Annotated in this window: 100 protein-coding genes and 3 riboswitches (1 of these 103 running past the window's edge); of the genes, 34 read left to right on the plus strand and 66 right to left on the minus strand. The window is 69.5% G+C overall.

Annotated elements, in window-relative coordinates:
• Nucleotides 1–67 precede the first annotated feature (67 nt).
• Genes G9Q41_RS08685 through G9Q41_RS08695 form a run of 3 tightly spaced genes read left to right on the plus strand, consistent with a single transcriptional unit; the run spans nt 68 to nt 4,658 of the window.
• Complete coding sequence (locus tag G9Q41_RS08685) at nt 68–1,141, plus strand: MoxR family ATPase (protein ID WP_092522294.1); 1,074 nt, start codon at nt 68–70, stop codon at nt 1,139–1,141.
• 11 nt (nt 1,142–1,152) lie between these two features.
• Nucleotides 1,153–2,442 carry a DUF58 domain-containing protein gene (locus G9Q41_RS08690; protein ID WP_165632338.1) on the plus strand — a complete coding sequence of 430 codons (1,290 nt, stop codon included), beginning with the start codon at nt 1,153–1,155 and terminating at the stop codon, nt 2,440–2,442.
• Nucleotides 2,439–4,658, plus strand: a complete 2,220-nt coding sequence (locus G9Q41_RS08695; protein ID WP_165632339.1) for a DUF3488 and transglutaminase-like domain-containing protein — start codon at nt 2,439–2,441, stop codon at nt 4,656–4,658. The genes G9Q41_RS08690 and G9Q41_RS08695 overlap by 4 nt, the downstream gene beginning before the upstream one ends.
• A gap of 288 nt (nt 4,659–4,946) precedes the next feature.
• Here the strand turns inward: G9Q41_RS08695 and G9Q41_RS08700 are convergent, their stop codons facing one another.
• Together G9Q41_RS08700 and G9Q41_RS08705 are read right to left on the minus strand one after the other, a co-directional pair.
• The gene (locus tag G9Q41_RS08700; protein ID WP_017974141.1) at nt 4,947–5,345 is read right to left on the minus strand and encodes a DUF3040 domain-containing protein; all 399 of its coding nucleotides are present in this window, start codon (nt 5,343–5,345) and stop codon (nt 4,947–4,949) included.
• Nucleotides 5,346–5,527: 182 nt separating this feature from the next.
• Nucleotides 5,528–6,274 carry a class I SAM-dependent methyltransferase gene (locus tag G9Q41_RS08705; RefSeq protein WP_092522298.1) on the minus strand — a complete coding sequence of 249 codons (747 nt, stop codon included), beginning with the start codon at nt 6,272–6,274 and terminating at the stop codon, nt 5,528–5,530.
• 150 nt (nt 6,275–6,424) lie between these two features.
• Here G9Q41_RS08705 and G9Q41_RS08710 point away from each other — a divergent pair, with 150 nt between their 5' ends.
• A complete protein-coding gene (locus tag G9Q41_RS08710) occupies nt 6,425–7,315 on the plus strand; it encodes a ParA family protein (RefSeq protein WP_165632340.1) in 891 nt (296 codons plus the stop codon).
• 84 nt (nt 7,316–7,399) lie between these two features.
• Here the strand turns inward: G9Q41_RS08710 and G9Q41_RS08715 are convergent, their stop codons facing one another.
• The 6 genes from G9Q41_RS08715 to pgsA all read right to left on the minus strand — a co-directional run bounded on the left by G9Q41_RS08715 (nt 7,400) and on the right by pgsA (nt 12,671).
• On the minus strand, nt 7,400–8,677 hold the full coding sequence (locus tag G9Q41_RS08715; RefSeq protein ID WP_165632341.1) for a solute carrier family 23 protein: 1,278 nt from the start codon (nt 8,675–8,677) through the stop codon (nt 7,400–7,402).
• A gap of 229 nt (nt 8,678–8,906) precedes the next feature.
• Nucleotides 8,907–9,755: a hypothetical protein gene (locus G9Q41_RS08720; protein WP_165632342.1), complete on the minus strand. Its 849-nt coding sequence runs from the start codon at nt 9,753–9,755 to the stop codon at nt 8,907–8,909.
• A 6-nt stretch (nt 9,756–9,761) separates the two neighbouring features.
• On the minus strand, nt 9,762–10,586 hold the full coding sequence (locus G9Q41_RS08725; protein ID WP_092522306.1) for a PspA/IM30 family protein: 825 nt from the start codon (nt 10,584–10,586) through the stop codon (nt 9,762–9,764).
• Nucleotides 10,587–10,829: 243 nt separating this feature from the next.
• Complete coding sequence (locus tag G9Q41_RS22280; protein ID WP_092522308.1) at nt 10,830–11,330, minus strand: helix-turn-helix transcriptional regulator; 501 nt, start codon at nt 11,328–11,330, stop codon at nt 10,830–10,832.
• A 205-nt stretch (nt 11,331–11,535) separates the two neighbouring features.
• Complete coding sequence (locus G9Q41_RS08735) at nt 11,536–12,033, minus strand: CinA family protein (RefSeq protein WP_092522310.1); 498 nt, start codon at nt 12,031–12,033, stop codon at nt 11,536–11,538.
• A complete protein-coding gene (gene pgsA, locus G9Q41_RS08740; protein WP_092522312.1) occupies nt 12,030–12,671 on the minus strand; it encodes a CDP-diacylglycerol--glycerol-3-phosphate 3-phosphatidyltransferase in 642 nt (213 codons plus the stop codon). The genes G9Q41_RS08735 and pgsA overlap by 4 nt, the downstream gene beginning before the upstream one ends.
• A gap of 276 nt (nt 12,672–12,947) precedes the next feature.
• On the opposite strand from pgsA, the gene G9Q41_RS08745 reads away from it, so the two are divergent.
• Complete coding sequence (locus G9Q41_RS08745) at nt 12,948–13,481, plus strand: amino-acid N-acetyltransferase (RefSeq protein ID WP_092522314.1); 534 nt, start codon at nt 12,948–12,950, stop codon at nt 13,479–13,481.
• Nucleotides 13,482–13,629: 148 nt separating this feature from the next.
• Nucleotides 13,630–14,127 (plus strand): phospholipase, encoded by a 498-nt coding sequence (locus G9Q41_RS08750; RefSeq protein WP_347567493.1) that lies wholly within the window; start codon nt 13,630–13,632, stop codon nt 14,125–14,127.
• A 205-nt stretch (nt 14,128–14,332) separates the two neighbouring features.
• Here G9Q41_RS08750 and G9Q41_RS08755 read toward each other — a convergent pair whose 3' ends face one another.
• The 6 genes from G9Q41_RS08755 to thyX form a co-directional block, all read right to left on the minus strand.
• Nucleotides 14,333–16,990 (minus strand): DNA translocase FtsK, encoded by a 2,658-nt coding sequence (locus G9Q41_RS08755; protein ID WP_207630749.1) that lies wholly within the window; start codon nt 16,988–16,990, stop codon nt 14,333–14,335.
• A 431-nt stretch (nt 16,991–17,421) separates the two neighbouring features.
• A complete protein-coding gene (locus G9Q41_RS08760; RefSeq protein WP_092522898.1) occupies nt 17,422–17,610 on the minus strand; it encodes a hypothetical protein in 189 nt (62 codons plus the stop codon).
• 449 nt (nt 17,611–18,059) lie between these two features.
• Nucleotides 18,060–19,751: a ribonuclease J gene (locus G9Q41_RS08765; protein WP_165632343.1), complete on the minus strand. Its 1,692-nt coding sequence runs from the start codon at nt 19,749–19,751 to the stop codon at nt 18,060–18,062.
• Nucleotides 19,752–19,783: 32 nt separating this feature from the next.
• A complete protein-coding gene (gene dapA / locus G9Q41_RS08770; protein ID WP_165632344.1) occupies nt 19,784–20,728 on the minus strand; it encodes a 4-hydroxy-tetrahydrodipicolinate synthase in 945 nt (314 codons plus the stop codon).
• Between the two features lie 223 nt (nt 20,729–20,951).
• Nucleotides 20,952–21,578 (minus strand): TIGR03085 family metal-binding protein, encoded by a 627-nt coding sequence (locus G9Q41_RS08775; RefSeq protein WP_092522320.1) that lies wholly within the window; start codon nt 21,576–21,578, stop codon nt 20,952–20,954.
• A gap of 190 nt (nt 21,579–21,768) precedes the next feature.
• The gene (thyX, locus tag G9Q41_RS08780; protein ID WP_092522900.1) at nt 21,769–22,521 is read right to left on the minus strand and encodes an FAD-dependent thymidylate synthase; all 753 of its coding nucleotides are present in this window, start codon (nt 22,519–22,521) and stop codon (nt 21,769–21,771) included.
• Between the two features lie 231 nt (nt 22,522–22,752).
• Between thyX and G9Q41_RS08785 the strand changes: the two genes are divergently transcribed.
• Both G9Q41_RS08785 and G9Q41_RS08790 read left to right on the plus strand, forming a co-directional pair.
• Nucleotides 22,753–23,304 (plus strand): toxin-antitoxin system HicB family antitoxin, encoded by a 552-nt coding sequence (locus G9Q41_RS08785; RefSeq protein ID WP_165632345.1) that lies wholly within the window; start codon nt 22,753–22,755, stop codon nt 23,302–23,304.
• A gap of 72 nt (nt 23,305–23,376) precedes the next feature.
• Nucleotides 23,377–24,333 (plus strand): DUF4097 family beta strand repeat-containing protein, encoded by a 957-nt coding sequence (locus G9Q41_RS08790; RefSeq protein ID WP_165632346.1) that lies wholly within the window; start codon nt 23,377–23,379, stop codon nt 24,331–24,333.
• Between the two features lie 93 nt (nt 24,334–24,426).
• Here the strand turns inward: G9Q41_RS08790 and G9Q41_RS08795 are convergent, their stop codons facing one another.
• The gene (locus G9Q41_RS08795) at nt 24,427–25,644 is read right to left on the minus strand and encodes a crosslink repair DNA glycosylase YcaQ family protein (protein ID WP_092522902.1); all 1,218 of its coding nucleotides are present in this window, start codon (nt 25,642–25,644) and stop codon (nt 24,427–24,429) included.
• A 115-nt stretch (nt 25,645–25,759) separates the two neighbouring features.
• On the opposite strand from G9Q41_RS08795, the gene G9Q41_RS08800 reads away from it, so the two are divergent.
• Nucleotides 25,760–26,317 (plus strand): GNAT family N-acetyltransferase, encoded by a 558-nt coding sequence (locus G9Q41_RS08800; protein ID WP_092522325.1) that lies wholly within the window; start codon nt 25,760–25,762, stop codon nt 26,315–26,317.
• A gap of 119 nt (nt 26,318–26,436) precedes the next feature.
• On the opposite strand, the gene G9Q41_RS08805 is transcribed toward G9Q41_RS08800, so the two are convergent.
• From G9Q41_RS08805 to truB, 8 genes are all read right to left on the minus strand, one after another.
• Nucleotides 26,437–26,925: a hypothetical protein gene (locus G9Q41_RS08805; RefSeq protein WP_092522327.1), complete on the minus strand. Its 489-nt coding sequence runs from the start codon at nt 26,923–26,925 to the stop codon at nt 26,437–26,439.
• Nucleotides 26,925–27,674, minus strand: a complete 750-nt coding sequence (gene dapB / locus G9Q41_RS08810; protein WP_245695695.1) for a 4-hydroxy-tetrahydrodipicolinate reductase — start codon at nt 27,672–27,674, stop codon at nt 26,925–26,927. The genes G9Q41_RS08805 and dapB overlap by 1 nt, the downstream gene beginning before the upstream one ends.
• Before the next feature lie 171 nt (nt 27,675–27,845).
• Nucleotides 27,846–30,107, minus strand: a complete 2,262-nt coding sequence (locus tag G9Q41_RS08815) for a polyribonucleotide nucleotidyltransferase (protein ID WP_092522331.1) — start codon at nt 30,105–30,107, stop codon at nt 27,846–27,848.
• A gap of 277 nt (nt 30,108–30,384) precedes the next feature.
• A complete protein-coding gene (gene rpsO, locus G9Q41_RS08820) occupies nt 30,385–30,654 on the minus strand; it encodes a 30S ribosomal protein S15 (RefSeq protein WP_092522333.1) in 270 nt (89 codons plus the stop codon).
• 211 nt (nt 30,655–30,865) lie between these two features.
• A complete protein-coding gene (locus tag G9Q41_RS08825) occupies nt 30,866–31,351 on the minus strand; it encodes a 2'-5' RNA ligase family protein (protein ID WP_207630751.1) in 486 nt (161 codons plus the stop codon).
• Between the two features lie 167 nt (nt 31,352–31,518).
• Complete coding sequence (locus G9Q41_RS08830; protein WP_092522337.1) at nt 31,519–32,013, minus strand: helix-turn-helix transcriptional regulator; 495 nt, start codon at nt 32,011–32,013, stop codon at nt 31,519–31,521.
• Nucleotides 32,014–32,180: 167 nt separating this feature from the next.
• Nucleotides 32,181–33,158 carry a bifunctional riboflavin kinase/FAD synthetase gene (locus tag G9Q41_RS08835; RefSeq protein ID WP_092522339.1) on the minus strand — a complete coding sequence of 326 codons (978 nt, stop codon included), beginning with the start codon at nt 33,156–33,158 and terminating at the stop codon, nt 32,181–32,183.
• 167 nt (nt 33,159–33,325) lie between these two features.
• Nucleotides 33,326–34,204 (minus strand): tRNA pseudouridine(55) synthase TruB, encoded by an 879-nt coding sequence (gene truB, locus G9Q41_RS08840; protein WP_092522341.1) that lies wholly within the window; start codon nt 34,202–34,204, stop codon nt 33,326–33,328.
• Nucleotides 34,205–34,365: 161 nt separating this feature from the next.
• Here truB and def point away from each other — a divergent pair, with 161 nt between their 5' ends.
• Nucleotides 34,366–34,863: a peptide deformylase gene (gene def, locus G9Q41_RS08845; RefSeq protein WP_092522904.1), complete on the plus strand. Its 498-nt coding sequence runs from the start codon at nt 34,366–34,368 to the stop codon at nt 34,861–34,863.
• A gap of 111 nt (nt 34,864–34,974) precedes the next feature.
• On the opposite strand, the gene G9Q41_RS08850 is transcribed toward def, so the two are convergent.
• On the minus strand, nt 34,975–36,312 hold the full coding sequence (locus G9Q41_RS08850; RefSeq protein ID WP_165632347.1) for an MATE family efflux transporter: 1,338 nt from the start codon (nt 36,310–36,312) through the stop codon (nt 34,975–34,977).
• A gap of 68 nt (nt 36,313–36,380) precedes the next feature.
• Here G9Q41_RS08850 and G9Q41_RS08855 point away from each other — a divergent pair, with 68 nt between their 5' ends.
• Complete coding sequence (locus G9Q41_RS08855) at nt 36,381–36,905, plus strand: CGNR zinc finger domain-containing protein (protein WP_092522345.1); 525 nt, start codon at nt 36,381–36,383, stop codon at nt 36,903–36,905.
• 135 nt (nt 36,906–37,040) lie between these two features.
• On the opposite strand, the gene rbfA is transcribed toward G9Q41_RS08855, so the two are convergent.
• The 6 genes from rbfA to rimP form a co-directional block, all read right to left on the minus strand.
• Complete coding sequence (rbfA, locus tag G9Q41_RS08860) at nt 37,041–37,547, minus strand: 30S ribosome-binding factor RbfA (protein WP_092522347.1); 507 nt, start codon at nt 37,545–37,547, stop codon at nt 37,041–37,043.
• Between the two features lie 136 nt (nt 37,548–37,683).
• Complete coding sequence (locus tag G9Q41_RS08865) at nt 37,684–37,977, minus strand: DUF503 domain-containing protein (protein ID WP_092522349.1); 294 nt, start codon at nt 37,975–37,977, stop codon at nt 37,684–37,686.
• A gap of 72 nt (nt 37,978–38,049) precedes the next feature.
• Complete coding sequence (gene infB, locus G9Q41_RS22640; protein WP_092522351.1) at nt 38,050–41,316, minus strand: translation initiation factor IF-2; 3,267 nt, start codon at nt 41,314–41,316, stop codon at nt 38,050–38,052.
• A gap of 80 nt (nt 41,317–41,396) precedes the next feature.
• Nucleotides 41,397–41,762 (minus strand): DUF448 domain-containing protein, encoded by a 366-nt coding sequence (locus tag G9Q41_RS08875; protein ID WP_342751271.1) that lies wholly within the window; start codon nt 41,760–41,762, stop codon nt 41,397–41,399.
• Nucleotides 41,763–41,808: 46 nt separating this feature from the next.
• Nucleotides 41,809–42,888: a transcription termination factor NusA gene (nusA, locus tag G9Q41_RS08880; protein WP_092522355.1), complete on the minus strand. Its 1,080-nt coding sequence runs from the start codon at nt 42,886–42,888 to the stop codon at nt 41,809–41,811.
• Nucleotides 42,885–43,436, minus strand: coding sequence for a ribosome maturation factor RimP (gene rimP / locus G9Q41_RS08885; RefSeq protein WP_092522357.1), 552 nt, complete (start codon nt 43,434–43,436; stop codon nt 42,885–42,887). Before rimP ends, nusA begins: the two co-directional genes overlap by 4 nt.
• Nucleotides 43,437–43,691: 255 nt before the next feature.
• Between rimP and G9Q41_RS08890 the strand changes: the two genes are divergently transcribed.
• Nucleotides 43,692–44,192, plus strand: a complete 501-nt coding sequence (locus G9Q41_RS08890; protein ID WP_207630754.1) for a hypothetical protein — start codon at nt 43,692–43,694, stop codon at nt 44,190–44,192.
• Entirely contained in the window at nt 44,189–44,641 is a 453-nt protein-coding gene (locus G9Q41_RS08895; protein WP_092522359.1) for a ferritin-like domain-containing protein, read from the plus strand. The genes G9Q41_RS08890 and G9Q41_RS08895 overlap by 4 nt, the downstream gene beginning before the upstream one ends.
• A gap of 18 nt (nt 44,642–44,659) precedes the next feature.
• On the opposite strand, the gene G9Q41_RS08900 is transcribed toward G9Q41_RS08895, so the two are convergent.
• The gene (locus tag G9Q41_RS08900) at nt 44,660–45,493 is read right to left on the minus strand and encodes a hypothetical protein (RefSeq protein ID WP_347567494.1); all 834 of its coding nucleotides are present in this window, start codon (nt 45,491–45,493) and stop codon (nt 44,660–44,662) included.
• 161 nt (nt 45,494–45,654) lie between these two features.
• Nucleotides 45,655–46,707 carry an aminotransferase class V-fold PLP-dependent enzyme gene (locus G9Q41_RS08905; protein ID WP_165632349.1) on the minus strand — a complete coding sequence of 351 codons (1,053 nt, stop codon included), beginning with the start codon at nt 46,705–46,707 and terminating at the stop codon, nt 45,655–45,657.
• A 124-nt stretch (nt 46,708–46,831) separates the two neighbouring features.
• Between G9Q41_RS08905 and G9Q41_RS08910 the strand changes: the two genes are divergently transcribed.
• Both G9Q41_RS08910 and G9Q41_RS08915 read left to right on the plus strand, forming a co-directional pair.
• Nucleotides 46,832–47,242, plus strand: coding sequence for a YjbQ family protein (locus G9Q41_RS08910; RefSeq protein WP_092522365.1), 411 nt, complete (start codon nt 46,832–46,834; stop codon nt 47,240–47,242).
• A gap of 53 nt (nt 47,243–47,295) precedes the next feature.
• Nucleotides 47,296–48,264, plus strand: coding sequence for a hypothetical protein (locus G9Q41_RS08915; RefSeq protein WP_242687247.1), 969 nt, complete (start codon nt 47,296–47,298; stop codon nt 48,262–48,264).
• A gap of 148 nt (nt 48,265–48,412) precedes the next feature.
• On the opposite strand, the gene G9Q41_RS08920 is transcribed toward G9Q41_RS08915, so the two are convergent.
• Nucleotides 48,413–50,161: a proline--tRNA ligase gene (locus G9Q41_RS08920; protein ID WP_165632350.1), complete on the minus strand. Its 1,749-nt coding sequence runs from the start codon at nt 50,159–50,161 to the stop codon at nt 48,413–48,415.
• Nucleotides 50,162–50,429: 268 nt separating this feature from the next.
• On the opposite strand from G9Q41_RS08920, the gene G9Q41_RS08925 reads away from it, so the two are divergent.
• The 4 genes from G9Q41_RS08925 to cobM all read left to right on the plus strand — a co-directional run bounded on the left by G9Q41_RS08925 (nt 50,430) and on the right by cobM (nt 53,805).
• Complete coding sequence (locus tag G9Q41_RS08925) at nt 50,430–50,696, plus strand: zinc finger protein (protein WP_165632351.1); 267 nt, start codon at nt 50,430–50,432, stop codon at nt 50,694–50,696.
• Between the two features lie 115 nt (nt 50,697–50,811).
• Nucleotides 50,812–51,552, plus strand: a complete 741-nt coding sequence (gene yaaA, locus G9Q41_RS08930; protein ID WP_092522371.1) for a peroxide stress protein YaaA — start codon at nt 50,812–50,814, stop codon at nt 51,550–51,552.
• A gap of 283 nt (nt 51,553–51,835) precedes the next feature.
• Nucleotides 51,836–53,065 (plus strand): precorrin-6y C5,15-methyltransferase (decarboxylating) subunit CbiE, encoded by a 1,230-nt coding sequence (gene cbiE, locus G9Q41_RS08935; protein WP_165632352.1) that lies wholly within the window; start codon nt 51,836–51,838, stop codon nt 53,063–53,065.
• The gene (gene cobM, locus G9Q41_RS08940; RefSeq protein ID WP_092522910.1) at nt 53,062–53,805 is read left to right on the plus strand and encodes a precorrin-4 C(11)-methyltransferase; all 744 of its coding nucleotides are present in this window, start codon (nt 53,062–53,064) and stop codon (nt 53,803–53,805) included. Before cbiE (G9Q41_RS08935) ends, cobM begins: the two co-directional genes overlap by 4 nt.
• Nucleotides 53,806–53,868: 63 nt before the next feature.
• Here the strand turns inward: cobM and G9Q41_RS08945 are convergent, their stop codons facing one another.
• Nucleotides 53,869–54,972 (minus strand): cobalt-precorrin-5B (C(1))-methyltransferase, encoded by a 1,104-nt coding sequence (locus tag G9Q41_RS08945; RefSeq protein ID WP_347567495.1) that lies wholly within the window; start codon nt 54,970–54,972, stop codon nt 53,869–53,871.
• Between the two features lie 50 nt (nt 54,973–55,022).
• Here G9Q41_RS08945 and G9Q41_RS08950 point away from each other — a divergent pair, with 50 nt between their 5' ends.
• Entirely contained in the window at nt 55,023–55,778 is a 756-nt protein-coding gene (locus G9Q41_RS08950) for a cobalt-precorrin-6A reductase (protein ID WP_165632353.1), read from the plus strand.
• Here G9Q41_RS08950 and G9Q41_RS22645 read toward each other — a convergent pair.
• Genes G9Q41_RS22645 through cobG form a run of 3 tightly spaced genes read right to left on the minus strand, consistent with a single transcriptional unit; the run spans nt 55,766 to nt 59,300 of the window.
• Nucleotides 55,766–57,301 (minus strand): precorrin-2 C(20)-methyltransferase, encoded by a 1,536-nt coding sequence (locus tag G9Q41_RS22645; protein ID WP_092522377.1) that lies wholly within the window; start codon nt 57,299–57,301, stop codon nt 55,766–55,768. The two genes, G9Q41_RS08950 and G9Q41_RS22645, sit on opposite strands and share 13 nt — an antisense overlap.
• Nucleotides 57,298–57,924 carry a precorrin-8X methylmutase gene (locus G9Q41_RS08960; protein WP_092522379.1) on the minus strand — a complete coding sequence of 209 codons (627 nt, stop codon included), beginning with the start codon at nt 57,922–57,924 and terminating at the stop codon, nt 57,298–57,300. The genes G9Q41_RS22645 and G9Q41_RS08960 overlap by 4 nt, the downstream gene beginning before the upstream one ends.
• Complete coding sequence (gene cobG / locus G9Q41_RS08965) at nt 57,921–59,300, minus strand: precorrin-3B synthase (RefSeq protein WP_207630757.1); 1,380 nt, start codon at nt 59,298–59,300, stop codon at nt 57,921–57,923. The genes G9Q41_RS08960 and cobG overlap by 4 nt, the downstream gene beginning before the upstream one ends.
• A gap of 88 nt (nt 59,301–59,388) precedes the next feature.
• Nucleotides 59,389–59,572, plus strand: a riboswitch (cobalamin riboswitch).
• A 107-nt stretch (nt 59,573–59,679) separates the two neighbouring features.
• Between cobG and cobN the strand changes: the two genes are divergently transcribed.
• Nucleotides 59,680–63,294 carry a cobaltochelatase subunit CobN gene (cobN, locus tag G9Q41_RS08970; protein ID WP_165632355.1) on the plus strand — a complete coding sequence of 1,205 codons (3,615 nt, stop codon included), beginning with the start codon at nt 59,680–59,682 and terminating at the stop codon, nt 63,292–63,294.
• Between the two features lie 440 nt (nt 63,295–63,734).
• On the opposite strand, the gene cobA is transcribed toward cobN, so the two are convergent.
• From cobA to G9Q41_RS09030, 12 genes are all read right to left on the minus strand, one after another.
• The gene (gene cobA, locus G9Q41_RS08975) at nt 63,735–64,958 is read right to left on the minus strand and encodes a uroporphyrinogen-III C-methyltransferase (protein ID WP_092522385.1); all 1,224 of its coding nucleotides are present in this window, start codon (nt 64,956–64,958) and stop codon (nt 63,735–63,737) included.
• Between the two features lie 81 nt (nt 64,959–65,039).
• The gene (locus G9Q41_RS08980; RefSeq protein WP_165632356.1) at nt 65,040–66,110 is read right to left on the minus strand and encodes a nickel transporter; all 1,071 of its coding nucleotides are present in this window, start codon (nt 66,108–66,110) and stop codon (nt 65,040–65,042) included.
• 74 nt (nt 66,111–66,184) lie between these two features.
• Nucleotides 66,185–66,307, minus strand: a riboswitch (cobalamin riboswitch).
• 152 nt (nt 66,308–66,459) lie between these two features.
• Nucleotides 66,460–66,879, minus strand: a complete 420-nt coding sequence (locus tag G9Q41_RS08985) for a GNAT family N-acetyltransferase (RefSeq protein WP_242687248.1) — start codon at nt 66,877–66,879, stop codon at nt 66,460–66,462.
• A gap of 332 nt (nt 66,880–67,211) precedes the next feature.
• Nucleotides 67,212–67,751, minus strand: coding sequence for a GNAT family N-acetyltransferase (locus G9Q41_RS08990; RefSeq protein ID WP_165632358.1), 540 nt, complete (start codon nt 67,749–67,751; stop codon nt 67,212–67,214).
• 157 nt (nt 67,752–67,908) lie between these two features.
• Nucleotides 67,909–69,009 (minus strand): alanine--glyoxylate aminotransferase family protein, encoded by a 1,101-nt coding sequence (locus tag G9Q41_RS08995; RefSeq protein WP_165632359.1) that lies wholly within the window; start codon nt 69,007–69,009, stop codon nt 67,909–67,911.
• 214 nt (nt 69,010–69,223) lie between these two features.
• The gene (locus tag G9Q41_RS22305) at nt 69,224–70,003 is read right to left on the minus strand and encodes a cobalamin biosynthesis protein (protein ID WP_207630758.1); all 780 of its coding nucleotides are present in this window, start codon (nt 70,001–70,003) and stop codon (nt 69,224–69,226) included.
• Nucleotides 70,000–71,208: a precorrin-6y C5,15-methyltransferase (decarboxylating) subunit CbiE gene (gene cbiE, locus G9Q41_RS09005; RefSeq protein ID WP_092522914.1), complete on the minus strand. Its 1,209-nt coding sequence runs from the start codon at nt 71,206–71,208 to the stop codon at nt 70,000–70,002. The genes G9Q41_RS22305 and cbiE (G9Q41_RS09005) overlap by 4 nt, the downstream gene beginning before the upstream one ends.
• 227 nt (nt 71,209–71,435) lie before the next feature.
• Nucleotides 71,436–73,175: a cobalt-precorrin-4/precorrin-4 C(11)-methyltransferase gene (locus G9Q41_RS09010; RefSeq protein ID WP_165632360.1), complete on the minus strand. Its 1,740-nt coding sequence runs from the start codon at nt 73,173–73,175 to the stop codon at nt 71,436–71,438.
• A gap of 242 nt (nt 73,176–73,417) precedes the next feature.
• Nucleotides 73,418–74,824, minus strand: a complete 1,407-nt coding sequence (locus tag G9Q41_RS09015) for a cobyrinate a,c-diamide synthase (RefSeq protein WP_092522395.1) — start codon at nt 74,822–74,824, stop codon at nt 73,418–73,420.
• On the minus strand, nt 74,818–75,432 hold the full coding sequence (gene cobO, locus G9Q41_RS09020) for a cob(I)yrinic acid a,c-diamide adenosyltransferase (RefSeq protein WP_165632361.1): 615 nt from the start codon (nt 75,430–75,432) through the stop codon (nt 74,818–74,820). Before cobO ends, G9Q41_RS09015 begins: the two co-directional genes overlap by 7 nt.
• 270 nt (nt 75,433–75,702) lie before the next feature.
• Entirely contained in the window at nt 75,703–77,919 is a 2,217-nt protein-coding gene (locus tag G9Q41_RS09025) for a VWA domain-containing protein (RefSeq protein WP_165632362.1), read from the minus strand.
• 36 nt (nt 77,920–77,955) lie between these two features.
• Nucleotides 77,956–78,124, minus strand: a riboswitch (cobalamin riboswitch).
• Nucleotides 78,125–78,168: 44 nt separating this feature from the next.
• Nucleotides 78,169–78,648, minus strand: a complete 480-nt coding sequence (locus tag G9Q41_RS09030) for a GNAT family N-acetyltransferase (RefSeq protein WP_092522401.1) — start codon at nt 78,646–78,648, stop codon at nt 78,169–78,171.
• 168 nt (nt 78,649–78,816) lie between these two features.
• On the opposite strand from G9Q41_RS09030, the gene G9Q41_RS09035 reads away from it, so the two are divergent.
• The gene (locus G9Q41_RS09035; protein ID WP_347567496.1) at nt 78,817–79,818 is read left to right on the plus strand and encodes an adenosine deaminase; all 1,002 of its coding nucleotides are present in this window, start codon (nt 78,817–78,819) and stop codon (nt 79,816–79,818) included.
• A gap of 93 nt (nt 79,819–79,911) precedes the next feature.
• On the opposite strand, the gene G9Q41_RS09040 is transcribed toward G9Q41_RS09035, so the two are convergent.
• The gene (locus tag G9Q41_RS09040; RefSeq protein WP_092522403.1) at nt 79,912–80,718 is read right to left on the minus strand and encodes a serine protease; all 807 of its coding nucleotides are present in this window, start codon (nt 80,716–80,718) and stop codon (nt 79,912–79,914) included.
• A 344-nt stretch (nt 80,719–81,062) separates the two neighbouring features.
• Here G9Q41_RS09040 and G9Q41_RS09045 point away from each other — a divergent pair, with 344 nt between their 5' ends.
• Complete coding sequence (locus G9Q41_RS09045; protein ID WP_165632363.1) at nt 81,063–81,698, plus strand: LysE family translocator; 636 nt, start codon at nt 81,063–81,065, stop codon at nt 81,696–81,698.
• 129 nt (nt 81,699–81,827) lie between these two features.
• Here the strand turns inward: G9Q41_RS09045 and G9Q41_RS09050 are convergent, their stop codons facing one another.
• The gene (locus G9Q41_RS09050; RefSeq protein ID WP_165632364.1) at nt 81,828–82,658 is read right to left on the minus strand and encodes a serine protease; all 831 of its coding nucleotides are present in this window, start codon (nt 82,656–82,658) and stop codon (nt 81,828–81,830) included.
• A gap of 350 nt (nt 82,659–83,008) precedes the next feature.
• On the opposite strand from G9Q41_RS09050, the gene G9Q41_RS09055 reads away from it, so the two are divergent.
• Together G9Q41_RS09055 and G9Q41_RS09060 are read left to right on the plus strand one after the other, a co-directional pair.
• On the plus strand, nt 83,009–83,848 hold the full coding sequence (locus G9Q41_RS09055; RefSeq protein WP_165632365.1) for a DegV family protein: 840 nt from the start codon (nt 83,009–83,011) through the stop codon (nt 83,846–83,848).
• 203 nt (nt 83,849–84,051) lie between these two features.
• Nucleotides 84,052–84,597 carry a YbhB/YbcL family Raf kinase inhibitor-like protein gene (locus G9Q41_RS09060; protein WP_092522411.1) on the plus strand — a complete coding sequence of 182 codons (546 nt, stop codon included), beginning with the start codon at nt 84,052–84,054 and terminating at the stop codon, nt 84,595–84,597.
• Nucleotides 84,598–84,681: 84 nt separating this feature from the next.
• On the opposite strand, the gene G9Q41_RS09065 is transcribed toward G9Q41_RS09060, so the two are convergent.
• Nucleotides 84,682–85,938 (minus strand): hypothetical protein, encoded by a 1,257-nt coding sequence (locus G9Q41_RS09065; RefSeq protein WP_347567497.1) that lies wholly within the window; start codon nt 85,936–85,938, stop codon nt 84,682–84,684.
• The gene (locus G9Q41_RS09070; RefSeq protein ID WP_165632366.1) at nt 85,935–87,461 is read right to left on the minus strand and encodes a cell shape-determining protein; all 1,527 of its coding nucleotides are present in this window, start codon (nt 87,459–87,461) and stop codon (nt 85,935–85,937) included. Before G9Q41_RS09070 ends, G9Q41_RS09065 begins: the two co-directional genes overlap by 4 nt.
• A 388-nt stretch (nt 87,462–87,849) precedes the next feature.
• On the opposite strand from G9Q41_RS09070, the gene G9Q41_RS09075 reads away from it, so the two are divergent.
• From G9Q41_RS09075 to G9Q41_RS09085, 3 genes are all read left to right on the plus strand, one after another.
• On the plus strand, nt 87,850–88,632 hold the full coding sequence (locus G9Q41_RS09075; RefSeq protein WP_165632367.1) for a CDP-alcohol phosphatidyltransferase family protein: 783 nt from the start codon (nt 87,850–87,852) through the stop codon (nt 88,630–88,632).
• The gene (locus tag G9Q41_RS09080) at nt 88,629–89,051 is read left to right on the plus strand and encodes an adenylyltransferase/cytidyltransferase family protein (RefSeq protein WP_347567498.1); all 423 of its coding nucleotides are present in this window, start codon (nt 88,629–88,631) and stop codon (nt 89,049–89,051) included. Before G9Q41_RS09075 ends, G9Q41_RS09080 begins: the two co-directional genes overlap by 4 nt.
• Before the next feature lie 122 nt (nt 89,052–89,173).
• Entirely contained in the window at nt 89,174–90,925 is a 1,752-nt protein-coding gene (locus G9Q41_RS09085) for a right-handed parallel beta-helix repeat-containing protein (RefSeq protein WP_165632369.1), read from the plus strand.
• Nucleotides 90,926–90,999: 74 nt separating this feature from the next.
• On the opposite strand, the gene G9Q41_RS09090 is transcribed toward G9Q41_RS09085, so the two are convergent.
• Both G9Q41_RS09090 and G9Q41_RS09095 read right to left on the minus strand, forming a co-directional pair.
• Nucleotides 91,000–92,661 (minus strand): hypothetical protein, encoded by a 1,662-nt coding sequence (locus G9Q41_RS09090; protein ID WP_165632370.1) that lies wholly within the window; start codon nt 92,659–92,661, stop codon nt 91,000–91,002.
• 1 nt (nt 92,662) lies between these two features.
• Nucleotides 92,663–93,865, minus strand: coding sequence for a DUF1972 domain-containing protein (locus tag G9Q41_RS09095; protein WP_165632371.1), 1,203 nt, complete (start codon nt 93,863–93,865; stop codon nt 92,663–92,665).
• 134 nt (nt 93,866–93,999) lie between these two features.
• On the opposite strand from G9Q41_RS09095, the gene G9Q41_RS22650 reads away from it, so the two are divergent.
• Both G9Q41_RS22650 and G9Q41_RS09105 read left to right on the plus strand, forming a co-directional pair.
• Nucleotides 94,000–95,286, plus strand: coding sequence for an O-antigen ligase family protein (locus G9Q41_RS22650; RefSeq protein WP_165632372.1), 1,287 nt, complete (start codon nt 94,000–94,002; stop codon nt 95,284–95,286).
• A 140-nt stretch (nt 95,287–95,426) separates the two neighbouring features.
• Nucleotides 95,427–96,563, plus strand: coding sequence for a glycosyltransferase family 4 protein (locus G9Q41_RS09105; protein ID WP_347567499.1), 1,137 nt, complete (start codon nt 95,427–95,429; stop codon nt 96,561–96,563).
• Nucleotides 96,564–96,785: 222 nt separating this feature from the next.
• Here G9Q41_RS09105 and G9Q41_RS09110 read toward each other — a convergent pair whose 3' ends face one another.
• Nucleotides 96,786–98,141: a sugar transferase gene (locus G9Q41_RS09110; protein ID WP_347568689.1), complete on the minus strand. Its 1,356-nt coding sequence runs from the start codon at nt 98,139–98,141 to the stop codon at nt 96,786–96,788.
• A gap of 568 nt (nt 98,142–98,709) precedes the next feature.
• Here G9Q41_RS09110 and G9Q41_RS09115 point away from each other — a divergent pair.
• On the plus strand, nt 98,710–100,107 hold the full coding sequence (locus G9Q41_RS09115) for a mycothione reductase (protein WP_165632373.1): 1,398 nt from the start codon (nt 98,710–98,712) through the stop codon (nt 100,105–100,107).
• A gap of 105 nt (nt 100,108–100,212) precedes the next feature.
• Here the strand turns inward: G9Q41_RS09115 and G9Q41_RS09120 are convergent, their stop codons facing one another.
• Entirely contained in the window at nt 100,213–101,511 is a 1,299-nt protein-coding gene (locus G9Q41_RS09120) for an MFS transporter (protein ID WP_165632374.1), read from the minus strand.
• Nucleotides 101,512–101,560: 49 nt separating this feature from the next.
• Between G9Q41_RS09120 and G9Q41_RS09125 the strand changes: the two genes are divergently transcribed.
• Complete coding sequence (locus G9Q41_RS09125; protein ID WP_165632375.1) at nt 101,561–102,268, plus strand: FadR/GntR family transcriptional regulator; 708 nt, start codon at nt 101,561–101,563, stop codon at nt 102,266–102,268.
• Between the two features lie 123 nt (nt 102,269–102,391).
• On the opposite strand, the gene G9Q41_RS09130 is transcribed toward G9Q41_RS09125, so the two are convergent.
• From G9Q41_RS09130 to dxr, 8 genes are all read right to left on the minus strand, one after another.
• The gene (locus tag G9Q41_RS09130) at nt 102,392–103,906 is read right to left on the minus strand and encodes a cobyric acid synthase (protein WP_165632462.1); all 1,515 of its coding nucleotides are present in this window, start codon (nt 103,904–103,906) and stop codon (nt 102,392–102,394) included.
• 236 nt (nt 103,907–104,142) lie between these two features.
• The gene (map, locus tag G9Q41_RS09135; protein WP_092522942.1) at nt 104,143–105,000 is read right to left on the minus strand and encodes a type I methionyl aminopeptidase; all 858 of its coding nucleotides are present in this window, start codon (nt 104,998–105,000) and stop codon (nt 104,143–104,145) included.
• A gap of 121 nt (nt 105,001–105,121) precedes the next feature.
• The gene (locus tag G9Q41_RS09140; RefSeq protein ID WP_165632376.1) at nt 105,122–105,544 is read right to left on the minus strand and encodes a type II toxin-antitoxin system VapC family toxin; all 423 of its coding nucleotides are present in this window, start codon (nt 105,542–105,544) and stop codon (nt 105,122–105,124) included.
• 74 nt (nt 105,545–105,618) lie between these two features.
• Nucleotides 105,619–107,427 (minus strand): penicillin-binding transpeptidase domain-containing protein, encoded by a 1,809-nt coding sequence (locus tag G9Q41_RS09145; protein WP_165632377.1) that lies wholly within the window; start codon nt 107,425–107,427, stop codon nt 105,619–105,621.
• A gap of 374 nt (nt 107,428–107,801) precedes the next feature.
• Nucleotides 107,802–108,635 carry a GNAT family N-acetyltransferase gene (locus G9Q41_RS09150; RefSeq protein WP_092522946.1) on the minus strand — a complete coding sequence of 278 codons (834 nt, stop codon included), beginning with the start codon at nt 108,633–108,635 and terminating at the stop codon, nt 107,802–107,804.
• A gap of 161 nt (nt 108,636–108,796) precedes the next feature.
• Nucleotides 108,797–109,948 carry a flavodoxin-dependent (E)-4-hydroxy-3-methylbut-2-enyl-diphosphate synthase gene (ispG, locus tag G9Q41_RS09155; RefSeq protein ID WP_092522948.1) on the minus strand — a complete coding sequence of 384 codons (1,152 nt, stop codon included), beginning with the start codon at nt 109,946–109,948 and terminating at the stop codon, nt 108,797–108,799.
• Nucleotides 109,949–110,202: 254 nt separating this feature from the next.
• Complete coding sequence (locus G9Q41_RS09160) at nt 110,203–111,486, minus strand: site-2 protease family protein (protein WP_092522950.1); 1,284 nt, start codon at nt 111,484–111,486, stop codon at nt 110,203–110,205.
• Nucleotides 111,486–112,748, minus strand: a complete 1,263-nt coding sequence (dxr, locus tag G9Q41_RS09165; RefSeq protein ID WP_092522952.1) for a 1-deoxy-D-xylulose-5-phosphate reductoisomerase — start codon at nt 112,746–112,748, stop codon at nt 111,486–111,488. The genes G9Q41_RS09160 and dxr overlap by 1 nt, the downstream gene beginning before the upstream one ends.
• Nucleotides 112,749–112,996: 248 nt before the next feature.
• Between dxr and G9Q41_RS09170 the strand changes: the two genes are divergently transcribed.
• On the plus strand, nt 112,997–113,296 hold the full coding sequence (locus tag G9Q41_RS09170; protein ID WP_092522954.1) for a DUF2631 domain-containing protein: 300 nt from the start codon (nt 112,997–112,999) through the stop codon (nt 113,294–113,296).
• Nucleotides 113,297–113,543: 247 nt separating this feature from the next.
• Here the strand turns inward: G9Q41_RS09170 and rlmN are convergent, their stop codons facing one another.
• Nucleotides 113,544–114,659, minus strand: a complete 1,116-nt coding sequence (rlmN, locus tag G9Q41_RS09175) for a 23S rRNA (adenine(2503)-C(2))-methyltransferase RlmN (RefSeq protein WP_092522956.1) — start codon at nt 114,657–114,659, stop codon at nt 113,544–113,546.
• A 186-nt stretch (nt 114,660–114,845) separates the two neighbouring features.
• Here rlmN and G9Q41_RS09180 point away from each other — a divergent pair, with 186 nt between their 5' ends.
• A protein-coding gene (locus G9Q41_RS09180) for a metal-dependent transcriptional regulator (protein WP_165632378.1) crosses the window boundary here: on the plus strand, nt 114,846–115,343 show its 5' portion. It continues 189 nt past the right edge of the window; only the first 498 of its 687 coding nucleotides appear in the window; it begins with the start codon at nt 114,846–114,848; its stop codon lies beyond the right edge, outside the window.

Raw genomic sequence — 115,343 nt, forward strand, 5'->3', positions numbered from 1 at the left:
GTCCCGGTACGGTTCGCCCGGCCCGCGAGGCGGGCGCGGTGGCCAGCGAACGGCATCTGGAGGTTCTGTGACGCCCGAGACCAGCTCATCCGGCAGCGCCACGTCCACCGCGTCCGGAAGCGGAACGACGCACGGTTCCCGAGCGGACCACCTCGCCACTCCCGGAGAGTCCCCAGCGGGGCTCCCGATCGAGCGCGTCCACGACACGCTGCGCAAAATAGCGGAGAACGTGGAGAACGTGCTCGTGGGCAAGCGGGAAGTGGTGCGCCTGACGCTGGTGACCCTGCTGGCCGAGGGGCACCTGCTCGTGGAGGACGTCCCCGGGGTGGGCAAGACCTCCCTGGCCAAGGCGCTCGCCCGCTCCGTGGACTGCACCACGAACCGGATCCAGTTCACCCCCGACATGCTTCCGGGCGACGTCACCGGAGTGTCCGTGTACAACCGCCGCTCGGAAACGTTCGAGTTCAGGGGCGGGCCGGTCTTCGCGAACATAGTGGTGGGCGACGAGATCAACCGGGCGTCCCCGAAAACCCAGTCGGCCCTGCTCGAGTGCATGGAGGAGAACCAGGTCACCGTCGACGGGCACAGCTACTCCCTCGAATCCCCGTTCATGGTGATCGCCACCCAGAACCCGATCGAGCTCGAGGGCACCTACGCGTTGCCCGAGGCCCAGCGGGACCGCTTCACCTGCCGCGTGTCCATCGGTTACCCCGACAAGCAGGCCGAGCTGGCCATGGTCGACGAACACGCGAGCACCGACCCGCTCGACGGGCTCTCCCCGGTCACGGATGCGACCGAAGTGACCGAGCTGTTGGCGACCGTGCGCAGGATCCACGTGACCACCGAGCTCCGGCGCTACGCGATCGAGCTGGTCACGGCCACCCGCGAGCTGGCCGAGCTGCGTCTGGGCGCCTCTCCGCGGGCCACCCTGCAGCTGCTCCGCGCGGCACGTGCCCAGGCCGCGCTGAACGGACGGGACTTCGTCACGCCGGACGACGTCCAGGCCGTCGCCGTGCCGGTGCTCGCGCACCGCCTCGTACTGACCGGAGAGGCGCGCGCGTCCAGGCAGAACGGCTCGGACCTGGTGCGGCAGCTGCTGGGGCGCGTTCCGGTACCGCGCGACACGGACTCCGCGCTGTGAGCCCCGGATTCATGAGACTCGGGACCACGGGGCTCGGAGTGCTGTCCGGACTGACCGTGCGGGGACGCTGCCTGCTGGCCGCCGCGTGCGCCGCCGTGGTCTGCGCCCTGGTCCTCGACGAGCGAGACCTGCTGCGGGTCGCGTTCTTCGCGGCCGCGCTCCCCCTGCTGACGCTGTCGATCAGTGCGCTTGCCAGGACCGGTCTGCGGGCGGACAGGGAGCTTGTACCGCGCAGGACCGCCGTCCACACGAGCGCGACCGTGCGGTTGCGGCTCAGTTCCACGGGCAGGGTCCCGCCGAGCGGTCTGATCCTGGTGGACGAAGTCCCTCCCCTGCTCGGTGGTACGGCACGTTACGGACTGGGCGGATCCGTGGGCCGGAGCGGAAAAGTCGTGGAGTACACCGTCCGTCCCGAGCTGAGGGGCGTACACCAGCTGGGACCGCTGCGCTGCAGAACACGTGATCCTTTCGGACTGTCGGTGTTCGAGAAGGAGATCGTGGGCTCGGACCACCTGGTCGCGGTCCCCGAGGTCTTCCCGCTGAGCGGGCTGCCCGCGGCGGGAGGCGGACACGGCGGGGAGGACTCCGGGCGGATGCGCGCCGGCCCCGGCAGTGACGACGGCACCATCCGGGAGTACCGGCACGGTGACGACATACGCCGCGTGCACTGGAAGTCGACGGCGCACCGCGACGAACTGATGGTCCGCGTCGAGGAGGGGCCCCGCCACGGCGGAGTCACCGTGCTGCTCGACCACAGGGCTTCCGCGCACCGGGGGACGGGGGCGAACTCGAGCCTGGAGTGGGCCGTGTCCGCCGCGGCCAGCATCTGCCTGCACCTGCGCCGACGCGGACAACGCGTACGTCTTGTCAGCACCTCCGGCCGACGCGTGGCAGCGAGTGGCTCGCCCGGTTCGGATGCGGACGAGGAGCAGGACGACGAATCGGTTCTGGAGGCCCTCGCGGCCCTGCAACCCTCGGCGCGCCGCGAGATCCCTCCCGGCGGGGCCTCCGAGAGCGACCGGGACCTCATCGCGGTGCTCGGACGCACCACCCCGGCCGGGGCGGGGAAGCTGGCCTCGGCCCGTTCCACCGGTTCGCGCAGCGCGGCGATACTGCTCGACGTGGACGCCTGGGCCGAGGGGTCCCAGCAGCACGACCCCGCGTCCGGGACGGCCCACCGACTCCGTTCCGCGGGATGGACCGTGACCACGGTCGCCGGCCCCTCCTCACCCGTTGCTCTCGTCTGGGAAAGTCTTTGCGAACAGGGCACCTCGCTCGATCCGCCCCGGGCCGGACCATGAACCGAAGCGCCGAACGCACACCGGACACCGCCGCCACCGCCGTGGCGGTGGGCGTCGTACTGCTGACCTCGACGACGTTCTCAGCGGTGCTCGCGGACTGGCGCTGGTTCCCCGTCGCCGCGTTGACGTCGATCGCCGTGGCCGGAACTGGAGCGGCGGCGCGGATGGCGCGTGCGCGCTCGTGGGCCCCTCCGGCCCAGCTGCTCGTGCTCGTGGTGATGCTGACCGCCCTGTTCGGGCGGAACGCCATCCTCGGAGTGCTGCCCGGTCCCGCGACGGTCGCCAGGCTGGGGAGCCTGCTCGGAACAGCGATCGGCGTGGTGCGCACCGGTGTGCCCCCGGTTCCCGCCGACTCGGCCATGCAGTGCCTGGTGGTCCTCGGCCTGGGGGTGGTCACCTTCCTCGTGGACCGGATCGTCGTGGCGCACCGCGCCCCCGCCGTGGCCGGCCTCGTGCTGTTGTGCATGCTGGCCGTCCCGGCCTCACTGGCCGACCTGCTGCTGCCGTGGTGGTCGTTCCTCGGCAGTGCGGTGGGCTTCGCGGCGCTGTTGCTGCTCGGCCGCCACCCAGGACTCGTGCCCAGGACCACCTACACCTCCGCGGTGGCTCCAGCCCTGCTGCCGGTGACCGTGGTCGCCACAGCCGCCGTGATCGCCCTGCTCGCCGGAACCGTGTTCACCGGGGTCGGAACCCGGGGAAGGATCCCGGGCACGGACCAGGAATCCCGCGGCCCCGGTACCGGCGAGATCGGGCTGCGCCCGTTCACCTCGCTGCGCGGACAGCTCTCGCGGGACGAGGTGGTGGAGCTGTTCCGCGTCGAGGGACTCCCCCGGGACGCGTACCTCCGCGCGATGACCCTGCGGCGGTTCGACCCGGACCAGGGGTGGAAACTCGACGGCCTGTCCCGCGGTGTCGCTATGGACGGGCGACTTCCGACGCCCGCGGGGATGCAGCCCTCGGAAACCGATACGACCAGCGTGCGGATCGATCCGGTGGGGTACCGGGACGCGTGGTTGCCGATGTTCGGTGTTCCCGTCGAGGTCTCCGAGATCGGGACCGGGTGGCGGTACGATCCCGCCTCGGGGACTGCGTTCACCCGGGAGAACCCCGACACGGACAGCTACACCGAACTGGCGGCCTTCCCCGATCCGAGCGAGCGGGCACTCCGCCGCGCTTCCGGGGAGGACACCGTTTCCCCCGCCTATTCGAGCACAGCGGGAATACCCCCCCGGGTGCGCGAACTTGCCCGGCGAATAACCTCCGAGCAGCACAATCGGTTCGACAGGGCCGTCGCCCTCCAGCGGTACTTCACCGACCCGTCGAACGGCTTCACCTACGATCTGCGGACCGCCCCCGCATCCTCTGACGACGCGCTGACCGATTTCCTGTTCCGCGGCAAGCGCGGCTACTGCGAACAGTTCGCCTCCGCGATGGCGGTACTGCTGCGTTCCGTCGGAATCCCCTCCAGAGTCGCGGTCGGCTTCACCCCGGGTGAGCGCTCGGGCAACCAGCGGGTCATCACCACCGAGGACGCGCACGCATGGGTCGAGGCCTTCTTCCCCGGGCACGGGTGGATCACCTTCGATCCCACCCCGCTCAGCGGCGATCGGGCGCCCAGCCCCTCCTACCTGAGCTCCGAGGACCGCGGGCAGCAGGGCGGGCAGGACTCCGAAACCTCGGGCACCACGCCGGAACCGACCCCCTCGGACGGCGCACCGACCACACGACCGGACGAATCGGGCTCTCCTTCGCCCGTCGCACGGAACGAGCGGACACCGATCGGGCTGTGGCTGCTGCCCTCCACGGCGGTGCTGCTGCTGGTCGGCGGCACCGCGGCACCGGCCCTGATCAGGAGCGCCCGCAGGCGGAGCAGGCTATCCCGCGTGGCCGCTGACGCCCCGGGATCCACCCGCCTCGCCTGGCGCGAACTGCTCGACGAGTTCACCGATCGCGGGACTCCCCCGATCCCCAGCGAGAGCCCGCGCGGAACATCGGAACGCCTGATCGGGCAGTACGGCCTCGACGAGGAGAGCGCGCGAGCGGTACGACGGTTGACGGCGGAAATCGAGCGCGCACTGTACGCACCGCAGGGCGGCGCCGGGGTATCCACGGCGGAGCTGACCACGGCGGTGGATGGCTTGCGGCGCTCCAGGCCACTCACCCGCGGAGAGTGGATGTTTCCCCGGTCGGTGGTGTCCGGACGTGGGCAACGGTGAACCGAGCACGCCCCGTTCTCGGGCACGTCACCGGAGTTGACCGCACGAACCGCGCGCTGCGCACCGGCTCCCGCCTTCGGACGGCGACCTCTTCCGGACGGCGACCTCTTCCGGACGGCGACCTCTTCCGGACGGGGAATGAACTCACTCAGGTGAGGAGACGACCGGGAAAGAGACTTGGCCGTCACAGCATCGGAGCACGGAAGTGCCCGGATCGTCCACTCGACCCGGGCACCCGAACCGCTCCGGACGGTCTTTTCGACCCCACGCCGGACCGGCTCACGATCGCTACTGCTCGAAGCGCTTGCGGAAGCGATCTTCCAGACGCTGCGTAAGGGAGTTCCCCGTCTTGCGCTTCGCACCGGACGGACCACCACCGCCGGACTGCGACTCGGGTTCTTCCGCACTACCGCGCATCGCGAACAGGACGATCACTGCTCCGCCGAACATCACGAGGAAGCCGACCACGCTCACAACGGGTATCCCGGCCGCCGTGACCGGAAGCACCACGCCGAGCACCAGTAGGATCAACCCCAACACGAACACGGCGATGCCCTGCAGGCGGCGCCGCTTGGAGGGTCGATGCAACCGCCCTCCACGCACGTTGGAGGCGAAATTGGGGTCCTCGGCGTAGAGCGCGCGCTCGATCTGGTCGAGCATTCGCTGCTCGTGCTCGGAGAGTGGCATGGCTCCTCCTCCGGCACACTAGGTCCGTGTCACCGAAACCCGAGGACTCCGTTCCACGGAGTTCCGGTGAACGCTTCTGGGGGCGTCACATTCGAGGATACGGTCCCAACGACGAGACGACTACCCGGTCCCATCTCCGTATCCATGATAACTGTCCGACATCATCCCGCGAGGGGATTTTCTCACTGCACCGTGTGATTGTGCGGGACTCGGGCCAGACCGTGCAGCCTGGTGGCTATGTCCCGCAGGGGTGGATGCCCCGCGGCCGCCACCTCCAGCCCCTCCAGGGCGTCCCAGGCCCCCGGAGTCGACTCCAGGACCGATCCCGGAACCAGGTCGCTGACGACCCCCTGTCCCTGAACGGTTTCCACGACCAACCCGGACCGGTCGAGCACCCGCCGCAACAGCTCGGTGTCGAACCGACGACGCACCGTCTCCCCGGTCGGACCGTCCATGCGTCCGTCCGGATCGTTGAACAGCCGAAGGGCCTCGGCGACCCTTCCGGTGAGCGCACGACCGAGAACAGCCGCGTACCTGTTGGCCACCACGACGGAGACGGCTCCACCGGGTACGGCAGCCGTACCGAGCGCCCGGAGCGAAACGTCCACGTCGTCGACGTACTCCAGCAGGCCGTGACCGAGAACGAGATCGGCCCCGCCGGAAGGCGCCGCCGACTGCAGGGCGTCGGTGTCGCCCTGCACTGCGAGCACGCGATCCCCCACACCCGCGTCCGCGGCCCGCCGTCGCAGGGTCGCCAGCGCGTTGGGACTGGGATCGACGACGGTGACCGAACATCCGGAGGAGGCCAGCGGCACCGCCCACACTCCGCTGCCACCTCCGACATCGAGAACCTCCGGAGCGTCGCCGCGACGACGGCGAGCTTCGGCCAACTCGTTTTCCAGCACCCGGTGCACGGCGTCGGACTTCATGGGGGCAGCGTAATCTTCGCCCCCGAGCACGACGACATCCGGCGGGCGGTGTCAACCGCATCCGCCGCATTTCCGCTCCGGAGCTCGCCGGAGCGGGGGGCTCGTCGAGCAGCACGCCACGGACGCTTGCGGAGTCCGTAGGCTACGGGCGTGCATACGGTGGCGGTACTGAGCCTCAAGGGTGGCGTGGGAAAGACGACAGTGGTGCTCGGGCTGGCTTCGGCGGCCATGCGCAAGGGGGCACGCACTCTCGTGGTCGATCTCGACCCCCAGTGCAACGCGACGGCCTCGTTGGAGCCCCGCCCCACCACCAGGGGACTGAGCGACGTGCTGGCCGACCCCACGGCCGAGACGATCGTCCAGGCGGTCGCCCCCAGCTCGTGGGGCGAGGACGTGGACGTGCTCGTCGGCTCGGAGGACGCCGAGGTCCACAACGGCCAGGAGTCCGGTGAGAGCAGGCTCAACCGGCTCACCGAGGCCCTTTCGGAGCTGACCGCCCACTCACCTGCGGGGGAGGCCCCTTATCAACTCGTGCTGTTGGATTGCCCACCGTCGCTCGGTCAGCTGACCCGCTCGGCGTTGATCGCCGCCGACAGAGCGCTGCTGGTCACCGAACCCACGATCTTCGCCGTCTCGGGGGTGCAACGCGCCTTCGAAGCCGTGCAGGCCGAGCGAACGACGAACAATCCGCGCCTGCAACCCCTCGGGGTCGTGGTGAACCGGGTCCGGGCGCGCTCGCACGAGCACCAGTTCCGCATCGAGGAGCTGCGGGACATCTTCGGTCCGCTGGTCATGCCGGTGGCCCTGCCGGACCGACTGGCGGTGCAACAGGCCCAGGGGGCCTGTGTGCCCTTACACCAGTGGGGGACTCCCGGAGCGCGGGAGGTCGCTCTTGCGCTCAATCTGCTGCTCGCCAGGGCACTACGGGCCGGACGCTCCCGCCGACCGCGGAGCGCGGAGGATGCGCACGACCAGGACGACGAGGACGAGGCGCACGACCAGGGCGACGAGGACGAGGCGCACGACCAGGGCGAAGCGTGACGCCTCCGCGCACCGCCGCCTCCCCCGAGCGCGCCCGACGTTCCGTTCGGGCGCCGCCCGGGCGGTGCGGGCTGTCGTTCCACGTCACTGCCGGGAAGAGCCGCGGGACGCATCGACCAGGGCGCGCAGCATGGGGTGCACCAGCACGATCACCAGCGAACCCCAGACCAGTCCGCTCAACCGAACGTCTCCGACGGTCAGGGTCAGGTCCCCCGCCCCTGCGATCAGCGTGGTCCCCACCACCCCCAGGTTGACCGGATCGGTGAAATCGACCCCGGCGTTCAGCCAGATGCGCACCCCTATCAGCACGACCATGCCGAGCAGGATCATCGACGCGGCCCCGACCACCCCGGTGGGAACGGTCCCCAGCAACGCGGTGACCTTCGGGGAGAAGGCGATGCACATCGCCGTCAACGCCGCGACCATGCAGGCTGCCGTGGAATACACCCTGCTCGCGGCCAGCACCCCCATGCTCTCGGCGTAGCCGATCAATCCCGACCCGCCGACCGATCCCGAGAACGTGGTGGCCAGTCCGCCACCGATCAGGGCGTCGCCGACGCTGCCGTCCAGGTTCCTCCCAGTGGTGGAGGCCACGGCCTTGACCATCCCGACCTGGTGCGCCGCCACCACGATCACCAGCGGAATCACGAAGGGTGTCACGGACAGGTGCAGTTGCGGCGTGATCAGCTCGGGAAGGCCGAGCCAGGCCGCGTTCCGCAGTTCGGCGAGGCGCGCCGCGGACAACGTTCCGGCCCCCGCGGCGTAGAGCCACCCGGCCAGCATGCCGAGCAACACGCAGCCACGGGAGAGCAGCCCGCGCCCCAGCACCGTGAGCAGCAAGGTGATCACCGCGGTCACCGCGGCGGGCACCGGAGTCCGCTCGAAGGAGGTTGCCGAGTACGTCGCCAGCCCGAGGCCGACCAGAACGATGATTCCTCCGGTCACCACGGGTGGGACCGCGGTCTCCAGCAACCGCACCCCCAGAGCCTTGACCGCCACCCCCAGCGCGGTCACGAGCAGTCCGACGACCACGATGCCGCCGATGAGGGCCCCCGGCCCCGCTCCGGACCTCTCCGCCGCCGCTCCCAGCGGCACGACGAAAGCCAGCGAAGCTCCCAGGTAGGCGGGCACGCGGTTCCTGGTCAACAGCAGGAACAGGAGTGTTCCGGCACCGGAGGTCAGCAGGGTGGTCGAGACGGGCAAGCCGGTCATCCGGGGAACCAGCACCGTCGCCCCGAACATGGCGAGCAGGTGCTGAAATCCCAACCCGACGGTCAGTGGCCAGCTGAGCCGCTCGTCCGTGGCCACGTCCTCGCCGTCGGGCGGTTGCCGACCGTTACCGCGCACGGCCCACAAAGCCACATTGTCCTCCCCCGTACATCGCTTCGGGCGAAAGCGGACGGCTCCGCACAACAGCCGTGAAGATTACTATTTCACAACACTTGTCGGAACCATCGGGAAGTTCCGCACAGCGCTCTCGGGCAACGTGCCGAGCGACCGCTTCGGAACTGCCGTCCACGCTGCCTTCCACGGAAGGGGACGCGCGAAAGCACGGCGGGGTTGTTCGTGAATCCGGTTCACCGAAAGAGGTTCACTCCGAGCTGCCCCGCTCCCGATCGGGACGGGAGCGTTCCCCGGACAGCTCGCGCAGTCCCTCGGCCAGTCCGGCCAGCCGGTCCGTGGCGTCCTGCATCCGGTGATCGCGTTGATCACTGCTACCGCCCGCGGCTATCGCGCGCCCCGCTGCGGCCACGAGGGATCCGTAGCGCTCGACCCCCTCGTCCAGCTCAGCGCGCATCCGCCGGATCTCCTCTTCCAGCTCCCGGCGTTGCTCTCCCGGCGCGTGCTCGAGGGTGCCTTCCACGGCCTCCAGGCGATCGGCGACCGAACGCAGCGCCACTGCGACCTCCGCAGCGGTGGAACGCGCCCCCGAGACCGGATCATCGCCCTGACCGATCCCGGTGTCCAACCGATTCAACGAGTCGTGCAAACTGCGTTCGGCCTCGGCCAACTGCCGCATCGGCTCGTGGGCTGCCGAGCTCCGCGGAGGCAGCCGGGGTGGTTCGGGAGGAGCCGCCGGAAGCGGTGTCCGCTTCAACCGCCTGTAGTGACGAAGTGCGCCAACAGTGCCCACACCGGCGGCGAGGGCGATTCCCCCCAGACCGAGCGAAGCCAGATCGAACAGCGTCTCCCCGGCCGGTTCGGCGGGAAGGCCGAGGGTCTCCGGCGCGTAGGAGAGATAGGCCCCTCCTCCGAACACCCCCGTGGTGGCTCCACTGCCCACGGCAAGCCGCTTGGCCCGTTTCCGTCGTCTGAGCAGCCGCGCACGGGGATCGCGCCAGGATGCGACTCTCTGCTTGATGTTGGTGAGCACAGGACCACGCAACTGCTCGAGCGCGTAGTCGCCCCAGTCACCGATTCCGGAGTCCCGCCTGCCCACGACGAGTCACGCCTGGTCGGACTGGGAGTTCTGCTGCGGCGGGTTCTGCTGTCGCGGAGCGGGCGTGGAGTCGGTCTGCGAAGCACCGCCCGAGACCTGCTGCTGGTCGTCGGTTCCCATGGACGCCCGAATCTGGGCCAGTCGATTGACCCCGGCCGCGTCCGTGGCAGCCTGCTGAACTTCCGCCATCCTTCCCTGCACGCTGTTCTGCGCGAGATCGGCCTGGCCGAGCGCCGTGGTGTAGCGCTGCTCGATCTTGTCCCGCACCTCGTCGAGCGAAGGGGTGTTGCTCGGCGCGGCCATGTCGTTCATCTGCCGCAGCGAGCCGGCCACCTGCTCCTGCATCTTCGCCTGTTCCAGCTGGCTGAGCAGCTTGGTCCGCTCGGCGATCTTCTGCTGCAGGGCCTGCGAGTTGCGTTCGACGGCCTGCTTGGCCTGTTCAGCCGCCTGCAAGGACTGATCGTGCAGATTCTTGAGGTCCTCGACGCCCTGCTCCGCGGTGACGAGTTGACTCGCCAACTGCTGGGCGGTCTCCTCGTACTGCTGAGCCTTCGTCTCATCGCCCTCAGCGCGCGCCTGCTCGGCCATGTTCACAGCTTGGCGAGCCGACGCCTGCAGCTTCTCGACTTCGTTCAACTGCCTGTTGAGCTTCATCTCCAGCTGCCGCTGGTTGCCGATGACCGAGGCGGCCTGCTGCGACAGGTCCTGGTGCTGCCGCTGAGCTTCCTCGATGGCCTGCTGGATCTGCACCTTGGGGTCGGCGTTCTCATCGACCTTGGACGAGAACGACGCCATGAGGTACTTCCAGAACTTCACGAACGGGTTGGCCATCTCCTCCGCCTGCTTTCTGTTCTACCGGTTGCGCCCACGCTGGGAATCCACGCCGAGGGACGTGGTGCCGACAGTACCGGCGCGGCTTCCCCCCGGTGCAGCGACGCTCCCCGTCACACACCGGACACGGCTACCGACCTCAGCGTCTCCCCCCATCGTGTCAGCTCGGTCGAACAGCTTCCACCGAACCCCACGGATCCGCGAATTCTCTCCACGGAACCGCGGGGAAGTTCCGGTTCGGTCTCAAGCGGCCACAACCACCCCGCTGGAAGTCCGGTTCGGCGGATTTATCCGCTGACTGAGCATGGGCTGCAACCTGCGGTCCTGCTGGTCGGTTTCCTCCTCGAAGGATTCCGAATCCGATTCGGAATACACCTGGGCCCCTTCCGGCTCGCCGTCGACCATGCCGGCCTCGGCGAGTTCGGAATCGATCAGACTGGGCACCAACCTGCCACCTTCGAGCTCGGCGGGTGCCGTCTGCTCCACCACCGAAGGCGCCACCACCGTCTCCGGGGAGTCCAGGTCACCGGCCACGGTCACGAGCAGCTCGGGCAGTGGAAGGTCCAGCGCGTCGCAGATGGAGCCGAGCAGCTCGCTCGACGCCTCCTTGCGACCACGTTCCACCTCGGACAAGTAGCCAAGACTCACCCGGGCCGCGCGCGAAACCTCCCGCAGGGTACGGGACTGGGCAGCCCGCGCGCGGCGCAGTCGCTCTCCGACTGCCTCCCGCAACAACACGGTCATCGCGCGCCTCCATTCCGTCGCCTACATCCTGCGCGACGCGTCAACGCCCCACACTACTCAACGCGACGCCAAAGTACGCCCCGTTCACCACGAGTCCGCCGAGGGCGAACGCGTTTCAACCAAAAGTTGGAGCCTGTGACACCAATATCCCACGGAGCGGGAAAAAGCGCGTCGTCGCCGTGCACCACGTCGAGCACCTCCGCGTTCAACGCAGCAAAGCCTCGAAGTGTTCCAGGGCCGCGACAGCGGCGGCGTGCCGTATCTCCTGCCGCCCGCCCGTCAACCGGAGCGCGCGCACGACGCTCCCGTCCGGCCCCGCGAAACCGAGATACACCGTGCCCGGGGGCTTCCCGTCCTGGGAAGCCGGTCCGGCCACCCCGGTCAGCCCGATCCCCCAATCGGCTCCGCAGCGCCAACGGGCCCCCTGCGCGAGTTGTTCGGCGACCTGCCGGTCCACTGCGCCGCGGGCGGCGAGCAGTTCCGGATCGACCCCGGCCAAACCGCTCTTCAAGTCGGTGGCGTACACCACCAGTCCGCCCCGCACGGCCGAGCTGGCCCCACCGACCTCGGTCAGCATCGCGCTGACCAGACCCGCGGTCAGCGATTCGGCCGTGGCGACCGTGCTTCCCGAGCTCCGCAGCAGCTCCACCACGTCTGCGACCAGGCGACGCCGCTCGGCGTCCGGTTCCGCTCGCTCGGTCACCCGCGCCCCTTCCTGGCCCGCCGACTCAACGCCCTGAGCCGCACCGCGCGCACCACGTAGTCCGCTCCCGTGCCCACCGTGGCCGCGACGGCCGCACCCATGACCACCCACTTCAGCGGATCGGCCGAATCACCGAGCGGCAGCAGGTACAGCCCGATGGCCACCGCCTGCAGCAAGGTCTTGAGCTTTCCCCCCGGGGAAGCGGGGATGACACCGTGCCGAATGACCCAGAACCGCAGCACCGTGACGAACATCTCCCGGAAGATGATCAAAGCGCTCACCCACCAGGGAAGCTCCCCCAGTGCGCTCAACCCGAGCAACGCGGCCCCGGTCAGCGCCTTGTCCGCCAACGGATCGGCGATCTTGCCGAAATCAGTGATGAGACCGCGTCTGCGGGCCAGTTCCCCGTCGATCCGATCGGTCACCGAGGCGAGCACGAACACCGCGGTGGCGATCCACCTCCAGAACGGTTCGTGCCCACCGGCCCAGAACAGCACGACCAGGAAAACGGGCACGAGGATCAACCGCGATGTGGTCAGCGCGTTGGCGATGTTGACGAGCGGCGTGCCCCGCTCGTCCCCGTCGGCACCGCCCGAGCCGGAAGCGGCCCGGTTCGATGCCGCACTGTCCGCTGTCATGACAACTCCTCGAACCGATCCTGTTCACTGCGGCGTCGTGGGTCGCGCCGTGTCCAGGATCAATGACGACGGTCGCACCGTCCACCTCGGGGGCCGGAAGGCTCACCCACGCGCGATTCGCGCACCGCGTTCGGCCGGGCTCCCGGGTGGCCGGGGACGCTGACGGGCGGGACAGACCGCCGCACGAGCGGCGCAACCGCTTCTCCCACCTGCGCGCCCCGCGCGGGGAACCTCCCCGCCGAGCGAACCGAGCCGCGCGAACTCTAGAATCGAAGCATGCATTCCTATGCGTCCACCGGGATAACAATACGCCGTGCGCGAATAGCCGACGTGCGGACCATCAAGCAGCTGGTGGACACCTACGCCGGACAGGTCCTGCTGGAAAAAGACCTCGTCACACTCTACGAGAGCGTCCAGGAATTCTGGGTCGCCGAACAGAACCACGACGACCGCTCGACGAGCATCGTGGGCTGCGGCGCGCTGCACGTGCTCTGGGAGGACCTCGGTGAGCTGCGCACCATCGCCGTGGACCCCTCCGCACGCGGACACGGCGTCGGCCACCGGATGGTGCGGAAACTGATCGACCTGGCCAACGAACTGGGTCTTCCGAAGCTGTTCGTGCTGACCTTCGAGACCGAGTTCTTCGCCAAGCACGGATTCGAGCCGATCAGCGGAACACCGGTCTCCCCCGAGGTGTACGCGGAGATGCGCAGATCGGCCGACACCGGTGTCGCCGAATTCCTCGACCTCCCCTACGTCAAACCGAACACGCTCGGCAACACGCGCATGCTGTTGAAGCTGGCCCCCTGAATCCCAACCTCGTCCCCCTTTCGAAGGAAAATTCCGTGAAGTCGGGAATAAAACCGGCTGAACAACACCCGAAAGCACCAAGCGAACGCTTGCCAGGCACGGTAGGACTGATCCGGAACTGATCGTCCACCCACGAGGAGAAGTCCCCGTGTCCTCCTGGAAGAACCGGCGCCCGAGCGCCACGCTGATCCTGCTCACCACTCTTTGCGCCGCCCTCCTGAGTGGAGCCACCGCACAAGCCGCCACCGATTCCTGGAATCCGCGTCAGACCACCGACCGCTACCTGTTCGAAGTATCCCTGGAAGAATTCGTCCAGATAAGAGCGTCCAGACCTCACCCGAACGAGTTGGACTGGTCCTCGGACGCGTGCTCCTATTCACCCGACGAACCACTCGGGTACGAATTCACGGAAAGCTGCCTGCGCCACGACTTCGGTTACCGCAACTACGAAAACCAGGGAAGATTCACCGAGGACAACCGGCTGCGCATCGACAACAATTTCCGCGCGGATATGTACTCGGCCTGCGCGGGCGACACCGCCTGCGAACGGGCTGCCGATGTGTACTACTACGCCGTCAGGCAGTTCGGAGCGAGCAGTGACAACACGGCCGAAGCCGTGGACAGGGCGCTGTCCGTGAGCGAGTAGGCGCTCGCGCCGGACTCGTCCTTCCCTCCCGCGGAGGGGGCCGTCCGGTGGCCCGGGAGCTCACCGAACGGACTCCTCCGCGGATGCTCGCCACGGGCACCCGGCACGACCTCCCGATCCCGTGCAGCACCGCTCCACGGGATCGGGGACCTCCCGCCTCCGGACACCGGGAGAACACGAGCACACGCCCGAGCACGAAGCTCCGCTACGGACTCGCTTCCTGCGCTTCCTCCTGCGGAGGGGGACCTCCCCGGATGGAGTTCAGAGCGCCTTCCAACTCCTCCGGTTTGACGAGCACTTCCCGCGCCTTCGATCCCTCCGAGGCGGCAACGACGCTCCTGGACTCGAGAAGGTCCATCAGCCTGCCCGCCTTCGCGAAGCCGACCCGGAGTTTGCGCTGCAACATCGAGGTCGATCCGAACTGGCTGGTTATCACGAGTTCAGCGGCCTGCAGCAGCACGTCCAGATCATCGCCGATGTCCGAGTCGACCTCCTTCTGCTGGCTCGCCTTGGCGGAGGTCACACCGTCGGCGTAGTCCGGTTCGGCCTGCTCCTTGGTGTAGCCGACCACCCGGTGGATCTCGTCGTCACTGACGAAGGATCCCTGAACACGGGTCGGCCGCGCACCACCCATCGGCAGGTAGAGCGCATCCCCCATGCCGATCAGCTTCTCCGCACCAGCCTGATCGAGGATCACCCGCGAGTCGGTGAGCGAGGAAGTGGCGAAGGCCAACCTGGAGGGAACGTTCGTCTTGATCAACCCGGTGACCACGTCCACGGAGGGACGCTGGGTGGCCAGCACCAGATGGATTCCCGCCGCACGCGCTTTCTGCGTTATCCGCACCACCGCGTCCTCCACGTCGCGCGGGGCCGTCATCATCAGGTCGGCCAGCTCGTCGACGATGGCGAGGATGTAGGGGTAGGTCCGGTACTCCCGTTCGCTCCCCGGCGGGGCGGTGAGCTCACCGGAGCGCACCTTGGCGTTGAAATCGTCTATGTGGCGCACCCTGCTGGCCTGCATGTCCTGGTACCGCTGTTCCATCTCCTCGACCAGCCAGCCGAGCGCAGCGGCCGCCTTCTTGGGCTCGGTGATGATGGGAGTGATCAGATGGGGGATCCCCTCGTAGGGTGTCAACTCGACCATCTTCGGGTCGATGAGGATCATCCTGACTTCCTCGGGAGTCGCCCTGGCCAGCAGGGAGACGAGCATGGAGTTGACGAAACTGGACTTGCCCGATCCCGTCGAACCCGCGCACAGCAGATGCGGCATCTTCGAGAGGTTGGCCGTGACCATCTGTCCCTCGATGTCCTTGCCCAACCCCATGACCAGGGGATGGGTGTCCTCCGCCGCCTTGCCCGAGCGCAGGACGTCCCCGAGCCGGACCATCTCGCGGTCACTGTTGGGCACCTCGATGCCCACGGCGGACTTGCCGGGTATCGGAGCCAACAGCCGAACGTTGTCGTTGGCGACGGCGTAGGCGATGTTCTTGGTCAGCGCGGTGATCTTCTCGACCTTCACGCCGGGGCCCAGCTCGACCTCGTAGCGCGTAACGGTCGGCCCCCGCACGAAGCCGGTCACCTCGGCGTCGATCTTGAACTGTCGCAGCACACCGTTGATCGCCTCGATCATGGCGTCGTTCGCCTCGCTGTGCCGCTTCGGCGGATCGCCCTCCTCCAAGGCGTTCGGCGGCGGAAGCCGGTAGTTCCCCTCGACGGCACGGGTGATCGTGAGCTGCTGCGGCTCCTCGGGGGCGGACCGCTCGGCTGCTCCCGAGCTCGTGGCGGGCTTCGCGGCAGCGGATCTCGCGGTATCCCGCTCCGCGGTTCCGCTCGAGGAGGTGGCCGCGGCCGCGGTGCGCTTCCCCCCGCCGGAGGAGTTCGGTTCCGCCGCTTCCTGCGCTTGCTGGAGTTCCTCCTGCGCGTCCTGTTCGGACTTGTCGCTCATGGAGGCTTGACGGCGCCTGGCGGGGCGACGCAGTTTCGCACTGTCGGGATCGGACGGGGCCACCTCCCGATCGGTCTCGTCCGCCCGATCTCCCCCCTCCGGATGGGCCAGTTTGCGCAGACGTTCGGGCACGTCCCGAACTGCGGTTCCGGTCAGCAGCAGCACGGCGAACAACGAGACCAGCACCAGGACGGCGCCCGCCACTACACCGGTCATCCCCCCGGCCAGCGGACCTCCCGCGACGTAGCCGAGAAACCCCGCGGCCTCCGACCACTCCGCCGCTTCACGCGGAGCCCCGGTCCCGATGTGCAGCACGCCGAGTGCCGCGAACAGCAACAAGGCCGTCCCGACCACCATCCGCGGTCGCGCCTCCGGGTTGTGCTCGGTACGCATGAGCAGCACGGCCACTCCGAGCAACACCAACGGCAGCACCAACGAGGCCGAACCGATCACAGAGCGCAGCAACCGGTCCAGCCACTGCCCCACGGGGCCGCCCGCGTGCCACCAGACTCCGGCCGCGGTCACCACCGCCAGGGCGATGAGGATCAGCGCCAGCCCGTCGCGCCGGTGCGCGGGATCCAGCTCCCTGGTCCTGCCGATGGTGCGCAGCACGCTCCCCGTCGCCCGGGCGATTCCACGACCGAGTTCGGACCCTCCCGAAGAACCGCTTCGGGAGGAGCGACTTCCCGCCGTGCCCGCCTTGCCGGTCCCCTTCGAGGAGGCCCTGCCCGAGCGGGAGGTGTTCTTTCCGGAACTCGCCCTCGCACCGGAATTCGTGGTCTTCTTCCCACCGGACCCGGAACCGGAGGATCGGGCACCGGCGGATCCGGACTTCTTCGTTCCGGAACCGGACGAACGACTCCGCGCGCCGCTGCCGCGCGCTCCCGTGGACCCCTTGTTCGTCGTGCCGCTGGCCATACTCCACACGGTATCGGTGTTCCGCCGCTCGTGTAACACCAGTCGAACGGGGAGTCGACCACGCCCGTCGGCGCGCACCGGTGGCCGCACTCGCCTTTCGCACTGCCCGACACCGCGGTTTCCTCGACCCGAAAAAACGTTCGGCGTCGCACGGCCGTGCGACGCCGAACGTTCCCCCCTCCCCTGATGTGGCTTCCGGTCGTAACGGCTCCCGTGTTCTACTACCGCGGCCGTGCCCACCCCGGCAGCACGGCCGCGGCCCCGGTCGTGCCGGTCAGCGTCCCTCCCCGCACGCGGAACGAGTCCCACAACACGTTCGCGCACCATCCGCTGCCGACAGCCGTCCGCGAATACGGGCCACATCATGCTTCACGGCGGGCTCACCGGTGCGTTTGCGTTCGAAAAGCACCGGTGAACCCGATCCGGTCACCTCAGTGGTCCACGATGGGCGCGTTGACGCACTTGGCGTTCTGCGGTGATCCGATCGGCGCGACCAGGCCGAGCACCGCGGCGTTGTTGTTGCAGAGCTGGACCGGCAGCACGCTCACGTTGTTGTCGTTGAGCAGGTTGATGCCGTCGTTGTCGTGACTGTCGGCCATGGCAGGCGATCCCATGGCCATCAAACCGGCCGCAGCGGCCGACGCCGCGAAGAAGCTAATCGTTTTACGCACGTTCGGACCCCAATCTGCTGTGACTGTGGTGCGAGCCGGTACAACGAGCGGAAATACGAAAACTTCCAGGAAAGCTGTCCGCCGACCGGCTGTTTCCACAGTGGCACTCTCAGCTGGAACCAGCGCGCTCACTCACACTATCGAGCTAGCAACACCACCCGAGAGTGTCTCTACAAACAATACGTAATCAAAACACGCCGCCAGGAAAGTACACCAACTCACCCGATCGGGGATGGTTAAGCGAAGCAGAACGGCCGGGTTCATTTCCCGCGTCGAATGCACCGAATCAGTTGCGAAACCGAAAAAAGCGCCCGTGCTCGGAAGGCGTGGACGATTCCACGTCTTCCGGGCACGGGCGCCGCACGGGAGAACTGCCGGACGAGCACCGCCCCGGCGACTCAGGAGTCGACGGGCAGCACGTTCGGCACGATCATCGGCTTGCGGCGATAGGTGTCGGCGACCCACTTGCCCACGGTGCGACGCACGGCCTGCGCGATGCGGTGCGTGTCCGTGATGCCCTCCGACTCGGTCCGCGAAAGCTCCATCTCCACGAGCGGGGAAACCTCGTCGAGCGCCTTCGGGTCATCGGAGAACCCCCTCCCGGAGACCGTCGGCGACGAGACCGCACGACCGCTCGTCGCGTCCACCGCGACGGTGATCGAGATGAACCCGCCCTCACCGAGCACGAGGCGGTCCGACAGCGTCGACTCCCCGACGTCGCCGACCGAAAGACCGTCCACATAGACGTGGCCCACTTCCACCCGGCCCGCGATGCTCGCGATCCCGTCGATCAGGTCCACGACCACACCGTCCTCGGCGATCACGACGCGATCCGAGGGAACGCCGGTGAGCGTGGCGAGATCCGCGTTGGCCTTCAGGTGTCGCCACTCCCCGTGCAGCGGCATGACGTTGCTCGGACGTACCGCGTTGTACAGGTAGAGCAGCTCCCCGGCCGAAGCGTGCCCCGAGACGTGCACCTTGGCGCTGCCCTGGTGCACGACCTCGGCACCGAGCCGGACGAGACCGTTGACCACGCCGAACACGGCCGTCTCGTTGCCGGGGATCATCGAACTGGCCAGGATGACCGTGTCACCCTGCTGGATCTTGATCTGCTTGTGCTCTCCCCGCGCCATCCGCGACAGGGCCGAGAGCGGCTCGCCCTGCGAACCGGTCGAGACGAACACCACCGATTCGGCGGGCATCCCCAGGGCCTCTTCCAGGTTCACCAGCAGGCCCTCGGGAACCCGGAGGATTCCCTGCTCGGCGGCGATGCCCATGTTGCGCACCATGGAGCGTCCGACCAGACACACCTTCCGCCCGTACGCCTCGGCCACGTCCAGCACCTGCTGGACGCGATGCACGTGACTGGCGAAACAGGCCACGATCACCCGCTGGGTCGCACGCCCGATCACCGAGTCCAGCACCGGACCGATCTCGCGCTCGGGAGTGACGTAACCGGGGACCTCGGCGTTGGTGGAATCCGCCAGGAACAGGTCCACGCCTTCCGCACCCATCCGGGCGAAACCGGCCAGGTCCGTCAGCCTTCCGTCCAGCGGGAGCTGATCGAGCTTGATGTCCCCGGTGTGCAGAACGGTACCCGCCGGAGTGCGTATCGCCACGGCCAGCGCGTCCGGAATCGAGTGGTTGACCGCGAAGAACTCCAGGTCGAACGCACCGTGCTCACTGCGCTGCCCCTCGGCGACCTCGACCAGCTGCGGGGACAGCCGATGCTCCTGGCACTTGGCCGAAAGCAGCGCGAGGGTGAACTTCGAGCCCACCACCGGGATGTCGGAACGCAGCCGCAGCAGAAACGGCAGCGCTCCGATGTGGTCCTCGTGCCCGTGGGTCAGGACCACGGCATCGATCTCGTCCAACCGGTTCTCGATCGGACCGAAGTCGGGCAGGATCAGATCGACACCCGGCGCATCGTCTTCCGGGAACAGCACACCGCAGTCGACCAACAGCAACCGACCGTTGTACTCGAAGACGGTCATGTTCCTGCCGACCTCACCGATGCCGCCGAGCGCGACGATCCGCAGGGCGCCTTCCTGCAGCGGTGGGGGCGCCGGACTCGCCGAGGTCGGTGCCACGGGATGTTTCTCGGTCGACGTTGCGCGTGTTGTCAACGCGATGTCACCTCGGTTGCCGCATCGGGATTGACCAGGACCAGACCAGCATCCCACAGGTCGCTGGTGATGACGCGCACCTGTTCGTCCGTCGCGGAGGGCAACGGCAGGCGCGGCTGACCGGTTTCGTAGCCGCAGAGACGCATGGCCGTCTTGGAGAAGATGACTCCCCCCACGAAGTTCATCGACCGGTACACCGGCAGCAGTCCGTAATTGATCTCACGGGCGGTGGCCACGTCACCGGCCTCGTGAGCGTCCAGCATCTGCCGCAACCGGTCACCGACCACGTGGGCGACCACGCTGACGAAACCGACCGCTCCGACGGACAGCCACGGCAGGTTCAGCGGGTCCTCGCCCGAGTAGTAGGCCAGATCGGAATTGGCCATGACCTCGCTGCCTGCCAGCAGGTCGTGCTTGGAGTCCTTGACCGCCTTGATCCGGGGGTGCTCCGCCAGCCGCTTGAGCGTGTCGTTCTGGATCGGAACCACGGACCGCGGCGGGATGTCGTAGAGCATCACCGGCAGGTCCGTCGCATCGGCCACCGTGGTGAAGTGCGAGTACAACCCCTCCTGCGGAGGTTTCGAGTAGTACGGCGTGACGACCAGCAGTCCGTGCGCCCCCGCCTTCTCGGCCCCGCGTGCCAGTTCAACGGAATGCGCCGTGTTGTTGGTACCCGCGCCGGCCACCACGGTGGCCCGGTCCCCGACCGCCTCGGAGACCGCTCGCAGCAGACGTTCCTTCTCCGCGTCGGTCGTCGTCGGGCTCTCACCGGTCGTACCGTTGACGATCAGGCCATCGTTGCCTACCCGATCCACCAAGTACGTGGCCAGCTGCTGGGCGTGGTCCAGATCGAGCTGCCCCTCCGAGTCGAAGGGGGTCACCATCGCCGTGAGAACTCGTCCGAAAGGACGACCTTCGGTAGCTGTGGGGCACACGGTCATGGCTGTCGACGCTACCTCCTACAGGAACTCTCCGGATCGGCCCGTACCGGAAGGCGGGTGAACGAGTCACCGCCGACCGGAAACATCGGCACGTTCGCGGCGATCACCGGGCGTTGTTCCGGCCGCGGACGGGGTCACACGCCGATTCTTCCACGAATCAACGCTGTGACACACGGCACATTTCGAATTCCCGCCGTGCCGTCGCGAGCCCGCCCCGGCGGGATCAAACGCTGCGGCGCAGGTCCTCCACCGCGACCACGTCCGCCTCGTTGCCCTCGAAGCGAACCAGCGCGGGCTTGCGACCGAAGGCGTGCAGGAGCAGTTCCCCGGCAGGACCGAGTATCCGCACCGTGCGAGGCCCGTTCCGCGCGGAGATCTCGTGTCCGTCCTCGCTGCGCAGCACCACACCGACGGGACTGCGCCCGTAGAAGTACTTGGCGGTGCGCGACAGCGCCTTCCAGAGCGCCTCCGCGCGCTCCGGTTCCTCCGGACGGGGTTGCCAGTCCGCCTGAGCCCGCCGCACGTCCTCGTGGTGCACGTAGAACTCCGCGCTGTTGACCGCCTCGTCCACCGCACCGATCCCGAGCGGATTCCACTTCGGAGGCCCGTTGCGCACCCGGTCCACCAACTCGCCCCACGGCAACTGCGCGAGCTCGGAGTGAACGCGCTCACCGCGGTCGGCCAGCGCCTTGAGCAGCCTCCCACCGAGCGCGTCCGGCCGGTGCTCGCGTTTCACCAGGTGAATGGCCAGCTCACGCGCGGACCATCCCTCGCAGAGCGTCGGAGCGTCCGGCCCCAACCGGTCGAACAGGTCACACAACTGCTGACGTTCATCGTTGGCCACACCCATGCCCGCACTCTAGCCGCACCGGGGCGCCCGGTCGGCCGCGGCACACCGGAACGAACAGCGATCGGCTCCGCGCGGGGCTCCGGACCACGGAACGGCCCGGGCCACTTCCCGGACACGCGCCGGTCCAGGGGCGCGCCGGAAGAACCGAGCACGCTCGTCGCCCGGCAACCCCGCCCGGCGGAAAGCGGGCTCAGCCCTCCGTCACGTAAGGGCTGGAAGCCACCTCAGTTCCGTCCCGCAGTTCGGTGATCTCGAAGTCCCCGAAAACGTTCGGGACCGCCTGCTGCAGCTGCCGCAGGCACTCGATGGCCAATCCGCGGATCTCCACGTCCGCGTGCTCACTCGCTCGCATGGCGATGAAGTGCCGCCAGGCGCGGTAGTTTCCGGTGACCACGATCTTGGTCTCGGTGGCGTTCGGCAGCACCGCACGAGCGGCCTGCCTGGCCTGCTTGCGCCGCAGGGTCGCCTTCGGCTCGTCGGCGAACTTCTCCTGCAGAGCCTGCTGAAGCTCGTTGTAGGCCTCCAGGCTGGCCTGGGTGGCCTCCAGGAACTTCTCGTGCAGTTCCGGGTCCTCGGCGATGATGTCGGGCTCGACCATGCTCGCGTCCCGCTCGGGAACGTACCGCTGGGACAGCTGCGAGTAGGAGAAGTGCCGGTGCCGGATGAGCTCGTGGGTCAGCGAGCGGGAGATCCCCGTGACGTAGAAGGTCACGGTTCCGTGCTCGAGCACGGACAGGTGGCCGACCTCCATGATGTGCCCCAGGTACCCCGCGTTGGTCGCCGTCGCGGGATTGGGCTTGCTCCAGGACTGATAGCAGGCGCGACCGGCGAACTCCGCCAGCGCCTGGCCACCGTCGGCATCAGTCGACCAGTCCACGTCTTCCGGCGGGAAGAACTCGGTCTTGCCGATCAGCCGTACCTTCGGCGGAACGATCTCGGTCACGACGGGCGAACCCCTTTCCAGCACGCTAAAAGCCGGATCTCCGGCATTGACTCCCCTGATGACGGGGCCCGCGCCACCGGGCGCAACGGCCACCGCCCCCGTGCCACACCCTAAGGGGTCCTCTCGGAGGGACCTCTCGCGGCTGGAACGCCCCAGCCACGCGGGACGCACGAGCAGTGCGTGACATCAGGAGGGGTTGTCATGACGTCGAAATGACACCATAGTGACGTCATGGATTTGAGTCCGCACATCAACCAGCTTCGCGAGGACCTCACCTCGGCCGCTTCCGCCGGCGACGAGAGCACGCGCAACGCGGCCGCCCTGCTGTCCGGCGCGCTGGAACCCGCGATGCGCCTGACGCTGATGAACGCGCTTTCGGACCTCGCCGCCGAAGTGACCACTCAGTTGGACGGACGGGTGGTGGACCTGCGTCTCGACGGCAGGGACGTCCATCCGGTGATCAGCGGTCCCGCGACCACTCGGACGGACGGCCAGGACGAGCAGCCGCCCCAGCCTCCCCCGAGCGCCGAGGGCGGAGACATCAGCAGGATCACGCTGCGCCTGCTGGAAGAGATCAAGGGCCAGGCCGAGCAGGCGGCTTCCTCCCAGGGGGTCTCGCTGAACACCTGGGTGGCCAGGGCCGTTCAGGGAGCACTGCACGGCAGCAAACCGCGCGGCCCGTGGGACCGCACCCCCTCCGGGGACCCGTCCAGCGGCAACGACCAGGCCGCGGAGGAAGCGGCTTCGGAGGAATCCCGGCTGCACGGCTGGGTACGCGGCTGACCGTTCGCCCTCGCGTGACGGCTTCCCGTTCGGACGCACCGAGCTCCGCCATCGATCCTCGAGGAGAAGCACATGACCGAGCAGTCGGCCCCGCCGCCGGAGGGGCTCGTACGCACCCGCGAGTTCCACGCGCCGGGCCCGATGGAACTGGAGCTGAGCAACGGGGTCGGGCCCCTGCACGTCGAACTCGTCGAAACCGACGCGGTTCACGTGGAGGTGCGACACGAACCGGCACACGGGTATCCGGACTGGCGCGGAGGGCTCAGCGGGTTGCTGAGCTGGGTCAGCGAGCAGATCAACGAGACGGGGATCAAGGCGGGGAACGGCCGCGGCGCGGACGGCGATCGTGAGGACGAGCACGCCTCCGGTGCGGGCGCCGAAGCGGTCAGGCGGACACGCATCGACATGACCGGAAACAGAGTGGCGGTCCACCCGCCCACGGAGGTTCCGCTGCGTTCCGTGCCGCTCGTCGTGCGGGTGCACGCACCGAGCGGATCACGGGTCAGCGCGCACACCGGCCCGGGTGAAGTCCGGGTCACCGGCAGCAGCGGCAGGATGAGCATCCAGAGCGGTTCCGGATCCGTGGAAACCGGGGAGTCCACGGGGACGACGACGGTGCGCACGGGGTCCGGGCGGATCAGTCTCGGAGGGATGCACGCCGAGGTGCAGGCCCGCAGCGGCAGCGGCCCCGTGGAGATCGCCGCCGTGAACGCGGCCTCCTCGGTAGTTACCGGCAGCGGCAGCGTGTGGTTGGGCGAGGTGTCGGCCGACCTGCTCGTCCGCTCGGGAAGCGGAAGCATCGCCGTGGCCGACGGCACGGCCGGACAAGTGGAGCTGATCAGCGGTTCCGGGGACGTGCAGTTCGCGGTCGGCAACGACGTCGCGGCCGAGGTCGACCTCGTCTCCTCGACGGGAAGCGTGGCCAGTGAGCTCGAGGTCACCACCGAACCTCCGAGCGAGGACCCTCCCCCGCTGCGGGTGTTCGGGCGCACGGGCAGCGGCCGCGCCCTGCTGACCTCCTCGATCTGAGGCACTGCGGCTCCCCGCCCCAGTTCCGGAAGGTGTCCCACCACCCACCGCGGTCTCGTGCTCCGGCGCGTTCGGCGGGACGAGCGGAAAACGCTACCCGAGCAGCGCGCGCAGCTCCCGCACGAGATCCCCGTGCTCGCCCACGGCCACTTCCCCCAGATCGAGCCAGTCGGCCATCTCCCGGAGGGAGCGGGCCAGCTCCGAGGCAACCCTGCCGGTTTCGACCCCGGGCTCCGCGAAGGCGCCGGGGACCCGCAGTGCTCCCGAGCGCCGGTCGGCCTTGAGGTCCACCCGCGCCACCAGCCGATCGTCCAGCAGGAACGGGAAGACGTAGTAGCCGTACTCCCTGCGGTCCCGCGGGACGTAGATCTCGATGCGGTACCGGAACCCGAAGAGACGCTCGGTCCGCGGGCGACACCACACCAGCGGGTCGAAGGGCGCCAGCAACGCGCGGGCCCCGACCGAACGCGGGGTACGCGCACGATGGTGCAGGTAGGCCCGCTCCGACCACCCGCGCACCGCCACCGGCTCGAGCTCGTCTCTCTCCACCAGTTCCGCCACGGCCGCGCGTGAGCGCGCGGCGGACAAGCGGTAGTAGTCCCGCAGATCGGGCTCCGTGGCCACTCCCAGCGCCCGTCCCGCGCGGGAGACCAGCTCCCGCACCGCCTCCTCCTCGGCGGGGTCGCTGGCCAGCACGTCCGCCGGCAGGACCCGCTCCGGCAGCTCGTAGAGCCGCTCGAAGCCCCTGCGGGTGCCCGTGGTCAGCTCCCCTGCGGCGAACAGCAGCTCACAGGCGCGCTTGGTGTCCGAGCGGTTCCACCACGTCCCCTTGCCCGCGTGCTGAGCTCCCCCGAGCTGGCTCTCCAGCGCGCCCGCCCCGACCGGTCCGGACTCCTTGACCGCGGTGAGCACCTCGTCCAGCAGTCGTGGAGCACGTTCGCGCAGCTCCCGGTGGCCGCGCCGCTCGGGATCACCGAACTCGCGCATTCGCCACCGCAGCAGCGGCCAGTCCTCCACGGGGATCAGCGAGGCCTCGTGCGCCCAGTACTCCACCAGCAACCGGGGACTGCGCGCCGAGGGGTTCCAGGCTGCCGCGTCCAGCAGCCGGCCGTCGTAGGCACCCAACCTGCTGAACAACGGCATGTAGTGGGCGCGAACCGCCACGTTGACCGAGTCGAGTTGGAAGAGGTGCGTGCGGTTCAGCACCCGACGCAGCTGCCCGCGTCCCGGCTGTCCCGCGGAAGGGGCATCGACGAATCCCTGCGCCGCCAGCGCGGTGCGCCGGGCCGCTTCGGCACTCATGGTCCGCATGGACACCGATCATGCCAGCCGGGTCCGACACACCGCGCTCACGGCGTCGAAGCCGGGCACGAGCGCGGACGGCCTTGACCGTACACACCACTCCGGACACGTTAGGTTGTCCGGCATGGCCGATGCTGATGTGCGGAGCGCCGTGGCCGCGGACGCCGCCGAAATCGCCCGGATTCAACTGAGCACCTGGAACAGCGCCTACGGCGAACTGCTCCCGGAAACAGCGCTGAACGAGCTGACCCAGGAGGACACCGAACAACACTGGCTGGAAGCCATCGAAGACGATTCCGCGAAGGTGCTTCTCGCCGAGGAGGGCGGCTGGCCCGTCGGTTTCTGCGCCGGAGGTCCCGCCCCGGTCTCCGAGACGACCAACGCCGACGGCGGTCTCCCGGACGACGCGAGCACGGTCGGCCTGGTGAGCACACTGCTCGTCGAACCGCGGTGGGGACGCCGAGGCCACGGGGGCAGGCTGCTCTGGCACCTCACCGAGCACCTGCGCGCGAACGGCCTCACCCGAGCGATCACCTGGATCCCGGAATCCGATGAGGCCTCCATGGCCTTCTACCGCGGAATCGGCTGGGAACCAGACGGTACGGTCCGCACCCTGGACGCCAGGGGATATCCGCTGCGTGAACTGCGGCTGACCGGCGGAGTGGAGCTACAGCTGAAGTGAGCGGATCCCGGCGTGCTGCCCGTCGCCCCGGGCAGCGCTTGCCGCCGATCTTTCCCGGCAGGGCCGTCGATCGACTCGCGAGGGCCTGCCGGGAGGCCGGCCGAGGCCGGAAAACCGGGTCAGTCGCGCACGCGCTCCCGCTGCTCCAGGTCGATCGCCTTGCGCATGGCCTGACGGCCACGGTTGCGGTCCCCGGCCAGATCGTAGGCCTGGGCCAGGGCGAACCAGACGCGCCAGTCCTCCGGCTCCCGCTCCATCTCGGCACGCTTCTGCTCGAACCACTCGTCGGCGGCGTCACGGCGCACCCTGCCGGAGGGGCGCAGCGGCAGGTGCGAATGGTCCGGCAACGCGTCCTCATCGGCCAGCCTCCCGGCGAGCCGCTGCGTGCGGACTCCGAACCTGATCTGGTCCGCAACCAGGACCGCGCCGAGCACCGGCAGCACGAGCACCGCCACACCCAGCACGATCACGAGGGGCTTGCCGCTGAGCAGCATCGTCACCGCACGACTACCCATCAGCACCAGGTAGACGAGCAGCACGACCGCGATCAGCAGGGCGTAGAAGCGCGGACCGAACACTCGCGCACGCCGCTCGGTTCCTCCGGACATCACAGCCCCAACAACGCGTCCAGCCCCACGGTCACCCCGGGGCGTTGACCGACCTCGCGCACCGCCAGCAGGAGCCCGGGCATGAACGAACGGCGATCGTAGGAGTCGTGACGCACGGACAGGGTCTCCCCCTCGGTCCCGAACAGCACCTCCTGGTGCGCGACCAGCCCGGCCATCCGCACCGAGTGCACGTGAACACCGTCCACGCTCGCCCCTCTGGCACCATCCGGGTCCTTGCTGGTGGCGTCGGGCATGGCCGGGAGTTCGGCGTCCTCGCGGGCCTGCGAGACCACCCTGGCGGTTCTGGCTGCCGTGCCCGAGGGAGCATCGGCCTTGCGGGGGTGGTGCAGTTCCACTATCTCGGTGGAGTCGAAGTACCTCGCCGCGATCTCGGCGAACTTCATCGACAGCACCGCACCGATCGCGAAGTTCGGCACGACCAGCACACCGGTGCTCGGGGTCTCCCCGAGCCAACCGCGCAGGGTCGCCAGCTCGGACTCGCCGATCCCGCTGGTGCCGACCACCGCGTGAATCCCGTGCTCGACGCAGAAGGCCAGGTTGTCCATGACCGAATCGGGATGGGTGAGGTCCACGGCCACCGCAGCTCCCGAGTCGAGCAGCCCGCGGAGCGAATCACCGCGGGTCACCTCGGTGACCAACTCCGTGTCCCGGGCCTCTCCCACGGCCCGAACGGCCTCGCTGCCCATCCTGCCCTGAGCACCGAGCACTCCGACCCTGATCGGATCCACCGATTCGACTCCCTCCGCGCGTTTCGGCCGTCTCTCGGCCACGACCCTAGACCACGGTCCTTTCCGTTCCACCGGATCACCCCGCACCCGTCCCCGGTACGAACCACGCGCGGCCCGCCCGGGTATCCCCGGACGGGCCGTCACGTCTCAGCTGAGGGGTGGGGCAGGCCTTCAGCCCTCGGCGGACTCGCTCTGCGTCTCCGCCTGCTGCTCGGCGTCCTGGCCCGACTCGGACTCCTCGTCCACCGGCACCAGGCTGATCTTGCCCCGGCTGTCGATGTCGGCGATCTCCACGCGGAGCTTGTCCCCCACGTTGACGACGTCCTCGACCTTGCCGATCCGTTTGCCGTTGCCCAGCTTCGAGATGTGCACCAGCCCGTCCTTGCCGGGCATCAGCGAGACGAACGCGCCGAAGGCGGCCGTTTTGACCACGGTCCCGAGGAACCGCTCCCCGACCTTGGGCAGCTGCGGGTTGGCGATAGCGTTGATCCGCTCGATCGCGGCCTCCGCCGAGGGCCCGTCCGAAGCACCGACGTAGATGGTGCCGTCGTCCTCGATCGTGATCTCGGCGCCGGTCTCCTCGGTGATCGTGTTGATCATCTTGCCCTTCGGGCCGATGACCTCACCGATCTTGTCCACCGGCACGGAGACCGAGGTCACTCGCGGCGCGTGCGGGCTCATCTCGTCCGGCGAACCGATCGCCTGGGCCATCACGTCGAGGATGGTGAAGCGGGCGTCCTTGGCCTGGTTCAGCGCCTGGCCGAGGACCTCGGAGGGGATGCCGTCGAGCTTGGTGTCCAGCTGCAGCGCGGTGATGTACTCCTTGGTCCCCGCGACCTTGAAGTCCATGTCGCCGTAGGCGTCCTCGGCCCCGAGGATGTCGGTCAGGGCGACGTAGCGCGTCTGGTTGTCGACCTCGTCGGAGACGAGCCCCATCGCGATCCCCGCGACCGGGGCCTTGAGCGGAACACCCGCGTTGAGCAGCGACAGCGTGGAGGCGCAGACCGATCCCATCGAGGTGGAGCCGTTGGAGCCGAGCGCCTCGGAGACCTGGCGCAGCGCGTAGGGGAAGTCGTCCCTGCTCGGAAGCACCGGAACCAGTGCGCGCTCGGCGAGCGCGCCGTGACCGATCTCCCGCCGCTTCGGGGTGCCCACTCGTCCCGTCTCACCAGTGGAGTAGGGCGGGAAGTTGTAGTGGTGCATGTAGCGCTTGCTGGTGTCCGGACCGAGGCTGTCGATCGTCTGCTCCAGCCGGAGCATGTTCAACGTGGAGACACCGAGGATCTGGGTCTCGCCGCGCTCGAACAGCGCCGAGCCGTGCGCCCTCGGCACGACACCGACCTCGGCCGAGAGCTGACGGATGTCGGTGAGCCCCCGCCCGTCGATACGGACCTGATCGCGGATGATCCGCTGTCGAACCAGCTTCTTGGTCAGCGCCTTCAGCGCAGCACCGATCTCCTTCTCCCGACCGGCGAACTGCTCGCCCTCCTCGACGCCGACCCGCTGCAGGGTCGTCTCCTTCAACTCCTCGAGGCGCTGCTCACGCTCCTGCTTGCCGCTGATGACCAGCGCTTCGGCCAGCTCGCCGGAAACGGCCTGCTCGACGGCGGTGTAGGCGTCCTCGGCATAGGCCGGGTACACCGGGTAGTCCTCGTCGGAGGAGTGCGGCGCGGCCTCGGCCAACCTTTGCTGCGCCTCGCAGAGCGTGCGGATGAACGGCTTGGCCGCCTCCAGACCACCCGCGACCACTTCCTCCGTGGGCGCCTGAGCACCCGCTTCCACCAGGTTGGCGGTCTCCTCGCTGGCTTCTGCCTCGACCATCATGATGGCCACGTCGTCACCGACGACCCTGCCCGCGACGACCATGTTGAACACGGAGCGCTTGACCTGCTCGTGCGTGGGGAAGGCGACCCACTGACCGTCGATCAACGACATCCGCGTTCCGCCGACCGGCCCGGAGAAGGGCAGCCCGGACAGCTGCGTGGAGGCCGAGGCGCCGTTGATCGCGAGCACGTCGTAGGAGTCCTCGGGGTCCAGACTCATGACGGTGACCACGACCTGGACCTCGTTGCGCAGCCCCTCGACGAAGGTGGGGCGCAGCGGCCGGTCGATAAGCCTGCACGTGAGAATGGCGTCGGTGGAGGGACGTCCCTCCCTCCGGAAGAACGAACCGGGGATCCGGCCCGCCGCGTACATGCGCTCCTCGACGTCGACCGTCAGCGGGAAGAAGTCCAGGTTCTCCTTGGGCTGGTTGGAGGCGGTGGTCGCCGACAGCAGCATGGTGTCGTCGTCCAGGTAAGCCGTGACGCTGCCCGCGGCCAGCTTGGCCATCCTGCCCGTCTCGAAGCGGACGGTGCGCTTACCGAATTCCCCGTTGTCCAGGACAGCGGTGCTCTCGTACACCCCGTCGTCGTAGGATTGCGTCTCGGTCAACTGAAACTCCTAGTCTCATGGGCTCGAAACGCAGAGGCCACAACGACCGCACGCAGCGTGGTCCGACGGGGCCGGTCATCGATCGAAGCCCAAGGGATGTCTCGACGACACCCCTTGTGGCCACTACCGAGGACCGGCGAAGGCCCCTGCTGAGCAGCGGTGTGGACTCTGTGTCGGCAGCCCGTTTCTCTTGCCTGTTGTACTTCGGAGATGTCCTCGCGGACGTTCGCTCCATACAGCGAGGGGAGTGGCGCTCGGCCACTCCCCTCGACAGCTGTCAGCGGCGCAGTCCCAGTCGCTGGATCAGCGAACGGTAACGCGTAACATCGGTCCGCGTCAGATAGTTGAGCATCCGACGCCTGCGACCGACCATCAGCAGCAGACCACGACGGGAATGGTGGTCGTGTTTGTGCTGCTTGAGGTGCTCGGTCAGTCCCGAGATCCGGTGAGTCAGCAGAGCGACTTGGGCTTCCGCCGATCCGGTGTCCGACTCGTGCAGGCCGTACTCGGACAGGATCTGCTGCTTCTGGGTAGTGGACAACGCCACGAGTGAATCTCCTTATTCGTGTCCCGTGTTGCCGACGTCGTTCGAGTAAGACATCGGATTACGTATCGTCACCGCCGGGCTGACAACCGACTCGTCGAAATCGGCGATCACCCATCGGGTTGATCTCCGGCCACCACGGACCGCAGCCGGATCTCAGCACCGAGCATAACAGCAAGCCCCGTGGGAAGCGGTATACCCGTCGCGCGGCGTGTCACGGGGAAGTCAGCGGAACCCGGTGCACCGTTCGGTAAGTCAGCACGCCCTCGTCCCGTTCGCTGGCGACCACGTCGAGCGAGTCCACCGACCACGCCGGTCCGGCGTAGTCGTCCAGCCATCCGGCGATGTGATCGGTTCGCCCCCCACCGCCCGACCAGCGGGCCACTGTGACGTGCGGTCGAAAGCGCTCGCTGTCGGCGCCCGCGGTCTCGGCCAGCCGGTGCAGACTCCGCCGCGTCACTCCCCCGTCGTCCTCCTCCGGGGCCGGAACCACGCCCACCCAGAGCACCCCGCGGAAGACCCCCGAGCCGGCGAGACGCAGCCGGGGCGGCACGAACCCCGGGTCCTCGCGGAGCAGCCCGGCAACCCCGTTCCGGAGATTCGCGGCCACCCGCGCCGGATCGGCCTCGTCCCCGTGAAAGCACAGCGTCGAGTGCCACTGCCCGGCGGGGACGAACCTGAACCCGCGCAACTGCTCCACCGCGGCCCTCCAGGAGCCGGGTGGCTCTCCCCCCCAGAACGGCGGACAGGTCCTCGACGGCGGCGGCCGAGGGCCACAGGGCGGTGAACAAGCGCATGACGCTCACATGCTAGTAGCACTTCCCCGCCGGGAGCCTTCGAAGCGGGTCCGGGCCGGTCCGGGCGGGGTCAGGAAACGCCCGTGTCCGAGCAAGCCGCTCTGCGCAGCAGTCCGGCCAGCGCGGGGTGCTGCTCGTCGAGCAGCTCGGCGACCCGGTGCAGCTCCCTCGGTCTGGCCAGCCGTCGCAGCACCGGCCAGGCGCTCTCCTCCCCGTCGGCCCTGTCCTCGACGGGAACGCTGTCCCGACCGAGCGAGGGACGGGAGGTCTTCACGTCCCGCAGCGCCTGCTTCACCGATTCGGCCTCGCCCGCGAGCACCCCCGAATCGAACACCTTCCGCTCCAACATCACCAGCCTGGCCAGCACGGAAGGATTGCCGATCTTGGCCCGCCTCCCGCTCATCACCTGACTGAGCATGGGGGCGCTGATCCCCAGCACCTCGGCGAGCTGGGTCTGCGAAGTCCGGTAGGCGACGACCAACCGCCGGACCCGATCACCCAACGGTTCCCCGTACCACTGGCGCTGCAGGGCCAGGTTCCGCTGGACGATCTCGCGCTCCTGCACTTGGCTCCCCCGGATGCCGCCTCGAATCACGAATTCCTCAGTTTCCGAATGTTGCCAGGCCGGCGTTCCTGGCAGGCCCGAAAACCGGAAAAAGGTTCATAACGGCTTGACATACCCCAAATCCCGGGGCTCCGGAGGGGAGCCGAACGAGCACTCGGTCCGAGCGATCACACTCCCAGGACGGAACGGGTCTCGGCCACGTCCAGCTCCATCCGGCGCACCAACTCCGCGGAGGAGTCGAAACGCACCATCCCCCGCAACCTGCGCACGAAGTCCAGCTCGGCGTACTCCCCGTAGAAGTCCCGCTCGACGTCCAGCACGAAGGCCTCGACCGTTCGCTCCGTCCCGGAGAACGTCGGGTTGCTCCCCACCGAGACCGCGGCGGGCAAGGTGCTCTCCGGGTGCTCGGCCCCCCGCTGCCTGTGGGTGAACCAGCAGGCGTACACGCCGTCGGCCGGAACCGCCGCGAACTCGGGCATGGACAGGTTCGCCGTCGGATACCCCAGCTCGCGCCCACCCCTGCCCATGCCGCGAACCACGATGCCCTCCAGTCGGTGGTGCCGCCCCAGCGCGGCGGAGGCGGCCTCCACGTCTCCCGCGTCGACGCAGGAGCGGATGAACGTCGAGGAGAAGGTGACCGGGAGCTCCTCCTGAACGGCCCCGTCGGTGTGCCCGGACAGCAGGTCCGCCGATTCGACCTCGAAACCGAAACGCCGCCCGAGCGTGTGCAGCAGCTCGATGTTGCCTGCGGCCTTGTGCCCGAAGGTGAAGTTCTCCCCGACCACGACAGCGGCGGCGTGCAGCCGTTCCACGAGGATCTCGTGCACGAACTCCTCGGGCGACATCTTGGACAGTTCCTGGGTGAACGGCAGTACGCAGAACACGTCCACCCCGAGCTCCTCAACGAGCTCGGCCCGCCGCTGCAGCGTGGTCAACTGCGCCGGATGGCTCCCCGGACGCACCACCTCGGAGGGATGCGGATCGAAGGTGACCAGCACGCACGGGAGATCACGCTGCCGCGCCCGCCGCACGGCCTGATCGATCAGTTGCTGGTGTCCCCGGTGCACACCGTCGAAAACTCCGATGGTGACCACGCACCGACCCCATCCACCGGGAAGCTGTTCCAAGCCACGCCAACGCTGCACGGCTTCCCACCCTATCGATCCGCACGCGTCGCGCAGCCGGGACCTCTGCGTGTCGCCGCTTCCCCGCGAAGCCCGGTGCGTTCCACTGCTCGGCCCGTTGTCCGCAGCGCGGGTGGGCCGCGGCCGCGACGAACCTCAGCCGAACCGCGCGTGCCGCCGGGAGGAGGTCATCCCGCGGGACGCAGCACCAGCACCGGCTTGGCCACGCGGTCCCGGTCGCGCAGCAGTGCGACGGCGTGCCCGTCCGGGGCGAACACCCCGTAGGTCTCGGAAACCCCCGACTTCGCAACGGCCTGGCCGTGCGCCACTGCCCGCGCCGTGTCCGCGTCGACGTCGACGCGCGGGAAGGCCGTGCCCACCGCACGGTCCAGATCCATGGACAGCTCCGGACGCTGCTCCAAGTCGTCCAGCGTGCGCACCGTGGCCAGCCCGAACGGACCCACCCGCGTTCGACGCAACCTCGTGAGGTGTCCTCCGACGCCGAGGGCCTCGCCCAGGTCACGGGCCAGCGCGCGCACGTAGGTCCCGGAGGAGCACTCCACCAGCACGTCGACGTCAACGACCTCCGCTTCCTCGCGGTGCACCGCGAGCGGGTCGAAGCGCGAGACGGTCACGGGACGAGCCTCCAGCTCGACATGCTGCCCCTCGCGGGCGAGTTCGTAGGCACGCCTGCCGTTGACCTTGACCGCGCTGACGGCGCTGGGGACCTGCGCCATGTCGCCGGTCAACGCCGCCACGGCTTCCGACAGCTCCTCGTCGGAGATCCCGGATGCGTCCGCGAAGGAAAGCGACTCCCCCTCGGCGTCATCGGTGCTGGTGGACGCACCGAGCCGAATGGTGGCGAGGTAGGCCTTGGTGTCCAGGGCGAGATGACCGAGCAGCTTGGTGGCGCGTTCGAGCCCCAGCACCAGAACACCGGTGGCCATCGGATCGAGCGTGCCCGCGTGCCCCACCTTGCGGGTCCCCATGATGCGACGAACACGAGCGACCACGTCGTGCGAAGTCATCCCGGCGGGCTTGTCCATGACGAGCAAACCTGCCGGCACCGGCTGCTTCGAGGAATTTCGGGTCTGTCGCGACACGGCGCCCCATCATCCCCGATTCCGAAAGCACGTCCGCAACCGGCCACCGAGGCCACGACCCCCGGGCGGGAACTCCGCCGGATGTCGCTACGGTAGTGCGTCGTGACGAGCAGGAGGTTTCCACGGTGACGATCAGACCGATCCGGCGGTTCGGCGACCCCGTACTGCGCACGGTGGCGGAGCCCGTCACCACGTTCGACGACAGTGTCACCGCACTGGTCTCCGATCTGCTGGACACCGTCGCCGAACCGGGACGCGCCGGAGTGGCCGCTCCCCAGATCGGGGTGAGCCTGCGAGTGTTCAGCTACAACGTGCACGGCGAAACCGGCTACGTGATCAATCCCGAGCTGGTGGAAACGTCGGGAGAGCAGGACGGCGAGGAGGGCTGCCTGTCAGTACCGGGACTGAGCTTTCCCACCCCCCGGGCCGAGCACGCGGTGGTACGCGGGGTCGACCTGCGGAACGAACCCGTGACCGTTTCCGGATCCGGTTTGATGGCCCGCTGCCTGCAGCACGAGACCGACCACCTGGACGGGCTCGTCTACATCCAACGTCTGGACGAGAACCTGCGGCGCACCGCGCTGAAGGAGGTCCGGGCCACCGACTGGTTCTGGAACGGGTGAGGTTCCCCGGCACAGGAGCAGGTGATCTCCGGGTGCGGGTCCCGCGGTCCCGTGGGTGAGTTCCCCGACCGCGGGCCCCGGCATCGCAGGAGATCCGCCGGACGGGGCTCACTAGCCCTGGGACACGGATTCACCGCGTTCCCTGGTCGCACCGACCACCGCCCAGTGCCCGGAACGGGCGCGCAGCAGCAGTGTGAGCAGTCTGCCGAGCATGAACAGGCTCAGTCCGGTCCAGATTCCCGCCAGTCCCCACTCGAAGGCCAGCGAGAGCCAGATCAGCGGCAGGTACCCCAGCGCCGCACTGGTCATCGTCGCGGTGCGCAAGTAGGCCGCGTCCCCTGCTCCGAGCAGCACCCCGTCCAGCGCGAAGACCACGCCCGCGATCGGCTGCAGCGCCACGAAGAACCACCAGGCGTACGGGACCTCGGCCAGCACGGCGGGATCGCTGGTGAAGGCGCTGGGCAGCAGCCCGGACAGCGCCGCGAACACCAGTCCCAACACGACGCCGAAGCCGAGTCCGTACCAGCTCACCTGCCTGCCGATGCTTCTGGCCTCGCGTTCCGACCCCCTGCCGAGCGCGGCCCCGACCAGGGACTGCGCGGCGATGGCCAGTGAATCCAGCACCAGGGCGAGGAAGCTCCAGAGTTGCCAGACGACCTGGTGAGCGGCAGCCGTGTCAGCCCCGGTGCGCGCCGCCACCGAGGTGGCGGACAGGAAGCAGGTCTGGAAGGCCAGGGTGCGCAGGATGAGGTCCCTGCCGAGCACGAGCTGGGCACGCATCACACGGGTGTCGGGCCGCACTCCCGCTCGTTCGACGAGCAGCGCGCGGACGAACAGGGCCGCCGCGATGGTCTGCCCCGCGACGTTGGCCACTGCCGAGCCCTCCATCCCCAGTCCGACCGGGTAGACCAGCAGCGGGCACAGCACCAGGGAAACACCGTTTCCGGCCAGCACGTAGCGCAGCGGCCGGACCGTGTCCTGCACTCCGCGCATCCACCCGTGCCCGGCCAGGCTGATCAGCACCATCGGGGCCCCGATCAGCGCGATGCGCAACCAACTCGTGGCCGCGTCCGCGATGTCTCCACCACCGGTCATCACCCGGACGACCGGCACGGCGAACAGCTGCGCCAACAGCAGGATCACCAGGCCGACCCCGGCACCCAGCCAGCTGGCCTGCACGCCCTCGGCAACCGCCTCCTCGCGACGGCCCGCCCCGTGCAGCCGCGCCGCACGGGCGGTGGTCCCGTAGGAGAGGAAGGTCAACTGGCTGGACACGACCGTGAAAAGCGTGCCCCCCAGCGCCAGGCCCGCCAGTGGAACAGCCCCCAGATGACCGACCACGGCCGTGTCCACCAGCACGTACAGCGGTTCGGCGGCCAGGACGCCCAACGCCGGAATCGCGAGTGCGAGCAACCGTCGTACCGGAACGCGCTCCGCCGTCTCGGACACCTGACCTCCTGTAAGCTACGGCTGCCGGTTTCACCCCTGACGGACGAAGGCTACAGTAAGGGGCGAGCATGGACAACGCCGATTACATCACGGGGGCGCTCCGCCTCGCGAACGCGCGCACGGACGACCTGGAGGCGCTCCGGGCGGAACTGCACGACGAGCCGTGGTGGTGCTCCCGGCTGACCGAGCAGGACCTGAGGACGCTGCACCGAGTCGCGGCCGAGCTGCGTCAGTCGCTCGAAGCAGCCGTTTTCGGCGAGCACGAAACCCTCCACGCCGAGGTCAACCGGTTGTTGGCCACGTACCCGCCCCGGCCGAGGCTGTCCCGCGAAGGCCCGGAGCAGCACCGCGAGTGGCACATCCACATCGCCGAGGTCGAAGCACCGCCCGCTCACGAGATAGCGGCCGCGGCCGCCTGGGGGTTGGCTCAGGGCATCGTGCGGCACGGCACCGAACGCTGGGGGAGGTGTGAAGCTCCGAACTGCGGAACCTACTTCCTCGACACGTCCACCAACCGGACCCGGCAGTTCTGTTCAGCGCGCTGCGCGAACCGGGTCCACGTGGCCGCTTTCAGACAGCGCCGACGTGCCTGATCCCCCGAAACTCGAAAGCGGCGGGCCCGGCCCAGCAACGCTGCCGCGCGACGTTTCGCGCGAAACCGGCTTATCGAACAAGGTTCGCAAGGACGGTTCCGCGCCAAACCGCCGGTGGGCCTGCCGCCGGAGAACTCACGCCTCCTGTGGGCGGGAGTCCTCCTCGTTCTCGCTCGGGTCCTCCGAGCTCTGCTGCTCGGACCGCTCGTCCGAGTCATCCGCCGAATCCGCCTTCCGGTACGGATCGACCTCTCCGGCCGGAACGGCGTCCGAAGCCAGCCTCGCCACCTCGGCGTCGGCTTCCTTGGCCTGTGCCAGAACCTCGTCCAAACGACGAGCGTTCGCCGGAACGGAATCGGCGACGAAAGTCAACGTGGGAGTGAATCGCACTCCGGTCTCCCGCCCGACCCTGGAACGCAGTGTTCCCGTCGCGCTGCTCAACGCGGCCGCAGTGGCCGACTCGTCGACATCGTCCCCGAAAACCGTGTAATAGACCGTCGCGTCCCGCAGATCGGCTGTGAGCCGCGCATCGGTAATGGTCACCATAGCCAGTCGCGGATCTTTGATCTCGTGTTCCAACCCGGAAGCCACGATCTGCGCGATCCGCTTGGCCAACCTACGGGCGCGCGCCGTATCAGCCACGGCGCACCTCCTCTGCTGATCCGCCTCCGGCGGAGGCGGTCCCCATCGTCCTACTCACCCGAAAATCATCGCGAACCCGGACGGGCCGGGCACGCCGCAGTCGGTGGTGCGGAACCTTCCGCACCACCGAGCAGTTTCAGTCCTCCGGCCCGAGCATCCGGTGTCGAGCCGAGAGCAACTCCAGTTCGGGGTAACCCGCCACAGTGCGTTCACAGGCTTCGAGAACCTCGCGAACCTGTCCGGCTTCGCCGGACACTGCCGACACCCCGATGACCGTACGCCGGTAGAGATCACGCCCGCCGACCTCGGCGACAGCCACTTCGAAGCGCCGCCGCAAATCGGAGACCAGCGGACGAACCGCCGCACGTTTCTGCTTCAACGAATGGACGTCGCCCAGAAGCACGTCCAGTTCGAGCGCTCCGACATACATCAGCTAATCGCACCACGTCGACGGGCTCACGATCGAGGGGGCCGTCGTGACAACGGCCCCCCTACGCAGCACTCAGGAGCGTGGTTTCTCCTGCATCTCGTAGGCCTCGATCACGTCGTTCTCCTTGATATCCGAGTAGGATCCCAAGGTCATACCGCACTCGAAGCCTTCGCGCACCTCCGTGGCGTCGTCCTTGTACCGCTTGAGCGAGCTCACCGTGAGGTTCTCCGAAACCACCACGCTGTCCCGCAGCAACCGGGCCTTGGCGTTGCGCCGGACGATTCCGTTCAGCACCATGCTGCCCGCGATGGTGCCGACCTTCGAGGACTTGAAGACCTCGCGCACCTCGGCCCTGCCGAGCTGCACCTCTTCGTACTCGGGCTTGAGCATGCCCTTGAGGGCCTGCTCGATGTCCTCGATCGCGCGGTAGATCACCGAGTAGTAGCGGATCTCCACGCCCTCACGGTTGGCCACCTCGGCAGCCTTGCCCTCGGCACGGACGTTGAACCCGAGAACGATCGTGTTCTCCGCGGTAGCCAGGTTGACATCGCTCTCGTTGATGCCACCAACGCCACGGTGGATCACGCGCAGCTCGACCTCGTCACCCACCTGGATCTTGTTCAGCGACTCCTCCAGCGCCTCGACGGTACCGGAGTTGTCACCCTTGATGATCAAGTTGAGCTGGCTGGTCTCCTGCAGCACCTTGTCCAGGTCCTCCAGGCTGACCCGCTTCCGCTTGGCAGCGTTCTGCGCCTCCCTGAGCCGGGCCGCACGCCGATCGGCGATCTGCCGGGCCACCCGGTCCTCGTTGACCATGAGGAAGGTGTCCCCGGCTCCCGGCACGGAGGTGAATCCGACGACCTGCACCGGCTGGGAGGGCTTGGCCTCGGTGACGTCCTGATCGTGCTCGTTGATCATGCGACGCACCCGGCCGTGCGCACCCCCGGCGACGACGGAGTCACCGACCCGCAGGGTGCCGCGCTGCACCAGCACGGAAGCCACCGGACCACGACCGCGGTCGAGATGGGCCTCGATCGCCACTCCCTGGGCCTCCATGCTCGGATTGGCCCGCAGGTCGAGGGTCGCGTCGGCGGTAAGCAGGATGGCCTCGAGCAGCCCCTCGATGTTCTGCCCCTGCTTCGCGGAGATCTCCACGAACATCGTCTCGCCGCCGAACTCCTCGGCGACCAGGCTGTACTCGGTGAGCTGCTGCTTGATCCGCTCCGGGTTCGCCCCGGGAACATCGATCTTGTTGATCGCCACCACGATCGGGACGCTCGCCGCCTGGGCGTGGTTGATCGCCTCGATCGTCTGCGGCATGACGCCGTCATCGGCGGCGATGACCAGCACGGCGATGTCGGTCGACTTAGCACCGCGGGCACGCATGGCCGTGAAGGCCTCGTGACCGGGAGTGTCGATGAACGTCACCGGACGGTCCTCGCCCGCCAGCTCGGCCTGGACCTGGTAGGCACCGATGTGCTGGGTGATTCCGCCTGCCTCGCCCTCCTGGACGTTCGACTTGCGGATGGTGTCCAGCAACCTGGTCTTGCCGTGATCGACGTGGCCCATGACTGTGACGACCGGCGGCCGGGAAACGAGCTCCTCCGGGCTGCTCCCCCGGTCGCCGAACGTCAGGTCGAAGGACTGCAGCAGCTCCCTGTCCTCGTCCTCGGGGCTGACCATCTCGACCTTGTAGTTCATCTCCTGGCCGAGAAGCTCGAGCACCTCGTCGGAGACCGACTGGGTAGCCGTGACCATCTCGCCGAGATGGAACATGGCCTGCACCAACGAAGCGGGGTTGGCGTTGATCTTCTCCGCGAAGTCGGTCAGCGAGGCACCACGGCGCAGACGCAGCGACTCACCGTTGCCGCGCGGCAGACGCACTCCACCAACGGAGGGCGCCTGCATGTTGTCCATGTACTCCTGACGCTTCTGACGCTTCGACTTGCGTCCGCGCTTGGAGGGACCGCCCGGCTTGCCGAAGGCACCCGCGGTTCCGCCACGACCGCCGCCCGGACGACCACGGAAACCACCGCCTGCGGGCGGAGCACCGCCGCCGGGACCACCGCGACCGCCACCAGGACCGCCGCCGGGGCCACCGCGACCGCCGCCGGGACCGCCACGGCCGCCACCGGGGCCGCCGCGGCCGCCACCGCCGGCGCCGGTACCGGTACCGGCGCCACCGCCGGAACCGCCACGGCCACCACCGGGGCCACCGCGACCGCCACGACCGCCGCCCGAGCCGGTTCCGGAACCGCTACCGGACTTGGGAGCCCGGGAAGGCATCATGCCCGGGTTCGGCCGCGGCGGCATCATGCCCGGATTCGGGCGCTCTCCGCCCTCGGTGCGCTGGGAGGACTTCGCAGCGGGACTCTGCTGTCCGGAACCCTGCTGACCACCCTGCTGGGGGCCCTGCCTGTCCGGACGCTGACCACCGCCCTTGTCCGGACGCTGGCCTCCGCCCTGCTTGTCGGGACGCTGGCCACCGCTCTGGCCCTGACCACGACCGGACTGACGCTGGCCGCCCTGGCCACCTTGGCCGCCCTGCTGACCACCTTGGCCGCCGCCCTGCTTTCCTCCGGAGCCACGCTGGGCCGGGGAGCCGCTACCGACGCCGAAGGGGTTGTTCCCGACTCGCGGGGAACGCGATCCCGACTTCGACGACTGAGGCTTGGGCGGAACGACGCTGCCGTCGCCACCGTCTGCACCGCCGCCGGACTGCTGCTGCTTGGAAGGGCGCGGGCCGGGCTTGGGAACGTTGCGCGGTCCCGGCTTGGGGACCTGGCGCTCGCTCTTGCCCGCCGTCCCGGAAGCCGCTTGTCCCTCCGACTTAGCGGCCGGTGCCTGCTGGGACTGCTGACCACCCTGCTGCGCACCGGGGGTCTGCTGAGCGCTCCGCGCCGCATCGTCCTGCTGCGACTGCGCCGCGCTCTCGGAACCGGCGGACTGGCCGGCCGCCTGCTCCGCGGCGGGCTGCTTCTGGGCAGGCCCCGGCTTGGGGCCCGGCTTCGGCCGCGGTCCCGGCTTCGGAATGCGGGCGGACTTGTCGCCCTGGCTCGGAGCCGACTGCCCGGACGCAGGCGATTCCGTCGCCGCCTGCTGCCCGTTGCTCTCGCTCTTGGTCTCGGCCGACGCGGCGGCGCCACCGTTGTCCGAACCACGTCCGGAGGACGCGCTCGACTTGGTGAACGCGTCACGCAGCCTGCGCGCCACCGGTGCCTCCACCGTTGACGACGCGGACTTCACGTACTCGCCCTGATCGGCGAGTTTATTCAGTACATCCTTGCTTGTAACGCCGAGCTCCTTGGCGAGCTCGTGCACGCGGGCCTTGCCTGCCACTGCTCTCCTCGTCTGGTGAGGTCGGGCGGCAGACCCGCTCGACCTCGTCCTACTGCCGGTACGCGTTCATGGCTTCAGCTTCACGGCTGATTCATGACGGGTCGACCTGCTTCCTTCAACTGCCTGGCACGAGAAACTCTCGCATCGGCTTGCTCGTGAGCCACCTGCTCCACATAGGCCTGCACTGTTGTGCTGTCGAGTTGTCCTTGCACGCGCAGAGCGCGTGAAAAGGCCCGACGCCGCTCGGCCGAACGCAGGCACGCGGTATCGGGGTGCAACCAGGCACCTCGCCCCGGGCGCCTGCGCCGAGGATCGGGGACGGTTCTCGAACCGTCCTCGGCCACCACTCGCAGCAGATCGGAGGCCCACGTTCGGGTCCGACACCCTATACACGTTCGAATCGGCTCGTGAGTTCCACCACGGACGCCAGTTGATCGTGTACGGATTCCCGCCCCCTCGCGTTGAGCCACTTGTGATTCTAACCTGCCGCTGTCACTCAGCCGAACCCACGGTCGGAAGATCGTCCATCGGAGGGACGAATCCCTCGGCAGCCGGGGGTTCGGCATCGGGGTGTCCTGCGGTGGTCGTGGGAGAGCTCGGGTCCGCATCGCTGCGGATGTCGATGCGCCACCCGGTCAACCGCGCTGCCAGCCTGGCGTTCTGTCCCTCTTTGCCGATCGCCAACGAAAGCTGGAAGTCCGGGACTATCACCCGTGCCGTCTTGGCACGTTCGTCGACCACCTCCACCGATACTACCTTAGCCGGCGACAGGGAGTTGCCGACGAAGGCGGCCGGATCCTCCGAGAAGTCGATGATGTCGATCTTCTCCTGCCCGAGCTCGTTCATCACGTTGCGCACCCTGGCACCCATGGGGCCGATGCACGCGCCCTTGGCGTTGACTCCCTCGACCGTGGAGTGCACGGCGATCTTGGACCGGTGCCCGGCCTCGCGCGCCACCGAGGGGATCTCCACGGTGCCGTCGGCGATCTCCGGCACCTCCAGGGCGAACAGCCTGCGGACCAGGTTCGGGTGGGTGCGCGACAGCGTGATCTGCGGCCCGCGCACCGTCCGGGAAACACCGACGACGTAGGACTTGATCCTGGTGCCGTGCTCGTAGCGCTCCCCCGGAACCTGCTCCGCGGCGGGGATGACCCCCTCGCTGTCACCGATCTCCACCACGATCATGCCGCGCGAGTTCGCCCTGGCGTCGCGCTGGATCACGCCGCCGAGGATCTCGCCCTCCTTGGTGGAGAACTCGCCGAAGGTCTTCTCGTGCTCGGCGTCGCGCAGCCGCTGCAGAATGACCTGACGTGCCGTGGTCGCAGCGATCCTGCCGAATCCCTCGGGAGTGTCGTCCCATTCCTCGGCGACCTCCCCCTCGGGGGTGAGACTGTGAGCAATCACACGCACCACGCCGGTCTTGCGATCCACCTCGACTCTGGCGTGCGGTTGGTGTCCTTCGGTGTGCCGATATGCTGTCAGCAGGGCTGACTCGATGGCCTGAAGGACCGTCTCGAATGGGATGTCCTTGTCGCGTTCGATCGCCCGCAGCGCGGCGATGTCGACGTTCACCTCGACTCCTCCGTGTCTTTTCCGTCGCCGTCGGCGGCAACGTCCGCAGCCCGATCGAGCTTGGCCAGTTCCTCCGCCGGTGGCTGCTGGAACTCAACCTCGACCACCGCGCGCTCGATGTCACCGTAAATCAACCGCCGTACCCGGCCATCGGCGAGAACCCACACGCCGGACTCCTCGGCGCAGCCCACTCTGCCGAGGAACTCACCACCGTCGGTCAGCAGAATCCTCGCGAGCCTGTTGCGCGCGCGCCGCCAGTGCCGTTGCTTGGTCAACGGCCGGTCCACTCCGGGTGAGGTGACCTCCAGAGTGTAAGAGCCGGCGAGCACGTGGTCGTACTCGTCCAGCGTCTCGGACAGGGCTCGGCTGACGTCCGCGATGTCGTCGAGGTCGACGCCGTCATCGGCGTCTATGACCACCTTGAGCTGACGTCGACGACCGGACTGCTGCACATCGAGCTCTTCGAGATCGAACCCCACCTCGGCGACGGTCTGCGCCACGGTGGGTCTCAGGCGCGCGACTATTTCGTCCCGCGGCGGGCTGGACACGTTTTACACTCCAAATGTCTGCGGCGGTTGAAGTTGTCCGGTGCACGGCGACGCCGAAAGATCTCATGCGATCCGACGCCACCCGCTTCGCGGGGACGCGAAGCTCCACGGCCGAGTACACCGATAAAAACCGTGGTCTTCCAGGGTATCGCGTCCCGCCCGCGGAAAGCGCGGCACACGCCCCCACCGACAACGGGCCGCCGGGGAGCACCACAGCCACGCCCCCGCGCGGACTTGCTGGCAAGATGTGTAGGCGTGGATATTCCCTCCCGGACCGGCTCCACCTCTCGCCCCCACCGACTGGGCAGACGCGAACTGCTCCGCCTCTCGGCGCTGGCGCCACTGGCACCGGCCCTGATCAGCTGTTCGGCCCCGACGGACGAGAATCCCGACCTGCTCGTCCCTCTCGCCGAGAACGCGGACTCGGACGCGGAACTCGCCCGGGCCACGGCGGACAAGCACCCCGAGCTGGCCGAGCGGGCCGGCACGATCGCCGAGGTGCGCAGCGAGCACGCGAAGAACCTGCGCCGGGAGGTCAAGAGGCTGACCGGCGAGCGCGCGGCCACGAGCGCTGGTCGCTCCCCCGGCCCGGAGATCGCCGACGATCCGAACAAGGCGGCGGAGAAGCTGCGCACGGCTCTCGAGGACGCGCAGCGACGAACCGCCGAGACGGTCCCCCGGGTCTCCGGTTATCGGGCCGGTCTGATCGGCTCGGTCTCCGCAGCGTGCGCGAGTTTGCTGGAGGTCGTGCGATGAGCTCGGCGGAGCTGTCCGAGAACGGCGAACGCGCCCTCAAGCGGGCGCTCGGGAGCGAGCACGCCGCGGTCTGGTTGTACGGGCTGGCGAAGGCCTTCGCCGCGGACTCCGGAGTGGTTTCCGCCGTCGACGAGGGGATCTCCGCGCACCGGGACCACCGCGACCGGACGAGACGGGTGCTGCGTGGGGCGGGCAGCACCCCCCCGCCCGCCGATCCCGCGTATCAACCTCCCGAGTCCGTCACGGACCAGACCTCGGCGGTTCACGCGCTGGTGGCGGCGGAGCAGGACTGCTCGGTCGGCTGGCTGGCCGTGCTGGAGCGCTCGGAGAACAGGCGGCTCAGCCAGCTCGCGCTGGACTGCCTCACCGGTGCGGCCACCCGTGCCACGACCCTGCGGCTCGAGATCGGCGAGCAGCCGAGCTTTCCGGCCTTCCCCGGCCGGACCTGAGCCGCGCGGCGCGGGCGGTCACCCCGGTTCGCGGTCCTGCCGGGCCCCCAGCTTCAAGGCGTCCGAGGTGACGTGCTTCAGCCTGCCGTCGTCGCGGCCGCTGCGGTGGAAGTAGGAGGACTCCCCGATGACCACCAGGCGTCCCTCGTGGGTCGAGGCGTATCCGTAGTCGTGGCTCAGGTCCGGATACCCCTCGGGAACCTGACTTCCAGCCGTGACCAGGTCCTCGATGTTGCCCGTTGCGTTCTGCGTAGCCAGCTTCTCCAGCTTGGCCGCGGACGCGGCGTCGGGCATCAGCACGGTGACCACGGAGGTCAGCACGCGCTCGCCGTTGTGCAGCCTGGTGGTGTAAAGGGCGCGGGTGATGTGCGAGCAGGCGGTGCCCGCGAAGAACTCGGCGATCTTCGCGGTCGAGTTGTCCGCGCAGTTCGCCGGCTCGTCGGCGACGTACTTCTCGAAGTCGTACTCGGTGCTCGGTCCCGCCTGCTGCGTGGCCGGGCTCTCGGAGGTGGACCGGGTCTCCGAGGGCTTGACCATCAGCCACAGCACCCCGGACAGCACCGCGACGAGGACCAGCACCAGTCCCCGGATCACCCATCCCGCGGGAGTGATGCCCGTGCCTGCCCGCGAGTCTCCCGCTCCGTCCGGGCCTGGACGGGACTGCGCGGCACCCGCGGCGTTCGGGGGCCCACTGCCCGCTCCCCGCCCCGGGGCCGGCTGCTCGCCGGGGGGACGCGAACCGTGCCCCCCGTTCGCGGGGGCGGCCGCGGCCTGGGGCGGCGGGAAGGTGGGGCGGGTCCGCTCCTCGCCGGGCCCTCCCGCACCGCCTTCCGGATTCCGACCCTGTGTCACCCGGTCAGGTGGGCCTCCGGAGTCGCTCCGGACAGCGTTGAGTGGCGCGGTGTCCCCGCGCTCGAAGTTCTGCTGCGACCCCGTCATCTGTTCGGGTGCACCGTGGTGATCCGACACGGGCACCTACCGTAGCGGGTAACGATCGGGTGGAGAACAGCACATCACCGCAACGGAGCGGAAGAACTCCGCCGCAGCGCCTCCGACACCAGCCGGACGTCGTCCTCCGTGTTGTACAGGTGGAAAGCCAGTCGCAGCCTGCCGTCCCGCGCCGTACAGCACACCCCGGCTGCACTCAGCTCCGCGGAGGCGTGGGTCGCGTCCAGCGCGACTATCGGGGAGTCGGGCGAGGGAACCTCCAGTTCGGCGCACAGCGTCCCGGCCAGTTCCATGCAGTGCTCGCGAACTGCGGGGAGGTCGACGGTTCTCAACCAGTCGAGCGCGGCCGCCGCCCCCAGCTGGGCGAACCAGCCCGGGGAGGCGTCGAAGGCCCCCGCCCCCTCGGCCAGTCGCAGCGGCAACCCGTAAAGGTTGCTCCAGGGGTCCTGCCCCGCGTACCAGTTCGCACCGTGGGCCCGCTGAAGTTCCAGCACCTCGGGACGCGTCGCGAGCCAGGCCGCCCCGCGGGGAGCCATCAGCCACTTGTACCCGCACCCCACGACCCAATCCGCCCACTCCAGCTCCAGCGGCATCCACCCGGCCGCCTGGCTGACGTCCAGCAGCACCCGGACACCGTGCCGCTCGGCGACGGCACGCAGCTCCTCCGGGCGGAACACCCTCCCGTCGGCCGACTGCACCAGGCTGACCGCGACCACGTCGTGCTCGGGCACGGCCTCGAGCAGTCGGTCCGGAGGCACCTCGGTGACCCGCACTCCCCGGTCGCGCTGCACCGCGAACGGGAAGGTCACGCTGGTGAACTCCCGCTCGACCACCAGCACGCTGGTTCCCGCGGCAACACCCGCTGCCACCATCCCGACCAGCTGGGAGACCGAGCTCCCCGCGGTCACGCGCTCCCGCGGAACCCCCACGAGCTCGGCGAACCCCTCCTTCGCGCGCGCAACCGGCTCGTCGAACTCGGCGGCCGAGATCCTGCCCTCGCTCCACCGGGTGATCGCCGCGTGCAGGGACTCGGCCACGAAATCCGGGGGAACCCCGATGCCGGCCGTGTTCAGGTAACCGGGCTCCACCCCGAAACTCGCCCCGAAAGCCTCCCTCACGGGCGTGATCCTACGTTCCCGCGCGGGGTCCGGGCTAGTGCTCGCTCGGCGCGCTCGGTCGCCGGGCGAGCGGCTCCACCTCGTGCTGCGCGTCACCGCACGCCCTCCCCTAGACTCGGGAAACATGCACAGTGAGGAAATCGAGATACGCACCGGCGACCGCGAGGTCGTCCGCGACCTCAACGCCGAATGCGCGAAGTTCCTGCGCGGTGCGGACGGCGACGAAGGCCTCCTGCACCTGTGGGTACCGCACGCCACTGCGGGCATAGCGGTCCTGGAAACGGGCGCGGGCAGCGATGAGGACCTGCTCGCCACCCTGCGGGACCTGCTCCCCGCCGACGACCGCTGGCGACACCGCCACGGTTCCCCCGGGCACGGCAGGGATCACGTGCTTCCGGCCCTGGTGCCGCCCCACGTCTCGATCCCGGTGCTCGGCGGAAGCATGGCCCTGGGAACCTGGCAGTCCGTGTGCCTGGTGGACACCAACACCGACAACCAGGTGCGCCGGGTCCGACTGAGCTTCCTCGCCGGGTGATCCGCTGAACCGCCCGCACCACGCCTCCGCGCGCGGCCGGTAATCTCGAGGTCGTGACACAGCCATCCGGTGGGCACAACAACACGCCCGGCCGAGCCGGATTCGGCCCGCAGGGCGGACAACCTCCACAGTGGCCCGCGCACCAGAGCGGCTCTTCCGGCGGGTGGTCGGCAGGGGGGCACTCCAGTCCGTACGGCTGGCAGACCGATCCGGCGCGGCCCGGCTCAGCGAACGGGTCCGTCTACCGTGGTTTCGGAACTTTCGAGGAACCGGCCGGCGGCGGCAAACCCCCCGGAAAAACCAACCGGGGAGTGATCGGCGTCCTCGCTCTCGTGATCGTCCTGCTCGGAAGCGCGGTCGGACTGGGCATCTACTACGGGACTTCGAGACCGGCGGAGCAGCAAGCCGCGGGTGCGGGCAGCCGCACCACCTCGCCGCCCCGGACAACGCCCGGAGCGCCCGAGCCGCGGATCGAGGGCTGGCAGGTCGGCTACAACTCCGAGGGCCAACTCGCTTACGACGTCCCCGGGAACTGGAACGTGCTGGGGTCCGAGCGGGAGTACTCCATCCCCTCCCTCGGCGACGTCACCTTCCACGGCCTGGTCGACGGTCCCTACTACGACTGCGGCGGGAAGAGGGTCGTGGGCGGACGTGCCATCAGCACCACGGTGAAACCGGACCGGAGCATGTCCGAAACGGCCGAGGAGTTCCTCCTGCGCTCCGGCCGCCACTTCTACACCGCCGGAGGCAGTTCCGGGGAGGTGTCGGTCAACGCCGAACAACCGCGCGATGCCGACGTCGAGGGCTTCGAAGCCGTCCGGATATCCGGAACCGTGGAGATGCCGGAGACGTCGCCGTGCCTGCCCACCGAGGCCGAGATCTCCGCTCTGGTCGTCCAGGCGAAGAACAGCTACGTCGTGCTCGTGGTCAGCGCGGACAGCGAACGTCCGGCCTCCTCGCCGCCTGCCGCCGGGGAACGGACCGTACCGCGCGTGCTGGACAGCGCGCGCCCCGTTCGATGACCCCCGGCCGGTCCACTGCGCTCCCCCGAGGGCGCGGCGGTGAGCGCGGTTCCCACCTCACCGGAGCCGCGCGGGAGAGCAAGCCGTCGCCGCGGGCCGGCCCCGTTCGCCCTCGGAGCACGGGGCCGGGCCCTCGGCGGTCGTCACTTCAGCTCCGCACCAGCTCGACCAGCTGATCGACCACCTCGTCGGCGGCCACCTCGGTCCGCTCCCCCGAGGCGCGGTCCTTGAGCTCGACCACGCCCCTGGACAGCCCCTTGCCGACCACCAGGATCGTGGGAACGCCGACCAGCTCCGCATCGGCGAACTTCACCCCGGGCGAGACGTTCCGGTCGTCGAGGACCACCCGGACACCCGCGTCGTCCAGTTCGGCCGAGATCCGCTCCGCCTCGGTCCCGAGGGCGTCGTCCTTGCCCGCGATCACCACGTGCACATCGGCCGGGGCCACCGCACGCGGCCAGACCAGCCCGAGCTCGTCGTGGTGCTGCTCGGCGATCGCCGCGACCAGCCGGGAGACGCCCACCCCGTAGGACCCCATGGTCACCCGTTTGGGTTGGCCGTCCTGTCCGAGCGCGTCCAGCGAGATCGCGTCGGTGTACTTGCGCCCGAGCTGGAAGATGTGCCCGATCTCGATCCCCCGCGCCGCCTGGAGAACACCGTGCCCGTCGGGGGAGGGGTCCCCCTCGCGCACCTCGGCTGCCTCGATCGTGCCGTCCGGGGTGAAGTCGCGGCCGCACACCAGGTCGACCACGTGGTGGTCGGACTTGTCCGCACCGGTGACCCAGGCGCTCCCGTTCGACACCCGCGGGTCGACGAGGTAGCACACCCCGTTGTCCTGCAGGGCCTTGGGCCCCACGTACCCCTTCACCAGGAAGGGGTTGGCCGCGAAGTCCGCGTCGTCGACCAGGGCCACCTCTGCCGGTTCCAGCGCGGCCTCCAGCCGCTTCATGTCCACCTCGCGGTCACCGGGCACGCCCACCGCGAGCAGCGTCCACTCCTCAGCACCCGGTTGCCGCGTCTTGACCAGCACGTTCTTCAACGTGTCCGCCGCCGTGAACTTCCTGTCCGACTCCGCGTCGTTCAAGAACTCCACGAGGCTCTCGATGGTCGGGGTGTCCGGGGTGTGGTGCACCTCGGCCTGCGGACGCCCCTCCACGGGAAGTTCGGGGGCGGGCGGGGTGGTCACGGCCTCGACGTTGGCCGCGTAGTCGGACTCGCTGCTGCGCACGAAGGTGTCCTCCCCGGTGGGGCACTCCGCGAGGAACTCCTCGGAGGCGGACCCGCCCATGGCACCCGAAGTGGCCGCCACGACGGTGTAGCGCAGCCCGAGCCGGTCGAAGAGCCTCGTGTAGGCGTCCCGGTGCAGCCGGTAGGAGCTGCCGAGCTGCTCGTCGTCCAGGTCGAAGGAGTACGAGTCCTTCATGACGAACTCCCGGCCGCGCAGGATCCCCGCCCGGGGGCGCTCCTCGTCGCGGTACTTCGTCTGGACCTGGTAGAGGATCACGGGGAAGTCGCGGTAGGAGTTGTACTCACCCTTGACGGTCTGCGCGAACAGCTCCTCGTGGGTCGGGCCGAGCAGGTAGTCGGCCTTCTTCCTGTCCTTGAGGCGGAACATGTTCGGGCCGTACTCGGTCCAGCGCCCGGTCGTCTCGTAGGGCTCCTTCGGAAGCAGGGCGGGCAGGTGGATCTCCTGGCCGCCGATGGCGTCCATCTCCGCCCGCACCGCCTGCTCGATGTTGCGCAGCACGCGCAGCCCGAGCGGCAGCCAGGAGTAGATGCCCGGCGCTACCCGACGCACGTATCCGGCGCGCACCAGCAGACGGTGACTCGGCACCTCCGCATCCGCCGGATCCTCCCGCAGGGTACGCAGGAACAACGTCGACATCCTCGTGATCACGGCTGCGCGCTCCTTTACGCCTCGCGCTTTCCTCGCGTATTTCCGGAAAGCCTAGCTGGTCATACGAACGGCGATATCAGCGACTCCCGCACCAGGGGCACGGCCACGACATGCTGCCCTCCCGCTCCGGCCGCACCGCGGGCGGGGAACCGACCTGCGCATCCTCGCAGGCTCCCGTTCGGGGGAAACGCACCGAGCGGTTCGGCCGATCGCGGATCGATGTGGCCCAATTGGGGTGAGGTGGCCGCGTCACGGAAAACGGACGGAAATGCATCCCGAGAACCACGACAACCGAGCACGATTCTGGCACCCGGCGCGGAGATTCGACGGGAAGCGCCACGTCTTCCACGGGAGCGGTCCCGGGACGGGTTGGGGCGCGAAGGACACCCTGTGCGGTTCGTCCGTCGACCCGGCGCCCGTGAGTTCCACCGAGTGGCTGCTCCACCCGACCTGCCCGGACTGCTGGGAGGAACTCGTGCGCGAACAGGTACCGGACTCCCCGTCCGGAGCTCAGCTGGACGACGGGTCCACCTGACGGGGTCCGCGGAATGTCCCCTCCTGGAGGCCGCGCGGGTCGATTCGCCCGGCGGTCCGGGACGCGGCCGACCCGTCGAGCGGCTCGACCGGCCCGCCCCCTAGGCTCACGTCACGTGCTCGTACTGTTGCCACCCTCCGAAACCAAATCGAGCGGAGGCGACGGCCCGCCGCTGCGCCTGGAGACCCTGTCCTTCGAACAGCTCAACCCCACGCGGGAGCGGCTGGCCCTGGCGCTCGCTGAGCTCGGCGAGGACCTGCCCGCGAGCCTCGCCGCGCTGGGTCTGTCCGAACGCCAGGCCGGTGAGGTCGAACGCAACGCCGCGCTCTGGGACTCCCCCACCAGGCCCGCCCTGGAGCGCTACACGGGGGTGCTCTACGACGCGCTCGACGTCGGTTCCCTGTCCGCCGCGGAGCGGTCCCGCGCCGACGCCAGGCTCGCCGTGGTCTCGGCGCTGTTCGGAGTGGTGCGCGGCGGCGATCCCGTACCGGCCTACCGGCTGTCGGCCGGATCCAGCGTGCCGGGGATCGGTGGGCTGCGCGGCGTGTGGCGCCCCGAACTGACCCCGCTGCTCCGAGCGCAGCCGGGCCCCGTCGTGGATCTGCGCTCGGGCGCTTACGCGGCACTGGCCAAGCTCCCTGACGCCGTCGAGGTGCGGGTGGTCACCGAGGACTCCGCCGGGACCCGCAAGGCGGTCAGCCACCACAACAAGGCCCACAAGGGCAGGTTGGCCAGGGCACTGGCCAAGGCCGAGCACGAGCCCGCGGGCCCCGAGGACGTGGCCGAGATCGCCCGGGGTGCCGGAATGCGCTGCGAGCGCACGGGAACGCACGGTCTGCACCTCGTGGTCGACTGATGTGAGCTCTCCCCCATCCGCGGGAGAAAAACACCCGAGTGATCGATGCGTGCACTAGAGTACGAGCTCACGTTCCGGCCTTCGGCGGACCGAGTTCGTTCCCGGACAGCCGTAGCCACCGCTCGGTCGCCCGACGACCGCACCGGCAGGAGCGCCTCTGCCGCGGAGGCCGCGGACCCCGCCGAAGGCGCGGACGGCGGTGCTTCACCCGTCCGTGCCGGTAGGCCCGCCGGAACCGCGCACTGCCCGCATCGCACCCGAGCTCCGAGGAGGCGCGCCGAACGTGAGCGACGAGCCCGCGAGCGGCGGACCCGACCGGGTGCACGTCGTCGGGATCGGTGCCGACGGCTGGGAGGGCCTCTCCCCCGCCGCACGCCGCACCGTCGAAGCGGCCGAAGTCCTGATGGGCAGTCACAGGCAGCTCGCGCTGATTCCGGAGACCACCGGTGAGCGGGTGCCCTGGCCGTCCCCGCTGCTGCCCGCGCTGCCCGGACTGCTGGCCGAGCACGCCGGACGTTCGACGTGCGTGCTGGCCAGCGGCGATCCGATGTTCCACGGGATCGGGGCCACGCTGGCCGGACTGCTCGGCCCGCAACGACTCGAGGTCTTTCCGCAACCGTCCTCGGTTTCGCTGGCCTGCGCCCGGCTCGGTTGGCCCTCCCAGGACGCCCGGGTGGTCAACCTGGTCGGAAGGCCGGTGGAGAACCTGCTGCGCGGACTCGCACCGGGCGAACGCGTCCTGGTGCTCAGCTCCGACGGGAGCACCCCGGCCGCGGTGGCCGAGCTGCTGACCGCGCACGGTTTCGGCCCCAGCGAGCTGACGGTGCTGGAGAACCTGGGGGGACGGGACGAACGGATCCTCCGGGACACCGCCGCTCAGCTGCGGACGAGCACCGCGGCGCTGAACATCGTCGCCGTCGAGTGCGCGAGCGACCGCGGAACGGGGCGGTTGCCGTCGACACCGGGGCTGACGGAGGAGCTGTTCGAACACGACGGCCAGCTCACCAAGCGGGACGTCCGGGCGAGCACGCTGGCGCGGTTGGCCCCACGCCCCGGTGAGCTGCTGTGGGACGTGGGGGCAGGCTCGGGCAGCATCGCGATCGAGTGGGTGCGCAGCGCCGCTTCCTGCCGGGCGATCGCCGTCGAGCGGAACCCCGAGCGGGCCGCGCGCACGGCGAACAACGCCGCCGCCCTGGGGGCCGGCTCGCTGCGGATCGTGCGCGAGGCCGCCCCGGAGGGACTGCGGGGGCTGGAGCGACCGGACGCCGTGTTCGTCGGCGGCGGGGTGAGCGTTCCCGGTGTGCTGGACAGCTGCGTCGAGGCGTTGCCGCGCGGTGGACGTCTCGTGGTCAATGCCGTGACGATGGAATCGGAGTCGACAGTGATCGAATGGTACTCCCGCATGGGCGGGGAGCTGGTGCGGATCGGTATCGAGCAGGCAGGCCCGGTCGGCGGTTTCACCGCTTGGCGGCCCGCTATGCGCGTGACCCAGTGGGCGGTGACCAAGCCTTGACCGTTCACTTCGTCGGAGCCGGCCCGGGAGCGGCCGACCTCATCACCGTCCGCGGGCAGAACACCATCGCCTCCTGCCCGGTGTGCCTGTACGCGGGCAGCCTCGTGCCCGAGGAGCTGCTGGAGCACTGCCCGGAGGGGGCCCGGCTGGTCGACACGGCCCGCATGACGCTCGACGAGATCATCGCCGAGATCCTCGACGCGCAGCGGCGCGGACTCGACGTGGCCAGGTTGCACTCCGGCGACCCCTCCGTGTTCAGCGCGGTGGCCGAGCAGATGCGCAGGCTCGACGAGGCCGGGGTCGACTACGAGATGGTGCCGGGGGTTCCCGCCTTCTCGGCGGCGGCCGCGGCGCTCAACCGGGAGTTCACGGTGCCCGGCGTGGGGCAGACGGTGCTGCTGACCAGAACGGCGGCCAGGGCCACTCCCATGCCGGAGGGCGAGGACCTCGCCACGCTGGGGCGCAGCCGGGCCACGATGGTGCTGCACCTGGCCGTGAACAGGATCGAGGAGCTCGTCGAACAACTCGTGCCCAACTACGGCCCGGACTGCCCAGTCGCCGTGGTCGCGGGGGCCAGCAGGGCGGACGAGACCGTGCTGCGCGGGAACCTCTCCGACATCGCCGGGCTGGTTCGCGACGCCGGTGTCGAGCGCACCGCCGTGGTCGTGGTCGGCGAGGTGCTCACGGCGGGGCACTTCCCGGACAGCCACCTGTACTCCGCGAACCGCTGCCGGAGCTGACGGGGGCTGTCCGGGGGCGGGGACTTCCGCGGCGGGAGTCCCCGCAGGCACTCCCCGGAGGGCTCACCCCCCGGGCGGGCAACGCCCCTTGATCGTCCCGGCGCGGTCGATCACGACGATCTCCACCTCGATGGGAGCGCCCTCCAGGGTCGCCAGGGCGACGTCCCGCGCTCCCCGCGCGACCAGGTCGCCGAGGGCGACGCCCTCCTCGGCCGAGGCCTCGAGCGCGTCCAGCGCCGTGTTGGCCCGCGCCACGCGCTCCGACAAGCGCGCGCTGCCCCCCGCCCGCTCGACGAGCCCGGCCAGCCGCGCGAAGTCCACCTGCGAGCGCTTGGAGTGCAGATCGAGGTGGCCGTCGGCCAGCTTGGCCAGCTTCCCGATCCCGCCGGCTACGGTCAGCCGGGGAACCGGATGTCTGCGCAGGTACTTCAGCACGGCCCCCGCGAAGTCGCCCATGTCCAGCAGGGCCTCCTCCGGCAGGCCGTGCAGCTCGGTCACCGTGCGTTCCGAGGTGCTGCCGGTGCAGCCGGCCACGTGCCGCAGCCCCTCCGCACGGGCCACGTCCACCCCGCGACGGATGCTGTCGATCCAGGCAGAGCACGAGTACGGGATCACCACCCCGGTGGTGCCCAGGATCGACAACCCGCCCACGATCCCGAGGCGGGGGTTCCAGGTGTGCCGGGCGAGTTCCGCTCCCTCCTCCACCCACGCCTCCACGACCAGGTCGCCGCTGTCGACGTGGGTGGCTGCGATCTCCGCGACGAGCTCGCCGATCAGCCGCCGCGGAACGGGATTGACGGCGGGTTCGCCCACGGGCAGCGGCAGTCCGGGCTTGGTGATCGTCCCGACCCCCGTGCCCGCGCGGAAGGTGACCCCGCTGCCGGGCTCTCCCCGGGAGACGGTCACTCCCACGACAGCCCCGTGGGTGACGTCCGGGTCGTCACCGGCGTCCTTGACCACCCCGGCCGTGGCCCGGTCCTCCTCCAGCAGCTCCCGGTCCAGCGCGAAGGAGGGCTCGTGCCCCTTCGGCAGCCGCACCCGCACCGGGTCCGGGAACTCTCCGGTGAGCAGGGCGGTGTAGGCAGCCGCGGTCGAGGCGAGGGCACACGCCCCCGTGGTCCACCCGTAACGCGGCCCACCCGTCTGTTCGGCACGATCGTTCACCACGGGAGAATGCACTCCATCGAGTCAGGATTCATTGTTTCGGGGGTGTTCCGATGGGGGCGCGAGTACTCGTCCTCGGGGGTACCGCACAGGCTCGGCTCCTCGCGAACCAGCTTAACGAGCTCGGGGTCCCGGTGGTCTCCTCACTGGCCGGACGCGTGCGGGCACCGAAGCTGCCCGCGGGCGAGGTCCGCACCGGCGGTTTCGGAGGTCCGGCCGGGATGGCCGAGTACCTGCGCGACCGCGGAGTAACCACCCTGGTCGACGCGACCCACCCCTTCGCCGCGCGGATCAGCGAGAACGCCGTGACCGCCACCGCCGACAGCGGTGTCGAGATGCTCGTGCTGCGGCGCGCCCCCTGGACCCCGGGCCCGGGCGACGACTGGCACCGGGTCGGTTCGCTCCCGGAGGCGGCCGAGACCGCGCGGAGGCTCGGCAGCCGGGTGCTGCTCACCACCGGCAGGCAGGGGCTGCACCACTTCGCGCGGGTGCGGGACCGCTGGTTCCTCGCCCGCACCGTGGACGCCCCGGACCCGCCGCTACCGCCCAACGTGACCACGATCTCCGCGCGCGGTCCGTTCACCGCGGAGTCCGAGCGCGAGCTGCTTCGGCAGCAGCGCATCGACGTGATCGTGAGCAAGAACAGCGGAGGGCCGATGACCGAGGGCAAGCTCGCGGCCGCCCGCGAACTCGGGGTCCCGGTGGTGCTGGTGGAGCAACCTCGGCCACCACGAGCGCCCGCGGTGGACAGCGTTCCCGAGGCGATCGCCTGGCTGCGGGAACGAGTCGACCGGCTTCACGCCGGGTAACGCCGCGGCGTGAACACGGAGACCTCGTCCCCCCTGCTGACGAGCCGGGTCGTGGACGAACCGACCAGCAGCAGGCAGCGCATGTCCACCCGTTCCGGATCCAGCTCCCGCAGCTCGACGACCGTGACCTCCTCCTCCGGTCCACCGACGTCGCGGCCGATCACCACCGGTGTGTCCCCGGAGCGCTCCTCCAGGAGCAGGTCCCTGGCCGCCTCCACCTGCCAGCGGCGACTCCGCGAGGCCGGGTTGTACATCGCCAGCGCGAGGTCCGCCCGCGCAGCGGCCCGCAGCCTGCGTTCGATCACCTCCCACGACTTGAGCCGGTCGGACAGCGAGAGCACGCAGTAGTCGTGCCCGAGCGGGGCCCCCGCTCTGCTGGCGACCGCCTGCGCCGCGGTGAGTCCGGGGAGGACGTCCACGTCCACGTCCGCGTAGCGCGCGTCGTCGGCCGCCTCCAGGACGGCGCTGCCCATCGCGAACACCCCGGGGTCTCCGGAGGAGACGACCACGACCCTGCGCCCCGAAGCCGCCAGGTCGAGGGCCTCCTCGGCCCGCTGGGCCTCGACGCGGTTGTCGGAGGGGTGCTTGCGCTGCCGCGGGTTCGCCTGGATCCGGTCCAGGTAGGGTCCGTAGCCGACCAGGTCGTCGGCTGCGGCCAGCGCGGCCTGCGCCTCGGGGGTGGTCCACTCCCTGCCCGCCGGACCGAGCCCCACCACGGCGAGCCGACCGCCGTGCGCTCCGTCCGGACGCGGCGGCGTCTCCGGAGCGGGAGTCCGCGCACCGGTACGACTGGGCAGCAGGGCCAGCGAGAAGTAGGGCACGCTGTCCGGATCCACCTCGGCCAGTGGTGCGACCCGCTGCCTGGTGGTGCTCGCCCGTTCCACGTAGTGGGCCTCGTCGAGGCAACCGGCCTTGTCGAAGGCCTCGCGCACGCCTTCGAAGGTCCTGCCCAGCTTGAGCACGGCCGCCGCGTCCGTGCTCTGCAACCTCCGCGCCAGCTCGTCGGGCTCGAGCGTGCCCGGGAGCACGGTCAGCACCTCGTCGCGCTCGGCGAGCGGGCGTCCCAACTCGGCCGAGGCCGCGCTCACCGAGTTCACCCCCGGCACGACCACGGTCTCGAAGCGCCCGGTCAAGCGCTTGTGCATGTGCATGTAGGAGCCGTAGAAGAACGGGTCCCCCTCACCGAGCAGCACGACGTCGCGTCCCGCGCTCAGGTGAGCCGCCAGTCGTTCGGCGCAGTCGGCGTAGAACTCGTCGATGGCGCCCTGGTACCCGCCGGGGTGGTCGGTCGTCTCGGTGGTGACCGGGTACACCAGCGGTTCCTCGGTCTGGTCCCCGCGCAGATACGGCTCGGCGACCGAGCGCGCGATGCTGTTGCCGTGCCTGGCGCTGTGGTAGGCGATCACATCGGCCTCACCGATCAACCGCGCGGCCTTGACCGTCACCAGTTCCGGATCACCGGGGCCGAGCCCCACTCCGAACAGGCGCCCGGTCGCGGAGTCGTTGCTGTCTTCGCTGTTCACTCTTCCTCGCTCGCGATCGCGTTGATGGCGGCGACCGTCATCGCACTACCGCCTCGTCTGCCGTGCACCACCAGGTGCTCCAGGCCGCTCGGGTGCGCGACCAGTGCCTGCTTGGACTCGACCGCCCCGATGAAACCGACCGGGATCCCGAGCACGGCCGCGGGAGTGCCCGCGCCCTGCTCGACCAGCTCCAGCAGGCGGAACAGGCTGGTCGGGGCGTTGCCGATCGCGACGACGGCGCCTTCGAGCCGCCCGCGCCACAGTTCCATCGCGGCGGCGCTGCGGGTGTTGCCCAGTCGCGCGGCGAGGTCGGGCACGCGCGGGTCCGACAACGTGCACAGGATCTCGTTGCCCGCGGGAAGCCTGCGCCGGGTCACCCCCGCGGCCACCATCTCCGCGTCGCACAGCACCGGCGCACCCGCGGCGAGCGCCCGCCGCGCCGAGCTCACCACCCCCGGCGAGTAGGCCAGGTCGTCGACCAGGTCGACCATCCCGCAGGAGTGAACCATGCGCACGGCCACACCGGCGACGTCGGAAGGCAGCTCGTCGAGATCGGTTTCCGCCCGTATCGTCGCGAAGGAGCGGCGGTAGATCTCCTTGCCGTCCCGGATGTATTCGGTCACCGATCGTCCTCGTTCGTCGTGTCCTGGTCGCTGTTCACGCGGCTCTGCCCGAACCCGTCGTGCTGTCCCGTCGTCGGAGCCGCGGAACCGGGACGCCGCGCGTGTTCCACGGCCTCGGCCACCGTCTCCACCCCGGCGTCGTCCACCCGGATGAGCTCCTCGTCCCGCGTGCCGGAGCTGACCCGGTACCCGGAGGCACCGGCCAGCACTTCCACCACCGGACCGCGCGGGCGGCCGCAATGACGCGAGCAACCGACCCAGTGCACCGGCAGGTCCCCGGGAGCCACCGCAGCACCGCGGGCCGCGCTGTACGCGGCGTCCCGGTGCACGTCGGCCAGGGACTTGGCACAACCGGGATCACCCGCGCAGGCGGTCACACCGTTGAACGGCGAGGACGGATCGACGATCAAACCGCACGAGCGCAGTTCGGAAAACCACGAGCGGTGCTCGTGCTCGCGGACTCCCGGGAGGACCGCGGTCCGCCACGGCGTCAGTCGAACGGCACCGGACGCGGCTTCGGCCGCTCGTATGATGCTATGCATCTGCGCGGGGGACAAGCGTCCCAACGGCGCCCCCACGCCGAGGGCCACCTCTCCCCCGGTCCGCGTGAGGACCCCCACCGAGGGTTTTTCCTGCTGATCCCGCCGAACCCCGAAGGGCGGTGTGACTTCGACAACGGTGCCTCCCGCACGCCCCGATCGAGCACGCAGCGTGTCCGCGAGGTTTCCCGTTGTGTCCAGTTCGGCAACTCGCCAGACGCCGCCCCCCTGGCGGTCCCGCTCCGCGAGGAACTCCTCCGCGGCGAGAACGGCCGTCTCCGCGGCCTCGGCCGGCCTCACTCGCGCGCCCGAGTCGTTCCCCCCGAGCAGCACCGCGACCGTCTCCCCGTCCAGCGGAAGCAGGCCCACGTCACCGCGCAGCCGCGACACGTCCCCGCTCCCGTCGTCCACTGTGAACAGGAAACGCCCGGAGAGCTCGGCCAACCGCGGAGTCGAGCAGATTCCCCGGTCCAGCTCACGCACGACCCGCTGCACCGGCAACCAACCGGGGTCGTCCAGCCCGGCACCGGGACTGGCCACTATGTTCCGCACCCGCTCGTGGGTCAGCGAGGGAAGCAGTCCCACCGCGCCGATCCGCCGCCCGAGCTCCTCGGGGAACTCGACACCGCGCAGCTGGAGATTGGCCCGCGAGGTGAGCTCGACCGTGGAGTTGCCCAGCTCCTCCGCGGCCGTGACCAGCACCCGCAGCTGCTCGGTGCTCAACGTCCCGCCGGGGACGCGGATCCGCGCGAGACCACCGTCGGCGGCGGGGTGGACCTGGAGCGCACCCGGGCAGGCGTCCGGCCTGTCCCGTTCGGAAGCGAAACCTTCGGACATCGCGGTGATGCTACGGACCACGGAAGTGTGCCACGAAACACGCCGGGGAACGGGCTTCGTCACGTCGGCTTGACTGGAGATCGGCCCGTTCCCGAAACTGGACGGCGTATCCGCGGCGGTGACGGAGGAAGCCGGTGTGAATCCGGCGCGGTCCCGCCACTGTCACCGGGGAGCGAACTCCAAGCACGGTCACTGTCGAACGACGATGGGAAGACCGGAGGGAGCCAGGATCCGGGAGCCAGGAGACTCCTGCCGCCGCGACCGTCAGCAAAGGGGCGAGGACCCCTGGGAAGGTTCCTGATGCAGCGTACGACCGCGCGTGCATCGCGCGCCTGTCCTGGTCGACCGCCCCGGTTCTCGACGCCGAGGAGCGAGTCGCATGATCCTGCTTCTGTCCACCTCCGACACTGACCTGCTCAGTGCGCGGTCCAGCGGCGCCGACTACCGGCTGGCCAATCCGGCCAGACTCGGCGCGCAGGACCTTCCGGAACTGCTCGAGGGAGTCGACCTCGTGGTGGTGCGGCTGCTCGGCGGCCGCAGGGCCTGGGAGGAGGGGTTGGACTTCCTGCTCGCCGGCCCGCGGCCCGTCGTGGTGCTCGGTGGCGAGCAGCAGCCCGACGCCGAGCTCATGGAGTGCTCCACAGTTCCCGGCGGCGTGTGCGCCGAAGCGCACGCCTACCTCGCCCACGGCGGCCCGGAGAACCTCGAGCAGCTGCACAACTTCCTCTCCGACACCGTCCTGCTGACCGGCCACGGCTTCGCGCAGCCCGCCGAGACCCCGACCTGGGGGAGGCTGGACCGCACTCCCGGCAGGCAGGACGGCCCCACAGTGGCCGTGCTCTACTACCGGGCCCACCACATGGCGGGCAACACCGCCTTCGTGCACACCCTCTGCGAGCAGATCGAGGACGCGGGCGGCCAGGCGATGCCCCTGTTCTGCGCCTCGTTGCGCACCCCCGACCCCGAGCTGCTCGAAGCACTGCGCGGCGCGGACGCGCTCGTGGTCACCGTGCTGGCCGCAGGCGGGAGCAAGCCCGCCGTGGCCACGGCCGGCGGCGACGACGAGGCCTGGGACGTCGGGGCGCTCGCCCAGCTGGACATCCCGATCCTGCAGGGGATGTGCCTGACCAGCAGCCGTTCCGCCTGGCAGGACAACGACGAGGGTCTCTCCCCGATGGACATGGCCACCCAGGTGGCCGTTCCGGAGTTCGACGGCAGGTTGATCACGGTTCCGTTCTCGTTCAAGGAGAACGACTCGGAGGGCCTTCCCGTCTACGTGGCCGACGCGGAGCGCGCGGCCAGGGTCGCCGGGATCGCCGTGCGGCACGCCCGGCTCCGCCACGTCCCGCCCGAGCGGAAGCGGCTCGCGCTGATGCTGTCGGCCTACCCCACCAAGCACGCCAGGGTGGGCAACGCGGTCGGCCTGGACACGCCGCTGTCCGCCGTGCGGCTGCTGCGCGCTCTCGGGGAGGCGGGCTACGACATCGGCCCCGCTGAGGGACCGGACGCTCTTCCCGGCGTGGCGGCGCAGGACGGTGACGCGCTGATCCACGCGCTGATCGCCGCGGGAGGCCAGGACCGGGACTGGCTGAGCGAGGAGCAGCTCGCAGGCAACCCGATCCGCGTGCCGGCCAAGCGCTACCGGGAGTGGTTCGACTCCCTGCCCGAGTCCCTGCGCTCCGACATCGAACAGCACTGGGGCCCTCCGCCCGGAGAGCTGTTCGTCGACCGCTCGCAGGACCCCGAGGGCGAGATCGTGCTCGCGGCGATCAGGGCGGGCAACATCGTGCTCATGATCCAGCCCCCGCGGGGCTTCGGGGAGAACCCGATCGCGATCTACCACGACCCGGACCTCCCGCCCAGCCACCACTACTTGGCCGCCTACCACTGGCTGACCGACGACTTCGACGCGCACGCGATGGTGCACCTGGGCAAGCACGGCAACCTGGAGTGGTTGCCGGGCAAGACGGCCGGCATGTCCGCCTCCTGCGCCCCGGACGCCGCCATCGCCGACCTGCCGCTGGTGTACCCCTTCCTGGTCAACGACCCCGGTGAGGGGACCCAGGCCAAGCGCAGGGTTCACGCCACGCTGGTGGACCACCTGGTCCCCCCGATGGCGCGCGCGGAGAGCTACGGCGACATCGCGCGGCTGGAGCAGCTGCTCGACGAGCACGCCAACATCACGGCGATGGACCCGGCGAAGCTTCCCGCCATCCGCAGTCAGATCTGGACGCTGATGCAGGCGGCCAAGCTCGACCACGACCTGGGGTTGGAGGAACGTCCGCACGACGCCGAGTTCGACGACATCCTGCTGCAGGTCGACGGCTGGCTGTGCGAGGTCAAGGACGCCCAGATCCGCGAGGGGCTGCACGTGTTCGGGGACCCGCCCGCAGGCCAGGCCCGGGTCGGGCTGGTGCTGGCGATGCTGCGGGCCAGGCAGATGTGGGGCGGTCAGCAGGCCGCCGTGCCCGGGCTCCGCGAGGCCCTCGGCCTCTCCGAGGACGGTTCGGAGGCGCGGGAGCGCGTGGACGACGTCGAGTCCCGCGCCCAGGCCCTGGTCGAGGGCATGGAGCAGCACGAGTGGCGCGCCGAGGCGGCCGAGACCGTGTGCCGGTCGGTGCTGGGCGAGGACCCAGGACAGGTGGTCGAGGTCCTGCAGTTCGCCGCGACCGAGGTCGTCCCGCGGTTGAACGACACCACCGACGAGATCGGTTCCACCCTGCACGCGCTCGAAGGGGGCTACATCCCCTCCGGTCCGAGTGGTTCCCCGCTGCGCGGGCTCGTCAACGTGCTGCCGACCGGACGCAACTTCTACTCGGTCGACCCGAAGGGGATCCCGAGCAGGCTGGCCTGGGACACCGGCTACGCCATCGCGGAATCGCTGCTGGACCGCTACCGCACCGACAACGGCGAGTGGCCCGGATCGGTCGGCCTGTCCGTGTGGGGAACCAGTGCGATGCGCACCTCCGGCGACGACATCGCCGAGGTGCTCGCCCTGATCGGTGTGCGCCCCACCTGGGACGACTCCTCGCGCCGGGTCAACGGGCTCGAGGCCGTCCCGCTCGAGGAGCTCGGACGTCCCCGGGTGGACGTCACCGTGCGCATCAGCGGGTTCTTCCGGGACGCCTTCCCGCACGTGGTCAACCTGATCGACGACGCGTTCCAGCTGGTCTCCGATCTCGACGAACCCGACGAGTGGAACTTCGTCCGCGCGCACACCCGTGCCGACATCGCCGAGCACGGGGATCGACGGCGCGCGACCACGCGGATCTTCGGCTCCAAGCCCGGCGCCTACGGCGCGGGGATGCTGTCGCTGATCGACAGCCGCAACTGGCGGGACGACTCCGACCTCGCCGAGGTCTACACCGTCTGGGGCGGGTTCGCCTACGGACGCGACCTGGACGGCGTCGCGGCCAGGCAGGACATGGAGAACGCCTACCGCCGCATCTCGGTCGCCGCGAAGAACACCGACACCCGCGAGCACGACATCGCCGACTCCGACGACTACTTCCAGTACCACGGCGGCATGGTGGCCACCGTGCGCGCGCTGACCGGGGACTCCCCCGCGGCATACATCGGGGACAGCTCGCGCCCCGATTCGATCCGCACCCGTTCGCTGCACGAGGAGACCTCCCGGGTCTTCCGCTCCCGGGTGGTCAACCCGCGCTGGGTCTCGGCGATGCGCGAGCACGGCTACAAGGGTGCTTTCGAGCTCGCGGCCACGGTGGACTACCTGTTCGGCTACGACGCCACGACCGGCGTCGTCGGGGACTGGATGTACGAGAAGCTCGCCGAGACCTACGTCTTCGACGAGCAGAACCAGAAGTTCCTCACCGAGTCCAACCCGTGGGCGCTGCACGGCATCGCGGAGCGGCTGCTGGAGGCGGCCGACCGTGAGCTGTGGGCCGAGCCGGACCCGGAGACGCTGCAGGGGCTGCGGGAGGTCTACCTGCAGGTCGAGGGTGATCTGGAGGACGGACCGGGCGAGAGCTGACCGGGGCTCTCCCCGCCCTCCCCTGTCGTGGGCACTCGCTCGGCGAAACCTCCCGAGGTCTCGTGAGCGGGTGCCCCGACGTCGGGAGCGGTTCGCACGACGTCGGGGCCGTCCTCGCGGGATCCCCCGCGGCGGATCCGGTCAGCTCGGGTGGCGCGTTTCTGCTCCGCCGCGCCGGAGAAAGCCCCGACTCCCCCAACAGCCCGGCCGGAGAACATCCACGGCGGCCCCGTGCATCCACAACTTCCAGTTCCGGGAGTTCCGCATCCCGGACGCTCGCCCCATGCTGGGAGCGTGTTCGACGAAGTTCTTCCGTTTCAGGGGCTCCCCACTCCCCGAGGAGCGTCCTGCACGACATCGGCTCCGTCTCCGCGAGGAACCCGGCCGACGGCCGAACCGGCAGCGGGAGGCGTTCGAGACCGAACGCGAACCCGCGGGGGTCAGGCGGGGCGTTCGGGGGCCAGCCCCGCGACCGCACCGATGACCACCACGGCGGGCGGTTCGATCCCCGCCCCTTCCACGGCGTCGGCTATTCCGTCCAGCGTGCTGCGCAGCGTCCGCTGCCCCTGCATGGTGCCCTCCTGCACCACCGCGACCGGTGTGCTCGGTTCCCTGCCGTGCTCGAGCAGCACGTCGGCGAACTCGCGGATCCGCTTGACGGCCATCATCAGCACGAGGGTCCCGTTCAACCGGGCCAGCGCGGGCCAGTCGACGAGCGACTGCTCGTCGTGCGGTCCCACGTGCCCGGAGACCACGACCACCTCGTGCGCCACCCCCCGGTGCGTCACGGGGACGTCTCCGATGGCGGGAGCCGCGAAGGCGCTGGTTATCCCCGGCACGGCCGTCACCGCGACTCCGGCCTCCACGCAGGCGAGCAGTTCCTCGAAACCGCGCCCGTAGACGTACGGGTCACCGCCCTTGAGGCGCACCACGAACTTGCCCGCCCTGGCCCGGTCGATCAGCATCTCGTTGATCACGGACTGGTTCGCCGCACGTCCGTAGGGGATCTTGGATGCGTCGATCACCTCCACGTGCTGCCCGAGCTCCTCGAGCAGCTCCCGCGGGGCGAGCCTGTCGGTGATGACCACATCGGCCCGCCCGAGCAGCTGACGCCCGCGGACCGTGATCAGGTCAGGATCCCCCGGACCACCGCCGACCAGGGCCACGCCCGGTTCGTGCGGTTCCACGTGCTCGTCGATCACGCCGGTGCGCAGCGCCTCGGACAGTGCTTCCTTGACCACCGCGGACCTTCGGTGGTCTCCCCCGCCGAGCACTCCGAGCAGCAGCCCGTTGTGCTCGGCCACCGCCGGGGTCACGGCCGTTCCCCGCGCCGCGTCGTCGGCGCGCACGCAGAACACGCGGTCCTGCTCCGCCTCGGCGACCACCCTCGCGTTGACCTCGCTGTCCGAGGTGCAGGCCACCGCGTACCAGGCACCGTCCAGGTCACCGCTGTCGTAGGGACGGCGATGCCACACCAGCTCTCCCGATTCGGCCATGCCCTCGACCGCCGGCGTGGCCTCGGGGGACACGACCTCGATCCGCGCCCCCGCCTTGAGCAACCGGGGGATGCGGCGTTGCGCCACGGTTCCGGCCCCGACGACCACCACCCGCTTGTCCTGCAGGTCGAGTCCGGCGAAGTAGTGATGTTGACTGTGCGAGCTCATCTGGGTAGTCGTTCCTGTCGATCTGCACCCCCGGCGACGTCGGCGGGGTCGCGGTACAAAGCTGTCGCTGTTCGCGTTCGGTCAACGCGCACGGGCGCGCGCGGAGCGCGGGGTCCTGGTCCCGAAGAGCCTCCACCAGAGCGCGGCGCCTCCCCATGTTGCCATGAAAGCCGCCAGCGTCAGATACCCGAGAAGCTCGAAGTGATCACCGATACCCGCCACTGCTCCGGCCGGTGACACTCCGAGCTCGGCCAGCACACCGGCGAGCACGACGACTCCGATCACCGCCGCCAGCCCCACGGTCAGCGCCGTCGTGGCGACGTTCACCCAGAGCCTGCGCACCGGCCGCGCCAGCGACCAGGTGTAGGCACGCGACATCAGCATCCCGTCCACGCTGTCCACTGTGCACATTCCCGCGGCGAACAGCAGCGGCAGGCTCAGCAGGGGCAGGGTCGGCACCTCCGCTGGCGTCACGAGGGCGAGCACGGTGATCTCGGTGGCCGTCTGCATCCCGAGTCCGAACAGCAGGCCGATCACGAAGAGGTGCCACGAGCTCCCGATGAACGCGCGCATCCTGCCGCGCAGCACCCGGGCCAGCAGGCCACGCCTGCCGAGGACCTCCTCGACCTCGGAGTCGTCGACCTCCGAGGTGCGCGCCCTGCGCAGCAACCGCACCGCGTCCTTGAGCACCAGCGCGTTGAGCACCGCGAGCGTGCCCAGCACGATCACCACGAAGGCGTCCACCAACAGCGCGGTGTGCGCCCCGAAGCTCTCGGCCCAGCCCTTCGCCGTGACACCGGCGACGAAGGCGACGACCACGGCGAGCAGCAGCACCACGCTGGAGTGCCCCAGGGCGAACCACATTCCCGTGGACACGGGGCGTTTACCGCGTTGCATGAGCAGGCGGGTCGCGTCGTCGATCACGGCGACGTGATCGGCGTCGAAGCCGTGGCGCAGTCCGAGCACGTAGGCCGCCGTTCCGGCGGCGGCCAGACCGCCCGCCGCACCGGGCGAGCTCTGGTAGAGCAGGTAGCCGCCCCAGCCCAGCAGGTGCAGCAGGGCCAGCGCCAGGAAGACCAGCGTCACCCTGCCCCGCTGGCCGACGGCCCGGCGGCCGGGTTCTCGTGCGACGGGCTGTTCGGCAGAAGTCATGCGTGCGGACCTCCTGGGTCTCCTCGCCCGAGGGATCGGTTCCGCGCGTCGCGGTTCGGCGCGCGGGCCGCAGGGAGTTTCCTGACTTCCGGATCGACGCGTCACTCCCGCCTTCCAGCTCGACTGAGCCGTGGCCTGATGGGAGCCGCTTCCCGGTCACAGTGGCGGGACCGTCTCGGAGTCGCACCGAGTTCCTCGCCGTGCGGCGCGGAGCATCCTCACCCGAACAGGGGCAGGAGGTCAATCATGGTGAACTTCCTCACCGGGGGCGCGGCATCGACGCAGGGTTCGGCGTGATTCTCGGCGCACCGTGATCGCGCCGTGCGACGGGGTCGCGGCCGGCTCCCGGTCAGGTGAGATCGCGCCGCATGCATCCGCGGTCCCACCTGTCGAGGCCGTGGGCCGCTTCGCGGGCGCGGAGCTCTCGCAGCCCCGGAGTGATCTCGGATTCGGACAGCCACCGGAATCCGCACCGGAGGTAGTACGGTCCGTTCCAATCGACGTGGCGGAACGTCGTCAGGGTGAGTGCGGGCAATCCACGGCGGCGTGCCCAGTCTGCTAGGTGCTCCACCAGGGCGACGCCGAGCCGCTGGTGGGCGTGGTGAGGGTGGACCGAGACCTGCTCAATGTGGGCGCAGCCGTCAAGAACCCGCGCGAGCAGGTAGGCGGCGACCTGCTCGTGCCGGTCGATGACCCACGCGTGTCCGGCTTCGGCGAACCCTCGCAGTTCCGGAAGGGAGGGCGGGTCGTCATCTGCGACGGCGTCCATGCCCAATTCACGGAAGGGCTCACCGGCAGCTCGTTCGACGGCTTGCAGTGCTGGGAGGTCGGACGTTGTCGCGGGACGCACCACTGTGACGATCCTAGTACTCCACCTCACCCGATTTCCGACTCTTCCAGCCGTCCCGATGACACCCGCCCGGGTGCCGAATGGGGCGCCCGCGGACGGTGCTGGTCATCGTTGAGGGCCAGTCCGGCTCCTAACGTGATGAAGATGCTCCCGGTGGCTGCGTCGAGGCGACGGCGGAGAATCCGCTCTTCGTGTGAGCACTTCCGCACGGCTCCGAGGCACGTTCCTCGGCCCCTGCCCGGCGTCCTCCTTCAGGAGAGCGGATGCGACCAGCGCCGCAGCGGGATCAGCCGTCCCGCGAGTTCGACGTGACGCTCGACGACGTCCGGAGTCCAACCGTGACGCTGGTAGAAGTCCGCCGCGTGATCGTTTCCCTCGAGGATCCAGAGCACGGCACGGGTGAAGCCGTGGTCCGCGAGATGCCCCAGGGCGGCGTCGTGCACGGCACGTCCCGCTCCGCGCCCCAGCCACTGCGGGTCGGCGTACAGACTGACGAGCTCGCCGGTCCGGTGTTCGGGGTAGGCGTCGCGCTGCGGGACGCGTACCGGGGAGACACCGCTGAACGCGGCGATCGTGTCGGCGCGACGGGCGAGCAGGATCGCCCTTTCGGGTACCGGACTAGCGAGCAGCTCGCGATAGGACCGGGCGATCTCGTCGGAGTCGAGCTCGGTGAGCGCTTCCTCGGGGACGAGATTCCGATAGGCACTGCGCCAGCTCGCGACGTTGATGCGCGCGATCGCGGGGACGTCGTCGACCGTCGCCCGCCTGACCGTCCAGGAAGGTTGCTGCATCTGACCGGCTGCTCCTACGTGAACGGTGCAGTGTCGAGCGATTGCCGTGTCCGGCTGCTCGACGCCGGCGACCGCCTGAAGAGGAGCGTACCCGTCCGGGCCGTGTGCTCGCACCGCTTTTCCGGCCGAGCACACGGCCCGCCGGATCACCCGAGCTTCACCGGCCGAGCACCTTGCGCAGCGCGCCCAGCAGCATCTCGACGCGGTCGAGGCGGGCGTTGTTGCCCATGAGGCCTATCCGCCACACGCTGTTGGCGAACTGCCCCGCACCGCCACCGATCTCGATGCCGTAGTCGTTCAGCAGCTGCTTGCGCACACCGGCCGAGTCCACGCCCTCGGGGACCCACACGCTCGTGAGCTGGTGCAGCCTGCTGCCCTCCGCGGCGAACAGGTTCAGCCCCATCTCCTGCAGCCCCGCCTGGAGGGCTTCGCCTGCGGCCCGGTGCCTTTCGGTCACCACCGGCATGCCCTCCTGCAGGATCCGGCCGAGAGCCGCGTGCAGGGAGGCCACCATAGCGGTGGGAGCCGTGTGGTGGTACGCGCGACCGCCCGAGCTCCCGCCGTTCACGTAGTTGCCGATCAGCCCCAGGTCCAGGTACCAGGTGGTCGGCTTCTCCACCCTGCGCTCCCAGGCGCGCTCGGAAACCGTGAACGGGGCCAGTCCCGGCGGCACTCCGAGGCATTTCTGAGTGCCCGCGTAGGCGACGTCGACGTTCCAGGAGTCCAGCTCGACCTGCTCACCCCCGATCGAGGTGACGCAGTCGACGAGCAGCAGGGTGCGCTCGCCACGTTCGCGCAGGGCAGCGCCGAGACCCGCGATGTCGCTGCGCACCCCGGTGGAGGTCTCGGCGTGCACGGCCGCGACCAGCGCGGGGTCGGGGTGCGCGTCGAGCACCCGCTGGATGTCCACGGGCTCGCCCCACTCGTGGTCGACCCGGACGACTTCGGCGCCGTAACGGGACGCGACGTCGCACATGCGCTCGCCGAACAGACCGTTCACCGCTACGACCACGACGTCACCGGGACGCACGAAGTTGACGAAAGCCGCCTCCATGCCGATGGAGCCGGTTCCGGACAGGGGCAGCGTCCGCGAGTTCTCCGTTCCCCAGACGGTCCGCAGTCGGTCCCCGGTCTCGTCCAGCAGCGTCAGGAAATCGGGGTCCAGGTGACCGAGCAGTGGGGCGGCCAACCCCGCGGTGGCCTCCGGGTACGTGTTCGACGGGCCCGGGCCCAGTAGGGAGCGTTCAACCAGTGCCATGACTTCCACCCTAGGCACACCTGCCCAGCACAGCGGGCTGCACCCACTTGACGGGAATCCTGCTGCACAAAAGGGTTTCCGTAAGGCGAAATAAGGATTTCACGAACCCCGTGCGCAAAAGTGTTGAGAATGTCACAGGAAGACGAGAGGTGGCAGGGCCCCGGCACGCGCGATCGGGGACAGCAGCAGGTCAGCCGCGGGACTGGTGCACCTCTCAGCAGGAGGCGGGAGCGGGAGTTCGCGCGACGGCCAAGGTCACCCCGGAGACCACCGCCTTGGGCAGCACCAAGCGGGGACCGCCATCGCCGACCTCGGAGGCGGCTCGCAGCGCGGCCGCCTCCGCGACGCCGGCGGTTCCGAGCGCGCTCCGCGCGGAAGCGCTCGGGCTCACCACGGGGACAGCGGAAAGCACTTCGGGCGCGTACCCCCGCAACGGCGGCTCGCCGTCGACGCCGCGAGCCAGGAAGTACTCCCGCAGCGCCGCGCGCAGACCGGGCTCCCGCGCCCTGCGGTCCACCGTGGCCACCGCACGAACCGCTCGGGGACGCGGCCCGAGCAACTCGTCCAAACCGGCCAGAGCGGCCGATGCCGTCCCGGCGGCGACACCGCTGGATGCACCGATCCCGAGCACGAGCCCACGAGGAACGAGCCGGACCGTCCGCTCGTCTCCGGTGCCCCCGGTGAGGCCGACGTCCCCCGGGAGACCGGCGTCCCCGGTGAGGTCGGCGTCCCCGGTGAGGTCGGAGATCACCACGTTCCACGATGCGCCCTCCACCCGCTCCGCGGTCCCCGCGCGGACGAAGCGGTCCACCACGTACCCGCCCGGGTTGTGCACCGCTACCGGAACACCACGCGCGAAAGCCGCGAGGCACCCGTCCAGATCACCCTCGACCTCCGCGTCGAGCGACTCCGCCAGCGCACGTGGCCCCGCGAGGCCACCCTCCCCGCTCAGGAGCCCGGTTCGCGTTCCGGGGCCCGCGCGGTGCTCGCTCACCCCTGATCGTCCGCGCTTCGGAAGCCGCGCAGCAGGACCACGGGGTCGCGGGCGGTCAACCGCGCCGAGCCGTCCTCGAGCTCGGACAACCGATTGGCCGCGAGCTGCACACCCTCCACCCGGTAACCGGCCTTGCGCAGCACGTCCCTGCTCGCCGCCACCCGGTCGAGCTCGTTCAGGGCGAGCACCACCCGCTCCGCCCCCACGTGGGCGCAGGCGGTGAGCACCTCCGAGTCGGGAGTGCCGACGAAGACGGAGTCCGGTTTGGGCAGCTCGCGCAGCACGCCGGGAGCCGCGCCCTCCACCACGCGCACGTCCACGCCGTGCGCGGTGGCGTTGGAGACCAGTCGAACGACCTGGGCCTCGTCCGATTCGACCGCGATGCCGGCAGCCCCCATCCGGGCGCACTCCACTGCCACGGAGCCCGATCCGGCCCCCACGTCCCAGACCAGGCAGCCCGGCCGCGGCGCCAGTCCGGCCAGGGCGACCGCACGCACCTCGGAGCCGGTGATGGTGCCCTCCCGGTGGGAGAAGTCCTCCTCCGGCAGAGCCCACCCCTCGGGAGGAACGGGTTCACCGCCACCGTGCCAACCCCGCTCGGGGACGGCGTCGGGGTCGGTCACGCAGAACACGACGTTGGGTTCCAACCAGGTCCGCTCCGCCGCCTCGGCGGGCTCCACCGTCGTCACTCGTTCGTGTTTTCCGCCGAGGTCCTCCCCGACGACGAGAGTGCGCCGCCAGCCGCGCAGCCCCGCCCCCAGCTGGGCCGGGCCCGCGCCGGAGGTCGTCAGCACCACGACGGCGGAACGGGCCCGGCACACGTTGAGCGCACGGCGCACACCCCCCACGCGTGCGCTGATCACCGCGGCGTCGTCCCAGGAACGCCCCACCCGCGCCATGAGCCGCTGAACGCTGGACAGCGCGGGCAGCACGGCGCATCGCAGCCCCTTGTCCCGCAGCGCCCGGACCGCTCCGAAAAATCCCGGATCGCCGGAAGCCAGCACCACCCCCGTCTCGTCACCGGCGAGCGCGGACAGCGCGCTCAACGCGGGTCCGAAGGACCCGAGCTCGACGGTTCGCGCTCCTTCCGGAGCGAGAGCGCGCAACTGCCCGCGGGATCCCACGACCAGTTCCGCGGAGTTCAGCAGCTCTGCCGCGCCCTCAGGCAGCGGGCCGTCGTCGACTCCGATCACCGTGACCGTCACGTCGCACTCTCCGTCCGAACGCTCGTCGTTACCGAAAACAGAACCTCCGCTTTCCGCGGACTCGCGGCAGGCGGGCCCGCGGAAGTTCACCACTCCGGTCTCCGGACAGGAGACGCACGTGGTGCGCAACAGCACAGCACGGAATCACCTCGTCGGCACGATCACGGCACCGAGCTGCGGCCCGGGAGTCGCCGACGTCGTCGTGCCGGTCGAGGAGTCAGCTCCCGCTACTCGGAACTTCCGGATGCGGGGCGCTGGGACGACTGTCCACTCCGGGAGGAGCTCTCCTCCGAGTCGGAGGTGCTCGTCTTGCGCTGGTTTTTGGTCCGGCCAGCCGTCTTCGTCCCGGCGGACTTGCCGGAGGACCTGGCAGCTCCGGTCCTGCTCCCCGCTTTCGAGCTCTGCTGCTTGGTGGAGGACTGCTGTTTGGCTCGTGAACCGCCCGAGTTCCGCTTCCCCGAGCTCCGGTGGGGCGGGGCCTGGCCATCGGAATCAGTGGTCTCGGAATCAGCGGTCCCGAAACCAGCGGCCTCGGAACCAGTGCCGCCGGAGTCCACCGCGGTGCTGTCCGCATAGGACGGATCCGTCGACCCGGCGGCGGACTCCGCAGTCGGAACCTCGGTCGCGGCCGGTTCGGTCCCGGCGCTGACCTCGGCACGGTCCTGCTCAACGACATCCTGCTCCGCGACGGCTTCGGCCGACACCTCCTCCGCCGCATTCTGCTGCCCGGAAGCTGCCTCGTCCACTGGACTCACCTGCGCGGGCGACGTCCGATCCGGGGTGTCCCCCGAGGTCTCCCCCGGCGCCGCGGCGGGAGCGTCCGGGCCCGCACGCGCAGTTCGGAACCCCTCGAGCACTTCCGGATCCTGCGAGGTGGTGAACAGGTCGGGGGCCTGGGTGTCGGGCTCCGTCCGTCGGCCGTGACTGCCCCGAACGTCGGCCCTGACGATGCCGTCCCGTGCGTTCCGCTGCCAATCACGCACCGCCCACCAGGCCACCTCGGCCTCGGCGCGGGAACCGCTGCGCTGCTCGTCACCACGCGCCCGGGACAGCAGGGCGTCCTCGCCGGACCCGGCCCCGGAGCGCCGGCGGGACTCCGCGGAGGAATCGGTCCTGCCCTGCTCACCGCGCGGGAAACGGCGTCCGTCCCCGTCCCTGCGGGAGGTCGTGGAAGCGGAGGCCCCCGTTCCCGTCCCGGGGCCCCACCTGGAGCCCGCGGAACCGTACGAGCGGGAGCGCGTGCTGGTCGGCTGCAAGGCGTGCCCGACGAGGAACAGGGTGTGCCGCCAGAGGCGGTGCCGCTTCACGAGGTCGGCCACCTCACCGAGGGTCGTCCGCAGCACCAGCTCGTCGGGACAGGTGACCTTGTAGGCGACCACGACCGGGACGTCGTCCTCGTAACCTCCCGCGCGCAGCCGCTCCACGAGCTGCCCGGCACGGGACGCGGAAACGGACAGCGCCATCGTCGCGCCGTGCGCGGCGAATTCGCGCACCTCGCCCGTCCCGGGCATGGAATTCCAGTTCCCGTCCGGTTTCCCCAGCCAAACGGAGCACTCCTCCGCCGAACCGGTGAGCTCCCTGCCCACGGAAGCGGCCGCGGCCGAATGCCCGGACACCCCGGGAACAACCTCGACCGCGAGCTCCATGCGGGAGCAGGCGTCGTACTGCTGCTGCACCGCGCTCCACAGCACGGCGTCGCCCGTGTACACGCGGGCCACTCTGAGCCGCTCCCGCTCGGCCCTGCGACACACCTCCAGCACTTCCTGGGAGCTCGACCCGGTGGTGTCGATCAACTCCGCGTCCCCGCGGACGTGCTCACGCACGCACTCAGGAGAGATCAGGCTCGGAGTCCAGAGCACGATGTCCGCCTCGGCGATTCGCCGCGCACCACGCAGCGTCATCAGGTCGGCCGCACCGGGCCCGGCCCCGATGAACGAGACCACCCCGGTACGTGTCCCCTGAGTCATGCGATCGCTCTCCTCTCCCCACCTCGCGGTGCAACTAATACCACTGGAACCGGTGCCACGGGTCGTCCCCTGGAACACCCCGGTCGGCGTGCGGCATCTCCGCCTCACCCGTTCCCGTGACGTGTCCGGAGTGGACGACCACTCGACCGTACCGTCACGATCCGCCGTTCGGTGGACGCGCCGGGTGGCCGGGAGAGCACGCCCCCTCAGCGTTCGCCGCTCCGTCGAGCGCGGAGCGCTCGCTACGTCGCGCAGGCCCGCACGAAGCGGGACACCGCGTCGGGTTGCCCCACCGGATGAGTGTGCAGGTAGGAGGCGTGAACCCCACCGCTGACGAATCCTTCGGCCACCACCCCGTCCGCACGCCAGTACCAGGCCGGGGCGGAGACGTCCGGTTCCCGCAGCGCGGTCCTGTGGAACTCGTGCCCCGTCACGCGCTGCCCCTCCCGGAACAGCACGGAATCGGTAGCGGCGACGGCCGCGCGATACCCCAGGGTCAGGTTCGGCGACATCTCCGCGGAGACGTCGATCACCCCGCACAACGGGTACCCGTCCAAGCTGCGCGCCAGGTACAGCAGCCCCGCGCACTCCGCGTGCACGGGCATCCCCGCGGCCACGAGCTCGGCCACGTGCTCGCGCAGCGCGACGTTGGCGGACAGCTCGGCGACGTGCTGCTCGGGAAACCCGCCGGGCAGTACCAGCCCCGTCGTCCCCTCGGGCAAGCTCTCCGCGCTCAACGGGTCGAAGGGCAGCACCTCCGCGCCCGCCGCGCGCAGCAGCTCCACGTGCTCGGTGTAGCCGAAGGTGAACGCGGCTCCGCCCGCCACGGCGATCCGCGCCCCCGCACCGCGGGCACCCCCGGCGTCGCCGATCGCCTCGTCCGGGGACCAGGGCTTCGCCGACAACGCGGGCGCCGTTCCGGCAAGCGCCGCCACCGCGTCCAGATCGACCCCGGCGGCAACGACCTCGGCCATGGACTCGACCGCTCGCACCGCCGCAGGACCGTGCTCGGCGGCGGTGACCAGACCGAGGTGGCGGGAGGGCACCTGGACGTCCTCGTCTTTCCCCAGCACGCCCAGCACCCGGATGCCGACCGCTCGGGCGGCCTCGCGCAGCACCTGCTCGTGCCGCTGCGAGCCGACCCTGTTGAAGATCACCCCGGCCAGCTGCAGCTGCGGGTGGAAGGAGCGGAACCCGTGCAGCAACGCCGCCGTGCTGTGGCTCTGCCCCTTGGCGTCGACCACGAGCACGACCGGCGCGTCCAGCAGGGAGGCGACGTGCGCCGTCGACCCGAAGGCCGGGACCTCGTCGGCAGAACCAAGCCTGCCGTCGAAGAGCCCCATGACGCCTTCGATCACCGACAGCTCGGCGGTGCGCGAACCGTGCGCGAACAGCGGTGCCATCGACCGCTCACCGACCAGCACCGGGTCGAGGTTGCGTCCGGGAGCGCCCGAAGCGATCGTGTGATAGCCGGGATCGATGTAGTCGGGGCCGACCTTGAACCCCGCCACCTCCGTCCCCCGCTCGCGCAGCGCCGCCAGCAGTCCGGTGGCCACGGTCGTCTTGCCGTGGCCCGATCCGGGAGCCGCCACGACGAGGCGGGGCGATTCCGACTCCGAACCCGTGGTCGAGACCGAAGCGCTCACCACTCGATGCCTTTCTGACCCTTCTGCCCGGAGTCCATCGGGTGCTTGAGCTTGCCGGTCTCCATCGCCAGGTCGGCCGCGTCGACGAGTTGCTGCGGCGCGTAACGACCGGTGATGACCACGTGCTGGAAGCCCGGACGATCCCGCAGGGTCCGCACGACCTCCTCCACGTCGACCCAGCCCCAGTGCAGCGGATAGCTGAACTCGTCGAGCACGTACAGATCGTGCTGCTGCTGCCCGATCCGCCGCGCGATCTCCTGCCAGCCCTCCAGCGCCGCGGCCGCGTGGTCCTGCTCGGTGCTCTTCTTACGCGTCCACGACCAGCCCTCGCCCATCTTGTGCCACTCGACGGGACCGCCCTCGCCGGTCTCCTCGTGCAGCCTGCCCAGGGCGCGGAAAGCGGATTCCTCCCCCACCCGCCACTTCGCGGACTTGACGAACTGGAACACGCCGATGGACCAACCCTGGTTCCAACCGCGCAGGGCCATTCCGAAGGCCGAGGTGGACTTGCCCTTCATGGAGCCGGTGTGCACGGCCAGCAGCGGCCTGTTGCGCCGTTGCCGCGTGGTCAGCCCGTCGTCGGGCACACTGCTCGGTTTTCCCTGTGGCATTGTCGAGTCTCCAAAAAATCGACGCTCGTCTTCGACTTCGTTGACGCGGACCGGTTCACCGGGTCCGGCCGGAGGATCACGGGCCCGTTCCGCGAACGGGCGGAGCTGGACGAGCACGCGGACGAAGAGCGCCCTCGCACTCAACCGGGCTGGGGTAGCCGGGAGCGCGAGGGCGCCGTAGTCCATCTCTGGGGGCCAGATGGACACTGCCGACCATACCAGTGGACGAGTCGACTCCTCGCCGACCGACGCCCGCGCGTCGGCCGAGGATCACGCGGGCACCGGGCCCGCGGTTCGTGCTGCCCGGACGACACCGGCCACGTTGTCGGCCGAGAGCTCGGACAACTGCAGGTTGGGCGCGCCCAGCCCCCGAGCGAGCCTGTCGGCGAGACCGAGTCGGATCGGCCCGCTCTCGCAGTCCACGACCACCGAAGCGACACCGAGCTCGGCCAGCATCCCGGCCGAACGCAGCGCGTCGTCGACCGCCTTGCGGCCGCGGTTGGCCTTCTCGCCTCCCGAATCCACCCCCACGGTGGCCTTGCCGTCGGTGAGCACCACGAGCAGGGGACGTCGCTGCGGATCGCGCATCCGCTCGGTGCGAATCACCCTGCGCGCGGTCAGCAGACCGTCCGCGAGGGGGGTCTTTCCGCCCGTGGGCAGCTTGCGCATGCGCGCGGCGGCGGTGTCCACCGAAGAGGTCGGGGGCAGCGCGATCTCGCCGGAGGTCCCGCGAAAGGTCACGACCCCAACCTTGTCCCTACGCTGGTAGGCGTCCCGCAGCAGCGCGAGCACCGCACCGCTGACCGCCGACATCCGTTCCCGGGCCGCCATCGACCCCGAGGCGTCCACCGCGAACAGCACGAGATTGCCCTCGCGGCCCTCGCGGACACCGTGCCGCAGGTCCTCCGGACGCAACCGCAGTCCGGGGCCGCTCCTGCCGCGGGCGCACTGATGAGGGGCTGCCGCGGCCAGAGTGGCCTGCAGGTGAACCCCGTGCCCCTCCACCGCGGAGGAGCGCACCACCTGCCCGGCACGGGAGCGCGACCTGGACCGCCGTCCCGGAGCCCCCTCCCCCAGACCGGGGATCTCCAGCATGCGGGCCCGGAAGTCCGGCTCCGTGGCCCCGGAAGTGCGCTCCTCGGGAGCGCTTCCGGAGCCGTTGCCGGTTCCGCTCTCACCGGAGGGGCCTTCCGAGGGAGCGTTTCCGCCCGCGCCTCCGCCCGGGCCCTCGTCGGGACCGTTCCCGTCCGGGGAACCGCCGACGCCCCCACCGGGACCGTCGTCCTCCGGCCCGTCCCCGGGGTCCTCGTTCCCGCCGGAACCGTCCGAACCGGACTCATCGGTCGAACCTCCCGGATCCGCCGTGCCGTCCGCGCTCGCCTCCGCCGTTCCCCCGGTGGTCTCGCCCTCGGCGGTCTCGCCCTCGGCCGTCTCCTCAGCCTCGACCTCCGCCGCGGCGTCCTCCAGGGCCTGCTGGAGCTGCTGCTCGTCCATGCCCGGCTCGTCGAACGGGTCCCGCCTGCGCCTGTGCGGCAGAGCCAGCCGCGCCGCCGCCTCCACATCGGCCGCGGCGACCGCGTCCACACCGCGCCAGGCCGCGTGCGCCACGGCGGCGCGAGCCAGCACCAGATCGGCGCGCATCCCGTCCACCTCGAACGAAGCGCACACGGAAGCGATTCGCCTGACCTCGGAAGAAGGCAGCTCGACGGAGTCCACGCGGGCACGGGCGTCCGCGATCCGCCGGGCCAGTTCGGCGTCGGACTCGGCCCACTCCGCGGAGAAGCCTGCAGGATCGGCGTCGAACCGCAACCGTCGACGCACGACTTCGGTCCGCGTCTCCACCTCGCGAGAGGCCGACACCTGGACCGTCAGGCCGAAGCGGTCCAGCAGCTGGGGACGCAGCTCGCCCTCCTCCGGGTTCATGGTGCCGACCAGCAGGAAGGACGCCGCGTGCGACAGGGAGACCCCTTCGCGCTCGACGTGGGCCCGCCCCATGGCCGCGGCGTCGAGCAACAGGTCGACCAGGTGGTCGTGCAGCAGGTTCACTTCGTCGACGTAGAGGACTCCGCGGTGCGCCGCTGCCAGCAGACCGGGCTGGTAGGCGCGCACGCCCTCGGTCAACGCGCGTTCCACGTCCAACGACCCGACCAGCCGGTCCTCGGAGGCGCCCACGGGAAGTTCCACCAGCTGGGCGGCACGCCGCGTTCGTCCGACGTCGCCGTCGTGGGGACCGTCGGGACAGCGCGGGTCCGGGGCGGAAGGGTCGCAGCCGAACCGGCAGTTCTCCACCACGTCGACGGCGGGCAGCAGCGAGGCGAGCGCGCGGACGATGGTGGACTTGGCAGTGCCCTTCTCCCCGCGCACCAGCACACCGCCGATGCGGGGGTACACCGCGTTGAGCAGCAGCCCCAAGCGCAGATCGTCGTGCCCGACAACAGCGGAGAACGGATAACGCACGGTCGACGAGGTCGACGTGGCAGCGGTCATCGCCGGTATTCCTTCCTAGGGTCTCGGACGCCCCTGGTTGCGGAACGAGGCAACGGCAGTGTCCTGACTCCCGGATCGACGCGCTCCTCCGGCCTTCCCTGGGCAACCCCGGTGGCACTCGTGCGGGAGAACCGCTACCCGGTCACAGTGGCGCCGGCCGTGCCGGATTCACACCGGCTTCCTGACCGTTGCTCGCTTGGATCAACGTGCATGGTCGCAGAAGCGCGCTCGGCGACCAAGCGTCGTGAGCTATCTCGTTAGCCCGGTCACTCTCTCCGGATCCCGGTGCATGTCGACGTGCGGGATGCCGTCCTCCTCGTAGTGCTCACCGTGCTCGAGGAAGCCGAACGAGCGGTAGAAGTCGACGGTCTGGGCCTGCGCCGAGAGCACGGTGGACGACTTGCGCACCTCGGCGACCGCCGCGTGCATGAGCTTCTTGCCGAGCCCCATGCCGCGAGCGCTCTCGGCCGTGCACACGCGTCCGATCCGGTAACTCCCACCCGGTTCCTCGAGCAGACGCAGGTACCCGAGCACCTGGGTCCCCCCGGCGTCGATCCAGAAGTGCCTGGTCGCTGTCTCGAGATCGCGCCCGTCCAGCTCGGGATAGGGGCACTGCTGTTCCACGACGAACACGTCCACCCGCAGCCGCAGCATGCGGTAGAAGTCCTCGGGGGCCAGATCGGCCGTGTAGGCGCGGTGCACTGCGGTGGCGAGAGGCTGCAGATTCACCCTTACCTGCCTATCACACCTCCTGCGCCGAACTCCGATGCGCCGCCGCTCCGGTCCGCGCCGGGGCCCTGACCGCTCGGAGTGCCGTTCGACTCACTGCCGGTACGCCCGCGGCTGATCGACTGTAGGGTTGTCCACTCGGCCGGTCCGCCACAGGAAGGAGACCAGGTGGCTCCCGAAACACCGACGACCTCGACGCTGCCCAAGGCCGAGCTGCACGTGCACATCGAGGGAGCTCTCGAACCGGAACTGACCTTCGACCGGGCGCGGCGAAACGGCATCACCCTGCCCTACACCGATGTCGAAGACCTCCGAGGACGCTACGACTTCAGCAACCTGCAGTCGTTCCTGGATCTCTACTACACGGGCATGAACGTGCTGCGGCGCGCCGAGGACTTCACCGCGCTGGCCGACGACTACCTCGACAGGGCGGCGCACCAGGGGGTCCGCCACGCCGAGATCTTCTTCGATCCGCAGGCGCACACGACGCGGGGCGTGTCGCTGGAAACCGCGCTCGACGGTTTGGAGGCCTCGCTGTCGAGCAGTCGGGAGCGTTTCGGCGTCAGCACCGGACTGATCGCCTGCTTCCTCCGGGACCGCGGTCCAGCGGAGGCTGAGCGCATGCTCGACGAACTGCTCGAGCACTCGCATCGCATCATCGGCGTCGGGCTCGACTCGGCCGAGCTGGGATATCCCCCCGCCGACTTCGCGAACGTGTTCGCCCGGGCCCGCGAGGCGGGACTGCACCTGGTCGCGCACGCGGGCGAGGAAGGCCCGGCTGAATACGTCTGGCAGGCGCTGGACGTGCTCGGCGTGGAGCGCATCGACCACGGGATCAGGTCGGTCGACGACGAGGAGCTCGTCCGGCGGATCGCCCGGGACCGCGTCCCCCTGACGGTGTGCCCGCTGTCGAACGTGCGTCTGCGCTGCGTGAACACCCTCCCCGAGCACTGTCTGCCCCGTCTGGTGGATGCCGGGGTCCGCACCACGATCAATTCGGACGACCCGAGCTACTTCGGCGGCCACGTCGGGGACAACTTCGCGGCGATCGAGCGCGAGCTCGGTTTCGGCGCCCGGGACCTCCGGGAGTTCGCGCTCAACTCGGTCGAGGCCGCGTTCCTGCCCGAGTCCGAGCGCGACCGGTTGCGCGGGCAGATCCAGGCCGGTTGATCGAGGTTCTCCGTTCGGCGCGGGCGCGACTTCGAAACGAGCACTCGAACCGATGGTCGCGCTCCTCCTCGACGACTTCGGGCGGTCGCGCGTTCACACTCCGGCGATCTCGTCCGCGTACCGCGCGAGTCTGGTGTAGACGCCGGGGAACCCCGAGCGCGCGCAACCGTTCCCGTAGGAGACCACCCCGACCAGCCTGCCTCGCACGATGAAGGGACCACCGGAATCGCCCGCGCAGGCGTCCTTGCCACCTTCCGAATACCCGGCGCAGAACATCCCGCCGGAGTCGAAGGACTCGTAGGCCCGCGCGCACCGGGAGTTCGCCATGACGGGCACGCGCACCGAGCGCAGCACCGGCGAGGCCGGCTCCGACTCCCCGGTGCGCCCCCAGCCGTAGACTGAGCCGGTGGTCCCGGGGGCGTACGGCGTCTCCTCGGCCGCCCCGACCATTTCCACCGGTCGGGTGGCCACCTTCCGGCTCAGCGTCAGCACGGCCACGTCGAATCCGCTCGTGAAGTGCTCGTACCTGGGGTGCCGCCAGACGCGTTCGACCTCGACCGACTGCCCCGCCCCGGTGCGCAGGTCCTTCCTGCCGAGCACCACGCTCAGGTCCCGAACCGACCGGGGAGATTCGCCTCCGGGAGTCATCGTGCAGTGCGCAGCGGTTACGACCTTGTCGGCCGCCACGAGCGTGCCGCCGCAGAACTGACCTCCCGAGCGGTCGGTGAGCGCGGCCACCCACGGTGCCTCACCGACCCGAGTGGCCTGCCCTCCGACCACCCGCGCCCGGGTTCCTGCGTGCTCCGTTCCCGAGGCGGCAGCCACGGCCGCGTGCTGCGCTCCGCTCACCAGGAGGACGGCTGCGAGCGCGAGAACGCGGAACAACGTTGCCTTCGACACCGCACGGCACCGTTCGCGGCCAAAGCGCAACCACTGTCACCCCACTCCGAACGTGTCGTACCAACGGCGGACTGTATCCGTCTTGTCGTGCTGCTCACATGAGGGACAGCTCACTGCTGGGCAGTAATTTTTTTCGTTATCATGGTTTCCGGTCGGAAAAGTTCCCGCTCATTCGCGACCAAAAGAGCTTTTCTTTTCCAGTAAGCATGCTGCTGCGGTACGAACCCCGACCCTGCCGAGCAGAAGATCACCCGATCGCGTGAGCAAGGCGCCCGCGCACGGGTGAACTTCCGCTCCCGGAACCGGTACTCGGATCGCGTCACGCCGTGAACGAAAGGAACGCCATGCTGTTGGATGTCGGCACCCTCCCGGCCTTCATGCTGGCCAGCGCGGTGGTCATACTCACACCGGGGGTGGACACCTTCCTGCTGCTGCGTACCTCGGTGCGATTCGGCACGCGTCCCGGAATCCACGCGCTGGCGGGCATTCACACGGCGAGCCTGATACAGGTGAGCGCGGTGATCTCCGGACTCGGCGCGCTGATCACAAGCAGGCCGGAGGTTCTGTCCGTGATGAAGTGGGTCGGTGCCGCGTACCTGGTGTACCTGGCGATCAGCATCCTCCGCGGGCTGTGGCTGACCCGCAAGGAGGCCACGGCGGCCTCCACACCGGAGGCGGAGGTGCGCCCCGAGGCGAACCCCTACCTGCGTGGCCTGCTGAGCAACATCACCAATCCGAAGATGTTGCTGTTCAGCCTGGCCTTCCTCCCCCAGTTCGTCGGTTCGGCCAGCAACCCGGCGATCCAGCTGGCGGCGCTCGGGGTCGTGTTCCTGCTGCTGGCCGCCGTCTGGGAGTTCACGATCGTGCTCACCGCCTCCCGGGCAGCGGAGAGACTGCGCAGGCCCAGTTTCCGCAACTCGCTGGACCTGGTGAGCGCGATCGCCTTCCTCGGGATCTCCGCGGGGCTGGTGGCCGGGTGAACCACGCGAGGTCACACGCCCCCGCGAAGACGTCCTGTCGAGCAGCGGGACTACGGGGCCTTCCGGCTGCGGCGGCGCCGGAACGCCGCACCACTTCCGCCGAAGCACCAGCCTGCCCGGGGGAACCGCTCAGGAGAGCTGGGCGCGGACCTGGTCGGCGTAGCTGGCCATTTCGGTGTAAACACCCGGCTTCCCGGGGCGCGCGCACCCGATGCCCCAGGAGACCACGCCGATGAGCTTGCCCCCGGCCACCAGCGGGCCTCCCGAGTCGCCCTGGCAACCGTCCACTCCCCCTTCGGCGTACCCGGCGCAGACCATGGCCCCGGGCACGAAGTTGCTCCCGTAGGTCTGCCCGCACTCGGAGTCCGCGACCACCGGGACCGTCGCCTTCCGGAGGATGTCCGAGGGTCCTCCTCCCTCGGAGGTGGCACCCCACCCGAGGACGGTGGCTTTCGTGCCCGGCTCGTACAGCGCGCCGTCCTCGTCACCGGCCAGTGGCAGGCTCGCCCGTGAGAGCGAGTCCCGCAGGGTCAGCACCGCGACGTCGGCCCCGCGGTACGGATCCGTGTACTCCGGGTGCACCCAGATGCCGGAGACACCGGTCACCGTCCCCGCCTGGGTGTTCTTGTCGGTACGTCCCGCCACCACCCGGATCCGGTCCGGTTGTTGATCGGCCACGCAGTGGCCCGCGGTAACCACCTTGTCGGGAGCGGCTACGGCGCCCCCGCAGAACTGCTTGCCCGCGGCGTCCACCAGGTAAACCACCCACGGGTGATCGGCCACGTCGGCTGGTTCTCCGCCCACGACGGGAGCTGCGGCCGAGGACCTCGCCGTGTCCCCGGGCTCGGAAGCCGTGTCCCCGGGCTCGGAAGCGACCGCGCCCGCGGGCACGAGAAGCGCCCACAACGCGGTGACGATGAGCAAAGTCGCGGAACGATGGCGCCACACTCGTTGTCGCATTCCACAGCTCCCTGCCGCCGTCCAACCACGATGCGGAACTTCCGCGCGGGAGGCTCGTCCACCGGGTTGCCGAGTACCGCTCTCTCCCCGTGACCGGGCTGTTGTCGACAGTGTCCACGACGTACGCGAACCAAGCGCGCCAGCGAACCGAAAGTGGACGCTTCCCACTCGATCGTGTGATAAAGGATCTCCTTCGGCAGCGCAGCGTGCCCTCACGGGGCAGCACGCGAATTCCGGGCTGCACCAGCACGAAGACCCCGCACCGAGGCCTCGGAGCCGCAACCGGACCACTACCGAAGCCTTACCCCTGTGTCACTCGATCGGACCATCGAAGCGCTAATCTGGATCTCGTGCAACATGTGGCGATCGTGACCGACTCGACGGCATCACTCCCCCAGGACCTGGCCGCGCACTGGGGGATCTCGGTGGCCAGCATGCAGCTGCGAGTCGGCGACGAGCTCACCCGGGAACCCCGCGTGTCCACCGACTGGTTGTTGCGTGCCATGCGGAACGGAGTCCCGGTCGAGGCCAAGGCACCGGCCCCGGACACCCTGCTGCAGGCCTATCAGCAGGCATGGCACGACTCGGCGACCGCCGTCGTCTCGCTTCACGTGTCCAGCAGGCTCTCCCCTGCGACCCAGGCGGCCCTCCAGGCCTCGACCCACGTTCCGACCCCGGTGCACATCGTGGACAGTCAGTCCTCCGGAATGGCCCTCGGCTTCGCGGCGCTGGCCGGTGCCCGGACGGCCGCGGCTGGCGGCTCCCCGGCCGAGGTGTGCGCCACGGCACAGCGACGTGCCGCGCGAACCCAGGTGATCATCTACATCGACGACCTCGAGTACCTGCACAGGGCGGGGTACATCGGGAAAACCGCTGCCTACTTCGGCTCCAAGATGGCGGTCAAGCCACTGCTGACGGTGCGGGACGGCGAGGTCGAACCGATGGACAAGCTGCTCGGCTCCGAGCGCGCGGTGGGCAAGGCAGTGGACCGCGCGGTCGAGCTGGCGGGCGAGGACCCCGTGGACGTGGCGGTGGAGCACTTCGCCGCCCCGAACGACGCGGAGGAGCTGATGACCGCGCTGAAGCGGAAAATCCCCCGCGGGGAGGAGTTCGTCCGGACCCGGGTGAGCACCGCCATCGGAGCCAATGTGGGCCCCGGAGCGCTGGCCGTGACCATCTCGCCACACTGATCACCACGCTGATGGCCGATCGCGGTCCCGTGCCGACCGCCCGGGAGACGACGCGGCGCACTCGCGAATGACCCCGGTGCCGGCGGGGAATCCCCGAAGGACGGCCCACGGGACACGTCAATAGAGTGGACCCGGCCGATCTCTCCGAGCTGGAGACGGCCGCGGCGCACCGAACTCACGAGCGACGAGAAAAGGGAGGGTCCATGAGCCTAGAGCGTCCCATCGATCCCGATCCGTACAGCCTGCTTCCCGAGATACCCTCCTTCACGGTCAGCTCCACGGACGTGACGGACGGCCAGCCCATGTCCAAGGCGCAGGCCTACGACGGCATGGGAGCGGGCGGGAGCAACATCTCGCCACAGCTTTCCTGGCACGGTTTCCCGGAGAGCACGAAGAGCTTCGTCGTGACCTGCTTCGACCCGGACGCCCCCATCCCGGGCGGGTTCTGGCACTGGGTCCTCGTCGACGTCCCCGCCTCCGTCACCGAACTGGCCACGAGCGCGGGCGACCGCAGCGGCAACGGGATCCCGGCGGGCTCCTTCCACGTGCGCAACGACATGGGCGAGCGCGCCTTCGGCGGGGCCGCCCCGCCGGAGGGTGACCGGCCGCACCGCTACTACTTCGCGGTCACCGCGGTGGACAGCGAGAACCTCGGAGTCGACGAGAGCGCGACTCCGGCGGTGGTCAACTTCATGCTCGCCTTCCACGCCGTGGGTCGGGGAATGATCGTGCCCACCTACGCGCACTGATCGAGGTTTTCCACTCGGGTCGGTGGGGTTTTCGGTTGACGGCCCCACCGGCCCGCGGGCCACTCGTCCGCACAGCGCGCCAGTTCAACACCGGCCGATTTCCTCCGCGCGCCGGACCCGTTGTCCGAGCACCGCGGAACGCGCCGCGTACACCGTGTACACCCCACCGAGCGCCAGCAAGGACGGCAGCACGACGACGGCCGTCCCCGTCGACACCACCACGGCCGCCAGACCCAGCCCCACCAGCGAGTCCACGAAGCGGATCCGGAAGACTCGGCGCGACGCCCGCCGGGCCACGAGTTCGGTGACGTAGGGCAGCCCGGCGGCCCAGGCCACCTGGTAACTCACCCACCCGAGGACCAGCACCGGATCGAGCGGCTTGCCGAGCACCCGGGGACTCAGCACGAGAGCCGCAGCGGCCAGCACCCCTCCGCAGACGACGGTCGCGAACACCAGCACCCGGCAGGCCTTCCCCAGAACCGCCGGATCGCGCTCGTCACCGGAACGCTCCCGAGCCGCTATCCTGCCGAGCAGCAGGCTGCCCGAGCCGTTGATCAGCACCTGCACCGGTGCCACGACCAACCGCGCCAGTTCGAGCACCCCGACAGCGGCCGTGGAGATCGTGCTGGCCACCAGCAGCCGCACGGCCAGCAGGGTCAGCGGTCGCAGGCCCGCCTGCAGCGCACGCCACACCGCGAATCCGGCCACGTCGGGGAACTCCCGCACCCCGGGGCGCAGGCCGCCCCGCTCCTCCCGCGGCAACTGCACCAGTCCCGCGAGGAGCGTGGCGAGCGCGCCGCAGCACATCACCCCGAACAGCACCGTCGGGTTCGGTTCCCCGAACAGCGCGGGTACCACCGCGAGCGCCAGCAGGGTCACAGCCAGGCAGCACAGGTCGTTGTTCAGCAGCGCACCGAAATCCACCCTGGCCACGAAGATCCTGCGGACGGTCTCCGCGAGCAGCCTGCACACCACCAGCACCGCGTACACCGCGCTCAGCCACGGGCCCTGTCGGGACACCGTCGAGGCGAGCACCACGGCACCGAGCACGCACAACCCCATGACCAGCAGGGCTCCGGTGACCAGGCTCGACCGGTAACCGGCATCGTGCCGGTCGAAAACGGTGAAGCCGTCGCACACGAAACCGACGTGGAGCGCGTTGGCTCCGACCAGCGTGGCCAGCAGCAACGCGAAAACGCCGTAGTCGGACAGGCTCAGGGTTCCCGCGGCCACCAGCTGCACCGCGAAGCTCGCGGCCGCGGTCGCCGCCTGGGACAGGATTCCGGCAGCACTGTCATCGGCGAGCCTGCCGAGCACACCGCCGCGTCTCACCGAGGTCACCGGCCACCCCGATCGACGGGCGGCGCCGGTGCCCGCACCCGCGACTCGGCGCTCTGCGCGCTCTCCGCCGAGGTCTCGGGAGAACCGTGCGCGGCGAAGGTGAACACGTGCCCCGCGATCTTTCCTCCGAGCAGCTCGATCCGCTCCCTGGCCCTGCGCCAGGCCGCCACCGACCGTTCCCGGCGCACGGTGAGCACGACACCGTCGGCCGCGGGTATCAAAGCGCTCACCTCGGGAGCGCTCTCCAGCGGCGGCAGGTCGACGAGCACGAGATCGTAGCCACCACGCGCCTCCACCATCGCTCGCCGCAGCAGGGAGGACCGGAAGTAGTCCGGGGCCCCCTCACCGGCGCGCCCCGCGGGAACGACCCGGAACTCTATTCCCGGCCCCACCTCGATCACCCGCGTGGAGGCGTGCACCGTGGCCGCCCCGGCGGCGATGGGGGCCATTCCGTACCAGTCGTTCTGCAGCGCGACGCTGTGCGAGAGCTCCCTGGTCCGCACCGCCGCGTCGACGACGAGAACCCGCAGGCCGTCCCGGGCCGCGGCTCCGGCCACTTGCAGCACCGTGGTGGTCGCGCCGTCCCCGGCGGCGACCCCGGTGACCGCGACCAGACCGCCCCGCACGGTGTTCCGCAGCACCGAGGCAACCAGGCGGTAGGACCCCAGCGGCGGAACCACGAGGTTGTGCAGTCGTGCGGATGTCCCCTCATCGAGCGCTTCGATCTCCCCGAGGAGCGGTTCGTCGGACAGCCTGGTCAGATCGGCCGCGTCCCGAACCCTGCGATTGCGGTCCGCGCGGGCCCAGGCGATCGTGGCGGCCAGCAGCAGCCCCACGGCCAGCCCGACGAACGCGTCCCGCAGCAGCACGGTGAGCACCCCCGAGGAGTCCGTGACGGCCTTGTCCGTGAAGGACACGCCGTCACCGAACTGCTCGGCGGTTATGTTGATCTCCGTGATGCGCTGGTCCAGTTCACTGACGGTGCTGGACACCGAGCCCGGGGTGTTGCCCTCGCCCTCCACGAGTTCGGCCCGCCGGGAGCGCAGGCTCTCGACGGCGCTGTCCGCCGCACTGCTGACTTCTGCCTCGGACTCGCGTCGGTAGGCGGCCACGACCGCATTGGCGATCTCGGTCGACCGCGCCGCACCGCCGATGTCGACCCGCACGACGATCGAGTCACCGTTGTCCGAGGCCTTGGCCTCCACCGACTCGCGCAGTTCCTCGATCGACTCGGAGGCCTCCAGCCGCTTCCGCGCCGACTCGAGAACACGGTCCGAGGTCACGAACAGCGCTCGCTGGTTGACATAGCGCACGAACCCCGATTCGCTGGTCACCTCGTAGCCGAGCGCCTCGACGGAGCCGGGGGACTTGAGCACGATGCGCGCCTGGGCGGCCCCGGCACTGCCCACTGTCAGGGCCACCAGCACACTGATCAGCACCGTCCCGACGACCACGACGAGCGAACTCCACCGGTACCGCCACAACGCACCGACTATGTTCGGGGCCGGTAAGAGTTCGTTCATCGCAGCTCCATTCGACGCGGTCCTGCCCGGGGCCCCGGAACCGACGTCGTCGGTCGCTCACCGACCGCGACGATCCGGCCGGGGCGGCTCCTCGCGCAGTCGTCCTCGCGGAGAACGCGCTCGGAGGGCTCGCGATCACGGTACGGATCCCCGGGGCGAACACGACGATCACGATAACGCTGTAACGAACCACGTTCACTCGACGATCACCAGAACGCCTCCGAGGTTTCGTTCCCGAGGATTCTCCCGTCCCGACAGGACGAAGCACCGCAACGGCGCGACCCGAGAACGTCCGACACCGGAAAATATCGATCCGACAACGAAAACCCGGTCCAGGAAGGACCAACTTCTCCGGGAAACCGCAGATACCACCGACGAAGGAGATTCCGTGCGCGGTTCCACCCCGAGGTGTGATTCCCCGTCCGAGGCCGATCACACGAATCCCACGTTCGGGGCAATACTTCGCCGACTTCCCGGCGCGCAGAAGTCGGCACGGGGAGCACCCGCGTATTCGCGGTTCGTCAACCGCAGGGCCGGAGGCTGTCTGGCCGCCGTCGCCCACCTGGCGGGCAGAACACCCAACGAGGTCACGCTCGTGAGCGCGTTGTGCACCCTGACCGGAATTCTCGCGCTGGCGCTCCTGCCGCCCTCTCCCGTGCTCGGCGTGGGAGTGGCCGCGGCACTGTTGCTCGGTTACGCCCTCGACTCGGCGGACGGGCAGCTGGCCAGACTTCGCGGGGACGGGGGCCCCTCGGGAGAATGGCTGGATCACGTCGTGGACAGCGCGAAGATCCCGATGCTGCATTCTGCCGTGCTCGTTTCCACCTATCGCTTCGGCGATCACCCCGACTGGTGGTTGCTGGTCCCCCTCGGTTTCACCGTGGTGGAAAGCGTTCTGTTCTTCGCGATGATCCTCAACGAACAACTCCGGAAGCAGCACGCCGGCACCGAGCCCGCGAGCGACAGCACTCCCTCGGCCTGGCGTTCCCTGCTGGTTTCTCCCACCGACTACGGAGTCCTGTGCCTGGTATTCGTGCTGCTGGGAGCGCACCTCGCCTTCACCGCTGCCTACACGGCACTGTTCCTGGCCCAGACGTTGTTCGCCTGTGCGGCGCTTCCCGGATGGTTCCTCCGGGCGAAGCGACTGACCGCGAACGGGGGAGAACCGTGAGCAGACCCGTCGTCGGTTACGCGCCCGGCGCCTACGACATGTTCCACATAGGACACCTGCGGGTGCTGGAGCGCGCCCGCTCGGAGTGCGACCTGCTCATAGCCGGAGTCGCCACGGACGAGGTGGTGCTGAGCGCGAAGGCGAAACACCCCGTGATCCCGTTCGAGCAGCGGCTGGAGATCGTCTCCAGCATCAGGTACGTCGACCAGGCCATCGCCGATCCGCACGTGGACAAGTACCTCACCTGGCAGCGGATCGGATTCCACGTGCTGTTCAAGGGCGACGACTGGAGGGGCACGGAACGCGCGCACGAGATGGAGTCCAAGCTGGAAAGCGTCGGCGTCGGAATCGTGTACTTTCCCTACACGGGCGACGTGTCGACCACGCTGCTGCGCACCAGGTTGTCCGTGTCGGAATGACCCGGAGGTTTCCGATCCGCCACGAAAGCCGACACCCCACCCGGACGCCGAGAGGACGAAACGGCGGGAGCGCATTGTTCGGACGAATCCCCCATTCCGGTGGCCGTCGCCGCGGTGTCCGCGTGCTGGGCGTCCTCGTCGTCTGCGCCGCCGTGCTCGTGTCCGGAACCTGGGCGCAGCACGATTCGGGCTCCACGGCCACGCGGACGCGTCCGTCCGAGGCACCGCCACTGCCGGAAGTCCCCGGCGCGCGCTCCCCGGTTCCGGATGGGGCGCTGTTCGTCTCCACCTCCGGCGCCGCGGGCGCGCGGGGCACTCGCTCCGACCCGCTGCGCACGCTGAGCGAGGCCGTGCGCAGGGCGGACCACTCGGCGACGATCGTGCTGCGCTCCGGCACCTACCGGGAAGGTCTCGGGGTGATCCGCAAAAGACTGCACATCAGATCCTACCCCGGTGAACAGGTCTGGTTGAAGGGCAGCGAAGTCGTGGACACCTGGGAACGCACGAGGCGGGGCTGGGTGCACCACGGCTGGAGCCCGGACTTCTGCAGGGACTGCTTCATCCCCGAGATCATCGATCCGCGGCACCCGAACGCCGGACTGGCCGACATGGTCTTCCTCGACGGTGAACCGCTGCGCCAAGTGACCGAGCGCGCGGCCGTGACGCGGGGGACCTTCTTCGTCAACCCGGACGCGGAAACACTGCTGATCGGAAGCGACCCGCGGGGAGGAGCGGTCGAGGCCGCGGCCCGCTCCTGGTTGCTCCAGTTCGACGGGCCGCGTGCCGCTGGGAGCAGTCTGCGAGGGATCGGGGTGGCCCACTACGCCTCGCGGCAGGAGTACGGCCGCGAGGGCGCCATGATCGTGGTCAACTCCGCGGAGGTGACCCTGGAGGGCAACGCCTTCTCCTGGAGCGCCTCCAGCGGTGCTGCAGTGTTCGCCCCCGGGGCGGGGGTGGTCGACAACGTCTTCAGCGACAACGGGCTCGTCGGGATGATGGCCAACAGGGCCGACGGGATACGGATGAGCGGGAATCTCGTTACCCGCAACAACCGGGAGCACTTCGCCCTGAGCGGTCCCGCCATCGGCGCCGCCGGGGTCAAGATCACCCGCACCGCGCGAGCGGTGGTCCGGCGGAACTCCTTCCTCGACAACACCGGAGCGGGCTGGTGGTGCGACCTGGGGTGCACGAACGCCGTGGTCCTGGGCAACACCACGCGGGGCAACGTCAAGCACGGCCTGTTCTACGAGGTCTCCTCGGACGCGCTGATCGCCTCGAACCTGATCCTCGGGAACCGGGGGCTCGGGGTGAAGGTCTCGAGCGCCGACCGGGTGCGCGTGCTGCACAACACTTTCCGCGGAAACCGCGGGGCGCTCGGGCTCTACAACGACGTGCGCTCCCCCGAGTCCGATCCGTACAGCGACCGGCTCGGGCTGAGTTGGATCACGACCGGAACCGAGCTGGTGAACAACCACTTCGCGGGCACCACCGCGAGGCGCCCCTTCGCCACCGCGGAGAACCACAAACCGGAAGGGGTGCCCACTCCAGGATTCGTCTCCCGCAGCGACGGAAACGTCTACCTCAGGGGAGAAGAACCTCACCTGGTGGAGCGCTACCTCGGTTCCGGGCGTTCGGAACGGTTCGAGACGCTGTCCGAACTGACCGCGGAAACCGGCCAGGGCCGGCACAGCACCGCCGTGCGCACGTCCGGGGCGCCCTTCCGGGACCCGGCCGGAGGTGACTACCGACCACGACCGAACGCCCCCGGATCCGACGCGGGGCGGCCGATCCCCGGGGAGGTGACCGAACGACTCGGCATCTCCCCGGACGACCACCCCGACGCGGGCGTTCTCGTCAGCCCCGGCAGGCCGTGATCCGCATCGAGCAGCGCTACCGGGTGCCCCCGGACCAGCCGCTCGCAGCCGACCGATTCGGACTCAGCGCCGGATCACCATCCGGTGCTGCCCCGCGGGGATCCTATGGCGGCTCCGTCGGAGTCGACGGCACGAATCCAGTACTCCGTGTCCCCCGCAGGAGGGTTCGTGTCCGTGAACCTCATGGTCGGAATCTGCCAGGGCCACGACTCCCTGGTGACCGCGTGGATCGGTTCCGGGGTTCCGACCCGCATCACCTCGTAGCGGATCGAGCTGTTCTGCGCGTCCCAGGTACCTCGCCACTCGATCGAAACGTCCCCGGTGGAGCGATCCCGGCTCACCTGGGGAGCCCGGAACGGAACCTGCGGACCGTTGTCGACCGCCTCGGGAACCGAGCGGGCCGCGAACCGGGTCAGGGACTGCTGCGGCTCGCCGTTGACGGTGGTGAACTCACCACCGACCACGACGTACTCCGAATTCGCGTCGATGGCCCAGGGACCGTTCTTCCACGGGCTGTCCTGCGGTCCGCCGTTGGTGTTCGGCAGCCACGGCAGCAGCTCCGGGACGGGATCCCCCGCACTCACGTGGTTGACATCGCGCGGTGACCTGCCCGTTGCTTCCGTCGTTTCCGCCGTCAACCGCTGGTAGTCGATCGAGCCGTCCTCGGGGATGGCCTCCAGCGCGGCGCAGGCGTGCGTGTGCGAGGCCGCGTAGACCACTCCGGCAGCCACGGCCACCGACTGGGTGTCCCCGTAGCAACCGTCCATCCAGACGGTGGAACCGTCGTCGATCCGCACCGCCCCGCGGCCCTCGAACCTGGGGTTGAATCCCTCCCAGTTGTACGAGCCGAAATAAGCCGTTCCCCGGCCGTCCGTGGCGATGTCGGTGACCACGTCGTCGGTGGACGGAGCCTGCCACTGCCAGGCGACGTTGTCCCCCGAAGTGGAGTCGACGGCCGAGAGCGCGACCCTCCGCTGCCCGTTGACCCTGTCGAAGGCCCCGCCGACGAGCACCCTGTGCTGCTGCGGAACCGCGAGCACGCTGTGCACCGTGGCATCGGCCGTCGGGGACCACGGCAGCAGTTCCCCCGCGGGGGAGACGGCCGCGAGCCTGCTCCGGTCGGACTCGCCAACCCCGTCGAAGGCCCCACCCAGGTACACGCGGTCGGCCGTGGCCGAGAGCGCGCGCACCCGCCCCCGCACCCGCGGGTCGAAATCGTCCACCAGGGCGCGGTCGGCCGCGCTGAAGGCGGCTACCCTGGAACGCCACCTGTCGTCGATCCTGTCGAAGTCCCCGCCGACGTATACCCGGTCGCCTGCAGGCCCCGCGGTCACGTCGAACACGGTGTCGCACCTCCAGCGGTCGGTGCCGACCGAGTCGCACAGCGCCCCCGGATCGGTGCCCGACTCGAACTCCGTGGCGGTCACCGAGGGCGACCACGGCAGCAGTTCCCCGGTGCGCAGGTCGAAGGCCATCAGGTTGTCCCTGGGCACCTCCCCGGCACCCCCTGCGGGCACACCGGCAGGACGGGCCCTGTCGAAGTGCCCGCCCGCGTAGACGGTGTTGCCCACGATCTCCACCGACAGCACGATCCCGTCCGTCTGCGGAGTCGGCAGCGCCCCGGCCGTCACCGTTTCGGGCCGTGTATCGTCCGCTCCCGCGGTGGGAGCCATCAGCACTCCGAGCAGAGTGCTCCCGAGCAGAGCCGCGCCGATTCTTCGGCTTCGACTCGACATGTCACCGCCTCCTGACCCCTTTGTTCCACATCCATCTCCGCACACCGGCCGCACGGGGGTTCGGCGCCCCGGGCGACCGCGCGGCGTTCCCACCTCCGGAGGAAGTTCCGGAGGAGCTCAATCTCTCCGCCAGCTCGGCGTAACCGCGCGCCACGAGATCCCAGTCGTAGTGCTCGGCCAGCTCCGCGACCTGGGCCCGACCGCGGTCCAGGGTGTCCTGGGGACGTTCCTCGGCCCGGTCGAAGCACTCGGCCAAGCTCTCCGCGTCGGTGAAGTAGGCCCCGTGAGGTCCCAGAACCTCCCGGTTGAACTCCACGTCGAAAGCGGACACCGAAGTGGCGGCCCCCATGGCGCGCAGCAGCGAGGGGTTGGTCCCGCCGACGGAATGACCGTGCACATAGGTCAGCGCGTTGGCGTAGAGCTGGTTCAGGGTCCGCTGGTCCCACACCGCCCCCACCAGCCGGACACCGCTGCCGCCGTCGGCCAGCTTCCGCACCCTGGCGGTGTAGGCGTCCGAGTAGGGGGCCGTGCCGACGATGACCAGGGGGTGCCGTGCCCCGCTCCTGAGATAGCCCGCCACCGCTAGACCGAGGTGGTTCTCCGGCTCGAAACGGGCCACCATCAAGTGGTACTCACCGGCGCGCAAGCCGTACTCCGCCAAGCCGTCGGCGCCGACGGTGTCCAGCACGGGTGCTCCGTAGGGGATGTAGTCGCTCTTCACGCCGAAGCGCTCCGCGTAGTAGTGCTGGATCCCGCGCGAATCGGAGATCAACGCGTCGGACCAGCGCACGGCCAGCGACTCAGCGGCGCGGTAGTAGCGCGCTCCCGCTCCCGCCCACTTGGCCCGTTTCCACTCGAGACCGTCCACATGCGTCGCCACCGGTATCCCCCGGGCTCGCAGCAGGGGGAGGAACGGCGCGTTCGCCGCGTTGAACACCAGCGCGACGTCCGGACGCTCCCGCAGGGCGTGTCCCACCGAGAGCCCGGTGTGACTCAGCGTCTCCAGGGACTTCCGCCGCAGGGCAGGCAGTCGCACCAGCCGCATCCCGCGGTGCTCGGTGGTGCGCTCCGCACCGCGGTCCCTGCAGTACACCGTCACCTCGTGCCCCATGCGGGCCAGCCGCCCGCCCACCTCCTCCACGCAGGTTTCGAAACCTCCGTACCGAGCGGGAACCCCCCGCGTTCCGAGCATCGCTACGCGCATCTCCGTCCAATCCCGTGTCCTCGTCGCCGATCAATGGTGCGGATCCACGAACCCGCCGTATAAGCTCCCGGTATCGATTCGTTACGAGATTTCGTCCGCTCCGCGGTCACCGAAACTTTCCGCGAAGGGTCACCGTGCTCGATCACCGTCACTTTCCGACCGACTCGCCCGTTCTCCGCTCGAACTCCGACTCGCGGGCGCTGACGGCGTGTCTGCTGGCGCTGATCGTGGCCAGCGAGTACAAATTCAGACTCCGTGACCAGGACCAGTCCGTCTCGGGGAATCCGGACGTATTCGTACTGCTGGAGATCGCCACCTACGCGGTCGTGGCGTGCTGGCTGTTCGTCCACTTTCGCCCGGCCCCTCGGCTGCACACTGCGCACTGGGTGACACTAACGGCTTATGCCTACGTAGCGACACTGTGGTTGTCCACAACGTACTCGCCCTACTTCGAGATGGCCCTGGTTCGTTCCTGGCAGATGGCGGTGCTGTTGGCTGCCACCCGGTCGGTGGTACGCCATTCGGGGCGAGCGACGATGCACCTGTTCGCGCACTCCTACTGCGTGCTCGTCTCCGCCTCGGTGGTGTTCGGCGCGCTCGTCCCGCTCCCCCGCCGGGAGAGCCAGGCCGACCGCTTCACCTGGCTGTATCTGCACCCCGTGACCGCGGGCCAGTTCCTGGCCATAGCGGTAGTCGTTCTGGTCGGTTACGTGCTCGGCAGGCGCAACACGCACACGGGGCCGAGCTGGCCGTTGCCGGTGTACCTCGGCATGCTGCTGATCTGCACCGTCGGCCTGGTGGCCACCAACACCCGCGGGGCCGCTCTCGGAGCCCTGGTCGGTTCGCTGACCGCTCTGTGGGTCAGGTGGCGCGGCACCCGCAGACTCGAGATCACCGCGTTCCTGTCGGTGGGCCTGCTGGCGATCGGACTGGCCGCCACCCCGCTGATCACGGCCTTCTTCACTCGCGGGCACTCGATGTCCAGACTGTTCACGCTCAACTCGCGCACGGAACTGTGGGGTTACGCCCTCGAGGAGTTCTTCGAGCGACCGCTGTACGGCCACGGGCAGAGCGCCACCCGCGGCCTGTTCCTGGACGAGATGGGACTCGGCGGCGGGCACAACGCCGTGATCAACCTGATGGTCAACTCCGGACTGCTCGGCCTGGTCGTCTGGTCCGCCCTGGTGTTCGGCATTCTGCTGAACACCGCACGAGCAGCGCGCAGCTCCCCCGAGCCCAGGCAGGATCGCATCCTCGTCTACGCCGTGCTGGTGGGTATGCTGGCGAACTCGGTGTTCACCGAATCCCTCGGGGCTCCCTCGAACGTGGCCGCGGTGTGGCTGTTCGTCCTCGCGGCCTGGTCCGAGCTGATCCGTCCCCCGGGCCGCGAACGGGAACCCGTCCCGGGGCAGCGGAGCTAGCCCCTCGGCAGGGCTCCGTCTCCGTAATCGCGCGGAGGGCGACGCACCGCGCGGCGCAGGCGGACCGGAGCCCGCAAGCGCAGCAGGCCTCGTTCGCCCGGCGCGGCCGAGACCACCGAACACCACCCGCAAGGAGCATCGTGCCCCGTCCAGTGCTGCTAGTTCACCCTTCCGCGGAGCTGTACGGCTCCGATCGCGTGTTCGCCGAATCCGTGCGAGCTCTGGCGGACAGCGGGCGGGAGGTGCTGGTAGCCCTGCCCGCGGACGGACCGCTGGTGCCGCTTCTGCGCTCCCACGGCGCCCGGGTGCTGCGCTGCCCCACCCCGGTGCTGCGCAAAAGTGCGCTCCGTCCCTCAGGCCTGCTCGGACTGCTGCGCGACTGCCTCAGCGCGCTGCCCGCCATGCTGCGACTGCTCAGCCGGCACCGCTTCGAAGCGGTCTACGTGAGCACGGTCACTCTTCCGCTGTGGCCGCCGATGGCCAGGTTGTTCGGAAGACGAGTGGTCGCGCACGTGCACGAGGCCGAGGACACCGTGCCGAGGCCGATACGGGTGGGCCTCGCTCTGCCGCTGCTGTGCTGCCACGTGGTGGTGGCCAACAGCGCCGCGGCTCGGGGGGTGCTGCTCGGAGCCGTTCCACGCCTTCGCGAACGCGTACTGGTCGTCCGCAACGGCGTCCACGGTCCCGCCACCCCACCGGAGGAGCCCCCCGCGACTTCGGGAAGCACCGGGCTGGTGCTGGTGGGCAGGATCTCGCCCCGCAAGGGGACCGACACGGCGGTACGCGCCGTCGCGCTGCTCCGCGAGCGCGGACGAGCGATCACACTGGACCTGGTCGGATCGGTGTTCGCGGGCTACGAATGGTTCGAGCGCGAGCTGGAAGAGCTGGTCCGCGAGCACCGTCTCGAGGAAGTCGTCCGCTCGCACGGGTTCGACGACGACGTCTGGAGCCACTACGCCGCCGCCGACGTGGTTCTCGTTCCCTCCCGGATGGAGCCGTTCGGCAACACCGCGGTGGAGGCGCAACTGGCGATGCGGCCGGTCGTGGTCACCGACGCCCAGGGGCTGCCCGAAACGGTCGACGGCGGCCGGAGGGGCTCGGTGGTTCCCACCGACGACCCGCACTCGCTCGCGGATCGGATCGAGGAGCTGCTCGACGACTGGGAAGAGGCCCGGCGCAGGGCCCGGCACGCCCGCCTGGAGGCCGCGAGGTTGTTCGCTCCGGAGCACTACCGGAGATCGATCCGGGAGCTGTTCGAGACCTCCAAGAGCCGATGAGCACCACCCCGGAGCTTCGCTGCCCCGGACCGACCAGTTACGCCAACCGAGTCCCCGGGCCCCAACGCAGGCGCTTCGAGCCCACGCAGTCGGCACCGCCGCGGGTTCTCGTGTCGCACGAGGGGAACTCTTCGCGCGAAACTGCGCACCTCGAGGCGCCGACTCACGTGCAGGCTGAGCGACCACCCACGCGAAGCGCCGTTGTGAACCAGCCCTGCTCAGTCAGTACGCACCTTCCCTCCCCAGCACTGCCCGCACGGTCTTCCAGAGAATCATCATGTCCAGGGTCAACGACCAGTTCTCCACGTAGCGCAGGTCCAGCCTGACGCTCTCCCCCCAGGAGAGATCACTGCGCCCGCTCACCTGCCACAGGCCGGTCATTCCCGGGCGGACCATGAACCGCCGGTGCACTTCGGGCTCGTAGGAGGCCGTCTCGTCCGGCAGCGGGGGACGCGGCCCCACCAACGACATCTCACCGCGAACGACGTTGACGAGCTGCGGGAGTTCGTCCATCGAGTAGCCGCGCAGCAGCGGACCGATCCTGGTCGTCCGAGGGTCCCGGCGCGCTTTGAACAAAGGCCCTGCTCCCTCGTCGGCGGTGAGGTGGTCCCGCAGGGACTCGGCTTCGGTGACCATGGTGCGGAACTTCAGCATCACGAACGGTTCCCCGTTGTGCCCGACTCTGCGCTGCCGGTAGAGCACGGGCCCGCCGCTGTCCAGTTTGATCGCGCCTGCGACGAGCAGCAGCAGCGGGGACAGCGACAGCAACAGCAACAACGCGCCCAGCCTGTCCATCAGGGACTTGACCAGCAGTCGCGGCCCGGTGAAGACGGGCTCGCTCAGTCGGAGCAGCGGCATGCCGAGCACTTCGGAGACGTGCACCCTGGGTCCGGCGACGTCCATGAGCACGGGGGCCACCACCATCTCGGCGGAGGTGCCCTCCAGCTGCCAGGACAGCCACTGCAGCCGACGACGAGTCCAGTAGCGGTCGGCGCTGATCATCACGGCTCTGTAGGAACCGCGGCGCACCTGCTCGGCCACCTCCTCGAACCCGCCCACCACGGGGACCGAGCCGATCCGCCCGCGGGAACCGCCGGTGCCCTGCCTTCCCTCGGTGCACACCGCGCGTATCCGCCACCCGAGGTGCGATTCGCTCCGCGTCCTGCTGATCAGGTCCTCCAGCGCCTCGGCGTGGCCCACCGCGAGCACGGGCAGCGAGCAACGACCGGCAGCCCTCAGGCGGTGCAGCACCTTGCGCAACGCGTAGCGCTGCGCCACGCACAGCAGGGTCAGTGCGGGCAGCACTCCGAAGATCCAGCCGCGCAGCTGTTCCACGCCGGTGGCAACGGCCCCGAAGGCCAGCAGCACATCGGCGGTGAGGAGTGCTCTGCCGAGCCGGCGGAACTCCTCGGCCCCCTGCCCCAGGATGCGGTAGTTCCACGTCGGAACCAACGAGAGCAGCAGCACGGCGGTGACCACCCCTGCGCGGACGAGCCCCCTGCCGGAGGAGGCGCCTTCGAGCAGTGCTGCTCCCCCGCAGACGCACACGGCGATCGTCAGCACGTCGCTGCAGGCCACAGCGAGCCGATAGCGCCGCTCCCAGCCGGTGATCCGCGCTGTGGCGGGTCTTCGCGTCCGCCCGTCGGGGCAATCACCCCTTTCTCCGATGACCTCCGGACGACGTGTCGTCGCACGAGGCTCAACGGTGCCCGTCGATCGGGACTGGGACATATGCATGCGAGCTCCACTCACCCCCGGCGGAAGCGGTGGTGAGCACTCCGAATCGCGCGGTCTCACCACCGAGGAAAACAGCGGCGCTGTCCCCCGCTTTTTCGAACAGCTTTCACGTCACGTTACACCCATTTTGCGCACTGTTTCCACGTCGAATCACCAGGTCAACAAGCCCACGACGAAAGCGGAATCCGTAATTCCGAACAGAGCACAACCGGATAACGATCGTCTATTTCTCGCTCAAGTCCTTCGGAACTCTTCGCCGCACCCACTCCCGCGAACAGCTCGCTCCGGCGCTTCCGGGGTTTCGGCGCGCTGCCCGACCGCGAACGGCCCACCCGCTCGCCCACCGGGAATTCCACCCCGGCACACCTGGTTGTACCCTCCGTCAAAGTAGGCGAGACGGGATGAACACGTGCGACACTTCGATCTGATCATCATCGGTAGCGGATCGGGCAACGCGATCCTCGACGAACGGTTCTCCGACTGGGACGTCGCCATCGTGGAGAAGGGAGTGGGCAGCACTTCCGCGTACGGGGGAACCTGCCTGAACGTCGGTTGCATACCGACCAAGATGTTCGTGCACACGGCGGATGTGGCCCGCTCCCCGAACGAGGGCGACGCGCTCGGGGTGGATCTGCACCGCACCGGCGTCCGGTGGCCCGAGATCAGGGACCGGATTTTCGGCAGGATCGACACCATCTCGGAAGGCGGAAGGCGGTTCCGCGCCGAGGAGAACGCGAACGTGACCCTCTACGAGGGGATCGGCCGATTCACCGGTGTCCGCCAGTTGGCGGTGGAGACCTCCGCGGGCTCGGAGACGATCAGCGCCGACCGGATCGTGCTGGCAGCGGGAGGCAGGCCGGTGATTCCGGAGATCCCCGGGATCGAGGACGTCACCTACCACACCAGCGACAGCGTGATGCGCCTGGAAGAGCTCCCCGAGAGCATGATCATCCTGGGCACCGGGTTCATCGGGGCCGAGTTCGCCCACATCTTCTCCTCGCTGGGAGTCGAAGTGACGATGGTCGGCCGCTCCGGGCGCGCGCTGCGCGCTGAGGACGTCGACGTCTCGGCGCGCTTCACCGAGATCGCCGCCCGCGACTGGGACCTGCGGCTCAACCGCACCGAGAAGAGCGTGACCGGCGACGACGAGAAGGTCGAGCTGCACCTGGACGGTCCCGACGGACCGGAGACGGTCTCCGCCCGGACCCTGCTGGTGGCGACCGGACGCCGGCCGAACTCCGACCTGCTGGACGCGGCCGCGGGTGGCATAACGGCCTCGGACGACGGCAAGGTGAAGGTGGACGCCACCCAGCGGACCTCCGCCGAAGGGGTCTGGGCCCTCGGCGACATCAGCAGCGAGCACGAGCTCAAGCACGTCGCCAACCACGAGGAGCGCGTGGTGCAGCACAACCTGCTGCACCCGGAAGAACCGGTGAAGTCCGATCACAGGTTCGTACCGCACGCGGTGTTCACCGCCCCGCAGATCGCCTCGGTCGGGCTGACCGAGCAGCAGGCGCGGGAACACGCCATCAACTACACCAGTTCGACCCAGGACTACGGTGGAATAGCGTACGGCTGGGCCATGGAGGAGCAGGACGGCTTCGCCAAGCTGCTGGCCGACCCCTCGACGGGTGAACTGCTCGGTGCCCACATCATCGGCCCGCAAGCACCGACGTTGATCCAGCCGCTCATCCAGGCGATGTCCTTCGGGATCGACGCGCGCTCGATGGCCAGGGGCCAGTACTGGATCCATCCGGCCATGCCCGAACTGGTGGAGAACGCACTGCTCGGGCTGGAGTGGGACTGAGCGAGCGAACCGGGTCGTGGCCTGCGGTGTCCCCGGGCACCGTTGTGCCACGGCCGCGGGTTGCGCGCGGCTCCCCGAGCCGCGCGACCGGAGATGCCCCGGCGTTCAGACGGTGCGCGGCCGACCGGCGAACACCCCGATGATCGCCTGAACAGTGAGCACTCCGATGAGCACGAGCAGGGAGGCCGTCCAGGACCCCGTCGTGTTGTGCAGCACGCCGAACAGGAAGGGCCCCGTCGAGGCAATCAGGTAACCGGTGCTCTGCGCCATCCCGGACAACCTGCTCGTCTCGGCCGCGCTGCTGCTGCGCAGCGAGATCAGCACCAGGGCGAGCGGGAAGGCGCTCATACCGGTCCCGACCAGCACCGCCCACAGCACCGGAGCGGCCATGGGGGCGAGCAGGATGCCGAGGAAACCCGCTATCGCCGTGGCCGCGAGTCCCACGGTCCACATCGACTGGCCGTTGGTCCTGGTCACCAGCGGCGGCAACACCATGCTGACCGGGACCCCGATGAGCAGCACCAGCCCGAGCAGCGCGCCGGCCGTTCCCGCACCGGTTCCCGCCGACTTGAACACCTCGGGAAGCCATCCCATGATCACGTAAGCCACCAGGGACTGCATGGCGAAGTAGCCGGTCACCGCCCAGGCCAGTGGACTGCGCACCAGGGACTTGTCCCCTGCCGAGCGGCTCGGCGCTGCCGGGGAGCTCCCACCCGAAGCGCCGCGGCCCGCCGCCGACCAGATCACGAAAGCGGCGAGCGCGAGCACGGACCAGGTGGCCAGGGCGAGTCGCCAGCCGCCCAGCTCGGTGCGCAGCCAGGGGGTGAACGCGGAACCGATCGACCCTCCTGCCGCCATGGCCGTGGTGTAGATCCCGGTTGCCATGCCGACCCTGTGCGGGAAGGACTCCTTCACCACCACGGGGATGAGCACGTTGCACATCGCGATGGCTCCGCAGGCGACCACGGTTCCCGCGAAGACCGTCGTCGCACCTCCGGTCACCCGCACCAGCATCGCCAGCGTGAGCAGCCCGAGCGCCACCCCCACGACGCGCTGCATCCCCCAGCGACGCGCGAGCAGCGGAGCGCTGATCCCGGCCACGCCGAAGCACAGCGTGGGCACCGACGTGAGCACGCTCGCCCACGTGGCACCGGCCCCCAGCGAGTCACGCACACCGCCCAGCACCGAGGAGAGGCTGGTGACGGCGGGGCGCATGTTCGCGGCGGCCAGCGCCACCCCCACCAGCAGCAGCCCACCACCGGTGGCCGCGGCGCGGTCGACGGAGCCGGTCCCGCTCCCACCGGCCCGCGGAGCCGCATCGTTCCTGCCTGGTCCCGCGGCGGAGCTGGCATCCTGAACGGTCAGCCGCTCGGGAACGGATTCGGTACGCGACTCGTGAGACATCGCGTACTAGTATTGCAAACGTAGGATGTTTGGATGAAAGGACCACCCTGTGCCTTTGGTCACGACAACGCGGACCGGCTTGGTGGATCAGGTGATCGCCCAGATGCGCGAGCTCGTCGCTTCGGGCGAGTGGCCGCTCGGAGAAAAGATCCCCCCGGAAACCGAACTGGTCAGCGCGCTCGGAGTCGGCCGCAACACGGTGCGTGAAGCAGTCCGAGCTCTGTCCCACGCGGGACTGCTCGAAGTCCGGCAGGGCGACGGCACCTTCGTCCGAGCCACGAGTGAACTCTCCGGCGCCGTCAGCAGGCTGTGCGACACGGAGCTGCGTCAGGTCCTGGAAGTGCGCCGCGCCCTGGAGGTCGAAAGCGCCCGGCTGGCCGCGACGGCACGCACCGAGAACGATGTGGCCGAGCTGGAGGTGGCGCTGCGGGAGCGCGACGCGGCCATCGGCGAGGGGGACCCGGAACGGGTGGCGCGCACCGACAGCAGGTTGCACCTCCTGCTGGTGGAGGCCTCGCACAACCCGGTGCTCATCCAGCTGTACCAGGGGATCAGCGAAGCAGTGCTCTCCAGCGTCGCCACCACCTTCGACCCCACCGTCCCGCCGGAGCGGACGGTCTCGCACACAGAACTGTTCGAAGCGGTTCGCGACGGCTGTCCGGAAGCAGCGGCGGCCGAAGCGGGCGGGTTCCTCGACGAGCTGCTCGCCGAGTTCGACGAACGCCCCGGCTCCGCGCGGTCCGCGCACAGCTCCTGAGCGATTCCGCGGGCGAGCACCCGCTCCGGGGGCCGTGCACGGACCGGCGCGAGCGGGTGCGCACCGCGCGAGTCCCCCGTCGCCGTGTCCGCCCCCGCGGAGCCGGTCCGCAGAGTTGCCGGATCAGTGCTGCCCGGCCGAGAGGGTCGGCATCCCCTCGGGGGCTCCGCCCTCCAGCAAGCGCATCAGCGCGTCGGTGTCCAGGTGACGTTCGACCATGTCACCCAGCAGGTCCAGCTGTGCGCGCCGGAGCTCGGCGAAGGAGGTCTCCGACGAGCACCGGAAACCGGTTCGGCCCGCCCGATCCGCGACCCAGCCGAGGAACTCGCGGCGAAACCCGTCGTTCTCGAACAGCCCGTGCCAGTGCGTTCCGACGACGGAACCGTGCACGGCGCCTTCCCCGCCTGAGGCCCCGCTGATCAACGCGGGGAGGTCGCCACTGCGCCGCACGCGCCCGTGATGGATCTCGTAGCCGCTCACCCGGTGGCCCATGGCCGTTCCCGCGGGATTGCCGAGAGCCTTCTCCGAGGCGAATTCGACGTCGACGTCCAGCAGTCCGAGCCCGTCGACCTCGCCACCGGACTCGACGTGATCGACGATCCGCTTGCCCAGCATCTGGAAACCGCCGCACACCCCGGCCACCGGCAGCCCGGAGGCCGCGTGCGAACGGATCCCCTCGGCCAGCCCCGTGTCCCGCAACCAGGCGAGATCGGCAACGGTGGACTTGGACCCGGGAAGCAGCACGAGATCGGCGTCGGCCAACCGGGAGGGTTCCGTGACGAACCGCACCGACACCCCCGGTTCCGCGGCGAGGGCCTCGACGTCGGTGGCGTTGGATATGCGCGGCAGCCTGGGAACCGCCACCCGGAGCCACTGCGTGCCCAGTGGTGGAGCGGGGCGCCCCACCACTCCGTCGGCCACGTACGACAGCGAGTCCTCGGCGTCCAGCCACAGCTCCTCGGACCAGGGCAGCACACCGTGCACCTTCCTGCCCGTCAGCGCGCGGAGCTGGTCCAGCCCCGGCTCGAGCAGCTCGGGTTCTCCGCGGAACTTGTTCACCACGAACCCCGACACGAGGGCCTGGTCGGCCGGGTCCAGCAGGGCCAGTGTTCCGAACAGCTGTGCGAAAACCCCGCCACGATCGATGTCGCCGACCACGAGGACGGGAAGCCCCGCCGCACGAGCGAGGCCCATGTTGGCGATGTCGTGGGCGCGAAGGTTGATCTCGGAAGGTGAGCCCGCGCCCTCGCAGATCACGTAGTCGTGCTCCGCACGCAGCTCGGCCAGGGTGTCGGTCACCGTCTCCAGCAGGACGTCCTTGCGTCGGCGGTACGACAGAGCGTTCTCCTGCCCCTCCGCACGACCGAGCACCACGACCTGGGAACTGCGGTCGCTGCCGGGCTTGAGCAGCACCGGGTTGAAGCGGACGTCGGGCTCCACCCCCGCCGCGGCGGCCTGCACGGCCTGCGCTCTTCCGATCTCACCGCCGGAAGCCGTGACCACGGAGTTGTTGGACATGTTCTGCGCCTTGAAGGGCGCGACAGCACTCCCACCGCGGGCCAGCCAACGACAAATCGCGGCAACCAGCACACTCTTACCCGCGTCCGAGGTCGTCCCGGCAACCAGCAGCGAATTCACGTACGCTTTCATACCCCACCGGCGCGGGGAGCACGGCCCGCCCCGTCCGGGGCCGTGCCTCCCGTCACACCGCCGCGTTCCGAGCCGCCGGTGCACGAGCACCCGGGCGGGCGCTTGCGGGGACGGTCCCGACAACTGTGCGGGCCCCGCCCGCCGATGTCGGGCTCCCGCTCACGCCCGGCGGGAGCTTCCGGTTCGGCTCCTCCGCCACGGGCGGAAGCGAAACACCGGTCAGCTCACGGCTGAGTGAGGATCTCGTTGCCGTCCTCGGTGATCAGAATGGTGTGCTCGAACTGGGCGGTCCAGCTCTTGTCCCGCGTAGTGACCGTCCACTCGTCTTCCCAGATGTCGTACTCGTGGGTCCCCAGCGTGATCATCGGTTCGATGGTGAACGTCATCCCCGGTTCGATCACCGTCTGCACCGAGGGCTCGTCGTAGTGCAGCACCACCAGCCCGCTGTGGAACGAGCGACCGATGCCGTGCCCGGTGAAATCACGGACCACGCCGTAACCGAAGCGCTTGGCGTAGGACTCGATGACCCGGCCGATCACGTTGAGCTGACGTCCCGGCTTGGCGGCGCGGATCCCGCGCATCGTGGCCTCGTAAGTGCGCTCGACGAGCAACCGCGCTTCCTCGGAGACCTCGCCCGCGCAGAAAGTCGCGTTGTTGTCCCCGTGCACACCGCCGATGTAGCCGGTCACGTCGACGTTGACGATGTCCCCCTCCTCGATCACCGTCGAGTCGGGGATTCCGTGGCAGATGACCTCGTTCAGCGACGTGCAGCAGGACTTGGGGAAGTTGCGGTACCCGAGCGTGGAGGGATACACCCCGTTGTCGACGAAGAACTCGTGCACCACCGCGTCGATGTCGTCGGTGGTGGCTCCCGGGCGTACCGCCTTGCCCGCCTCCTCCAGCGCCTGCGCGGAAAGCTTGCACGCCACGCGCATGGCCTCGATCACTTCGGGGGGCTGGACGTCGGGATCCGTGTTGGGTTTCGGGGCGGGTTTGTCCACGTACTCGGGCCGCTCGATGGTCGAGGGGACCGGACGGCGCGGGGTTTGCTCTCCTGGCTGCAACGGGCTTCGTACCGGCATACCCTCACTCTAGAACGTTGCTCACGACCGGAAACCGCAGGCAGGCCGTCGCCGGGGTCACCACACGGTTCCGGGGCGAGCGACCACGCAGCGGCCTCCCCTCCGGAGCGCTCGCTCACGTTCAGCGGCGCTCCTCGTTGATCCCGTCGAGGTCGTTGCCGGGCGAGACGGTGACCAGACCGGAGCGCTGGGCCGCCCGGAGCACGGCGGGCTCGTAGGACACGAAGGCGCGCAACTCCGCGCGCTCCCGGTAGGCGGAGGCCAGGTGGATCGCCTCGGCGAGACTCAGCGGGGAGTCCATCCCGCTGGCCTCGTCGAGAACTTCCTGCTCGACCGGAAGGTGGTCGATCTTGGAGACGACGATCGAGGCGAGGTCCTCGACCGCCGGTCCGGCCGTGCGAAAACTACGAATGATATCCACTTTGGATACGGCGCTCGTGGCGCGCGGCTGCTCCCAGTTGTTGCGGATCCACGTGCTCAGCGCCGCGCTTTCCGGTTCCGCGGCAATCAACTTCTTCAGTGCCGAAGAATCGAAGTAGATCACGTGCACTCCCGTCGACGGCGGACAACACCCTGCGTGAGGGCGCGCGAGATGTGCGACAACCTAACACACCGGACTCACTCCACACGCTCCAGAAAGTCCCGGGTCACCGAAACCGCCCGCTCGGAGGTCCCCGAATCGGTCAACAGCACCGCGAAGGACAGATCCCCCCGGTAACCGGTGAACCAACCGTGCGCCCTGCTGCCGTCGCCGAACTGGGCCGTTCCCGTCTTGCCCGCGACCTTCCCCATCCCGGACAGCTCGGTGGCCGTACCGGAGCGGACGACCTCGCGCATCATCTCGCGCAGCTGTTCGACCGCCTCGCCGGAGGGCTTTTTCGACGGTCCCTTGTTGACCTCGGTCTCGTCTCCCTCGACGATTCCGGGAACCGGCATCTCGCCGTTGGCCACGGACGCGCTCGCCAATGCCATGCCGAACGGGCTCGCCAGCACCTTGCCCTGTCCGATGCCGTTCACGGCACGAGCGACCTCGCCCTGCCCCGCAGGAACGTCGCCCGTGATCGTGGTCAGCCCCGGGATGGCGAAATCAGCGCCGATGCCCAGCTTCTCGGCCGCCTCGGGCAGCGCGTCGGCGGGCATGTCCGTGGCCAGCTGGGCGAAGGTGGTGTTGCAGGACTCGGCGAAGGCCTTCCGCAGCGGAACGGTTCCGAGGTCGAAGTCGTGGGCGTTGGGCAGCGTCTTCCCGTTGAACGTCTTCTCGGCCGGGCACTCGACCTGAGTGTCGATGCCGGCCTTGCCTCGCTCCAGCGCGGCGAGCCCCGTGGACATCTTGAAGGTGGACCCCGGCGGGTACTGCCCGGTCAGCGCGAGCGCACCCTTGCCGTCGGCCGCGGAGTTCTGCGCCACCGCGAGCACGTCCCCGTTGGAGGGGCGCATCGCCACGATCATGCCCGGTTTCTCCACCGGGTCGATCGCCTCCTCGGCGGCGCGCTGCACCTTGTCGCTCAACGTGGTGGAAAGCGCTTCCGTCGGTTTCGGCTTCACCCGGTGCAGCGTCTTGACCTCGGCACCGGAGGCGTCGCTGGTGAACACCCGCCAACCGGCACTTCCGTTCAGCCGCTTCTTCTTCTCCTCGGCCACGGCGGGCAGCACCTGCGAGGCGTAGTTCTTCTCAGTGGGAACCAGCTCGGTTCTCCCCGGGAAGCGAACCCCGGGCAGCTCGTAGATCTCCGACTTCACGCGCTGGTAGTCGGCCCAGCGCAGGGTGACGACGGTGTAGGCCTGATCGTCCTCGGTCTTCTCCGCTCCGGACACGATCCCCTGCTCGGTCACTCCCGGGGCGACGGGACTCAGCCCCTCCGCCAGCGATCCCGCGACGCTCGCCAGATCGTCGACCTGCCCCGGGATCAGCGTCACGCGCACCAACCGCTTCGGCCCCATCAGGCGCGTACCGTCCCTGCCGAGCACCGGCGCCGGTGTGGCGGGGTCCTGCTCGTAGTGCAAGGTCTGCCTGGCTCCCAGGTCGGGATGCAGGGCCGAGGGCTGCCAGTGCACCTTCCAGTCCCCGTCCTGCCGGGTCAGGTTCAGCTTCCCCTCGTACTCCCAGGTGCGCTCCGAACCGAAGTTCCAGGAAACGTCGAAGCTCGCCTCGGCCGACTCCCCCGACTCGCCCGAGGACACATCGGTCACCGAGGCGTCCACCTTCTCCGGGGAGAGGTTCTTCCTGGTCTTGTCCAGGGCCTTCCTTGCCGTTTCCGGAGCGTCGGTGCGCTGGGCCGCCGCCGCGTTGTCGCCCGAGGCGAACGCGCGGACGTAAGCCGTGGCCGCGTCCTTCGCCGAGGGCCCGGAATCGAACACGCCGCAGGAAGCGATCGGCACCGTGACGAGGAGCCCCGCCAGGGCGGTAAAAGCACGAGCTGTACGCACATCCTGCAGTATGCCGAACACCGAACCCTCGGTGTTCGACTGTCCCGGATCCGTCCCGGCGCCACACGGCGTCGTCGTCGAGCGGAAACCCCGTTGTACGGGGGCGAGCTCGCGAGACGCGACAAAACACGAAGTATATACGTGTTTGAAATCACAAATCGACGCCCGGCGGACCCGACTGCCCGGTTTGTTCCCATCGGACGGAAGCCCCACCGCGAAACGAACCCGGGAACCGGTACGGGCCCGGCCGGTTCCCCACGCGCGGACGTCCGGGCACCACGGGTCGCACCGAGCTCCCGGCTGGTTCGCGAAGCGGTGAGCGCGCGGCCGGTCGCGCCGACGAAACCGGAGCGCTCGGGCGGAAACGAGCGGGATCAGAGCAGCACCGTGCTGAAGGTACCGGCACGGCGGAAGCCGATCTTGCGGTACGCGGTCCGCGCGGCCACGTTGTAGTCGTTGACGTACAGACTCGCCGTTCGCCCCATGACGCGAACGACGTGCTCCACCACGGCGGCCGTACCCGCCGTGCCGAGCCCGCTGCCACGACGCTCCGGATGGACCCAGACCCCCTGGATCTGCCCCACTGTGCCGGAGAGCGCACCGATCTCGGCCTTGAACACCACCTGACCGTTCTCGAAACGCGCGAACGCCCGTCCACTCGCGATCAGATCGGCGATTCGAGCCCGGTAGTTCGCCGCTCCCCCTCCGCTCCGCGGATCCACCCCCACCTCCTCGCGGAACATGGAGATCGCCGCGGGAACGTAGCGGTCGAGCTCCTCGGGGCGAACCTGGCGCACCGCGGGATCCACCCAACCGGTGGGGGGTTCGGACATCACCAGCAGCGGTTGCTCGGGGCGCACCTCGCGCGCGGGGCCCCAGGCGTGCGCCAATTCGGCCCACAGCGCCATAACCTGTCGAGCCGGGCCGACGAGCGAGGAGGAAGCACGTCCCTTCCGCGCCCGCTCGGCGAAGGCACGCATCGCGTCACGCCCGCCCCGCAGCGGGATGAGGTTCGGCCCGGCATAGCAGATCCCCTGCAGGTCACCGCCGTATCCCCACAACTCGCCGCCGAGATACATCGGATTCTTCCGAGCGGCTTCGATCCGGGACAGGACCATGCAGGCCGCCACCGGGTCCGCTTCCAGCAACGAGCGGACGTTCTCCAGGTCCCGCCCCTGCAACAATCGCGCGCCCGCGAGCTTGAGCACGGGACAAGCCTGCCAGAAAAACCCCGCCACGTGCCGAGCGGACCACGCACGACGTGATTGATCCCGCCCCACCACTCACCCGTTCGGATGAGCCAGCACCGCCGCACGGCAGGCTCACCCGGCGCGGAGTCGCGGGGCGGGCGCGCACGAGCGGACGAAAATCACCCCACGGAGACGGTGGGGTCACCCGAACCCGTCTCCCCCATCTCCTCGGCGAGACGTCCCGCCTCCTCGATGAGGGTCTCCACGATCTGGCTCTCCGGGACCGTCTTGATGACCTCGCCCCGAACGAAGATCTGCCCCTTGCCGTTGCCGGAGGCGACACCAAGATCCGCCTCGCGGGCCTCACCGGGGCCGTTCACCACGCACCCCATGACAGCGACCCGCAGCGGGACCTCCATGCCCTCCAGTCCCGCGGTCACCTCGTCGGCGAGCTTGTAGACATCGACCTGGGCACGTCCGCAGGAGGGGCAGGAGACGATCTCCAGCTTGCGCGGGCGCAGATTCAACGACTGCAGGATCTGGGTCCCGACCTTGACCTCCTCCACCGGAGGGGCGGACAACGAGACCCTGATCGTGTCGCCGATTCCCTGACGCAGCAGGCTCCCGAAGGCGACCGAGGACTTGATCGTCCCCTGGAAGGCGGGACCCGCCTCGGTCACGCCGAGATGCAGCGGGTAGTCGCACCTCTCCGCGAGGATCTCGTAGGCGCGCACCATCACCACGGGATCGTTGTGCTTGACCGAGATCTTCACGTCGTGGAAGTCGTGCTCGGCGAACAGCCCGGCCTCCCACAGCGCCGACTCGGCCAGCGCCTCCGGGACGGCCTTGCCGTACTTCTCCATCATCCTCGGGTCGAGCGAACCGGCGTTCACCCCGATCCGGATCGGAGTGCCCGTGTCCTTCGCCGCCTGGGAGATCTCCTTGACCTTGTCGTCGAACTTGCGAATGTTGCCCGGGTTCACCCGCACTCCGGCGCAGCCCGCCTCCATCGCGGCGAAGACGTACTTGGGCTGGAAATGGATATCGGCGATGACCGGTATCTGGGACTTCTGCGCGATGGTCGGCAACGCCGCGGCGTCATCGGCGGTCGGACACGCCACGCGCACGATGTCGCACCCTGATGCGGTGAGCTCCGCGATCTGCTGCAGGGTGCCGTTGATGTCCGTCGTGTTCGTGGTGGTCATCGTCTGAACCGAAATCGGGTGGTCACTTCCCACTCCGACCGGTCCGACCTGTAGCTGCCGGGTCTTGCGCCGCTCGGCGAGCACCGGGTCGGGCGCGGCGGCGGGCATACCCAGATCGACGGTCATCGCGTCCTCTCCACTTTCACAATGCGGATTGAGTTGTCAGGGCCGCTGGATCGCGGAACTTTCGAAGGGGTGGCGCCGAGGTCGCATCCCCGGACCGCCGCCCACAATACCGGCACGGCAAGTGGCGCTCAGTCCGGGAATCCCCCACCGGATCGCTCGATCGGGATCGCACCGTCACTCACCCAACCGAAACGGTTCACTCCACGAGAGGCGCGGAAAGCACGAACCGCTCGCCGGATCGCGGCAACAGCCACTCAGGTCAGTGTGACCGGGTTCACAATATCCGCGACCAGCACCAGCAGGGAATAGGCGATGAACACGAGGCTGACCACGTACGCCACCGGCATCAGCTTCGCGGTGTCGAAAGGTCCCGGATCGGGCCTGCGCACCAGCCTGGCGAGCTTGCGCCGCAGGGACTCCCACAGCGCTCCGGCTATGTGCCCGCCGTCCAGCGGCAGGATCGGCAGCATGTTGATCAGAAACAGCGAGAGGTTCACCCCGGCGAGGAGCTGGACCATGGTGATCATCCGCGCGCCGACCGAGAGCTCGTCGTAGGAGAGCACCTCACCACCAAGCCGACTGGCACCGACCACGCCGACCGGGGAGTCGGACTCCCTCTCCTGCCCACCGATCGCGGCGACCAGGTCCGGGACCTTGCTGGGCAGTTCGACCACCTTCTGCGCCGTCATGCCGATCATGGAACCGATCCGCGTGACCACGTCCCCGAAGCTCTGCCGGACCAGGTGCTGGGTCGGGGTGATCCCGAGGAAACCGACCTCCACGTACTCGTCCGAATCATTGATCTTCGGCTGGGTGTTGGGAATCAGATCGGGGTGCAGGGTCAGCGTCCGTCCGTCCCGCTCCACCACCACCGTCGCGGTGCCCGTGGAGTTCCGGATCGAGCCGCGCAGCTCCTGCCAGGACTCGACCCGCTCGCCGTTGAAGCTCACGATCTCGTCGTCGGGTCGGAATCCCGCCTGGGCCGCGGGGGACTTCGGGGCCCCTTCCGGGCACTCGCTGACGTTCTGGGCCTTCGCCGAGACCACGCACTCGCTGACCGAGCTGACCGTCGTGGTGGGCTGGGCCACGCCGTAGGCCATCAGCACGGTCGTGAAGATGCCTACCGCGAGGATCAGGTTCATGAACGGCCCAGCGGCCATCACGATGATCCGCTTCCACGGCTTGCGCTGGTAGAACTGCCGGTGCGAGTCCTCGGGGCGCACCTCCTCGGCAACCGCCTGCCTGGCGTCCTCGACCATCGCCCGCCAGGGCGCGGAGGAAGCGGTCCGACCGTACTCCTGCTCCTTCTGCGGCGGGAACATTCCGATCATCCGGATGAAACCGCCGAACGGAACGGCCTTGACCCCGTACTCGGTCTCACCCTTCTTCCTGGAGAAGATCGTCCGACCGAACCCGACCATGTACTGCGTCACCTTGACGCCGAACATCTTCGCCGTCGTCAGGTGACCGAGTTCGTGCCAAGCGATCGAAAACAGCAGCCCGAGGAAGAAAATCAGGATGCCGAGCACGACAAGCATCAATGCGCTCTTTCCATACCGGCGAGTTCGCGGGCTCGGGAGCGGGCCCACTCCTCGGATTCGAAAATCTCGTCCACGCTGGCCGGCTCGGCACGCCACGCGTCGGCCTCGGCCAGCACCCTCTCGACAGTCTGCACGATACTGGTGAAACGGCTGTTACCCGCGACGAACGCCGCAACAGCCTCCTCGTTCGCCGCATTGTATACGGCGGGCAGACAGCCGCCCTCCTTTCCGGCGTGGCGTGCCAGCCCGACCGCGGGGAACGCCGCGTCGTCCAAGGGCTCGAACGTCCACGAGGAAGCCTGCGCGAAGTCGAGCCGCGGAGTGCCACCGTCCACCCGACGCGGCCAGCCCAGCCCCAGTGCGATCGGCAACCGCATGTCCGGGGGGCTGGCCTGCGCCATGGTGGCCCCGTCCGCGTAGGTGACCATCGAGTGCACGATCGACTGCGGGTGCACCACCACGTCGATGCGGTCGTAATCCACCCCGAACAGGAGGTGGGCCTCGATCAGCTCCAGGCTCTTGTTCACCATGGTGGCCGAATTGATGGTCACCACCGTACCCATCGACCAGGTGGGGTGCGCCAAGGCCTGATCGACCGTGACCTCGTGCAACTCCTCCTCGGAGTAACCGCGGAACGGTCCTCCCGAGGCGGTCAGCACCAAGCGCTGGACCTCGTCCGCGTCCCCCGCGCGCAGGCACTGCGCCAACGCGGAGTGCTCCGAGTCCACCGGAGTGATCTGCCCCGGAGCGGCCGCGCGCTGCACCAGCGGACCGCCCGCGATCAACGACTCCTTGTTCGCCAGGGCCAGCCGCGAGCCGGACTCCAGCGCGGCCAGCGTGGGACGCAACCCACGCGAACCGTCCATACCGTTGAGCACGACGTCGGCCTCGGTGTCCCGGACCAGCTCGGTGGCCGCGTCCGGCCCGGCGAACAGCCGCGGCAGCCGGAACCGCCCCTCCGCGTAGCCGAGGCGCTGCGCCTCGGCGTACAGGGCCAGCTGCACGTCCTCCACCGCCGTGCCCCGGGCCACCGCGACGGCTTCGACCTCGAACTCGAGGGCCTGGGCCGCCAGGGTCGCCGGATCGTTGCCCCCAGCGGCGATGCCGAGCACCCGGAAGGCGCCCGGGTTGCGCCGGATCACCTCGAGAGCCTGGGTACCGATCGAGCCGGTCGAGCCCAGCAACGTCACACCGCACGGTGAGCCGCGGTCGTTTTCCTGCCTGTCCTTGCCTGGTTGGGCGGAGACCATCGTGCTCATTATTGCCGATTCCCTCCCGGAAGCGACGCCGCGGGCCGTCGCGGCCGTGCGCGTATGGCGTAACGCACCAGCGGTCCACCCAGAACCGTGGCACGGGTGTGCGAAGATGGTCGCGCATCGGCGGGTTCGCGTGCTGCTTCGTGTGCTGCGCGGCCCGAGCGGCCTGCGCCGGAAGGCGAGCTCCGCGATGTGAAGGAACCGGCGTCCGCGGTTTCACCTCGATTCCGCGACGGGCACAGGAGGGGAACGTGGCAAACACGGAGCTGGAGCAGACCCATCACGAACAGGCGCCGACCCAGGCCGTCGATCCCGCCGAGGAACCCTCGGTCGAGTGGGGGTGGCACGGCTCGTTCCCGAAGGGCATCCAGATCGCCGGTTGGTTCAGCACGTTCGCGATGGTGATGATGCTGATCGGCAATCACCAGGGAATACTCAGCGGCGGCGGGCACTTCATCAGCGCCGACATCTGGTTGATCGCCATCGCCGCCGTGATGGCGGTCGCACTGCTCTACGACCTGCGGCGGCGCAGGACCTCTTGGCGGCGGTGAAGCACCTCCGCACGAACGGAGCAACGAGCCGAGGGGCGGTCGTCGTGGGAGTTCCCCGATCGACCGCCCCTCGAATCATCGGCACTCGTGAGCTCGGCCGGCTCCGGCGCGTGAGCCGGCCGCGCTGCGCGGCAGCAGCAGGGCGCTCGGCGGCAGCACTGCTGCCCGCGGGTCCTCCAGCGCTGTCACCACACCGACCGCGCCGGTTCCACCCGTGCCCCAGCAGCGCGAAAACCGGTCACGCGGCTCAGAGGTTCTCCGCGGCCAGCTGACCGCAGGCCGCCGCGATCTCCTGGCCGCGCGTGTCCCGCACCGTGCAGGAAACGCCCGCGTCCTGCACCCGGCGCACGAACTCCCGCTCCACGGGTTTCGGGCTCGCGTCCCACTTGCTTCCCGGAGTCGGGTTCAGCGGGATGACGTTGACGTGGGCGAACCTTCCGAGCTGCTTGTGCAGCAGCTTCCCGAGCAGATCGGCCCGCCACGGGTGGTCGTTCATGTCGCGGATCAACGCGTACTCGATCGAAACGCGCCTGCCGGTGTGCTCCGCGTAGCCGCGGGCGGCCTCGAGCACCTCCTCGACCTTCCACCGGTTGTTGACCGGAACCAGGGTGTCCCTGAGTTCGTCGTCCGGGGTGTGCAGCGACACGGCCAGCGTCACCTGCAGCCCCTCCTGGGTCATCTTCCGGATGGCCGGGGCCAGACCGACGGTCGAGATGGTGACCGAACGCTGCGAGAGCCCCAGTCCGTCCGGAGCGGGATCGCAGATGCGGTGCACCGCGTCGATGACCCTGCGGTAGTTGGCCAGCGGTTCGCCCATGCCCATGAAGACGACGTTGGACAACCTGCCCGGACCACCGGGCACCTCGCCGTCCCGCATCATCGCGGCGGCCTGGCGGACCTGGTCCACGATCTCCGCGGTGGACAGGTTGCGCTGCAGCCCTCCCTGGCCAGTGGCGCAGAACGGGCAGGCCATGCCGCAACCGGCCTGGCTGGAGATGCACACGGTCGCCCGGTCGGGGTAGCGCATCAGAACGCTTTCGAGCGTGGTCCCGTCGTGGGCCCGCCAAAGCGTCTTGCGGGTTTCCCCCTCATCCGTGTCAAGATTGTGGACGGGAGTGAGCAGGGTGGGCAGCAGTTCGTTGGCCAGCCGATCCCTGCTTGCGGCAGGAACATCGCTCATGTCCTGCGCATCGGCTGTGAGCCTGCCGAAGTAGTGTTGCGCGAGCTGGCGAGCACGAAACGGCTTCTCGCCGAGCTCCGTGACGGCAGCACGACGCTGCTCTCCGGAAAGGTCCGCGAGATGTCTTGGTGGCATGCCCCGTTTGGGAGCGTCGAAGACGAGAGGAAGAGACGTCGAGCTCATAACGACCCCATTGTCCCACGGAGCCGCCCGCAGGAGCTCAGCGGCCACACGCGGACACCGCGAGGGGCGGCTCTCCGCCGGTGACTCCTCCCCGGGCAGCCCCGCGGAAGAGCCGAACCCGATCACCGCACGGGATTCGTCCCACAGGTCGGGGACTCGCGGAGAACTACCTCTTATGGTGAAGTCATGACTGGCACGGTCGAGCGCCACTCAGCCTCCGTGGAGGACTACGTCCGAACCATCTACGGCCTCAGCGAACGCGGATCCTCGGTCACCAACACGACGCTCACGAGCCGACTCGGACTGAGCCCCTCCTCCGTGTCGGGCATGATCACCAAGCTCGCGCAGCTCGGGTTGGTCACGCACGAGAGGTACCGCAGCGTGGAGTTGACCACCACGGGCCGCAGACTCGCCTGCGACGTCCTGCGCAGGCACCGGCTGCTGGAGCAGTTCCTCGTCGAGGTGCTCGACTACACCTGGGACGAGGTGCACCAGGAGGCCGACGCACTGGAGCACGCCGTCTCCGACGAGCTCATCGAGCACATCGCGAGCAAACTCGGTCACCCGACCCACGATCCGCACGGTGATCCGATCCCCACCGCCGAGGGCGTGGTGGAGAAACCGACCACGAAGCTGCTCGACCAACTGGCCCCCGGAACGGTGGGCACCATAGCCCGGGTCTGG

Origin of the sequence: Actinopolyspora sp. BKK2 (assembly GCF_011291845.1) — a bacterium.
Taxonomy (GTDB): Bacteria; Actinomycetota; Actinomycetes; order Mycobacteriales; family Pseudonocardiaceae; genus Actinopolyspora; species Actinopolyspora saharensis.

Bases quoted from the DNA above. Each gene is read 5' to 3' on its own strand.
- G9Q41_RS08745 (WP_092522314.1), top strand. From the start codon at position 12,948: ATGCATTCCTATGCGTCCACCGGGATAACAATACGCCGTGCGCGAATA.
- G9Q41_RS09010 (WP_165632360.1), bottom strand. From the start codon at position 73,175: ATGACTCAGGGGACACGTACCGGGGTGGTCTCGTTCATCGGGGCCGGG.
- G9Q41_RS08805 (WP_092522327.1), bottom strand. From the start codon at position 26,925: ATGTCCGGAGGAACCGAGCGGCGTGCGCGAGTGTTCGGTCCGCGCTTC.
- G9Q41_RS08785 (WP_165632345.1), top strand. From the start codon at position 22,753: ATGGATTTGAGTCCGCACATCAACCAGCTTCGCGAGGACCTCACCTCG.
- cobG (WP_207630757.1), bottom strand. From the start codon at position 59,300: ATGTCCGAAGGTTTCGCTTCCGAACGGGACAGGCCGGACGCCTGCCCG.
- G9Q41_RS08980 (WP_165632356.1), bottom strand. From the start codon at position 66,110: ATGACTTCTGCCGAACAGCCCGTCGCACGAGAACCCGGCCGCCGGGCC.
- cobN (WP_165632355.1), top strand. From the start codon at position 59,680: ATGATCCTGCTTCTGTCCACCTCCGACACTGACCTGCTCAGTGCGCGG.
- G9Q41_RS08985 (WP_242687248.1), bottom strand. From the start codon at position 66,879: ATGGACGCCGTCGCAGATGACGACCCGCCCTCCCTTCCGGAACTGCGA.
- G9Q41_RS09050 (WP_165632364.1), bottom strand. From the start codon at position 82,658: ATGCGACAACGAGTGTGGCGCCATCGTTCCGCGACTTTGCTCATCGTC.
- G9Q41_RS08800 (WP_092522325.1), top strand. From the start codon at position 25,760: ATGGCCGATGCTGATGTGCGGAGCGCCGTGGCCGCGGACGCCGCCGAA.
- G9Q41_RS08705 (WP_092522298.1), bottom strand. From the start codon at position 6,274: ATGAAGTCCGACGCCGTGCACCGGGTGCTGGAAAACGAGTTGGCCGAA.
- G9Q41_RS08855 (WP_092522345.1), top strand. From the start codon at position 36,381: ATGGACAACGCCGATTACATCACGGGGGCGCTCCGCCTCGCGAACGCG.
- G9Q41_RS08760 (WP_092522898.1), bottom strand. From the start codon at position 17,610: ATGGCCATGGGATCGCCTGCCATGGCCGACAGTCACGACAACGACGGC.
- ispG (WP_092522948.1), bottom strand. From the start codon at position 109,948: ATGACCGTCGATCTGGGTATGCCCGCCGCCGCGCCCGACCCGGTGCTC.
- G9Q41_RS08775 (WP_092522320.1), bottom strand. From the start codon at position 21,578: ATGGGTGTGGCCAACGATGAACGTCAGCAGTTGTGTGACCTGTTCGAC.
- G9Q41_RS09025 (WP_165632362.1), bottom strand. From the start codon at position 77,919: ATGACCGCTGCCACGTCGACCTCGTCGACCGTGCGTTATCCGTTCTCC.
- dapA (WP_165632344.1), bottom strand. From the start codon at position 20,728: ATGACCGTGTGCCCCACAGCTACCGAAGGTCGTCCTTTCGGACGAGTT.
- cobA (WP_092522385.1), bottom strand. From the start codon at position 64,958: ATGAGCTCGCACAGTCAACATCACTACTTCGCCGGACTCGACCTGCAG.
- G9Q41_RS08895 (WP_092522359.1), top strand. From the start codon at position 44,189: ATGAGCTCGGCGGAGCTGTCCGAGAACGGCGAACGCGCCCTCAAGCGG.
- G9Q41_RS08790 (WP_165632346.1), top strand. From the start codon at position 23,377: ATGACCGAGCAGTCGGCCCCGCCGCCGGAGGGGCTCGTACGCACCCGC.
- G9Q41_RS08690 (WP_165632338.1), top strand. From the start codon at position 1,153: ATGAGACTCGGGACCACGGGGCTCGGAGTGCTGTCCGGACTGACCGTG.
- G9Q41_RS08755 (WP_207630749.1), bottom strand. From the start codon at position 16,990: ATGGCCAGCGGCACGACGAACAAGGGGTCCACGGGAGCGCGCGGCAGC.
- G9Q41_RS08725 (WP_092522306.1), bottom strand. From the start codon at position 10,586: ATGGCCAACCCGTTCGTGAAGTTCTGGAAGTACCTCATGGCGTCGTTC.
- G9Q41_RS09120 (WP_165632374.1), bottom strand. From the start codon at position 101,511: ATGTCTCACGAGTCGCGTACCGAATCCGTTCCCGAGCGGCTGACCGTT.
- G9Q41_RS08700 (WP_017974141.1), bottom strand. From the start codon at position 5,345: ATGCCACTCTCCGAGCACGAGCAGCGAATGCTCGACCAGATCGAGCGC.
- G9Q41_RS09090 (WP_165632370.1), bottom strand. From the start codon at position 92,661: ATGTCGAGTCGAAGCCGAAGAATCGGCGCGGCTCTGCTCGGGAGCACT.
- G9Q41_RS09070 (WP_165632366.1), bottom strand. From the start codon at position 87,461: ATGAACGAACTCTTACCGGCCCCGAACATAGTCGGTGCGTTGTGGCGG.
- G9Q41_RS08990 (WP_165632358.1), bottom strand. From the start codon at position 67,751: ATGCAGCAACCTTCCTGGACGGTCAGGCGGGCGACGGTCGACGACGTC.
- G9Q41_RS08795 (WP_092522902.1), bottom strand. From the start codon at position 25,644: ATGCGGACCATGAGTGCCGAAGCGGCCCGGCGCACCGCGCTGGCGGCG.
- G9Q41_RS08865 (WP_092522349.1), bottom strand. From the start codon at position 37,977: ATGTATGTCGGAGCGCTCGAACTGGACGTGCTTCTGGGCGACGTCCAT.
- G9Q41_RS08995 (WP_165632359.1), bottom strand. From the start codon at position 69,009: ATGGCACTGGTTGAACGCTCCCTACTGGGCCCGGGCCCGTCGAACACG.
- map (WP_092522942.1), bottom strand. From the start codon at position 105,000: ATGCCGGTACGAAGCCCGTTGCAGCCAGGAGAGCAAACCCCGCGCCGT.
- G9Q41_RS22280 (WP_092522308.1), bottom strand. From the start codon at position 11,330: ATGACCGTGTTGTTGCGGGAGGCAGTCGGAGAGCGACTGCGCCGCGCG.
- rlmN (WP_092522956.1), bottom strand. From the start codon at position 114,659: ATGAGCTCGACGTCTCTTCCTCTCGTCTTCGACGCTCCCAAACGGGGC.
- G9Q41_RS08925 (WP_165632351.1), top strand. From the start codon at position 50,430: ATGCATCCCGAGAACCACGACAACCGAGCACGATTCTGGCACCCGGCG.
- dxr (WP_092522952.1), bottom strand. From the start codon at position 112,748: ATGAGCACGATGGTCTCCGCCCAACCAGGCAAGGACAGGCAGGAAAAC.
- G9Q41_RS09160 (WP_092522950.1), bottom strand. From the start codon at position 111,486: ATGCTTGTCGTGCTCGGCATCCTGATTTTCTTCCTCGGGCTGCTGTTT.
- G9Q41_RS09060 (WP_092522411.1), top strand. From the start codon at position 84,052: ATGAGCCTAGAGCGTCCCATCGATCCCGATCCGTACAGCCTGCTTCCC.
- G9Q41_RS08950 (WP_165632353.1), top strand. From the start codon at position 55,023: ATGGGGGCGCGAGTACTCGTCCTCGGGGGTACCGCACAGGCTCGGCTC.
- G9Q41_RS08910 (WP_092522365.1), top strand. From the start codon at position 46,832: ATGCACAGTGAGGAAATCGAGATACGCACCGGCGACCGCGAGGTCGTC.
- G9Q41_RS08695 (WP_165632339.1), top strand. From the start codon at position 2,439: ATGAACCGAAGCGCCGAACGCACACCGGACACCGCCGCCACCGCCGTG.
- cobO (WP_165632361.1), bottom strand. From the start codon at position 75,432: ATGCCACAGGGAAAACCGAGCAGTGTGCCCGACGACGGGCTGACCACG.
- G9Q41_RS09045 (WP_165632363.1), top strand. From the start codon at position 81,063: ATGCTGTTGGATGTCGGCACCCTCCCGGCCTTCATGCTGGCCAGCGCG.
- pgsA (WP_092522312.1), bottom strand. From the start codon at position 12,671: ATGACAGCGGACAGTGCGGCATCGAACCGGGCCGCTTCCGGCTCGGGC.
- G9Q41_RS09095 (WP_165632371.1), bottom strand. From the start codon at position 93,865: ATGCGCGTAGCGATGCTCGGAACGCGGGGGGTTCCCGCTCGGTACGGA.